The sequence below is a fragment of the Deinococcus sp. AB2017081 genome (assembly GCF_034440735.1).
GTDB classification, from domain to species: Bacteria; Deinococcota; Deinococci; order Deinococcales; family Deinococcaceae; genus Deinococcus; species Deinococcus rufus.
In genome coordinates this window covers 3,068,684-3,180,026 of record NZ_CP140098.1, presented here as the reverse complement: position 1 = coordinate 3,180,026, position 111,343 = coordinate 3,068,684, and the positions used below count along the sequence as shown (strand labels likewise).

Below are 111,343 nucleotides of genomic sequence, written 5' to 3'. Positions count from 1 at the left end.
TGCCGGAACTCGCCAGCGCGCTGGGCAGCGCCGTGCAGACCGTGGCCGCGCCCGCCCAGACGACCGTGCCCGTGACTGTCACCCTGACGAGTGGCGGGCAGCCCGTCACCAGCGGCCCCACGGTGACCTTTACCGGCAGCGCGGGCGGTGTGGGCACGCCGCTGAACAACACGGGCGGCACCTACGGGGCCAGCGTCCTGCCGGGGGCCTACACCGCTACCGTAAAGACCGCCACCGACACGCAGAGTTTCGGCGGCCTGAGCGTCAGCATCGGCGCGGCCAATACCTTCACCTTCGACGTCACGCCGGTCAGTGGCGTCCAGCTGAGCGTCACGCCGACCCCGCCCGTCGCGGGGGGCAGTGTCCGGGTCGCGTACCGCGGCGCTCCCGCCGGCGCGAAGAACTGGGTGACCATCGCCCGCAAGAGCGATCCCGACCGCGCCTACCTCGACTACGTCTATGTCCAGACGCCCAGCGGCGACGTGACCCTGGCCGTCCCCGACGACGAAAGCGAGTACGAGGCCCGCTACCACCTCGCCAACCCGGACGGCAGCACCCGCGTCATCGGCCGCAGCGCCCCGTTCACACCGAAACGCGCTGCGGTCAGCGTCACCGCGCCGAAGACCGCCGCCGCAGGCAGCCGGATTCAGGTCGGCTGGCAGGGGCCGAACAACGTCGGGGACTACGTGACCATCGTGCCCAAGGGTGCGGCCGATGGCGTGTATACCGACTATTTCTACACCAGGGACGCCAACCCCGGTACCCTGACCGCGCCCGTCCAGGCCGGTGACTACGAGGTGCGCTACAACAACGAGCGCTCGGGCCGGGTGCTCGCCACCGCGCCGCTGGCCCTGAGCGCCAACACCTACGCCGTCCAGGGGCCGGACACGGCCGTCGCCGGCAGCGAGATCACCGTGTCGTGGACTGGCCCCGGCAACCCGCGCGACTACGTCACCATCGTGAAACAGGGCGCGCCTGTCGGGTCGTACCTGACCTACTTCTACACCCGCGACGGCAATCCGGGCCGCCTGAAGACGCCCGTGGCACCCGGCCAGTACGAACTGCGCTACTCCACCGAGGCCACCAGCCCCAACCCCACGCTGGCAAGTCGGCCCATCACCCTGACCGGGGCCACCTACAGCCTCCAGGCCCCGCGCGAGGGCAGGGCGGGCGAGAGCATCCAGATCCGCTGGACGGGCCCCGGACATCCCGACGAGTACGTGACCATCGTGCCGAAGGGCGCTCCGGTCGGCACCTACACCGTGTACTTCTACACCAGAGGCGGCAACCCCGGCACCCTGAAACTTCCTGCCACGCCCGGCGAGTACGAGATCCGCTACTCCACCGAGGCCGCCAGCCCCAACCCGACGCTGTTCAGCGTGCCGATCACGGTGAAGTAGGCGTTGGGCTCACTCCAGGCGGCCGCGCGACAGGGCCGCCCGGTATGTTTCGACCGACCCGCCCGCGCACGCCAGCGGATACACCTGCACCAGCCTTCGCCATGTGCCCACTGGCTGATCGTCGAGCATGACCTGTGGTTTGGGGAGGAACGCCGTGAACAGTTCCTCCAGCCCGACCTCACGCGCACTGTCCCGCGCATACGCGGCCCCGCCGGAACTCCAGCAGTACAGTTCCGCACCCTGCGCCGCCAGCTCGCGCACATGCTGGATTGCCCCCGGAATGGGAATCCGCGCCCGGCCCGCGTTGCGTACCAGCGTCTCGTCCACATCCACGTACACGACGAGTGGAAGAGGGGACATTCGAGCCGAGCCGGTTTTGAGTCGTCAATGTTCCCAGCGGATGTGTATGATCGTTCTGTGGACGAAAATCTTACATTTTCATACATCGAAGAGTCCTTTTTAAACGCTGCACGTCCTAAAATTAGATCACTTCAATGGCAGGTTTGGGTGGACTGGAAGTACCGAGTCGACTTCTATATCCCGGAGAGGCGATTAATTGTTGAACTGGATGGGCACGATTACCATTCAAGTAAAGAGCAGAGGGAATATGACGCGAAGAGGGACAGATACTTATCGAAAAAGGGGTTCAGAGTTATAAGATTTACCGGTAGAGAAGTAAATAGGGATGTCAATAAGTGTGTTCAGGATACAATCGAAATCGCAGATAGTCTGCCTCGCGTTGAATCACAAATATCCGCCGATCGTGATATGAACAATCCCAATCCTGATACTTATCAAAATTTCTCAGGTTACTGTTCGTATATGCAGATGATTATCAACGTAATTTTTAAAAAATATGGGATTGGAAACCACCCAGATGCTTTTATCAGATTAAAAATAGATGGATACGATCCACTTTCAATCGGAGTGATAGATAAGAATCTGATATATATAGCGTATTCTTTTAATCTTAATGGCGATAGGGCAGTCGATCCAGAAATCATTCTATATAGATATTTTGATACTAATACGAACCGTTTTGAGCTAATCCCGTTCTCGTTTGAGAGTTTTACAGGATTTTTTATGGAACTTGCTCGACTAGATGATATCGGGCGAGTGGAAATAATTGATCAAATGGAATATATGTCAACAGCAAACTATATTGAGGGGATGGCTAGAAGAATAGAAAATGCTGGTTTCTTAAATGCGCGAGTTGAAGACTTTTCAATGGGTATTACCGAATAAATTCTTTTATAGCGAACTCAGATCACCTCCCGGAACGCCACGCTCTGGCTCCGGTTCTGCAGTTCGCTCCGCAGGTACTGCAACCTGGGGTGCTCCAGCTTCGGGTCGTGCGCCAGGATGTGCTTCGCCAGTTCCCGCGCCTGTTCGATGATCACGGTGTCGTTGGCGAGGTCGGCCAGCCGCAGGTCGGGGATGCCGCTCTGGCGGGTGCCGCGGATCTCGCCGGGGCCGCGCAGCTTCAGGTCGGCCTCGGCGATGACGAAGCCGTCGGTGCTTCCCTCGATGATCTTCAATCTCTTGCGGGTCTTCTGGGAGTGCTCGCCCGCGATCAGGACGCAGTAGCTCTTGGCACTGCCACGCCCGACGCGGCCCCGGAGCTGGTGCAGCTGCGCCAGGCCGAAGCGCTCGGCGTTCTCGATGACCATGACCGACGCATTGGGGACGTCCACCCCGACCTCGATGACGGTGGTGGACACGAGGATGTCGAAATCCCGCGCCCGGAAGCGTTCCATCACGTAGTCCTTCTCGGCAGCCGACATCTTGCCGTGCAGCAGGTCGATGCGCGCCTCGGGGAGGATGGCCTTGAGGTCGTCGGCCAGCTGCGTGGCGGCGAGGAGTTCCAGCGTGTCGGACTCCTCGATCAGGGCGGTGACCACGAACGCCTGCCGGCCCTCGCGGATCTGGCCCATGACGAAGCCGTAGGCCTGCGCGCGGAAGTTGTCCTGAATCAGCTTGGTCTCGATCGGCGTGCGGCCCGGCGGCAGCTCGTCGATGATGGACAGTTCCAGGTCGCCATACGCGGTGAGCGCCAGCGAGCGGGGAATCGGCGTGGCGGACATGACCAGCACGTCCGGCCGCCCGCTCAGCAGTTTGCGCCGCTGCTGCACGCCGAAGCGGTGTTCCTCGTCCACGACGGCGAGGCCCAGGTTGTCGAAGCGCACGTTCTCCTGAATGAGGGCCTGTGTGCCGACCACGACGTCCACGCTGCCCTCGGCAATGCGCGTCTGCATCTCCAGCTTGGCCTTAGGGGTCATCGCGCCCATCAGCAGGCCCACGCGCACGTCGAGCTGCCCCAGGTACCCGACGAGGTTCGCGTAGTGCTGCCGCGCGAGGATCTCTGTGGGGGCCATGAGCGCGCCCTGGTACCCGTCGCGCACCGCGAGGTACAGGGCGCACGCGGCCACGGCGGTCTTGCCGCTCCCCACGTCGCCCTGCACGAGCCGCGCCATCTGCCGGTCGCTGCGCATGTCGTCGGTGATCTCCAGCAGCACGCGGCGCTGCGCGTTCGTGAAGCGGAACGGCAGCGCGCCCTCGAAGGTGTGGATGTCGTCGCTCTTCGCGTTGAAGCGCTTGCCCTCCAGCACGGCGTCCTCGCCCTGGAGGAGCATGCGCAGTTCCAGGAACAGGTACTCGTCGAAGCGCAGGCGAGCGCCGGCCCTCGACAGGTGCGCCTCGTCGTGCGGGAAGTGCATGCCCCACAGCGCGTCGCCCAGGTCGGTCAGGGCGTACTGCCGCCGCCAGTGCGCGGGCAGGTAGTCGTCCAGCGGCACGGTCTCCAGCGCGCGGTGCGCGGCACGGCGCAGGAACTCCTGCGAGATGCCGTCCTTGCTGTCGTACACGCCCACGATCCGCCCGGTGCTCAGGCTGTCCTGCGCGGCGTCCACGGTCTCCAGGTGCTCCACACCCAGCTGCACGCTGCGCCCGAACTTCTTCACGCGGCCGGTCAGCACCAGCCGGGCTCCCTCGCGCAGCTGCTTTTCGACCCACGGCTGGTTGAACCACGTGGCCTTCACGCGCCCGCCGGACGGCGTCTCCAGCGTCACGTCAATGACGAGCATGCCCGGGCGCGGGCTGCGGCGGGACTTGGCGACCACGCGGCCCTCCACCGTGACCTTCTGGCCCTCCTCGACTTCGGCCAGATCCGGCAGCGCGCGGCGATCCTCGTGGCGGTGGGGGTAGGCGTGGAGCACGTCGCGCAGCAGGTGCAGGCCCAGCGACTGGAGCTTGCGGGCACCGCCCGGGCCGGTGTTCAGGCGCTCCACCGGCGCGTCCGGCGGCAATCTCTCGCCGGGAGCCGCGACGGGCGTGGCCACCTTCGCCGCCGTCTTCGCGGGCACTTTCACCGCGGCCTGCTCGTCCACCAGCAGCGCCAGGGCCGCCCGGATCGCTGCCTCGCGCGCCCCGGCGTCCCATTCGCCGTAGCCGCGCAGCGTCTCGCGCACCTTCGGGAAGGGATTGCCCAGCGGGGAGGCCAGCAGCTTCTCCACGCCGCCCGCCACCACGCGGTTCTGGCAGCCGGACGCCAGCTCGGCGCTCAGTGGACGCCGCAGCTTCTCCCGGAGTTCTGCCACCGTCGCCATGCCGCCTTGCAGGCTACCAGAGGGGCACCACGGGTGTCCGTGACCCTCATCGTCCGGCGGGCAGCGCCGAACATGAACGCACGGCCCCTTCCGTGGCCATCCGCCCGCGCCTACGCTGCGTGTATGAGGTCACATTCATGAAGTGGCTTAACGCCCTGCTGATTTTCCTGCCCATCGCCGTGTTTCTGGAGATCACACACGGCAACCCCACGCTGATCTTCATCAGCGCGTGTCTGGCGATCCTGCCGCTGGCCGGGATCATGGGCAACGCCACCGAACAGCTTGCCGTGCGGGCGGGCAGTACCGTCGGCGGCCTCCTGAACGCCACCTTCGGCAACGCCACCGAGCTGATCATCGCCTTTTTCGCGCTTCAGGCGGGCAAGCTGGAGGTCGTCAAGGCCAGCATCATCGGCTCGATCCTCGGGAACCTGCTGCTGGTCATGGGTCTCGCCGTGTTCCTGGGCGGCCTGAAATACAAGGAGCAGAAGTTCAACCTCAAATCCGCCAGCACCATCGCCAGCCTGCTTACCATCAGCCTGATCGCGCTGAGCATCCCCACCATCTTCGATCTCTCGGCGCGGGCCGTCGCTCCGGAACTGGTCGCCCAGCTGGACGTGAACCTCAGCGACGCCGCCGCCGTCGTGCTGATCATCATGTACGTCGCGTACATCCTGTTCACGCTGCGCACCCACAAGGACATCCTCTCGACGTCCGACGACGAGGGCACCCACGACGAGCACGACGGCCCGCTGTGGAGCGTTCCGGTGGCCGTGGGGGTGCTGGCCGCCGCGACGATCGGCGTGGCCTTCATGTCGGAATTCCTAGTCGGTACCCTGGAAGCCGCCACCGCCAGCCTGGGCCTGACCGAGTTCTTCGTCGGCCTGATCCTGATCCCGATCATCGGCAACGCTGCCGAACACGCCGCCGCCGTCATGTTCGCCCTGCGCAACAAGATGGATCTCTCGATGACCATCAGCCTGGGTTCCACCGTGCAGGTCGCGCTGCTGGTCGCGCCGCTGCTGGTGCTGGCGGGGCTGATCGTCGGCAAGCCCATGAACCTGGTCGTCACCCCGCTGGAACTCATCGCCATCGGCGCGGCCGTGCTGATCGGGAACTCGGTCGTCCGTGACGGCGAGACGAACTGGTTGGAGGGGGTCCTGCTGCTGGGGGTGTACGCCATCCTGGCCTTCGCGGTGTTCTTCTACCCGGTGGCGTGAGGAGGTGGGGTGGAAGGTGGGCGCCTGCGGCGGGCTACCCCACCCCCAGCCCCTACCCCAGAGGGGCAGGGGAGCTCAGCGCTGCGCTCGGCAAAGTGCGTGTTGGACGGCGCTGGTGGCCGTGTTCTCCAGGCTGTGGAGGCGGCATACCTGCTTCTTGCGTTCACGCCGTCACCGCCCGTGCGCTTTGCGCCCGATGGCATTCGGTCAGGGGCAGGGGCTTCGGTTTTCAGCTCCTCCCCGCCTGAACAAAGTTCCATCAACGTAGACGCCATGTTTTAACCCCTCCCCCCTTGCGGGGGAGGTTGGGAGGGGGTGGCGGGCGCAGCTCGCCCTCGTACTGGACGCCGAATTTCTATTTTGTCCCGAAACGGCCTCTTCTCATCTCACATCAAGCGTGGCAGAGGGAGGAGCGGAGCGACGGAAGGGTGAGGGGTTCTTCTCTCCCTACTCCACGCTCACTGGCCGCTCGCTGGCCCTTCCGCTCTGACTGGCAGGGATCACGCGCAGGAGCAGGCTCAGGACGAAGGCGACGATCACCAGGCCCAGAGACAGCTCGTAGGCGCGGCGCAGGCCCTCGGCGAGTTGGTAGCCACCCGTCTCGATGGCCGCCGGGCCGATCAGCAGGGCCATGAGGGCCACGCCCAGGGCGCCGCCCATCTGACGGGCGAACAGGACGCCGCTGGTCACAGCGCCCAGTTCGGCACGGGGGCTGCCCTCCTGCGCGGCCAGCAGCAGACTGAGCATGGCGAAGCCCATGCCGGTGCCCACCGCGAAGCCCAGGACGCTCGTGACCCACAGCGGCGCATGCACGGCGAAGATCAGCGCGGCGAACATCACGACCAGCACGAGGAAGCCGGCCTGCGCGATGCGGGCCAGCGGGACGGTCTTGACCAGCCGCGCGGTCACGATGGCGGTCAGCGTCCACCCGACCAGCATGGGCGTGAGAATGGCGCCGGCCGCGGTGGCGCTCCCGCCCGTCACACCCTGCGCGTACAGCGGCAGATACGCGATCACGCCGAAGTACGCCGCACCCCCCAGCAGGTTCCCGGCGAAGGCGACGCGCGGCAGGCGGTCGCGCAGGGCCCGCATGGGCAGCAGAGGATCGCGGTGCCGCCGCTCGACCGCGATGGCCGCGAGCAGGATCAGGGCACCCACGCCGACCAGCACCCACTGGCGCTGTTCCAGCCCCCACACGATCAGGCCGCTACCCGCCGTGAACAGCACGGCTCCGGGCCAGTCGAGGTTGGCCGCGCGGGGCTGCCCGGTCTCGGGCAACGAGCGCAGGGCGATGATCAGGGCGGCAATCCCGAACGGCAGGCTGGCGTAGAACGTCCAGCGCCACGACAGCGCCTCGGTCAGCCAGCCGCCCAGCAGCGGCCCCAGCAGGCCCGACACGCCCCACACACCGGAGATGAAGCTCTGCACGCGGCTGCGCTCGGCCAGGGTGTACAGCTCCCCGATCATGGTCAGGGTCAGCGGCAGCAGCGCCCCGGCCCCGATGCCCTGCACGGCCCGCGCCGCGATCAGGGTGGGCATGTTCTGGCTGATCCCGCACAGCGCCGAGCCGATCAGGAAGATCACCACCCCCCACAGGTACAGGCGGCGGCGCCCCACGATGTCGCTGGCGCGGCCCCACAGCGGGCTGGACACCGTACTGGTCAGCAGGTAGACCGCGAACGGCAGGGCGTACAGATGCTCGCCGCCCAGCTCGCGGATCACGCTGGGCATGGCGGTCGCCACCACGCTGGCCTCCAGCGCGGCCAGAAACACCCCGACGACCAGTCCCACGGTTGCCAGCCGGCGCACCTGCGGGGAGATGACGGGCAGGGGAGCGGGGGCCGGGGCAGTCATCCGCGCAGCGTACTCCGGGGGGTCGCGTGAAGATTGCGTGGCTGGATTCATCCACCCTGAATCGTTACAGTCCCCGTATGACCACTTCGAACACCCGCCTGCACCAGCGCCCCCTGGGCCGCACCGGCCTGAACGTCACCGAGATCGGCTACGGCGCGTGGGGCATCGGCGCGGACATGTGGATCGGCGCCCAGGACGACGAGAGCCTGGGAGCCCTGCGCCGCTACCTCGACCTGGGTGGCAACTTCATCGACACGGCCATGGGCTACGGCAGCGGCCACAGCGAGCGGCTGGTCGGTCAGGTCGCCCGCGAGTACCCCGGAACCCTGGTCGCCACCAAGATCAGCCCGAAGAACCAGCAGTGGCCCGCCGCCGACAGCACCACCGCCGATCAGGCCTTCCCCGCTGACCACGTGGTCGCCATGACCGACGCCAGCCTGGAGCGCCTGGGCCTGCCCACCATCGACGTGCAGCAGTTCCACGTCTGGAACGACGCGTGGCTGGGACAGGGCGACTGGCAGGACGCCGTGGCGCAGCTCAAGAAGGACGGCAAGATCCGCTCGTTCGGGATCTCCATCAATGACCACCAGCCGGACAACGCCGTGAAGGCGGTCGAGGCCGGCGTGGTCGAGACCGTGCAGGTCATCTACAACGTGTTCGACCAGTCGCCGCAGGATCGGCTGCTGGACGCCTGTCGCGCCAACGGCGTCGGCGTGATCGTGCGCGTGGCCCTCGACGAGGGCAGCCTGACCGGGAACATCACGCCTGAGACCACCTTCCCGGACGGCGACTGGCGCAACTCGTACTTCGGCGGCGCCCGCAAGTCCGAGCTGCAGTCGCACCTGCGGGCCATTGAGTCCGACCTGGGGATCAGCACCGCTCAGCTGCCCGAGACCAGCCTGCGCTTCGTGCTGTCGCATCCGGCTGTGAGCACCGTGATCGTGGGTATGCGTTCGGTTCGCAACGTCGAGCGCAACGTCGCCCTGGCCGACGGCAAGGGGCTGCCAGCCGAGCAGGTGCAGCAGCTGTACGGGCACCGCTGGGACCGCAACTGGTATAAGGCTGCCGAGAGCTGAGGGCAGACAGCAGACGGCACAGAGTTGGGGCGCGGAGCTTCAAGCCCTCTGCCCTCTGCTGCCATCCCTCTGCGCCCTTCTCTCTGCCAGACTGTCCGCATGGTCACCCGCGCTGAACTGGAGGCCCGCGAGGCCGCCACGCTGGCTCCGTACGCCACCCTGAGCCAGGAGTCACGTGGCCGCGAGCACCCGGAGCCGGAGGGTGCCACCCGCACCGCCTTCCAGAAAGACCGCGACCGGGTGCTGCACACCACGGCCTTCCGGCGGCTGGAGGCCAAGACCCAGGTCTTCCTGAACGCCAGCGGCGACCACTACCGCACGCGCCTGACCCACACGCTGGAGGTGCAGCAGGTCGCCCGGAGCGTCGCCCTGACCCTGGGCCTGAACGAGACCCTGGCCGAGACCATCGCCCTGGCCCACGACCTGGGGCACCCGCCCTTCGGTCATGCGGGCGAACGCGTCCTGAACGCCCTGATGGAAGGGCACGGGGGCTTCGACCACAACGCCCAGGCGCGGCGGATCGTCACGCTGCTGGAATACCGGCGCCCGGACGCGCCCGGCCTGAACCTGACGCTGGATACCCTGGACGGCCTGAACAAGCACGACCGCGCCGACCTGGGCCGTCCCAGCCTGGAGGCGCAGGTCGTGGACGCCGCCGACGCCCTGGCCTACACCGCCCACGACCTCGACGACGGCCTGCGCAGCGGCCTCCTGACCCCCGCCCAGCTGGCCGACGTGCCGCTGTGGCGGGAGCTGCTTGGCCGCGCCGGGGTGGACGGCACGCGGATCTCCGACCGCGAGCGGCGGCACCTGCACCGCGAACTGCTGGGGTGGCTGATCACCGACCTGAGCGAGAGCAGCGACGCCGCCCTGCATGCCGCGCCTCTGGACAGTGCCCACGCCGCCCGCACGTCCCCGCACGCGCTGATCACGTACAGCCCGCATGTCCGCGACCTGCTGCGCGGCTCGGCCACCTTCCTGCGCGAGAACCTGTACCGCCACTGGCGCGTCGAGATGCAGGTCGAGCAGGCCAGCCGGGTGCTGACCACGCTGTTCCACGCGCTGCTGGCCCGGCCCAGCATGCTCCCGCCGCCGTACCGTGATCTGGCCGCCACGTGGGGAACAGAGCGTGCGGTGTGCGACTATGTCGCCGGGATGACCGACCGCTACGCGCTGGATATCCACGCCAGCCTGACGCCGCCGCCCGGCACCACCCCCTGGCCCCGCTGACGCCCGGCGCCCCAGCGTTGACACCCCGCCGCCCCCCTGCTACATTGACTGCCGCCTGTCCGCAAGGGCAGTGGCCCACGGTGCGCGGGTGTAGCTCAGCTGGTTAGAGCGCACGCCTGATAAGCGTGAGGTCCCCAGTTCAAGTCTGGGCATCCGCACCACAAAAACCCCCGCGCATGGCGGGGGCTTTTGCTTGTGGGCCTCAGTTCGCGGGTACGGCACTCAGCACCGCATCGGCCACCTTCACGGCCACGTCCGCTGTGTCGCGCAGCAGCGCCGGGTCATAGACCGTGTCGCCGGGCTGGTGGTAGTTGGCGTCCTCGCCCCGGTAGAACATCAGCGCGGGCACGCCGGCCTGCTGGAAAGGCACGTGATCGCTCCGGCCCATGTCCGAGTCGCGGGCGGACAGACCAGCCCGGCGGACGGTCTCGGCCAGACTGGCTGTCCCCGAGACGGTCAGGGGCGCGGCGTTCACACCGACCATGTCGAAGTTCAGCATGGCCTTCAGGCCGCCGACCAGGGCGGTGTTGTCCTTGACGAAGGCGCGGGAACCGAGCAGGCCGTCCTCCTCGCCGTCGAAGAGCATGAAGTAGCTGCGGGTGCCCAGGGGCGTGGTCGCGGCACGGCGGGCGATCTCCAGCACGGTCAGGCTGCCGCTCAGGTTGTCGTTCGCGCCGGGCGCACCGGCCACAGAGTCCATGTGTGCCCCGAACAGGATCTGCGGGGCGGTCACGCCGCTCTTATACGCGATCAGGTTCACGGCCTGCACGTCGCCCTCGCGCACGCGGACGTTCAGGGTGATGCTCGCGCCGTCCTTCAGCGCCTCGCCCGTGGCAGGCGTGACCCCCAGGACGGGCAGGGCGGTTCGGCTGCCCAGTGTGCCGCGCAGTTCGCCCTGGGTGTTGTTCACGATGATCACGCCGGTCGCCCCGGCCGCGATCGCGTTCTGGGCCTTCTGGACGAAGGGAATCTGGCCGCGCTGAACCACCGCGACCTTGCCCTTCACATCCACCTTCGCAAAGTCCTCGGGGCTGCCGATGCCGGGCACACGCACCACCGCGCCGCTGACGCTGCCGCCCACCGAGTCCTGCATGGCGCGGCCGGTCAGGGTCTGCGTGCCCACCTGCACGTCGGAACCCAGGTCGTCGAAGCGGGGGTAGCTGAAGGGCTGGCGGCGCGTCTCGTAGCCCAGGGCGCGGAACTGCGCCTCCAGGTAGGTGCGGGCCTGCTCGTTGGCGGGAGAACCGGCCACGCGTGGGCCGTAGGTCAGGATGGTGCGGGCATCGTCTTCCAGGGTGGCGCGGGCGGTGGTGGTGAGCGCCGCGCCCATGGCGGCCAGCGCCAGCAGCGCGGCCCGGTGCGTTGTGAACATGCGTGGAGTACACCATGTCCGTGCGGGCGTGACCGTGCTTCAGGTGATGTTGTGAGCTGCCGGGATCATGAGGGGTGCGGCTCGCGGCGCAGCATGGCCCGCAGCACATCGCTGATGGTCACGACCCCCAGCAGGGTGCCGTCCAGGTCGATCACGGGCAGACCGTGGACGTCGAGTTCCAGCATGCGGGTCAGCGCGTCGTGCAGGGGCGTGCTCTCGCGCAGGACGCCGCTGGGCGCACGCATCAGGTCGCGCACGGTGCGGCCGTCGAGCAGGAACTGGGCACCCATCAGGGTCTTGCCGTGGATGGCCTGTGCCCGCCCGACCGCCTGGGTCACGTCCCGCTCGTGCAGCAGGCCGACCAGGGTCTGGCCGTCCAGCACCGGCAGGACATGCAGGCGGCTGACCGTCAGCCGGGCGGCGCCATCGGCGGCGGGGGCAGTGACCGGGACACTCACGACAGCCGTGGTCATGTGCTGTTCCACCGTACCCCACTCCAGCCGGGCGGCGTGCGTGGAGGCCCGCAGCACGTCCGTCAGGGTCAGCATGCCGCACAGCTGGCCGTCGTCGTCCAGCACGGGCAGCCCACCCACGCGCCGGTCGAGCATGACCGTCATGGCCCGGTCCAGGGGCTCGGTGGCCAGCACCGTGAACACCGGTATCCGCATCGCCTCCCGCACATGGACTCGTCCGGCCCGGCCCGCGAAGGCCCACGGGGTCAGGCCCTCGTCCAGGGTGGGCAGATGCTGGCGCACCTCGCCGTCGGTCAGGATGCCCACCAGCCGCCCCCCGTGCATCACGGGCAGACGTTTGACATGCAGCTCCTGCATCTTCACCACGGCCTCTGGCAGCGTCTCGTTCGGGTCGGCGGTCACGACCCGGGGGTGCATGGCGTCCCTGACAAGCATGGTTGACCTCCTGCCTGGTACCTTCGGCCCCGCGAGTTACGGCGGCATTACGGCACGGCCCGCGCCCTCGCCGCTCCGCCATCTGGCCGAGGTCTCCTGGCCGCGCTGGCCGCAGACTGTGCAGATGACCGGTGCCCTGATCCTCATCAACGGCGCGTCCAGCGCCGGAAAGTCCACGCTCGCGCACGCGCTGCGGGACGCCCTGCCAGTACCGTTCCTGCACTTCAGCCTGGACTTCTTCATGTTCGGCGATACCGTGCTGCCGCGCACGACACAGGGGACGGTGCGCGAGTGGCAGGCCATCCGCCCGCAGGTCTTCAGCGGCTTCACTGCCTGTCTGCCCGCGCTGCTCGCGGCCGGCAACAGCCTCGTCGTGGACTACATCATCGAGACGCCCGCCATGTGGCAGGAGTTCCGCACGTGTCTGACCGGCTTCGACGTGTTTCTGGTCGGTCTGCACTGCCCCGTGGAGGAACTGGAACGCCGCGAACTCGCGCGGGGCGACCGCCGTCTGGGCGACGCCCGCCGGGACGCGCTGACGGTGCACACCTTCACCCGCTACGACCTCGCACTGTCCTGCGCCGATCCGCTGGACGACACCGTGCAGCGGGTGATCCAGGCGTGGGAGAACAGGAGAGAGGGGACGAGCCGGGCGTTCCCGGACTCGTCCCCTCCGATGTCCATCCTTTAGATGAGGCTCAGTTCGCTGCCGGCGTCCAGATGGGCCAGGTGCTCCGGCAGGTTGCCCGGTTTGTCCATGACGATCTGCTCGGCCTTGTAGGAGCTGCGCACCAGGGGGCCAGACACGACCTCCATGAAGCCCAGGGCCATGCCTTCCTCGCGGATCTCGTCGAATTCGGCGGGGGTCACGTAGCGCTCGACGGGCAGGTGGTGCATGGTGGGTCGCAGGTACTGGCCGAAGGTCAGGACGTCCACCCCGGCGGCGCGGCAGTCGCGCATGGCCTCCGTGATCTCCTCACGCGTCTCGCCCAGGCCCAGCATGATGCTGGTCTTGGTGATCACGTCGGGCCGCACCTGCTTGGCGTGGGCCAGCACGGCCAGCGTCTGGTCGTAGTCGGCGCGGATGTCGCGCACCGGGTGCGTCAGGCGGCGCACGGTCTCCAGGTTCTGCGCGTAGGTGTCCACGCCGCTGTCCAGCACCAGATCCACACAGTGCGTGTTGCCGCCGAAGTCGGGCGTCAGGGCCTCCACGCGGGTGCCCGGATTGGCCTTCTTGATGGCCTGCACGGTCTTCGCGAAGTGGTACGCGCCGCCGTCCGGCAGGTCGTCGCGGTCGACCGAGGTCAGCACGACGTACTTCAGGCCCATCAGGGCCACGCTCTGGGCGACGTTGGCCGGCTCGTCGAGGTCGAGTCTGCCCATGGGGTTGCCGGTGTCCACGGCGCAGAACTTGCACGCGCGGGTGCAGATGTGGCCCATCAGCATGAAGGTGGCCGTGCCGCGCGACCAGCACTCGCCGATGTTCGGGCACATGGCTTCCTCGCACACGGTGTGCAGGCGGTGCTCCTTGACAATCTTCCGCACCTCGCCGTACACACCGCCGGTCGGGATCGTGACCTTCAGCCACTCGGGCTTCTGCTCGCGCACGCGCACGGAGTCCTTGCGGTAGATGCCGTTCTTGACGAATTTCGCTTCTTTCTCGGTGCCAGGGTTCTCGGTATGGGTCATGCGGCTCAGCTCCCCGCCACCGCGAGCTGCGGCAGCGTCCAGTCGTAGGTCTCGAAGGTGGTGGTGAAGGCGTCCGCGAGGGCCGTCTTCGCGTCGGCCATGCTCGCTGTGCGCTGTAGTCCGCGCCGGTCGTATTCGCGCTGCACGCTGGTCATCTGCGTGTCCGTCAGTCCGCAGGGGACGATCAGATCGAAGTGCTGGAGATTCGTGGTCACGTTCAGCGCCAGTCCGTGCAGGGCCACGTGGCGTTTCACGGCCACGCCGAAGGACGCGATCTTCTGGTCGTAGAGATGTCCGTTCACGTGGCGCGGGTCGACATACACGCCCGCGTAGCCGGGATTCGGGCGGGCATCGTGCAGACCCAGGGTGTGCAGGGCCGTGATCGTCGCGTCCTCCAGCAGCCGCAGGAAGTCCACGACCCGGCGGCCCACCGGGAAGATCGCGTACGCCACCAGTTGTCCGGGGCCGTGGTACGTGACGTCCCCGCCACGCTCGATCTCCAGCACCTCGATGCCCTGCGCGGTCAGATACTCGCGGGTCACCACGATGTTCGTGCCCTCGCGCGCCTTGCGCCCCAGCGTGAGCACCGGGGGGTGCTCGACGAGCAGCAGGGTGGGCTTCCCCCCCTCCAGCACCTGCGCGTGCAGCTCGCGTTGCAGCGCCCAGGCGTCCCGGTACGGCATGACGCCCAGGTCGCGGATCGTGAAGTCGGGGGCCGTCATGCTCTGGATTGTAAACCGGGGGTGCGGGCGTCTACCGTGTCGGCAGCCGAATTCCGGGCCAGATTGACCACTGCCGCTGGTGAGTGCCGACGCGCCGCGTGATCGGTGGCCGCTCCCGGGGCGGGGCGTCCTTCCGGGCGGGACAACACCCCTGTATAGGACGGCGAACCGCCGGTGTGCCGGGGTGACGTGCAATGACCATGAGCCAGACCCGGATCCACGGAGGAGCCATGAACGATCACCGCATCACGACGGAAGCTGAACTCGAGGCCGTCATGGGCACGCCCGCCGAGGCTGTCCGGGCGAAGATCCTGCCGCGCCTGGACGATGTGATGACCGAGTTCGTCCGGCGCGCGCCGCTGGTCTTCCTGTCCACCATCGACGCGGATGGGCATGTCGACGTCTCGCCGAAGGGGGACGCGCCGGGCTTCGTTCACATCGACGGCGCCGGCCGCCTGCTCATTCCGGATCGGCCGGGCAACCGCCTCACCATGGGCTTCCGGAACATCCTGCGCAGCGGCGAGATCGGGCTGATCTTCGTCATCCCGAACCAGCGCGAGACGCTGCGGGTCAAGGGAACGGCGACCCTGCACCGCGACCCGGCGCTGCTGGCGGAGCTGCAGGCCAACGGCAAACCCGCCCTGCTGTGTACGCGGGTCGAGATCAGCGGGTGCTTCATGCACTGCGGCAAGGCCTTCATCCGCTCGCGCCTGTGGCAGCCCGAGTCCTGGGAGGCCCCGGGGCGTTCCCTGGGAGCAAGGCAGTTCGCCTCCGTCTTCGGCGGCGACGATCCGGCAACGGCCGTGCAGCGCACCGAGGATCTGCTGGAGAAGGCCTACACCGACGAACTGTACTGAGCCGGATGCCGTATGACACGGGCGGGCCGGGCTGCCACACTGGCCCATGCCGATCCTCGTTCCCCCGGCTGAGCAGTACGCAGACAGCTTTCTGGCCGCCGTCCGCGAGGCGCAGCTGACTGGCAGCGGTCTGGGCGACACCCTGAGCGCCGACCCGGCCGAACTCGAACGCGACTTCCCGGCCTTCCTGGCGCACCTGCGCCGGTTCGAGCCGCCCGCCGTCCCGCCCGTCGGCTTCGTGAACTCCGAATACTTGTGGCTTGTGGACGGCGAAACGTACCTGGGCCGCGTGAGCATCCGGCACACCCTGAACGCCCGCCTGCGCGAGTTCGGCGGGCATATCGGCTACGAGATCCGGCCGTCCATGCGCCGCCGGGGGTACGCCACGCTGGCCCTGCGGCTGGCGCTGGAGCGGGCACGGGCCCTGGGCCTCACGCGCGTGCTCGTGACCTGTGACGTGGACAACGTGGGATCACGCCGCGTGATCGAGGTGAACGGCGGCGAGCTGGAAGGCGAATTTCGCGTGCCGAACTACGAGAAGGAGATCCGGCGGTACTGGATCACGCTGGCCTGAGTCCGGCCCGGTGTCGTGCTGTCACTCCGGGGCGGAGCCAGAGCCGGAGCCGCGTAGCTCGTCCGCCCGATCCTGCATGTCGCCGGCAAGCTGTTCCAGCGTCCTGGCCTTGTCCTCCGCGTCGGCGCCGGTCGCCCCGACCTGCTCGCTCACGGCCTCCCCGATGCGCGTCAGGGCCGACAGCTGCGTCGGGGCCGCGTCGTCGAGTTCTCCCAGCCGCTGCACAATGCCCTCGCCGGCGTGGGCCAGCGCCTCGGCCTCGGTGGCGGCGCTCTCCATCCGCAGGTCGCGGATCTTCTGCTGGTGCTGCGCGATTACCTGGTCGAGCCTCTGCACTTCCTCGAGCGTGGCGGTCTGGGCATGGGCCGACGAGATGATGGTGTGCAGGGTCTCGACCTGATCCATCACCCGCTGCTGCACGTCCTTGAGCTGCCGCACGCTGATGTCGGTCAGGGGCGTGGTGGTCACGGCCGTGAGCGCCTGACTCACGAGGTCGTTGATATGCTGCGCGACCTCGATCTGGCCCTGTCCGTTGCTCATCACGCTGCTCAGCAGGGCCACGTGTTCCGCGCGCTGCGTGTCGTCGATCGACAGGGGCAGGGCGCGCAGCTGCTCGCCTGTCAGGTCGACCACCTGCCGCAGCGCCTCGGTCGCCACCAGGCCCTCCTGGCCGGCGCGGATGATCGCTTCGAGCGTGCTGGACTGTGCCCAGCCGGCGGCGCCGACGTGTTCACGGGCCTGCGCCTCGGCAAGCCGGCGGCGCTGGAGGGCCGCCGCATGTTCCGCTCCGGCCAGGAGATCGTCTGGAAGCTGGGGGGAGGTCACATGGCCGATGCTGCCGTGGCCCGGGCCGTTCAAGTGTGATGTGGTGCAGATTTCATATCGGTGCGCGGGCGACGGCCCACCCACCGGCCCTTGCTGGCGACGCCGGATCCGCGTATACTGCTCCGGTTTGACCTGACGCCAGCGTGCGTGGGTCAGGAGTACCGGAGTACGAACGCCTCTGCCCGCGCGTGTGGGATCGTGGGGCGGTCCGCTGCCCAGAGGAGCACATATGCAGAACGCCGTGAAAGTCAACCGTGGGGCCATCCTGCGCGCCGTCGAGCAGCCCCATATCAAGACGGATCACCCTGAATTCCGCGCCGGCGACACCGTCCGTGTGGAGACCAAGGTCGTGGAAGGCAACCGCACCCGCAACCAGGCCTTCGAGGGCGTGGTCATCGCCCTGAACGGCACGGGCAGCCGCAAGAGCTTCACCGTGCGCAAGATCAGCTTCGGCGAGGGCGTGGAGCGCGTGTTCCCCTTCAGCAGCCCGCTGCTTGCCCGGATCACGGTGCTGGAGCGCGGCAAGGTGCGCCGCGCCAAGCTGTACTACCTGCGCGACCTGCGTGGTAAGGCCGCCCGCATCAAGAGCGACCGCAGCCGCGTGATGAAGGACGCCGCCGCGAGCAAGGCCAGCAAGGCTGAGGCCGCCAGCGCCCAGGCCGCTCCGGCTGAGACCAACGAGAGCGCCCAGGGCGAGTAAGCCCCACGCGTCCAGCGCCGCGCCGCCTCCCACCGTGGGGCGGCGCGGTTCTGTTGGCAGTCCGTGACGATGCGGTAGCTTTGGGCGGTGAGCGCCCCCCCTCCCACCACCCTGCCCCTGCTGATGGCCTTCGATCTGGACGGCACCCTGATCCCGGATCGGGGAGACGCCGTGGCGGCCGATGTCGTGAGTGCCCTGGGCCGGCTGCGGCAGCTGGGCGTGAAACTGGCGATCATCACCGGGCGGGACGCCGCGCCCGTGCGCGTTCACGAGGTCATGCAGCCCGACGCAGTCGCCACGAACAACGGGGGCCGCATCGAGGTGAACGGCACGCTGCACACCGAGGCCGTGTTCACGCCGGACGATCTGGAGGGTGTGCTGGCCCATGAACTGGACGGCGCGCGGGTCGTCCTGTTCACGGCCACGCATCTGTACCTGGACGTGCCGCCCGGCACCGAGCCCGAACCGTGGATGGTCGCACGCGGGTACCGGCCGCTGGCCGACGCGCCGCGCGGCGAGATCCTGAAGGTCGGGTACTTTCACCCGCACGTGGCGGGCTTCGCGCAACAGCTGCGCGGGTCGCATCCGCATCTGGTGCTCACCGGGGCACAGGAGCCGTACCCGCATTTCCTGACCGTCACGCCGGTCGGGGCCCACAAGGGCGCGGCCCTGTCGCTGATCGCGGACGCGCTGGGTGTGCCGTCCCACCAGACCGTCGCCTTCGGGGACAGCGACAACGACGAGGCCATGCTGGAGATCGCGGGCTACGGCGTGCAGGTGGGCACCCTGCCGCTGCTGGCCCGCCACGCCCACGCGCAGGTGCCCGAGCAGCCTGGGCTGGGGGCCTTCCTGCACGCCTGGGCCGATCAGTTCGTATCGTCCTGAGCCAGAGGCGACGGACCGGCTCTTGACAGTGATTCCGAGATGTAAGTAGACTGGTTACATGTTGGTCACGGGGAACGTCGCATGAACAGTCAGTACGCTGTGGCTGTCCATGTGCTGTCCCTGATCAGCTCGTACCCGGAGCACGCGAGCTCTGCCGAGATTGCCGCCAGCGTGGGCACCAACCCGGTCGTGATCCGCAACGTGACCGGGCTGCTGCGCCGCGCGGGGCTGCTCAGCACGCAGCGCGGGGTCGCCGGCGCGGCCCTGACCCGGCCGGCCGCGCAGATCACGCTGCTGGACGTGTACCGGGCCGTCAACGGCCAGGACTCCGTGTTCCGGCTGCACGAGCATCCGCATCCCCGCTGCCCGGTCGGGGCCAACATCCAGGCGACCCTGGAACAGCGCTTCGGAGAGGCCCAGGCCGCCATGGAACGGGAACTCGCCCGCACCACGCTGGCCGACGTGCTCTCGGATCTGGCCGCACGGGCGGGCTGTTTTTTTTTGACCAGCATGTAAGTAATTCGTTTACACCATCCAGCCACCGTCTCTCGCTCAAAGGAGTTCACCATGACCACCTCCAGCACACAGGCCCCCACCATCGCCGTCACCGGAGCCACCGGCCACCTGGGTCGCCTCGTGATCCACGCGCTGCTTGACCGGGGTGTGCCGGCGGGCAGCGTCGCCGCCCTGGTGCGTGATCCAGCGAAGGCGGAGGATCTGGCCGCGCAGGGCGTCGTGGTGCGCCACGCCGACTACCACCGCCCGGAGACCCTGGCCGCCGCCCTGGACGGCATCCAGAAGCTGCTGCTGATCTCCAGCAACGACTTTGACGACCGACCCGGCCAGCACCGCAACGTCATCGCGGCGGCGCGGGACGCCGGCGTGCAGCTCCTGGCGTACACCAGCATCCTGAACGCTGACACGTCCACCATGCAGCTCGCCGCCGACCACCAGGCCACCGAGACGATCCTGCGTGATTCCGGCGTGCCCTTCGCGCTGCTGCGTAACGGCTGGTACACCGAGAACTACACGGGCAACCTCGCCCAGAGTCTTCCGCACGGCGTCCTCCTGGGCGCGGCCGGCGACGGCCAGGTGACCCCCGCCCCCCGCGAGGACTACGCCGAGGCTGCCGCCGCCGTCCTGAGCACCGACGGCCACGCGAACGCGACCTACGAACTCGGCGGCGACACGCCCGTCACGCTGGCTGATATTGCCGGCGAGATCAGCCGTCAGACCGGCCAGCCCTACGCGTACGTGAACCAGAGTGTCCCGGAGTACACGGCCGCCCTGACCGGCCTCGGCCTGCCTGGTTCCCTTGCGGCCGTATTCGCTGACAGCGACGCCGGCATCGCGCGGGGCGAACTGAGCACCCACAGCGGCGACCTCTCCCGCCTGATCGGCCGCCCCACCACGCCCCTGCCCGACGCGATCGGGGCCGCACTGAAGGGCTGATCCGGCCGGCTGGAGACACGACATGGCGCAGCGGGCGAGGAACACTGTGTTCCTCGCCCGCTGCGCCGGATGACGGTGGTGACCTCGGTTACTTCGTGGTCAGCGTGAACGAATCCAGGATCGCACGGCCGGAGTCGAGGACGGCGGCGGGCGTGCCGGTCGGGGTCATCAGGGTGGTCGTGTACAGGCGGTTGCTCTTCAGCACGATCAGCTGCGTCCAGCGCACCGGGCCGCCGTCCCCGTCGCCGGAGTATGACCACAGGATGGCGGGCTGGCCGCCCACGCGGACGGTCTTCTCGCCCAGCATCTTGAACTTCGGCACGTCCTTGACCATCTGGCGTGAGTACAGGTCACGGAAGTCCGCCAGGGTCGCCTTGATGGCCGGTTCCACGTCCTGCACGATCACAGTGACGGTGGGCCGCAGGCCGTTCACGGTCTGGTTCAGGAAGGCAACATCGGTGTTCGGCACGTTCTTCAGCGGCGTCCAGCCCTGCCCGCCGGGCATGCGGATGCTGAAGCCCTTCGGGCTGGTCGCGGTCACGGAATCGACGGATTTCTCGGCGGGGGCCGTGGCAGGTGTTGCCGGTGCGGCGGGCGTGGTCGCCTGCGCGTGGGCAGGAACGGCAGGCAGCGAGAGCAGGGCCAGGGTCAGGGCGACACGTTTCACCCGCCCAGCGTAGTGCGCGAAAGTGAGCCGAACCTGACGCGGACGCGCGCGATCGGCCGGGCTCAGGCCGAGGGCAAGGCACCAGCCAGCCGTTCCACCCACTCGATCCGGCCCCCGTACAGCCGCAGGTGGTGCGTCAGCCCGGCGGGCGCGTCGGCCTCCCGGTGCGCGATCACCATGAGGTGCGTGCCGGTGCGGGCCAGACCGGGCAGCAGCGCCGTGAAGCGTTCGCGGCTGGCCGCGTCCAGAAAGTCCAGGCCCTCGTCCAGGATCAGCAGCGTGGGCCGGTGGACGACAGCGCGGGCCAGCAGCAGCCGCCGGAGCTGCCCCTGCGAGAGCGTGGCGGCGTTGCGGGACAGGAGATCCGTGACCTCCAGCGCGGCGGCGATCTCCTGCACGGCCTGCACCTGGGCGGGGGAGAGGTCGGCCGCGAAGCCCTCGGTGCCGGCCCACGCGCTGACGATCACGTCCTGTCCCGTCCACTCGCGCCGCTGCCGGATGCCCAGCTCGGCGCTGACCACGCCCACGTGCCGCCGCCGCTCGGTCAGCAGGTCACGCCGCAGGAAGGGACGCTCGACCGTGCCGCCCAGCGCCGGCCACAGCTCCCCGGCGACCAGCCGCGCCAGCGTGCTCTTGCCGCTGCCGTTGTCGCCCGTGACCAGCCAGTGCTCCCCGGCCGACCACGTCCAGTCCAGCGGCCCTAGGGCGAGGTGCCCGTTGCGGAACACGGACACGCCGCGCACCCGGATCAGGTCACCGTGCCCGGGCGGTGGGGGAAGAGAGAGGGGTGAGGGCTGAGGGCTGAGCGCCGAGGGAGGGGAGGTCAGGGTGCCGTGCTCCACCTGCACCGTGCGCCAGGGCAGCGCCGGGGCCTCGTCGGGGCGGTGGGTGGCAAGCACCACGGCCACGCCCGAGGCGTGGATGCCCCGCAGCACCGTGCCCAGGTCGGCGCGGGCGCGGACGCTCAGGCCGTCGGTGAATTCGTCCAGCAGCAGCAGTTCCGGGCGGGGCATCAGGGCACGCGCCAGCATCACGCGCCGCCGCTGGCCGTGACTGAGGGTACGGACATCCCGCTCCAGCAGGGGCTCCAGTCCGGTCAGGGCGGCGACCTCGTCCACGCGGGCCTCGGCGTCGGGAGTGGCGCCCCACAGGTTCAGGGTCTCGCCCACGAAACCGGCCAGCAGCACGTCGCGCACCGTCTGTTCCCACTCACGGGTCAGGTAGAAGGCCTCGGCGTCGGGGCCGACCACCGACAGGGAGCGCCGGGCCTGCACGGCACTGTGGCGTTCCTGACCACCCAGGCCGTACACGCGGCGGCCCGCCACCGGCGCGACTTCGCCGGCCAGGAGACGCAGCAGCGTGGTCTTGCCGCCGCCGTTCGGGCCGGACAGGCGCAGGGCCTCGCCTGGCCGCACCTCCAGCGTCACGCCGCCCAGCAGCGTGCGGCCCCCGGCGATCACAGTCACGTCCTTCAGGCTCACCAGCGGCAGCACCGGCCGAGTATAGGGGGTGGGGTCGGGGCCGCCACTGTACTTCCCTGGAGCCATGCGCTTCCCTGGAGCCATGCCGCGCACCCTGCACCTGATCAAGCACGGAGCCCCCAGGATCGTTCCCGGCGTCCCCGCCCACGAGTGGAACCTCGCGGACGATGCCCTGGACGGCCTGGACACCCTGATCGCCCGCCTCGATCCCCGCCCCGAGATCGTCGTGTCCAGCGAGGAACCCAAGGCGAAGGCGACCGCCGCCGCGCTGGCCGCGGCACTGGGTGTCCCGCACCGCCCCATGGTCGGCCTGCACGAGCAGCTCCGCTACACCGCGCCTTTCCATACCGATCCGGCCGGGTTCGAGGCGGACATGCGTTCCTTCTTCGACCACCCGCAGGCCATCGTGTCCGGCGAGGAGAGTGCCGACGATGCCCGCACCCGCTTCGGGAACGCCGTGCAGGCCGTCATGCGCGCCAATCCGCAGGACACTGTCGCGGTCGTCGCGCACGGTACGGTCATCAGCCTGCTCGTGGCGCACGCGGGCGGACTTGACCCCTGGCCGCTGTGGAAGTCGCTGAAGCTGCTGGATGCCGTCACGGTGGACATTCCCGGCCTGAGGGTGCGGGAACCATCGGCCTGAACGCCGCGTACTGGAGTCAGGAGGCAACAACATGGGCTTTACCATCCTCGTCGCCGTCCTGGTGCTGCTCGTGATCGTCACGCTGCTCGCCGGGGTCAAGAGCGTGCCACAGGGCTTCCAGTGGACGCAGGAACGCTTTGGAAAATTCCAGCGCACCCTCAAACCCGGCCTGAACCTGATCATTCCGTACGTCGACCGCATCGGGCGCCGCGTGAACATGATGGAACAGGTCATGGACGTCCCCAGCCAGGAGATCATCACCAAGGACAACGCGCTGGTCACTGTGGACGGCGTGGTGTTCTATCAGGTGCTCGACGCCGCCAAGGCCAGCTACGAGGTCGGGAACCTGCAGCAGGCCACCCTGAACCTCACCATGACCAACATCCGCACCGTGATGGGCAGCATGGATCTGGACGAACTGCTCAGCAACCGCGACCAGATCAACGCCCGCCTGCTCGCCGTGGTCGATGAGGCCACCGAGCCGTGGGGCGTGAAGGTCACGCGCATCGAGGTCAAGGACATCAAGCCGCCGGCCGATCTGGTCGCCAGCATGGCCCGCCAGATGAAGGCCGAGCGCGAGAAGCGCGCCAACATCCTCGACGCCGAGGGCTTCCGTCAGGCCGCCATCCTGAAGGCCGAGGGCGAGAAGCAGGCCGAGATCCTGAACGCCGAGGGCCGCCGCCAGGCTGCCTTTCTTGAGGCCGAGGCCCGCGAGCGTCAGGCCCAGGCAGAGGCCGCCGCGACCCGCATGGTCAGCGAGGCCATCGCGGCCGGGAACGTCCAGGCCATCAACTACTTCATCGCGCAGCGCTACGTGGACGCGCTGGGGCAGTTCGCCACGTCGCCCAACCAGAAGACCCTGATCCTGCCCATGGAGGCGACCGCCATCCTGGGCAGTCTGCAGGGCATCGCTGCCGTGGCGAACGAGGCCTTCGGCGGGCGGAAGGACTGAGGCCGTGGACTGGCTGCCCACCCTGGAGCGCGTGCAGCCCTGGCACTGGTGGGTGCTGGGGGCCACCCTGCTGATTCTGGAGGTGGTCGCTCCGGGCGTGTTCTTCGTGTGGCTGGCCCTGGCCTCCTTCGCTCTTGGCCTGGTGGTGTTCGTGCTGCCCATCCCGGTGACCGTGCAGCTCCTGCTGTTCGCGGTCTTCAGCGTCGCCAGCGTCCTGATCGGCCGGCGGTACGTGGGGCGCCTCGCCCTGGGCGGTGTGGAGGGCGAAGAGATGAACCTCGGTGCGAGCCGACTGGTGGGCCGCACCGTCAAGGTCACGACGGCGATCACGAACGGCACCGGCCGTGTCCGCGTAGGGGACAGCGACTGGCGGGCGACCGGCCCGGATACGCCGGTGGGCGCCGACGTGCTGATTGTCGCCGCCGACGGGCCCACCCTGATCGTGCGCGAGATCAGCGGGTCGTGGGTCGAGCCTCCCAGCCGGAGCGGCGGCTGACCGACCGCCCGGTGCACATGAAAAGCCCCCTCCGGGATGGAGGGGGCCTCGTGTTGTGCTGGAGATCAGCGCTTGCTGAACTGCGGTGCGCGGCGGGCCTTCTTCAGGCCGTACTTCTTGCGCTCGACCTCGCGGGGGTCGCGGGTCAGGAGGCCCTTGGGCTTCATCTGGGCGCGGAAGTCGGGGTTGACCTTCAGCAGGGCGCGGGCGATGCCCAGCTTGATCGCATCGGCCTGGCCGGTCGGGCCGCCGCCGGCGACGGTGATCACGGCGTCGTAGCGGCCGGCGGTGCCGGTCTCACGGAAGGCCTGGAGGGCGTGCACGGCGCGCAGCAGACCACGGAAGTAGGTCTGGAATTCCTTGCCGTTCACGACGATCTTGCCCTCGCCAGGGCGGAGGAACACGCGAGCGACGGCGGTCTTGCGGCGGCCGGTGCCGTAGAACTGTTCGGGTTGCTGGATCGCCATGATTATTTGACCTCGAGCGTCTGGGGCTTCTGGGCGGTGTGCGGGTGCTGTGCACCGGGGTAGACCTTCAGGCGGCTGTGCATCGCACGGCCCTGGCGGCCCTTGGGCAGCATGCCGAACACGGCATGCTCGATCACACGCTCGGGATGCTTGGCCAGCGCCTGGCGGGCGGTTTCGGTCTTCAGACCACCCTGGTAGCCGGTGTAGCGGGTGTAGACCTTGCCGTCCAGCTTGTTGCCGGTCAGCGCAACCTGCTGGGCATTCACGACCACCACGAAGTCACCCTGGATGATGTTCGGGGTGAAGTCGGGGCGGTGCTTGCCACGGATCCGGCTCGCGATCAGGGTGGCCAGGCGGCCCAGGGGCACGTCTTTCGCGTCCACCACGACCCAGTTCTGCTCGTCATTGTTGGGGATGTAGGTTTTCACCGCTGTACTCCAGAAGATAGGGGATTTGGCTGCGACACGCCCCGCGCTGTCAGGGGGAAAGCTCCGTGCGTGTCCGGGGGCCTCCCGGGAATCTCGGCCCTACCAAGCGCGAGACACTAAAGGTCAAGGTATCAGATCCGGGGGTGGGGGGGCAAGGTCGGCGGGCCGACCCGGGCAAACGCCACGTCGGTGAAGGGTGGCGTCCGGTGGTGCGGCGGACGAGACTTCCGGCGCTGAACGCCACTTCTCCTCAAGCCGCCCGATGTGAAGTGGGCAGGGCCCATGCCACAGACGCGGGTTGTGTGTCTGCCCTCGCTCGGGCAACGGAGAGCGCCGTCCACGGGGCGGAGCTGGGCACGGCGGCACAGGCCAGGCTCGGTGGTGAAGGGCAGGAAGGCTGGTCTTGGCCAGGCCCTGTCGTTATTGCGCTCAGGCACATCTGGGATGGGAACCGGGGGACGGCATCGCAGCGCCACGAACCAGGGCGTCGCCCACCGTCGGGCGTTCACATGGCCCTGCGATCAGTCCGCGGCCTCTGGCCGTGCGCTGACCGTCCTGACCTCCTGTTTCCGGTGCATCCCGCGCAGGAACGGCTCCTCGATGTGGCGATAGGACAGGCTCGCCGCCCAGTACGCCAGAGCCAGGGCCGCCGCGCTGGTCAGTGCCCACGTGCCCAGGTCATCGATGCCGAAGTAGGCGAACCGGGGGTTGTGCAGCACCCGGATCAGTTCGAGGATCAGGTAGTGCCAGATGTACAGCCCGAAGCTCAGGCGGGCGGTGGTGCGCAGGGGCCGGTCGAGCCATTCGCCCAGGAAGCGCGTGAACGGCAGCGTGGCGAGCAGCGCGGCGACGAGCAGGGGGAAGGTGGGGAAGAAGTACGGCTGGCGGCCCACGCTGAAGCTGAATTCCGGGGCGTGGCGCGTGGCGTACAGCAGTCCCGCGATGCCCGCGATCAGGAGCACGGCCAGCGCGTCGTTCCAGCGGGCCGTGACCCGCCCGCTGCGCGTGCGCCACGCGATCACGCCGGCGGCGAGCACGCCCAGCAGGTAGTGTCCGTACAGCCCGACGGGGTTGTAGTTCGGCACCCAGTACTTGCTGCCGCCGGTGACGCCGTACTGCCACCCGCGCCCCTCGGCGTCGGGCACCAGATGGGTCAGGATCCACTGGTGGACCAGCAGGGTCACGGCGAAGATGCCCAGCCACCACGCGAAGGCCAGCGCCGGGTGCCGCCGCCGGATGGCGAACAGGCCGATCATCCCGATGGGCAGCAGGGCATAGCACACGACCTCGAAGCCGATGCTCCACAGCGGGCCGTTCAGGTCGGCGGGAAACAGGGTCAGCCAGTGCAGCGACGACGTGAAGGTGGCGGCGCTCAGCGCCCGCAGGTAGGGGCTCACGGCGTCCGGCACCAGGGCGACGGTCAGCAGCAGGCTGACCCCCAGGCTGGCCCAGAAGCCGGGGGCGATGCGCAGGAAGCGGCGGCGGGCGTATTCGGGCAGCGAGGGGCGGTTCCGTCCGGCCAGATACCGCCGCCAGAACGGCAGCGACAGCAGCAGCCCCGACAGCACGAAGAACGCGCTCACGCCGACCGCGCCGGACATCACGAAGGACTGGATCTCCCGGATGACCCCGCTCTGGTCGTTGCCGTTCAGGCGCTGCGACAGGTGGTGGAAGATGACCATCAGGCACGCGGCGGCCCGGACGGCGTCGGCTCCGGCCAGGGTGCCCCCGGCGGGAACGGTGTCCACGGGTGCGGCGGCCGGGCCGCCCCCCGTGGTGATGTTCAGGCCCCGTGCGAGCTGCGTGGCCGCCAGCGCGAACAGCAGCAGCGTGGGCAGTGTGGCGATCGCCGCGCCCAGCGACAGCGCTCCTCCGGTCACGAGGCTCAGTGCCTGCGACACCAGCCGGTGGTCGGGATCGTGCAGGATCGCCAGCGCGTTCAGGCTGGTCTGCCACTGCGTGATGAAGGTCAGCAGGAACACCGTGACCATGACCGGCCACGCGACCGGCACGACGATCCGCGTCAGGATGGCCGGGGTGCGCGCACCGTCGATGCGGGCGGCCTCCAGCACGCTGCGCGGCACGGCGGCCTGGAGGTACTGTCTTGTCAGGAAGATGCCGATGGCGCTCGCCAGTGCCGGCACCCATAGCGCACGGGGCTGCTCAACCCAGCCCAGCAGGCCCATGGTGAGCACGGTGGGGATCAGGTTCGCCAGTGCCGGGAAGAGCATGACGCCCAGCACGACGGCATACAGCGTGCGCTTGTGCGGAAAGTCCAGGTGGGCGAAGGCGTAGCCCGCCAGCAGCGAGGTCAGCACCGCCCCAGTCGCGGCCAGCGTGGACACGTACACCGAGTTCCAGACGTTGCGCCAGAACGAGGGCAGCTCCGCCAGCAGGGCGGCGTAGTTGTCCTTCAGGCCGTCACCGATGTTCAGCAGGAACTCCGGGTACGGGTGCGTGGCGTTCAGCAGCAGGCCGGCGGCCGGCAGCACCGCCGACAGCAGCGCCAGCCCGATCAGCAGTTTCAGCGCGGCGGCCGGTGCGGGGGCGATGTGGGTGGCCGACTCGGTGCCGCTGGCGTCCCCCGCCGTGTCCAGTTCCGTGAAGTGCCGCCCGATCAGGGCGTACAGGATGCCCACGACCACCGCGATCCCCGCGAAGTACACCCAGGTCTGCCCAGCGGCCAGCCCGCCGTCGAAGTCCCAGAAGCTGGTGCGGATCACGTACTCGGGGATGGTCATGGTGGCGTAGCTGATGGGCGCGCTGGGGTTCCACGTGCTCGCCTGCGTGGCCGCCAGGAAGCTCAGGGTGAAGGCCACGAACATCATCGGGCGGATCAGCGGCAGCGTGATCCGGCGGAACTGCCGGAACAGCCCCGCACCGTCCACCTGCGCGGCCTCGTACAGCTGTCTGGGAATGGCGTTCAGGGCCATCAGGTACAGCAGGATGTTCCAGCCGACCCCGTTCCACGCGAGGTTGAAGGCCCGTTCGGCGCCGGCGGCGTCCAGCGAGTAGGGCAGGGCGCTGGCCAGGGCACCCAGCGCCGGCACGGCCTGGATGCCCGAATACAGCGCGGAATACAGGTCGCCCAGGGGCCGCCACAGGATCGTGAACAGCAGGGCCAGCACCGGCCCGGTGGCCAGCGGCGAGGTGACGTACGGCAGGAACAGCACTGTGCCCAGCACGCCCTGCAGGCGGCGGAAGGTCAGATGCAGAGCGAAGGCCAGCGGCAGGGCCGCCGCGTGCTGCATGAGCGCGCTCTTCAGGGCAGTGCCCAGCGTGCGCATCAGCGCGGGCCAGTACGCGGGATCGGTGAAGATGTTCTGGTACGTCCACAGCCCGTCGAACCGCGCCCGGCTGACGGTCGCCAGCGGGTTCCAGTCGAAGAACGAGATCGCGAAGGAGAACAGCAGCGGAAACAGCCCGAAGGCCAGCAGGACGACGAAGAAGGGCGCGAGCAGCAGCGCCGGCGTGCGGCTCACGCGCTGACGCCGCCGGGACGGATGGGGTGGGGACATCATGGACGCGGCGGACGGGCGGATCATGGCAGCTCCTGCGGATTCTGAAAGCGCTTTCAAAACGGGTATGGCTTTCAGTTTACACGGTTGACATCATCCGGAGTGCGGTCGGTCATCCCATCGCCGACACCAGGGCGGCCACCGCCGGGCCGGTCGCTGCCGGCCCCGGTGGTGCGCGGGGAGCACCCCGGGCACACCCTCTGGCCAGAGGTGCCCAGAGCGTCCCAGGGTCGAACTGGATGGATCCGGCGGACATGCCTGGACCCCCTCCCGGTTCGACGTCAATATCCGGACGGGGGACTGCTCACGTGGTGCCAGCGTGGCCGGCGCCCGGCCCGAGAGGGGCAGACAGCTGCGCCCGGCCCTGGATCACGCGCTCTCGATCAGGTACTCCATCGCCAGTCGGTAGCCGAGGAACCCCAGGCCACTGATCTTGCCCTTGCACACTGCCGCCGTGACGCTGGTGTGCCGGAAGGACTCACGGGCATCCACATTGCTGATGTGCACCTCGACAACCGGCACCTGCTGGCTGGCAATCGCGTCGCGCAGCGCGTAGCTGTAGTGCGTCAGGGCACCCGGATTGATCACGATGCCAGTGAAGCCGTGCTCCTGGGCCTCGTGGATCCACTCCAGCAGCTGGCCCTCGTAGTTGCTCTGGCGGCAGGTCACGGACTCGCCCAGTTCCGCCCCCCAGGCCTCGCACTGGCGTTCCAGATCCTCCAGGGTCTGCGACCCGTACACGCCCGGTTCGCGCAGGCCGAGGCGGTTCAGGTTCGGGCCGTTCAGGACGAGCAGCATGCCCGTAGCGTAGCGGGATCTGACGTCGACCGGTTCACAGGTCTAACGGTCACCCGGGAACTGGGGTTCTCGTGGGTGACCGCGCGGCAGTCAGCCCGTCGGCCCTCCCGCCTGACCCCGGGACAGCGCCGCCACGTCCTGTGCCCAGCTGGCAAATTCTTCGCGCAGCACGTCCCCCGGCACCCGCGTCAGGTACGGGTGCGCGAGTTCGTGCAGCAGCACGAAGCGCACGCCGTCCGAGTCGGCCTTCTTGTCGCGGGCCATAAACGGCGCGACGTCTTCATAGCGCAGGGCCGGCAGGGGAGCCGGGCGCTGCCAGCGCAGGAAGGCCAGGGTGTCCGGCGTCAGGTCGGCGCCGCCCAGCGCCCGGCTCACACGCGCGGCGTAGTGCATCCCGTACCCGACGGCCTCGCCGTGCGGGACGGCGTGGTGCGTCACGCCCTCCAGGGCGTGTGCCAGCGTGTGCCCGAAGTTCAGGAAGGCCCGCTCGCCGCGCTCGGTCAGGTCGCGGGTCACCACCCCCGCCTTGACGGCGATGGCATCGGCGATGGTGTCTGCGAGCAGGGCGCCACCGGGGCGGAACTCGGGCGCCAGCACGCGCGGCAGCAGACTGGGATCCTGGATCAGGCCGTGCTTGAAGGCCTCGGCGGCGCCCTCCCGGAAGACCTCCGTGGGCAGGGTCTCCAGGGTGTCGGTGTCACACCACACCGCTGTGGGCGGCCAGAACGCGCCGACCAGGTTCTTGCCCTCCGGAAGATTCACGCCGGTCTTGCCGCCCACGGCCGCGTCCACCATGCCCAGCAGGGTGGTCGGCAGCGTGTAGAAGGCCACGCCGCGCAGGTAGCTGGCGGCGACGAAGCCGGCAAGGTCCGTGGCCGCGCCGCCGCCCAGGCCGACCACGGCACCGTCCCGCGGCAGGGCCACCTGGGCCAGCTGCGAGAGCACGCCTGCCATGACCTCCAGGGTCTTGCACGCGTCCCGCGCCGGCACGCTGATGGTCACGACCGGCGACACGGCGGCCTGCACGCGCTCCACGAACGTCCGGGGCAGGTCGTCCGGGTGGATCAGGGCGACCTGACGTTCCCGGATCTGCAGGGTGTCGAGCAGGCCCGCGCCGACCGTGACCGCGTAGGGGGACGCCCCACCGATCTCAATCCGTCGCACGGTCGACCGGAAGCGGCAGCTCGGGTTCGGCCCAGGCGTGCTGGGCATCGGCCCAGTTCCACAGCCGCTCAATGATCTCTTCCACGATCTCCTCGCTGGGTCGCCCGTCACTGTGGACGTGGATGGTGCCCTGGCGGTACACCGGCTCGCGCTCGTCCATCAGGTGACGGATCCGGCCCATGGGATCCTCGGTGCGCAGCAGCGGCCGGTCGCTGTGCTTCGTGCGGGCGTACACGGTCTCGGGCGTGGCCCACAGCACCACGACCGGACCCCGGGACAGCAGGATCCGCCGGTTCTCCTCGTGGATGAAGGTGCCGCCCCCCAGACTGATCACGGCGTGATCCAGGCGGCTCACCCGGCCCACGACCTCCTGCTCGCATGCCCGGAAGTAGCCCTCGCCCTCATCGGCGAACACCTCGGGGATGCTCTTGCCCACCACCCGGGTGATCAGCTTGTCGGTATCGACGAAATGCAGGGCGAGCGCCCGCGACAGCTCCCAGCCGACCCGGCTCTTCCCGGTGCCCATGAAGCCCGCCAGCGCCACCCAGCTCACAGGACGATCGATCAGGCCGGAGGCCACCATGGGAGACAGTCTAAGGGAAGTCCCCGCCGGGAGCGTGATCGGTGTTCCCGACGTCTCCTCCAGATGCTCGCGCAGCCCCGCTTCGACCTGTGCCGGCGGCAGTCCGGGTCGTCCGTCCCCGCTCACTGGCCGCTCAGTACGCCTGGGCGTAGGCGCGGGCGGCCGCCACGCGTTCCTGCAGCTCCGGCACGGTGTCGCCGCCGAACTTCTCCAGCATGGCCTCGGCCAGCACCCACGCGACGGCACACTGCAGCACCACGCCCGCGGCCGGCACCGCCGTCGTGTCGCTGCGCTCACGGGCGGCGTCCGAGGCCTCGTGCGTCACGACGTTCACGGTCGGCAGCGGCGTCATCAGCGTGGCGATGGGCTTCATGGCCACCCGCACGATCAGCTCCTCGCCGTTGGTCATGCCGGCTTCCAGGCCTCCCGCGCCGTTGGTGCTGCGGGCATACGTCCCGTCCCGGTAGTACACCGCGTCATGCACGCCGCTGCCCGGCTTCAGCGCGTTGTCGAAGGCGCGTCCGATCTCCACGCCCTTCATGGCCTGGACGCTCAGGCACGCCTGCGCAATCCGGCCGTCGAGCTTGCGGTCATGGTGCACGAACGACCCCAGGCCCACCGGCAGGCCCCGGAACCGCACCTCCAGGACGCCGCCCAGCGTGTCGCCGTCCTTCTTGGCCCGGTCGATCCGCTCGCGCATCTGGGCCGCGGCGTCGGCGTCGGGCGTGCGCAGGTCGCTGTCCTCGATGGCGTCGAGCTGATCCCAGGAGAAGTCCTGTCGCGTCTCGATCCCGGCCAGACTGGCGACATAATTCGCGCCCTGCACGCCCAGTTCCGAGAGCAGCTTCAGGGCGATGCTCCCGACTGCCACCCGCGCCGCCGTCTCGCGGGCGCTGGCCCGTTCCAGCACGTCGCGCAGATCCTTGTGGCGGTACTTGATGCCGCCCGTCAGGTCGGCGTGGCCGGGCCGGGCGTCCGTCAGGGCCTTCTTGCGCGGCTCCCCACCGGGCTCGGGCGACATGATCTCGACCCAGTTGCGGTGATCCTTGTTCTGGATCGCCAGCGTGACGGGTGCCCCCGTGGTGCGGCCCGCCCGCACCCCGCTCAGGATCTCGGCCTCGTCGGTTTCGATGACCATGCGCCGCCCCCGTCCATACCCGCCCTGCCGCTTTCTCAGCCAGGGGTCGATGTCGCCCTTGCCCAGCGGCAGTTGCGACGGCAACCCCTCGATGATGGCCGTCAGCTGCGGCCCGTGCGACTCCCCGGCGGTCAGATACCTCATGGGGGCGATCGTAGCGCCGCCGCGCTGGGGCGCGGTCTAGAGGTCTATCGGTGTGGCAGTCGGCGTGCCACACCCCCACCCTGCCACGAACGGAACAGCGCCCCCGGGACGGAGGGCGCTGAAGGCCGGGCCGGTGCTACTGGACGACGGTACCGGTGATGACGACCAGCAGCTGGGTCTGCGTGCGGTTGGTGCTCTGCTTGCCGAAGGCTGCGCCGATCAGCGGGATGCTGCTCAGGATGGGTACCCCCACCGTGCTGCTGGTCTCGTTGGTGCTCATCAGGCCGCTCATGAGAACCGTCTGCCCGCTCTTGAAGGTGATGGTGCTCTGCGCCTCGGAGTTGGTGAACGACAGGATGTTCGGCACACCCGTGGTGGGCAGCGGCGTGGCCGGCTCGTTGATCTGACCGCGCACCCGCAGCGTGATCGTGCCGTCGGGCGAGACCTGTGGGCTGAAGAAATCCAGATTCACGCCGTAGTCGATCTGCCGGATGATGTTCCCGCTGGTCGACGGGATGGTGAGCTCGACCCGGCCACCACTCTTGATACTGGCCGCCGCATTGCTGGAGGCGTTGTCCGCGCCGCTGGCGGAGGTCAGCGACCGCTGGCCGCTCTGCATGCTCACGGCGCCGTCATAGACGCGTTTGGTCATGCCCTGGTTCTCCAGCGCGGTCAGCGTCGGCCCCAGGTTGAAGCCCACCAGACTGCGGGTCGGGTCGAAGGACGCGCTCAGGCCCGACTGGCCCAGGCCGATGTTGAAGCCGCCGAAGCCCAGCTTCCAGTCCACGCCCAGCGAGCGCAGCGCCGTGTCCGTGATCTCCTGGATGCGCACCTGCACGTTGATCTGAGGCACGACCTTGTCCAGGTTGGGAATCAGGTCGGCGATCTGCGTGACCTGCTCGGCGGTGCCGCGCACGATCAGGGTATTGGTGCGCACGTCCGCGATGATCGTGGCGCTCGAGGCAGGCAGGGTGGTCAACGCCGCCCCGGCGGCCTGCTGGGCCTGGGCCTGAGCCTGGGACGCCGCCAGACCGGCGGCCGTCTGCGCTGCTGGCACCACCACAGTCGTGGGGTTGCCGTTGGCATCCGTGCCGGTCAGCGGCACATTCGCTGGAGTCGCCGGCGTGGTGTCGGTCAGGTCGCGGGCCAGGGTTCCTTCCAGGGTCGCCTTGACCTCCTCGGCGCTGGCATTGATCAGCGAGAAGACCCGCTGCACCGTGCCCGGTGCGGCGGCAGCCGGACGATCCACCTGGCCGAGCAGCGCCAGGGCGGACGTCAGCTGATCCTGCGGGCCGTTGATGACCAGTTGACCGGTCTGTCCGACGGGGGTGACCTTCAGGGCCGGGAACTGGGCCCCCAGCAGGGCAATGGCGTCGGCCTGCTTGCCCCGGACGGTGTACACCTGCTGGACGGTGTTCGGAACGGCCGTGGGCGGGGTCGGTGCCTTGTCCACCTGACCCAGCAGCGTCACGGCGGACTCCAGCTGATCCTGCGGGCCGGTGATGACCAGCTGCCCGCTCGTGCCGACCGGCGTGACCTTCAGGGTGGGGAACTGGGCAGTCAGCAGCGCCGTGATGTCGGGTGCGCTCGACAGGACGCTGTAGATCCGCTGCACCGTCGCGACCGGTGTGACCGCCTTCGCGCCGGCCGGCTGCGTTGCAATGATCTGCGACAGCAGCGCCTGCACCTGCGCGACCTCCTGGTTCGTGCCCCGGATGATCACCGAGTTCGACGCCGGCTCGGCCACGATCCGCATGGTTGCGGAGTCCAGCACGATCTCCTCGTCCTTGACCGTCACGGGCGTCTGGGTGCCCTCCTGTGCGGTGCCGGTGGCCGTCATGGGCCTCAGGGTGCCGAAGGACAGTTTCAGCTGCCGCTCGACGGCGCTGGCCTGGAGGCTGGCCGGGAGCTTCACGATCTTCTGGATGGGCTTGATCCCGACGCGCAGGACGGTGCGCCCGCCGACCGCCAGCGAGTCATAGCTCAGGCCATAGATGTCCAGCACCAGCGGCCACACCTGGTTGAACGGCTTGTTGGCAAAGGCGTACGACACCATGCTGGCCGCGCCTGTGGCCGCTGGGGCCCCAGTTGCCGGGGCCGCGCCGGCCGACACGGCTGCGCCGCGCAGCACGTCGTCTGCTCCAGGCTCGATGATGATGTCGTAGCCCGCACTCTTGGCAAGTGCGACGAGCATGGACGTCAGGTCACTGCCGGCGCGGCGGATCTCGAAGGTCACGGCGGCGTTCGACAGGGCCGGATCCGCGATGCTGGTGGCCGCAGCGGTGGCCGGCGTGGTCGTGGTCTGCGCGGCGGCCATGCCGAGCGCGGCGGTCAGCAGAAGGGATGCGTAGCGTCTAGTCATGGCTCACCTTTTGTCCAGTTCAAGAGTCGTCGATTCGGTGCCGAGGTTCAGGGTGGCGCTGGTCGCGGTGACAGTGCCCACCGTGACGTTCGAGTCCGGCAGGGGCTGGCCGCTCGCGACCACCACGTACCCGGCCTTGCTGCGGAAGATGGCCGTGTTGATCGGACCCAGCACCACGGCGTTGAACACGAGGTTCTGGTCGCTCACGTACCGGTCGAGGGCGCTGGTCGCCGTGACCGGGCCGGTGCCGGTGGAGCCCGCCCCGAGTTCCCGGATGAGCTGTGGCGTGCTCGGCGTGGGCACCGCGGTCGCCGTGAGCCCTGAACCGCTGGTGGTGGCGCCGGCCGCGCCCTGAGTGGCGCCGGACGGGGTGGCGGCGGGAGCAGCATCCGGCAGTCGGGTCACGGTGCCCGGCACGGTCATGCCGACGACCGGCGGTTTGACCGGGGCCGGCGGCGTCAGGACGACCGTTCCGGTCGGGTTCTGCCCGGCCACCACAGCGCTGCCGGATTCCTGTCCGTTCGGGGTGACCGGCACGACCACCGGCGTGGCGGCGGTACCGGCACTGCCGTCGGCGCCGGGAATGACCGGAACCGGGAGCGCGCCGCCGCTGACGCTGCCGGACTCCACGTCCACACTGCCAGCCGCGCCGGGGATCGGACTCAGGCCCAGGGCGCCGCCGCCCTGACCGAGCGAGTCCACCTGGGGGGCGACCGGACGGGCCGGAACGCTCGCCGTCACTGCGCCGTCTGTCGTCGACACCGGCGCGGGCGTGCTGGGCCGTGTGTTCGTGGCGGCGGTGGCGCTCTGATCCAGGCTGAGCGGTTTGAAGGGATTGATGCCGGGGGTGGCGGCGATCACGCCGTCCGGGTTGATCCCGTCGGGCACCACGGGTTCGGGGGCCGGGGTCTCGGTGACCACGTCGTCGGTGGGGAAGGGAGGAATGGTCTCTACCTGCACCTGGCTGTCCGGCTGGACGTCCAGGGCCGGGCCGGACGCGTCCGGCGATGCGGTGTCCGGCGTGGCGACCGGCACGGCATCCGGATTGCCGACATCGGTGCCGCCGGTGGCCGGCGTGGTGCCGCCGCCGGTGCCGGCGGTGCCGGTCGCCGGGGGCTGCTGGGACAGCTCCGTGGTCGCCGGCTTGTTGGTGAGGACATACCACAGGCCGATCAGGCCGACCATCAGCAGCAGCAGCAGCAGCAGCTTCATCTCGCGGGACAGGTTGACGGGCGCACGCGTCACTGGGTGCCTCCTGAAGCGGGCGGGGCGCTCGGCGCGGCGGGCGCGTCCGGCGTGGCTCCAGCCTGGGCCGCCGCCTGTGCCGGATCGAAGGTGTAGACGGTCATGCCCAGTGAGCCCTCGAGATCAGGATCGAAGGAGGTGGCGGTCGGCAGCTGGAGCGACACGTTGCTGACCGTCGTGAACCGGCCCATGGTCTCAATGGCCCGCAGTGTCTGGAACACCTGCGAGAACTTCCCGGTGATGCCGACCGTGAGGTTCAGCGGCCGCACGCCGCCGGGCAGGTTCGCCACAGTCCCGGTCTGGACCGAGAAGTTGTTCATGCGTGCGCCGGTCGCGGCCGTGGTCACGCGCAGCTCATCGAGCACCGGCCCGAAGTTCGCGGCGCTCGGGAGGGCGGCCAGGAACTTCTCACGATCCACGCGCATGGTCTCGACCTCGGTGCGCAGGGCAGGAAGCCGCGCGGCCGACGTACGCAGCGTGGCCACCTGCGTATTGAGCGTGTCCAGCTGGCCGCCCAGGTCCGTGATCTGGGCCTGGCGGGGCTGGAAGCGCAGCATGTACCACAGCCCGATCAGCAGGATGCACCCGGCCAGCACCACCAGGAACAGGTTGCGGGGCGAGAGCTTAGTTGACATCGCGTCCTCCCTGGCCACTGGGCACGCTGCTGGTCGGGCCGGAGGTGTCGGGCACGCTGCCGGCGGGCGCGGCCGGTGGGGCCTGGGGCGTACCGGCCGGAGCCGACGGATCGGCGGGCGTGGCGCTGGCCGTCGGCGCGACCACGCCGACCGTCGCGGTGAAGCTGTACTCGTTGGACGTCTGGTCGCTCTGCAGGGTCTTGAAGTTCACGCCGAAGCCGGGATCGCTCTCGAAGGTGCGCAGGAAGTTCACGACCGCCTGCTGGCTGCTCGCCACGCCGGTCACGTCGATCTCGCGCACGACGTTCTTGCCCAGGTAGATGCCGCTCTGCTGCAGCGTGGTCAGGGCGCTGGGCTCCATGGGACGCATGGTCATGCTCTTGACCGCCACGCCGGCCGCGCTGGGCAGCTGCGAGCTGAAGGCCGCGAGGTCGTTGATCCAGTACGTCTTGGTGGCCTTGAGCTGCGTGGCGATCGACGTGACCTGATCCAGGTCGCGCTTCTCGGCCATCAGCCGGTCATATTCCGCCTTGGCCGGCGTCAGGGCCGCCACGTCGCCGTTCAGGGCGTCGATCTGCTTGTTCAGGTCGCCCACGCGGGTCGCGGTGACCACCTCGGGAATCAGGATCGCGGCCACCGTCAGGGGGGCCAGGGCGTACATGGCAAAGCGCCACGCGCTGGGTTCGGACTGGGTGCGGTACTGCTGGGGCAGCAGGTTGATCTCAACCACGGCTGTTCACCCCCCGCAGCGCCAGCCCCAGCGGCACCGTGAACTCCGGCGCGTTGGTCTGGAGGTAGCCGGTGTCCACGTTCGCCTGATCGGTCTGCACGGTCAGCCACGGGCTGGCGACCTCCACCCGGAAGCCCAGCGCGTCGCTGATCGCGGCGGCCAGGCCGCGCAGCTTCGCGCCGCCGCCTGCCAGGAACGTCCGGTCGATGACCACGTCGCCGCTCTGCACGCGGTAGAACTCCAGGCTGCGGCGGATCTCGGTGATCAGGTCGCCCAGCACCGGGCGCACCACCTCGAACACGCGCGCCGGGGAGTACTGCTCGCGGGCCAGGTCGAAGTTCAGGAGGTCCTCCTCGTCCTCGGTGGGGGTGGTCGCGGTGGCGTACCCGAGCTTGACGTCCTCGGCAGCGCTGAAGTCCAGGTCGAAGGACTTCTGCAGCGCCGTCGTGAAGTCGTCGGCGGCCACGTTGATGTTGCGGGTCAGCAGCACGCGGTCGCCGCGCACGAGGTTGATCACGCTGCTGCTCGCGCCGATCTCCATGACCAGCGCGACCTCGCCGGCCTCGGTGTAGTTGCTGCCCGTCAGGGTGCTCTTGGTGAGGTGCTCGCCCAGCAGGTTCCCGCGCAGCGCGCGCAGCGCCGCGAAGGACTTGAGGTCCACGATGGTGGGCTCCAGCCCCGCGAGCCGCAGCACCTCGACCTGTCTGGCGATCGCCTCGGTGGGGGCGGCGGCGATCACGACCTCCATCTGCGAGTCGTCGGGAATCGTGGCCGGGTCGTCCAGCAGGTCGAAATCCAGGCTGACATCGTCGATCGGGTAGGGGATGTAGCGCTCGGCCTCCCACTTGATGGCGTCCTGGAGCTCCTTGCGGTCCATCTTGGGCACCATGATGTTGCGCGTGACCGCCGACTGGTTGGGCACGGCGGTCACGGCGTACTTGGTGGTGATGCGGTGCTCCGCGAGGAGATTCTTGAGTTCCGTCGCGACGGCCTGAGGTTCAACCACCAGCCCGTCGCGCATCGAGCCGATGGGCGTGGGCACCATCACAGCGTGCAGCAGGGAGGGTGGCGAGCCGGGCCGCAGGGCCACCACCTTGATGGCGCTGGTGCCGATCTCGACTCCGAGCGCCGGGGGCCGTGGGTTCATTAGACGGTTCAGGAAACTTGACATTCTCCCTCCAGAGGTGGGCGGATTTTAACATTCACTCATCTGGCGGGGCATGGCCCAGAGGGGGAATGGCTGCAAGTCGGGAGGGCAGTGGGCAGGGAGGTCATGGGCAGGTTCATCCAACCACTCCGGCGCTTACCGAACTCTGACACGTGATAGACGTCGTTTCCAGCGCACTTGCTGCTCTCCGTGCCGCCATGGGTGCGGGGACGACGCTGCCCGGCGGTGGGACTGGGAACGGGCAGCGCGGCCCCGTTCCATGGACTTCGGAGCCACCATCCTTGCATGATCACTCATCTGGATCGCGTGATCGAACCGTCATCTGCCGCGCCCTCCGGCGGGGGGGGCCGTTCCCCCGGATGGAACCCGCGCAGGTCGGTGGGTGCCGTGGCCGTGGTGACGCGGTCACGCGATCCGGTGAAGGTGGCGCGGCCGCCCGATCACGAACGGCCACACTGGATCGGCTCGGCCGCTGTCAGGGCGTCCGGGGGGCCAGGGTCTCGGTGTAGACCCGGATCTCGCCGGCCGGGGTGACGGTCACGAGATCCGCGCCGACCACCCCGACCACGCCTCCCGGATGGCTGGTGGCCGAGACCACGCGCCCGGTCGGATCCAGCCGTTCCAGGCGACCGCCGGACAGCCGGTAGGTGCCGGTTGCCGTGTCCACGGCCGGCACGGTGGATGTCCGGGCGCCCTGGGGCGTGACGACCAGAAACTCGCCTGCCGTCTGCGACCGGTCTGGGCCGCCCGGCACCCGGACAAGCGAGCCGCCGAGCAGCACGTAGTCGGCACCGTTGCCGCCGGTCACCGCCAGCGACGGCCTGCCGGTCACGCCGCCGAGCGCTTCGCCGGCGTAGCCCACCGCACTGCCGTCCTCACGGTAGGCGCGGGTGGCACTGAGGGCCACGACCCGGCCCACGGGGACGCTCCGGGCGGCCCGATCCAGCGTGACCACCACGCCCAGGCCCGGCACCGCGGCCCACGCGTCGCCACCGTTCCACGCGACATCGACCGCTGCCGGCACGCGGGGACACACCGGCCGGTAGGACGGCGCACGTGCCACGCAGGCCCGGCCGGCCGTCACGAAGGCCACGCCCTGATCACTGAACGCGGCCCGCAGTCCACCGCTCCGGCCAGACGTCGTCGTCGGCGCACACGCGGCCAGCAGGGCGGAACACAGCAGCAGGACGGTGGAGCGCATGCCGTTCAGTGTCGCCGCACTCCGCCTGAGGGGCATGAGTCTGGCGGCCAGGGGTCAGGGGGACGGTGGTACGGCGACCGGAGCCGCGCCGTCCCGAGCCCGGCGCAGCGCCTCCACGACCACGTCCAGGCCCACGCCCTCCTGTGCCCGCTTCTCGGGCGTCCACGAGATACCCCGGCTGGCCTTGACCAGCACCACGTCGCCGTCCTGCACGTCGGTCAGCAGGGCATCCAGCAACGCGGGCACGGTCGGATACGCCCGGTCGCCCAGCTCGGCCGCGAAGGCCCCGACACCGTAGGTCACGTCGGCCCGTGCTCGCGCCAGCGCCCCCACCTGCGCGTGCAGCTCGCGTTCGGTGTCGCCCAGTTCCAGCATGCGGCCCAGCACGCTGATGCGCCGCCCGGCGAAGCCCTGCAGGGCGTCCAGCGCGGCCTCCACTGCCACGGGCGAGGCGTTGTAGGCGTCGTCGATGACCGTGTAGCGGCCCGGCAGCACGCGGTACCGGCCGCCGGGCACCCGCACCGTGGTCAGGCGCACCGCCGCGTCGGCCAGCGCCAGACCGTGTTCCTGGGCGAGCCGCAGCCCCAGCACCGCCGCCTCGGCCTGAACGCGGGACGCCAGCGGCAGCAGCACCCGGATGCCCCGGAACGAGAATCGGGCTGCCTCCGGCGTGATGGTCAGGTTCTCGCCCCGGTACGTCTGGGCCTCGCCGAAGCCGTAGGTCGCCACGCCCGGATAGAACGCCGCCGCCTGCGACCCCACCATCCCCCGCCGCCCCTGCAGGATCACGCCCTTCTCGCGGGCGATGGTCTCGACGCTGCCCAGCTGCTCCAGATGGGCGGGCGCGACGGTCGTGACCACGCCCACGTCCGGCTGCACGAGATCCACCAGCTCGGCCATCTCGCCGATGCGGTCGATGCCCATCTCGACGACCAGGGGCCGGTTGCTGCGACCGAACTGCACCAGGAAGCACGCGATGGCCGGCATGGTGTTGTAGACCGGCATCGAGTGGGCGTCCAGCGCCGCCGCCACGTAGGCCTTCGCGGTGGTCTTGCCGGCGCTCCCGGTGATCCCCACGACCAGCGGGCTGTGGGCGCGTTCGGCGCGTGCCCATGCGAAGAGTGCTGCATGCGCATCCGGCACCCGCAGCGCCCGGGGCACGTCCAGATCGGTCAGGACGAACGGGGCCCCGGCATCCAGGGCCTGCTGCACGAAGGTGTTGCCGTGCATGCGCTCGCCCGGCAGGGCCACGAAGGCCGTCTCCGCGTTGGCCTCACGGGAATCCCAGGTCAGCCTCAGCGCCGGACGCGCCTGTGGATGGACGGTGGCCGCGAAGGGAACGGAGCGTGGATCCAGCATCCGGCAAGGCTAGCAGAGGGGCCGTGGCCGCACGTGTCCAGCGTCGGCGGGCGGCGGCGTGGGGCAACATCAAAGCATGACAGCCGGTACGGTAGGATGGAACGGTCATGAAAAGAACTGTGCCCCTGCTGCTGCTCACGGCCTCGCTCTCGTCCTGTGCGGTGCTGTTCCCGTCTCCGGTGGTCGATGTGACCGTGCTGGGGCTCAATGACTTCCACGGCAACCTCGCCCCGACGAGCTTCACCACGGCCGAGGGCGCGAAGATCAACGCAGGCGGCATCGAGGCGATCAAGGCGGAACTGAACGATGCCCGCAAGGCCAACCGCAACACCGTCTTCGTGGGCGGCGGTGACCTGATCGGTGCGTCGCCCATCACGTCCGGTCTGCTGCGCGACGAGCCCAGCGTGGCGGCCCTGAACGCCATGGGCATGTCGGTCAGCGCGCTGGGCAACCACGAGTTCGACCAGGGCCTGACCGAACTGCTGCGGATGCAGAACGGCGGCTGCGCCAGCAACGACCCGGCCAAGGCCTGCAAGTTCGATCCGAACTACAAGGGCGCGACCTTCAAGTGGATCGGTGCGAACGTCAAGTACAGCGCGGCCAGCGGCAAGACCGGCAGCCCCTTCCAGCCCTACGTCGTCCAGACGGTGGCTGGCGCGAAGATCGCCTTCGTCGGGGCCGTGACCAAGACCACGCCGACCATCGTCTCGCCCGACGGCGTCAAGGATCTGGACTTCACCGACGAGGCGGACGCCGTGAACGCGGTCATCCCGGAACTCAAGGCGCAGAACGTCGATGCGATCGTCATGCTGATCCACGAAGGCGGCGAACTCGCCAGCGGCAGCAAGGACACCTACGCCACGGTCGGGTGCAAGACCCTGAACCCGGACAGCCCCATCGTGAACATCGCCCGGCGGGTCGATCCGGCTGTGACGGCCATCATCAGCGGGCACAGCCACCAGGGCTACAACTGCCTGGTGCCCGACCCCACCGGCAGAGACCGCATCGTCATCCAGGGCAATTTCTACGGCCACCTGCTGCAGCGCCTCGACCTGAAGGTCGACAAGACGCGCCATCAGGTCGTCACGGCCCGCTCCGCGAACCTCGTGGTGAACTACGACGCCCGCAAGGCCGCCGGCACCCTGGACGCCGGGATGGGTACCCTGCTCGCCAGCGCGAACGAGAAGGTCGGTGCGATCAAGAACCAGCCGGTCACGAACCTCAGCACGCCCCAGATCCGCCGGGGGATCAACAACGCCCGCAACACCGAGACCGCGCTGGGCGGCGTGATCGCCGACGCGCAGCTCGCCGCCACCCAGGATCAGGGGGCCAAGATCGCCTTCATGAACCCCGGCGGGATCCGCGCCGACCTGCCCGACGCCAGTGCCCTGAAGGACGGCAACGCCGTGAATTTCGGTGACGTGTTCGCCGTGCAGCCCTTCGGGAACACCATGACGGTCATGGATCTGACCGGCCAGCAGATCAAGGAGCTGCTCGAGCAGCAGTTCAGCGGCGGGAATGCCGGCACGGCCACCAAACTCCTGCAGGTCTCCGAGGGCTTCACGTACACCTACACCGCCGCGAACCCTGACGGCCAGCGCGTGAACATCGCCGACATCAAGCTCGGCGGCACGCCCATCGACCCGAACGCCAAGTACCGCGTGGCACTGAACAACTTCCTGGCAGCCGGCGGCGACAACTTCACCGTGCTCAAGTCCGGCACGAACGTCGTGCAGCTCGCGAACCTGTCGGATCTGGACGTGCTCGTGAACTACCTGAAGGCCAACGGCAGCAAGCTCACCGACACCGTCAAGGGCCGCATCACCGCGAAGTAAGCTCTCCCGCCCTTCACGCCCCGGACATCAGCCGTCCGGGGCGTGTCCGTTAGCGTGTGGGTCATGGCCGACCACCACCTGAGCGCCGAGCACATCCACACCGTCTGGGACAACTCGCTGCCCCCCGCGCTGACGATCCGGCCCGGCGACACGGTCACGCTGGACACCCTGGACGCCTCCGACGGCGGCGTGGCGAGACGGGTGGCGACCGGTGACCTCACGCCGCCCGCCGCGCTGGCGGGCGTGATCGCCGCCAGCCTGCGCTCCCCGCGCCCTGGCCCGCGCGGGCACCCCCTGACCGGCCCGGTCTGCGTGGAGGGTGCGCAGCCCGGCGACGCGCTGGTCGTGGAACTCCTGAGCGTCGAGCCGGCCGCGTGGGGCTGGACGGGCTGCCGCCCCGACGGGATCGGCCTGCTGGACGCCGCGCTGGGGGCCGAGGGCCTGACGGCGTACACGCACTTCTGGGATCTGCGCGCCGGCACGCACACGGACTTCCTGCCGGGCATCCGCGTGCCCCTCGCCCCGTTTCCCGGCGTGATCGGCGTGGCCCCCGGTGCGCCCGGCCCGCACCCCACCCCGCCGCCCCGGCACGTGGGCGGGAACATGGACATCCGGCAGCTCGTGGCCGGCGCGACCCTGTCCCTGCCCGTGGAGGTGCCGGGCGCGCTGCTGTCCGTCGGCGACCTGCACGCCGCGCAGGGCGACGGTGAGCTGTCCGGCACCGGCATCGAGATGGACGGCCGGATCACCGTGCGCGTGACCGTCGAGAAACGCGCCGGACTCACCACCCCGGAGTTCACCACGCCCACCCACGGCGGCAGCAGCCGGCAGTGGCACGTCACCACCGGCCACGACCCCGACCTGATGACCGCCGCCCGCACCGCCCTGCGCGCCCTGCTGCGCCGCCTGGAGGCCCGCGGCCTGAGCCTGGAGCAGGCGTACGTGCTCGCCAGCGCGTGCGTCGATCTGAAGATCTCCCAGATCGTTGACGCGCCCAACTACACCGTGAGCGCGTTCCTGCCGCTGGACATCTTCGAGGAGAGTTGACAGCAGAGGGCAGAGAGCTCGGGAGTGTGGCCCTCCGCTCCCTGCCCTCTACTGTCCTACACGTCACCCCGCGCGAAGTCCGTCATCACCGCCGGGGCCGCCGTGTCGAAGCCCACCACGTCCAGCATGTCGGCCCGGTTCGGGTCGGCGATGGTGAACTTCGTGGCGGTCAGGCCGACCACGATCAGGCGTGCGGCGATGCCCGTCTTCTGGCGGTACCGATCCAGCGCGACCGTCGGGTGCACGTTGCCCGCCCAGGTCTCGTTGTCGGTGTACACCACGAAGGTGTCGACCTTCACGCCCTGCTCGGCCGCCCACAGCATCGGGCGGGCGGTGTCGGTCGCGCCGAAGCTGGCGTCCTGCGCCTTGCGCATCGCGCCGTCCAGCGTGTCCTTCGGCGTGATGCCCAGCCGGCGGAACTCGCGGGCGAAGCCCATCGTCAGGGCGTCCAGCTCGGTGCGCAGCGCCACCATGCTCATGGCCGCGGCCGCCATGTTCGGCGTCAGGCCCGGCACGCCGCCCACCGCGCCCATCGTCATGGAGCCCGACACGTCCAGACCCAGCAGGTGACGGGTACCGGCCGGGCGCACGGTGCCGAAAGCCGCGTAGAATGCCTCCTCCAGCGCGTCCACCACGCGCGGCACGGGCAGCCACTCGCCCTTGCCCTTCACGCCGCGGCCCTGCGCGTACACCAGCCGGGCCTTCAGCGCGTCCAGCGGGTGGATGCGCCCGCGCTTCAGCGCCTGCGGGTCGGTCACACGCTCCACGACAGCCTTCACGACCTCGCGGTCGTTCACGCTCAGCACGCCCACGCGCCCCAGGTTGCCCAGGTTGCGCAGCAGCCACGTCAGGCCGTTCGTCTCCATCGCGGCGCGGTACACCTCTGCGCCGCGCAGGTGGGTCGGGATCGCCTCGATGGGCAGGCCGAAGCCGCGCATCAGGGTCGCCGCGTCCCGGTCGGTGCTCACGCTCTGGGCCAGCAGGTGGCCCTCGATCACGCGCAGGGCCGGCTCGCTGATGTCGCCCACGTCCGGCAGCACGCCGTCCACCATGAAGCGCAGCACCGCGTTGCGGCCCGCGTCCGCGGTCTTCGGGTGCGCCTTGCGCAGCGCGTCCGCCTGGCTCCAGCCGTCACGGGCCTTGTACTTCACGGCCCACAGCGCCAGCCGCTCCACGGGCACGTCCTCGTACACGCGCGCCACGCCCCGGCGGGTCAGGCGACCCCAGCCGCCCAGCGTGTCCGCGAACGCCAGGAAGTGCAGCAGCATGGTGCCCGTGCGCGCCACCTCCGGCAGCGCGTCCCACGCGGCCTTGCGCACCGCCGCGTCCGGCGCGGTCTTCGCGACCAGCGCCAGCACCAGCAGCGCCGGATCGGCCTTGGGCGCGCGGTTCGTCCGGATCACGTCCAGCGTCACGGCCAGCGCCCGCGCGGCGTCCACCTGCACGAAGGTCTTCACGAACTCCGTCGCCTGGAGGGTGTGCCCACGCTCGGTCGCGTAGAACGTGCCGCCGTCCGTCCCCAGGATCAGGAAGCGGGTCAGGCGCGCCTCGTCGGACAGCGCGTACACGAAGCCGCCCGCGCTGTTGGCGACCTGACGGGGGTCGAGCCGCTCGGTCTGCGTGCGGTTCAGGGGGTTCAGTGCGTTCAGTAGGTTCTTCATGGGATCGGCCCTCCTTTCGACAGGGCGGGAATTCCGGTGAATGCCGGGCCGCAGCCCGGTGTTCACCCGAGCGGAGCGAGACGGAACCACAGGAGGCTTCTGCGGCGCGGACGGCTCTGCGGTGTCATGTCCGCAGGGACGGGAGCAGAGCGGAAGCCGGACTTCGCTGGAATCGCCAGCGGCGACCGTGGCGCACGTGCGCCGAAGTGGTGAACCGGGTGGGACTCGAACCCACGACTCCTCGCTTAAGAGGCGAGTGCTCTGCGCGACTGAGCTACCGGATCGGGTGGTGTACCGGGCAGGATTCGAACCTACGGCCTTCTGGGCTTCAACCAGACGCTCGACGGACTGAGCTACCGGGACACGTGGCGGGCTTCCAGGGATTCGAACCCCGATCTGCACGGGTTGGAACCGTGTGCTTTGCCGTTAAGCGAGAAACCCGTTGGGGAGAGCGGCGAGAATCGAACTCATGACCTCCGCCTTCACAGGGCGGCGTGCGACCTTTACACCACACTCTCCGTACCAGACGCCTAAACGTGTCAAGAAAGCTGAGGGGCCGTCCTCGAAGCTGTGGCCAGCCCCCTCCGTACTCCGGACGTTCTTCCCCGCGCCGGTTGCCCGGCCTCCGTATGCGGTCTGGGTGGTGGACATGGGGAGATTCGAACTCCCACTTCCCCTGTGCAAGAGGGACGCGCTGCCATTACGCGACAAGCCCATGTGGTCTGAACGGCACGGTTCGAACGTGCGACCTCCTGATCCCAAATCAGGCGTGCTTCCGCTGCACTACGTCCAGAGGAGTCGTCCTGAAAGGCCGTGCAGTGGTGCCTGTCAGGATCGAGTGAAACGAGTGGACTCAGAGCGAAGGCTGGAGAATGGAGGTTCGGGGCATCTTCACCGCCCCGAACCGGAATTCGGAAGCCTGAGTCCGGACATGGCTCCGGGAGCAGGGTTCGAACCTGCGACGTCCTGCTTAACAGGCAGGCGCTCTGCCACTGAGCTATCCCGGAAGGCGGGGGCGGGGGGTGGAGAACCGGGCAGGACTTGAACCTGCGACCTCCCCGTTCGTAGCGGGATGCTCCTCCAGCTGAGCTACCGGTTCATGTGGTGGAACGGGTGGGATTCGAACCCACGACCTCTCGAGTAACAGTCGATAAGCCTTCACCAGCGGCCCAGCGCCGCGGGTGCGGGCGGGCAAGGGATCGGGAAGGCAAAGTGCTCTATCCACTGAGCTACCGTTCCATGTCGTGTGGGGCTGGGCGGGAGTTGCACCCGCTCCTTCCGCTCGCGCGGACGCTCTGACGAGAAGCCTCTGCCGTCGGCCCGCGAGAAGGTCAGGCAAGGGAACGCGGAGGCGGTGGGGTTGAGCTACCAGCCCGAGAAGGGAAGTGGGGGACGGGCGGGATTCGAACCCGCGAGACCAGACGGTCGAATGTTCCGAATAACCTTCACGCATCGGCCCGGGCGGGCAAGGGTCGGTGAGGGAGAGCCCACAAGGAGCGACATTTGCGTTTGACCAGCTCCGCCACCGTCCCCACGGTGGACTTGGAAAAGCTGCGGCGGGGCGGGACTCGAACCCGCAACCCGGCCATGAAGAGTGGTAACTTTCGCACTTCGGCCCAGGGCATTGACGGGGCAAGGGGCGTGGAAAGCAGTTTCCTGCTCTACCGATTGAGCTACCCGCCGCGTGTGGTGGATGGGGTGGGAATTGAACCCACTGTGCCCGAAGGCTGAAGATTTACAGTCTCCCGCGACTCGCCGTCTTCGCCGCCCATCCAGGATTTCGCGTCTGGGTGGGGTGGGGATATCGGGCACGGTCGGGTCGATGCTGGGGGTCTCGCTGGAGGTGCGGCGCACGGCCGGCCCAGCTGAGGGCTCCGAGACGTCTGGAATGTTTCATGGTCGTACCTCCTGCGTTGGATTTGGGGTGGGTGTGTGGATTCGAACCAGTTTCGCCAATAACCCTCGTGCGTCGGCCCGAACCGGTGTGGCCGGGCAAGGGGTGCCGAGGGGCCGAGACACCCACCATGAGCTGCCCGCGCTGGGGCTGGTACTCCGAGTCGGATTTGAACCGACACTGACACGTTTCTGAGACGTGTTCCTCTGCCGAGTTGGGATACCGGAGTGTGGAGCAGGCTGGACGGAATTGCACCGCCGTTACCCGACGGTTGCCGGGCATCTTGCTGACTAGAAGAAACCTGCGTGGAGCAGATGAGTGGACTTGCACCACCGTCCTCTCGTTGGCAACGAGAAATCCTGGCTGCTGGACGACATCTGCGTGGAGTGGTCGGGCAAGGGGGTGAAGGTCGGGTAATCCAGAAGGGGATCGAACCCTCCACTGCATTCCTGCGGTGTCTGAACCCTTCAGACTGGAGCCGATCACCGAGACTTCTTCGGCCCGACGGGTGGAGCGGGGGAGACTTCCGGACAAGGGGGTGGTCACGGATCGGGCCAGTCCATGCCGGGAATCGAACCCGGAACACCCGGAGGTGTTTCCGCCCGGACGCCCCGCTGGGGGACGCGTGTGGAGAGAACCGTGACCGTTCGGCCCTGAAGTCGGCCCGCGTGTGGCGATTCCAGTGGGAATTGAACCCACATCTTCCCGCAGACAACGGGGCGTCTTGAGCCATTGGACGATGGAATCATCCTCCGGTGCCGGAGGGGTGGGACTCCCAGCCGGAATTGAACCGGCGTTCTCAGATTGAAAGCCTGATGTCCTGTCCACTGGACGATGGGAGCGGGCGGTGCTGACGGTGGTGCAGGCCGGGCAAGTGATCCGCTCAGGGGGCTTGACCGTTGAAGGGTAACCCTGGGCGTTCGGCCCGGCCGGTGCGGGCGTGGGCCCTCACCTGCCATGGAGTATGCGGGGCGGGCCGTGCGGGCCACATTCGCCGGGTGGCGTAGGGCGCGCGTAGGCCAAAGGGCGGGGGCCGGAGCGTGGATGCCCCGGCCCTCTGCCACCAGCTGCGCGCCCCCGGCCTATTCCAGCGTGACGAGGTAGTCGTACAGGTCGGGGCCGCCGGCGTGCGCCTCGACCTCGACCATGGGGAACGCGGCGCTGATCTTCGCGGCGAGGGCGTCGAGGTCGTCCTGGGTCTTCTGGGGGCCGCCGAACACGGTGACGATCTCCTGCCCGGCGTACGACCTGTTGAGCATCTCCAGCACGCTGTCCTCGGGTTGCCCGCCGGCCTGGACGAGTTCGTCGTCGCGCAGGCCGATCACATCGCCCTCCTGGATGTCCAGGGTCGTGCCGTCTTTCGTGGTGATGTTGGTGGTGCGGCTGGCGCGCGTGACCTCGAAGGTCGTGACGTTCCCGGCCCCCTCGGTCATGGTGTCCCTGAGCTCGTCGGCGGGCGTGTCCGGCTGGAAGGCGAGCGCCGCGCCGATGCCCTGCCCGAGGGTGCGGGTGGGAATGACGACCGCGCGGCCCTCCATGAGTTCCATGGCCTTCTCGGCGGCCATCAGGACGTTCTTGTTGTTCGGCAGGATGACGACCTTCTCGGCGCTGACGCTGCGCACGGCGTCCACGATGTCCTGAACGCTGGGGTTCGCGGTCTGCCCGCCGGACACGATGCGCGCGCCCAGGGAGCGGAACAGCTTGACCAGCCCGTACCCGTTCGCCACGGCGACCAGACCCGAGGGCGGCACTTCCTCCTCGGCCCGTGCGGCGGCCCCGGCCATGCCCAGGATCTCCGTGTGCTGCTCGGCCATGTCCTCGACCTTGGTCTTGAGCATCTTCCCGTAGCGGCCGACCGTGGCGAGCAGCTGGTCAGGCTCGTTGGTGTGGATGTGGCCCTTGACGTACCCTTCCGCGCCCACGACGAGCAGCGAGTCCCCGAAGGGCGTGACGAGCTCGCGGATCGTCTCGATGGACTCGGTCGCCTCGGACATCAGGAACTCGGTGCAGAAGCCGAACTCCTCGTTCTCGAACTGCTGCTGCGCGTACTCCGTCACGTCCGGCTCGGGCGGCAGCGCCTCGCCGCGCAGCTCGGCCAGCATGCCCGCCACGAGGTACAGGTAGCCCTGCCCGCCCGAGTCGATCACGCCCGCCTGCTTGAGGGCCGGGAGCATGTCCGGCGTCTGGTCGAGGAGTTCCTGCCCCCTGAACAGCGCCTGTTCCAGCAGCCCCTCGATGTCCTGTCCCTGCGCCTGTTGACTCTGCGCTCCTTCGGCCACGCCGCGCGCCACGGTCAGGATGGTGCCCTCGACGGGTTTCATGACCGCGCCGTAGCCGGCCTTCTGCGCCGCCTGGAAGGCCCGGCCCAGCAGCGCGGCGTCCACGGTCTTCGCGTCGCGGATCGCCTCGGCGAAGCCCTTGAGGAGCTGCGAGAGGATCACGCCGCTGTTCCCGCGCGCGCCCAGCAGCGCCCCGTAACTGATCGCGCGGGCCACGCTGGGCATGGAGTCCTGCTCGCAGGTGTCGAGCTCGCGGCGCACGGACTGCATGGTCAGGTGCATGTTCGTGCCGGTGTCGCCGTCCGGCACCGGGTACACGTTCAGGGCGTTCACCTGCTCGCGGTACACGCCCAGCCAGTCGGTCGCGTAGCGCAGCATGCGGGCCAGGTCGGCGGGCTTGAGTTCGGTATGTCGCGCGGCGTCAGACACGCTGCACCCCCACGGCGTGCACGCGGGTGGCGGCGAGCTCGATGCCCGCCTGGGTCTTCACGGTGTGCACCACGCGGTCCACGATGTTCTGCGCGACGGTTGGGATGCTCACGCCATAGGCGGCGACGATGAACAGGTCGGCCGTGTACTTTCCCGCGTCCTTGCCGATGACCACGCCCTCGCTGGCGTTCGCCCGGCCCAGCACGCGGCTCAGCCCCTCGCGGAGGTTCGCGGGGGCCATGCCCACCACGCCGGGGATCTCGTGGGCCGTCAGCCCGATGAGCGAGGCGAGGGCCGCCTCGGTGATGTGTATGGAGCCGCTCACAGTAAGGGCGAGTATAGGGGAGGAGACGAAAGCCGCCCGCCTGTCACCCGGCGATGCCGGCCGAGGTGACGTGGCCCGAGGCGTCTACCCCGGCAAGGATGATGTGACCGGCAAACAGTTCGCCGTCGGCGTAGTACAGCGTGGCTCCACCATCTGGCGTCAGTTCCACGGACGTCGGGACGATCCGCGCCATGACACTTGCAATGGTCAGCGGTTCGGGATCGTCCTCGTCGTCGCGCCAGTCCTCGGCCAGGTCGAGCAGTCGGGTGGCCACCGCGGCCCTGACCCGGCCTTCGGTCTCGCGGAGCCGGGTCAGGGCTGCGCCCAGGGTGCGCCGCGCGGCGGGGTCACTCGGGCAGTCGCGTTCTGCCTGAACCCGCAGCTCGGCCGGATGACCACCCAGGTCGGTCTGCCCGTCCCACCACTCGAACTCGTGGTCGTACGTCAGCTCGCCCAGCACCGGATCATCGAACGTCAGCGCCATGGGGTCAGCATCCCACAACGGAACCGAACCGCGCGGGGAGGTTCCGGTCGCGGTTCGGTCGTGGTACTTCGGGCGGCGGTCAGGTCGCCGGGTCGAGTTTCCCGGTGAGCAGCAGCTGCGCGCGCTGGAGGGCACGCTTGTACAGCGGCGGCGCGAAGTGCTCGCCGAAGTCCTTCGTCGCCTGTTCGGAGCCGACATCGTGGCCGTATTTCTGGGTCAGGAAGTAGCGGTGATCCATGATCCACAGGTACAGGTCGGCCTCGGTGCGGCCGGGGAAGCGGAACATGACGTGGTGCAGGTCGAGGTTCTCCACGATGCGCAGGTACAGGCGGCAGTACCAGCTCTCGACGGCCTCTTCCCAGGTCACCGGCTCTTTGCCCTCGGCGGCCCGCTTCTGGTTCAGATAGTACTCGCGGGTGCGGATGTGCTCCAGCAGCTTCTCGTAGCGGCCGGGCGTAGTGAACAGGATCTGGCGGTGGCCGGGCATGATCCGGTCGAGGTTCGTGGCCTTCAGGAACTGGGCATACTCACCCTTGATGATCAGGTCTTTCAGGGTGTCGTCCTCGTCGGGCGGCACAGCGACGTTCAGTTCGATGACATACGCGTCGATGTACTTCTGGCCCTGACGGCGGGCGACCGACACGCGGTGGTTGCCGTCCTTGACGAAGTACAGGGTGCCGACCTTGTAGACCTGGATGGGCGGCAGTTCCTTGCCGTCCATCTGGGCACTGCGCACTCCGATCCAGCGCTCGTCGAGGTGCGGTTCCTTGGGCAGGTAGTGGCGGTCGAACTCCCGGTAGCGATCCACGCTCCCGATGATGTGATCGACCTCGATGGTCATCAGACCGAGCTGGTGCTCGCCGTCGGGGGCGAGGTGCCGAACCCAGTCGAAGGGCAGCAGTTCATTGGGTTGCCGACGCAGCACCGCGACCATGTCGCGGATATCGCTCATGAGTCGGGCACGTTCGACTTCGTGGCGGGCAGCGGTGCGGTTGAACAGTGAAGACATGCGGCGTACTCCTTGCGCCGGGTACGGCCGGGGCCGTGGGCGCGGGTGGTGCCGGGGCATGTGCGGACTCGGGAAAGGTAATCACCCCGGTCTTGGTGTTCAGGTTACACCAACACCCTGTCACAATTCTGACGGCGTGCGTCAGGATGGTGTCACATACAGACAGGTGCGTGAGTCTAAATGAAACCGGTAGTTCCGCAACAGCTTCCGGGGCATGCGTCATCGTCCAATTGAGTCATGCTCGGGAACTTCTTCAAGAAACCGGCCGACGACATGGGCGGACGCATTCCGCCCGGTCAGACGCTCACGACCCGCTTTCCGGTGCTGACCTACGGCCCCACCCAGCACTACCGACCGGAGGACGTCGTGATCCGGATCACGGGACTGGCCGAGGAGAAGACCCTCACGTGGGCCGACCTGATGGCCCTGCCGCAGACCACGCTCACCTACGACATCCACTGCGTGACGCACTGGAGCAAGCTGGACACCACCTGGACCGGGGTGCGCGTGACCGACCTGATGGAGCACCTGAAACTCGACCCGGCGGCCACGCACGTCATGCAGCACTCGGTCGGCGGCTACACGACCAACCTGAGCCTCGAGGATTTCACGCGGCCCGAGAACCTGCTGGCCCACACCTTCGGCGGTGAGCCGCTGGACGCCGAGCACGGTGGGCCGCTGCGCCTGGTCGTGCCGCACCTGTATTTCTGGAAGAGCGCCAAGTGGCTGACCGGCCTGGAGTTCATGGCAGGCGACAAGCCCGGCTTCTGGGAGGTCAACGGCTACCACATGCGCGGCGATCCGTTCCGGGAGCAGCGCTACGACGACGACAAGTAGCGGTGCAGAGGGCGGTGCCCTGGACGGGAACGGGGAATACCTCGTCCCGGACGTTCTTGAGCCAGGGCTGACCCTGGTGCTGGTCGGCACGGCTCCCAGCCGGATCAGTGCGGCGGCGCGGGCGTACTATGCCAACCCCACCAACAAATTCTGGCGCGTGCTGCACGAGGTCGGCCTGACATCCCGGCAGCTCGCGCCACACGAATATCCGCTGCTGCCCACCTTCGGCATCGGTGTGACGGACGTCGCCAAGCGGCACAGCGGTGTGGACTCGGCGCTGCCGCCCGGCGCGTGGCGACCGTCGGAACTGCGCGAGAAGATCGCGCGTCACCGCCCGCAGCTCGTGGCCTTCACCAGCAAACGCGGCGCGGCCGAGGTGCTGGGTGTGGCGACCGGCCGCGTGCCGTACGGCCCCCAGCCGGAGCCGCTGGAGGGCGCAGAGGTCTGGGTGCTGCCCAGCACCAGCCCGCTGGGACACACGCATTTCCGGCTGCAGCCGTGGCAGGCGCTGGCTGCACGGGTGGCGGCGCTGCGCGGGCCGTAGGCCACCCGGCGCACCCCCCGATCCGCCACCCCACCGGTGGGGGAGGGCCTCACATCTGAAAGAATGTGGGCCATGACGCACGCCTTTGCCGTGGATCTGCGCGGCCTGATCGACCTGCTCAGCGAGCATCTGTACGCCGGCCCCGAGGTCTACGTGCGTGAGCTGATGCAGAACGGCGTGGATGCCATCCGCGCCCGCCAGGACTCGGGAGGAGCGCCCTTCACCCCGGCGCTGGAATTTTCCATTCAGGACGACACGCTGACCTTCACGGACTGCGGCACCGGCCTCACACCGGATGACATCCACGCCTTCCTGGCGACCATCGGGCGCAGTTCCAAGCGCGGCAGCGTGGAGTTCATCGGGCAGTTCGGGATCGGACTGCTGGCGTGCTTCCTGGTCAGCGAGCGGATCGAGGTCGTGTCGCGCTCGGTGAGCGGCACGCCGCCCGTGCGGTGGGTGGGTCTGGCCGATGGCTCGTACACCCTGGAGGACGGCCCGGAGGACACGCCGGTGGGCACCCGCGTGGTGCTGCGGGCGCGGCAAGACCGGGCCCAGTACCTGCTGCCGGACCGGGTGGCCGCGTGGGCAGGGCAGTACGGAGCGCTGCTGCCCTATCCGGTCATGGTGAGCGAGCCCGGCCGGCGCACCACGGTGAATGCGGGCGGTGCTCCGTGGCTGGATCACACAGCCGGTGAGGAGGCCCGCCGCGCCGCCGTGCTGGCCTACGGCGAGACGTTGCTGGGCGTGCGCCCTCTTGAGTTCGTGGACGTGGCCACCGAGGCCGGCGGCGTCCAGGGCGTGGCCTTCGTGCTGCCGTGGACACCCACCCTGGATGCCCGGGGGCAGCACCGCGTGTACGTGCGCCACATGCTGCTCTCCGAGGAGGAGACGCAGCTCGTGCCCCGCTGGGCCTTCTTCGTGAAGGCCGTGCTGGACGCCGGAGCCCTGCGGCCGAACGCGGCCCGGGATGCCCTGCGCGACGACGCCACGCTGCACGCCGCCCGCGCCGAGATCGCGCAGGCCCTGCGGCGCTGGCTGATCGGGCTGGCCGAGCGGGCCCCCGCCACCCTGCGCGAACTGATCGCCCTGCACTACCTGAGCATCAAGGCCCTGGCGGCCGAGGACGACGACTTCCTGGAGCTGTTCCTGCGCTGGCTGCCCTTCGAGTCCAGCGCCGGCCGCCTGACCCTGCCCGAGGTGCTCGCCCACGCCGGCAGCGCCGAGGTGCGCTACGTGGCCGACCTGAACCTGTACCGGCAGGCGGCGCAGCTGGCCGCGCCGGGTGGCCCACCGGTCATCCATGCCGTGTACACCTACGACGCCACGCTGCTCGAGCGCTACGGAGCGCTGCACCCCGAGGTGCGCGTGTCGCGTCTGGACGCCGGCGACCTCGTGCAGGACCTCACGCCGCTGGGGGCGGCCGAGCGGCAGGCGACGGCCACCCTGCTCGCGGCGGCGCGCGACACCCTGGTCTCCCTGGACGCCGACGCCCGCCTGAGCCGTTTCGAGCCGGCGGCGCTGTGTGCGCTGGCGTTCCCCCGGGCCGGCCGCGACCTGCACCGCACCCGCGAGAGCGTCGGCGGCGGTCTGTGGGGCGACCTGCTGGGCGACCTTCAGGGCAGCGCGGACTACGCCACCGAGGTGCACTTCAATCTGAACCACCCGCTGCTGGAGCGGGCGGCGCGCCTGCCGGACGGGCCGCTGCTGCGCCGGGTGATCGGCATGCTGTACGTGCAGGCGTTGCTGCTGGGGCACCACCCGCTGACGGCCCGCGAGCTGGGACTGCTCAACGGGGGGCTGCTCGACCTGATCGGCACGGCCCTGGACGGCCCGGACACCGCGGCGGCCCCGGCGCCGCACCTGAACTGACACGGGGCCCACCGGAGTGCGGTCTCCGTCCTGACCGGCGGTTCGCAGCTCGCTTCCGGCGGGACGAGGAGTAGACGCAGCGGCGTGCAATGAATATGAGTAACGTGCGGATCACGACGACGGCAAGCACTGCCGGTCAGGCCACGGCAGCGAGTGCCGTCGCTCCGGGTCGGCATCAACAGGAGGTCTGACGATGGGTACTGCTCAGGATCTGCTCGAACGCGCTGAGGCGCTGTCACACGGCCCGGAGCGGCTGGCGCTGGTCGAGGACGCGGTGCGGGCCGCCGACCTTGCCCGGGACGGTGAGGCCGGCTACGAGGCCCGCAAGGAGCTGATCTACAGCGCCACCTATGCCGGACAGAGCGAGAAGATGCTCGTCGCCTTCGCGTGGTGCCGCACGTATCTGGATGCCCACCCGGACGAGTTCGGCCCGTGGGAACAGCGCTCGCTGACATGGTTCCACAAGTGGGTGCTGATCGCCACGCACCACTTCCCGCAGATTCCCCTGGAGCGGATCCGCGACCTGCATGCCGACTACGCCCGGCGGGTGCAGGACCTGGGCCTGGGCGCCGGCACCGTGCCGTACTTCCGCATGTCGCTCGCCATGCACCGGGGCGACCTCGACGACGCCCGCGTGGCGTTCAACCTGTGGCAGTTCGCCCGCCGCGACGCACTCAGCGACTGTCCCGCGTGCGAGGCCCAGGCCATCGCCGACTACCACGAGTTCCTGGGCGACGACGAGGGCTGTGTGACCCAGGTGCAGCGCATGCTCGACCGCCACATGACGTGCTCGCACATCCCGCATTCCACGCATGGCATGGTGCTGCCCGCCCTGCTGCGCCTGGGCCGCTGGGACGAGGCCCGCCGCCACCACGAGCAGGGTCGGGACATGGTCGCCGGCGATCCGGATCACCTGACGCCACAGGCCCGCCATCTGGAATACCTGAGCCTGACTGATCCGGCCGCCGCCGTGGAATGGTACGCGCGGCACGTGGGCTGGGCCGAACGGACCAGTGAACTCGACGACCGCCTGGACTTCCACCTGGCCGGGGCGCTGCTGTTCCAGGAGCTGGAGCGCGCCGGCCACACGCAGACCACGCTGGCCGTGCCACAGGACGTGCCCGGTCACCGGCCGGACGGCCGTTACGACGTGCGCGGGCGTCACGCCTACCACGCGGCCCAGGCTGCGGACCTTGCCCGTCGTTTCGACGAGCGAAACGGCCTTGAGCACCACACGCTGCGCCTGGAACGCACCCTGGCTCTGGGCACGCTGCCCCGCCCCGCCCTGCCGTAGCGCAGGTGCCGAGGTGCAGATGGTGGTCTGGATCGGAACGCCCGGCCGCCCCGCCGCGTACCCTGGAGTATGGCTCCGTCCGTCACCACCCTGCTCACCGTGGCCCGCACCGGCACCCGTGTGGCGCGGTTCCTGATCCGTCCTGCGGGGCGTGGGCCGCTGCACCCGGACGGCTGGGGGATCGGCGCCGTGCCCCCGGCACTGGCCCTGCGCCGCGCCGGGAGCCGCGTGCGGCGGGCGGCGGGGCTGGGCGTGCTCACCGTGATCGGGCTGCTGGGGCTGTCCATCCTGACCCTCTGCACGGTCTTCCTGGGGATCGGGCTGGCGTCGGGCAGCGACTCGGCCGGGTGGGTGCTGGGCCTCGTGCTGCTGCTGGGCGTGGCAGGTACAACGTGGCTCGCCCGCCGGGCACGGACGCTGCTGCGGCCGGACGACTCCCTGGGCGCCGTCTCCGGGCCGACGGAACTGCCGGTACTGACCACGCTGCACCGCCATGCCCGCGCCCTGCCGGCCCCGGATCGCGCCGTGTACCGCCGGACGCTGGCCGCCACAGCCCAGGCGCTGCGGGTCTGCGACGGTGACCAGACCCTGGGCCGCGATACCTTCGACGCCCGGCAGGCGGCGCGCGAAGATCTGCCGGCCCTGCTCGGTGCCTACCGGGCCGCGCCCGCGACGCCGGACAGCCAGCGGGAATTCGCGCGCCAGCTCGCGCTGATCGAGACGCGCATGACGGCCATCGTGCGGGGCCGGACCGCCCAGCAGGCCCGAGACCTGCAGGCGCACGGCCGTTATCTGGATGACAAGTACGGACGCCGCGACGACGACTCCGGGCACTGACAGCAGAGTTCGGAGGGAATGAGGGTACCCTCATTCCTTCTGAAACGAGCGGAGCGAGTCCCTGAGACGACAGCGGTTGACAGTGGAGCCCTGGGGCATCAGTTCCGCCCCTGGGCGGATCTGAACACCGCTGTGAGCGCGGGGACGCCCGATCTTCCAAGAAATGCTCTTGACCGGCCCATCACGGCGGTTCCGGGGCGCGTCAGCATGAGGTATGGCTGCCGTGTGTCCCTCGTCTGTCCTCCGCCGGCTGGCGTGCGGCGGGGCCGCGCTCATGCTGGCGCTGGGCGCGGCGCAGGCCGCCGCTGACCCGCCGCTGACCCGCATTCCCGCCGTCCGTGTGCAGCGGGCGGGCGTGACCGTGCCCGGCACGCCCGCCCAGTACAACGCCAGCATCACGGTGCGGTACGGCCCGAGCCGGCCACGGGCGATCCTGCTGCTCATGCCCGGCTACCTGGGTGGCGCGGGCAGCTTCGACCGGCTGGCGCGGCAGATCGTGGCGCGGGATCCGGGCGTGGCGGTGTGGGCGGTCGACCGGCGCAGCAATACCCTCGAGCCGCAGGCGCAGCTGGCGGGCGCGGACACGGCCACCCTGACCCGGATCGTGCAGGACGGTCTGCCCGTGGTGCCGCCGGGCCGCGTGGCCTTCATGCGCGACTGGGGGCTGGACGTCACGCTGCGCGACTGGCGGGCGGCCGTGCAGGAGGCCCGCCGCGTGACTCCCGACGTCTTCCTGGGCGGGCACTCGCTGGGGGCCGGCCTGACCGGACTGTACGCCGCCTATGACTTCGGCGGCCGGGCCGGGGCCGACGACGTGCGCGGGCTGGTCATGCTCGACGGCCTGCCCGGCACGCTGGCCGACCGCGAGATCAACACCGACCAGTACGACCAGGGCGGCCTGAATGCGCTGGGTGTGCTGCCGGGTCTCCGACAGCTCGACCGGCAGCCCTATGTGAACACGCTGGTCTTCGGCCCCAGGCTCGCCAGTCAGGCGGCGGCGCAGGCCCGGCTGGCCGCCGCCGCCCCGGACGCCCTGGCCCCGGAGCGTGGCCTGAGCGCGGTGCCTGCCACCAACCTCGCCGCGTGTCTCCTGCAGCTGGAGAGCCGTTATGCCCTGCTGCCGTTCATGACGGTGCAGACCGGACAGCCCACCAACGCCATCGAGGCCCCCAGCTTCCTGGCCCTGGCTCTGGGCGGGCGCGACAGCCACTGGCTGGTCGGGCCACAGGACACCTCGCGCCCGGTCGGGTGGCAGGATGACCCGGCCGCCCCCACCGACGGCCAGGACTTCGTGAACCGCTACTGGACGCCGCTCGCGGACTACACCGAGTGGTACTTCCCGAACCGCCTGACCCTGGACGTGGCCGCCGCCCGCACCGGTACCGTGGGCACGCCGTTCGAACAGACCCTGCACGTGTGGCATACCTCCGCCCTGACGCTGCCGGTACTGGGGATCGCGGCCCAGAGGGGGGTCACGCAGGCAGCGGACTTCGTGGCATATGGGAAGAAGACGCGCGGAGCGGTGACCGTCCGCACCCTGCCCGGAGCGTCACACCTCGATATCGTCGCCGCCCGCAGCGACCAGGTGGCCCGCTGGATCGTCGAGTGGATGCGGCCCCTGCGGACGCCCACACCGGGCCCCATGGCCGGGCCGACCGACCTTGATCTCGCTGCCGCCCACGTCAGTCCGTGACCGGCCAGCCCATCATTCCGGGAGCGCGTCCTGCAGCGCGCGGGTGAACCACCCGGTGATCACATCCGGCCGGGTGATCGCGCTGCCCACGACCACGAACGCCGCGCCCGCCGACATGGCACGGGCTGCGTCGTCCGGTGCGTTCAGTCGGCCCTCGGCGGCGAAGGGCAGGCCGGCGTGGCGCAGCTCGTCCAGCAGCATCCAGTCCGCCTCGGGGCCGGGGCGGCTGTGCGGGGTGTATCCACTCAGGGTGGTGCCCACGATGTCTGCGCCGGCCGCCAGGGCCAGCCGCGCCTCGTCCACGGTGCTGATGTCGGCCATGACCAGGGCACCCGCGCCGTGAACCGCAGCGAACATCGCCGCCAGCGGCTCCGGCCGGGGGCGGTCGGTGCCGTCCAGGGCGACGATCTGCGCCCCGAGTTCGGCCAGCCGCACCGCCTCGGCAGCGGTCGGGGTGATGTACACGTCCGTGTCGTCGCGGTCAGTCTTCGTCAGACCGATGATCGGGACGTCCGTCACCGCCCGCACGGCGCCGACGTTGTCGAAGCCCTGGATCCGGACGCCGCGGGCGCCGCCCATGACGGCCGCCAGCGCCAGCCGCCCGATGATGAACGGATCGCGCAGCGGACTGCCCGGATCCGCCTGACACGACACCACCAGTCCGCCACGCAACCGCTCCAGCACATCTGCCGACATGCGGCTGAGCATACTGCGGTCAGACCGGCGGCCGGCAATCACGCGCCCCGGTTCATGTGAGAAGCCCCAAGACCCGCTCTGGCTCCCGTGTGATTTCCACGCGGTGTCCGGCGGTCATGACGCGTATGCTGACGCCTCACCGCGCCGCCCTCCCGTCGTTCCGAGGTTCTATGTTGATCGTCTTCGTGTTGCTGGTGTCTCTGGGCGTGACCGTGCTGCTGCTCGCCCTGCTGGCGGCGTCGCCTCCCAGTGCCGAGGAGCGACGGACGGACGACCAGGCACAGCGCGACGCCCTGGACTCGGCTGCGGCCGCCCACCCGGCGCGGCGCTCCGGATCACGGGAGCTCCGGGATCGCCCCGGATCCTGACTCCGGCAGGTTCTGGCCGCAGCGCCGGCAGTAGCGGGCATCGGGCTCATGGCGCTCCAGGCCGCAGCGCGGGCACAGGCGGTCGCTGCGCCGGCTGGCCTGAGCCTGCGCCAGCCCGACGGTGACGATGCCCGTCGGCACGGCGATGATGCCGTACCCCAGGATCATCGCGACCGAGGCCAGGGTCTTGCCCACCGGGGTCTTGGGCGCGATATCCCCGTAGCCGACCGTGGTCAGGGTGACCACCGCCCAGTAGATGCTGGTCGGGATGCTGGTAAAGCCGTACTGCGGTCCCTCGACCACGTACATCAGGGTGCCGATCACCACGACCAGGGTGAGCACCACTGCCAGGAACACCGTGATCTTCGCCAGACTCGCCCGCAGCGCAGTCGTGAGCACGCTCGCCTCCGACAGGTAGCGGGCCAGTTTGAAGATCCGGAAGATCCGCAGCAGCCTCAGCACTCGGATGATCAGCAGGAACTGCGCTCCGGGCACCAGCAGCGCCACATAGGCCGGCAGGATGGACAGGATGTCCACCACTCCGAAGAAGCTGAGCGCATACTGCCGGGCCGAGCGCGCCGCCACCAGCCGCAGCACGTACTCCACGGTAAACAGCACGGTCAGGATCCATTCCAGGCCGCGCAGGGTGGCGCCGTACCGGGCCTGGTACACGCCGACACTGTCGAGCATGACGGCCACCACGCTCAGCACGATGGCCGCGATCAGCAGCACGTCGAAGAGCCGTCCGGCCCGCGTGTCGGTGTTGTCGATGATGTTCGCGAGCGCGTTTCGCCACGCTGCCCGTTCCCGCCCAGCGCTGTGCATCCCGGCAGTGTAGGCGCTGCGAGCGCTCAGCTGGGCAGGCTGGCGGTCTGCATCCAGAAGCTGCGGACAGCCTGCACCACGTCCTCGTACTCGCTGAACAGCCGGGGCTTGCAGATGTACGAGTTGGCGTACTTGTCGTACGCGCGGCGGATGTCGTCACGGGAATTGCTGGTGCTGAACACCAGCACCGGCAGGCGCCGCAGCGCCGTGTCCTGCTTGAGGTGCTCGAGCAGCCCGAAACCGTCCATGCGGGGCATGTTCAGATCCATCAGGACGATATCCGGCAGGGACTCGCCGTGGTCGAGCCGACGGTGCAGGTACTCCATGGCCTCCACGCCGTCGGAGCACACCGTGAATTCTGGAGTGGGATCCAGGGACAGGAACGCCTCCTGGGTCAGGTAGGCGTCGTCCTGGTTGTCCTCGACCAGCAGGACGCGCATCGACTCGTGAGGAAAGGACGAAGAAGGCATACGGCTGCCTGATGATAGAGGACTTCGGACCGTCAAACGTGCTCCAGGTGGGGTTGAGGTGTCGTGGCCGCGTCCGTGTCGGGGGGGGCGAACCCCACCGCCGCCGCTGGCTGTGGCGTCAGCGGGCCAGCGGAGCGCTGCCCGACGGGATGGCCGCCCCGGACAGGGCCCGCGCGGCCCGTTCCAGGGCAGCGGGCGGCTGCACCAGGGCGAGGCGCACGAAGCCCTCCCCCTGCACGCCGAAGGCCCGGCCCGGACTGACGGCCACACCGGTCTGCGCGGCCAGCTGCACGGCAAAGGCCACCGAGTCCGTCAGGCCCGGCACCCGTGCCCACACGAACATGCTCGCCTGCGGCAGCGTCACGTCCCAGTCCAGGCGTTGCAGGGCCGGCACCAGGGCGTCCCGCCGCGCCTCGAAGGTCGCCGCGCCCTCCCGGCCCACGTCCTCCGGCAGTCCGAGCGCGAGCGCCGCCGCCCGCTGGATGCCCAGGTACGGATGGAAGTCCACGGCACCCTTCACGCGGGCCAGGGCGGCCAGTGCCCCCGCGTCACCCGCCGCGAAGCCCACGCGGAAGCCGCCCATGTGGTGGGTCTTGCTCAGCGAGTGCAGTTCCACCACACCGTCCACCCCGGCCTGCAGGGCACTGGGAGCACGGTAGGTGCCGAAGGTCAGCTCGGCATAGGGGTTGTCGTGTACCAGCAGGGTGCCCCGGGCCCGGCACCACCCGGCAGCGCGCTCGAAGAAGGCCAGATCCGCCACGGCCGACGTCGGGTTGTTCGGATAGTTCAGCAGCAGCACGCGGGGCCGCACGCCCGCCGGCACGGCGTCCAGATCCGGCAGGAACCCGCGTTCCACGTGCAGCGGCAACGTGACCACGTTCAGCCCCGCCACGGCCGCCGCCCCCAGATAGGGCGGGTAACACGGATCCGGCAGCAGCAGCGTGTCGCCGGGATCGGTCACGGCCAGCAGCAGGTGCGCCAGCCCTTCCTGTGCTCCGATCAGCGGCACGACCTCGCCGTCGGCGTTCACCTGCACCCCGAAACGGCGGTGCAGATAGTCGGCCGCTGCCATCCGCAGGGGCCGGGTGTCGCTCACCATGGGGTAGCGGTACGTGGCCGGATCCCGCGTCGCGTCCCGCAGGACATCCAGCACGGCCGCAGGCGGGTGCAGGTCGCTGCTGCCGATGCTCAGGTCGATGACGGGGAGGCCGGCGGCGCGGGCGCGGCCCATGGCCTGATCCATCAGCGAGAACACGCTGCCCGGCACGGCACTGGCACGGTCTGAAGCCCACATGGGGCGCAGCCTACCAGAGCGGCCCGGAGCGCTCCGGGCCGGTGATCGGCACCACCGGACGCCGCGTGACCGTGCGCGCTGCACTACGCTGGGCGGTGACTGTCCGGCCGCCGCCCCCTGACGAGGTTCCGCATGTCTGCACCCACGCCCACCACCCTGACCGGCCAGCTCGTGATCGGAGAGCAGCTGATTCCCGGCCGGATCGACTTCACGGACACCATCACCAGCATCACGCCGCAGCCGGACGCCCCGGACACGCTGATCGTGCCGGGATTCGTCGACGCGCACGTCCACGGCGGTCACGGCGCGGACACCATGGACGGCCCGGATGGCGTGCGGCAGCTCGCCCGCTTCCACGCCCGGCACGGCACGACCACGCTGCTGCCCACGACCATCACCAACCCCTGGGAGCGTGTCCTGCATGCCCTGGATGCTGTGCGGGACGTCATGCGCAGTGGCATGGATGACGGCCCGGATATTCCCGGCGCGCACCTCGAAGGGCCGTTCATCAGCCCCGGCCGCCTGGGGGCACAGCCGCCGAACACGGTGCTGCCCACGTCGGAACGGGTGGCCCAGGTGCTGGAGGGCGGGGTCGTCCGTGCCGTGACCATCGCCCCGGAGCTGCCGGGGGCCCTGGAGGCCGCGCTGGCGATGGGGGCCGCTGGCATCCGCATCGGCGTGGGACACACCCGCGCCGACGCCGCAACCGTCACCGCCTTCCTGAACGCCCTGCACGCGCAGGGCATCCGCACGTGCTCCACACACCTGTACAACGCCATGGGCGGCATCGAGGGCCGCGATCCCGGCGTGCCCGGTGCCCTGCTGGCCGACCCGCACGCCTTCCATGAGGTCATCCTTGACCTGCTGCACGTGCATCCCACGTCGTTCCTGCTGGCCCGCGCCGCCGCGCCGGGGCGCGTCACGCTGGTCACGGACGCCATGCGGGCGGCTGGCCTGGGCGACGGCGACAGTGAACTCGGCGGCCAGCGGGTGGTCGTGCGCGGCGGCGAGGCCCGCCTGGAGGGTGGATCGCTGGCAGGCAGCCTGCTCACCATGGACGCGGCGCTGCGGCATGCGGTGCAGTCCGGCGTACCGCTCCCCGAGGCGAGCCGGATGGCCAGCGCCGTGCCCGCCGCGTCCCTGAACCTGAACGACCGGGGCACGTTGAGCGCCGGGCAGCGGGCCGATGTGGTGGTGCTGTCGCCGGCGCTGGAGGTGCAGGCCGTCTACGTGGCCGGGGTGCCCGTACCGGGAGTGGGCGCATGACGGCCGCCGATTCCGTGATGCTCCGGGAAGCCCGCGAGGCCCCGCAGGTCATCGCGCGGCAACGGCGCGAGAACCGGGAGGTCGTGGCCGCGCTGGCGCACGCCATCCGAGAGCGCCGCCCCGCGTACGCGGTCACGGTGGCCCGTGGCAGCAGCGATCACGCCTGCACCGTGCTCAAGTACGCGCTGGAGACCGAACTGCGCCTGCCCGTCGCCTGCCTCGGCCCCAGCGTCCTGACGCTGTACGGTACCCGGCTCGACCTGCGCGGCGCCCTGGTGATCGCCGTATCACAGAGCGGGGCCAGCCCGGACGTCGTCGAGAACGTCCGCGCCGCCCGTGAGAGCGGCGCCCTGACCGCCGCGCTGGTGAACGTCGAGGACAGCGATCTCGCGCAGGCCGCGGAGTTCGTGCTGCCGCTGCGCTGCGGCGAGGAACGCGCTGTGGCCGCCACCAAGAGCTACCTTGCCAGCCTGTACGCTCTTCTGCCGGTGGTCGCCACCCTGACCGGCGACAGTGCGCTGCACACGGCGTTGGAGGGCCTGCCGACCGTACTGGAGCGCACGCTGGCCCTGGAGGAACACGCCAGCACCCTGGCCGAGCGCTACCGGTTCGCGGAGAACCTGCTGGTGCTCGCCCGTGGCCTGCACTACGGCGTGGCGCAGGAGGCCGCGCTGAAACTCAAGGAGACCAGCGGCATCCACGCCGAGGCGTATTCCGCTGCCGAATTCGCCCACGGCCCGCGCCGCCTGCTCGCCGAGGGCCTGCCGCTGCTGGGCTTCGCGCCCGCCGACGCGGCCGCAACGGCCACGGAGGCTGCCTACGCCGACCTGATCGCCGGCCATGCCGACCTGCGGTCGATCGGCCCCGCTCCAGACAGCACGCTGGTGACCCCCGGCACCGGCCACGCCGTGACCGACACCATACCCAGCGCCCTGGCCTTCTACCTGTTTGCCGCCCATCTGGCCCGCCACCGCGGCCTGAATCCCGACGCGCCGCCGGGGCTGAGCAAGGTCACCCGCACGCGCTGACGCTCACGGCGCGGAGGCGAGGCCGGTCACGGGGATCGAGACCTTGGTCAGCACCTCGCCCCCCGAGCGCAGCGACAGCACCGCGAGGCTGTTCACGCCGGTGCTCAGATCCGAGCGGCTCACGGTCACGTGCAGCAGGACGTTCTCCCCGCTGATCGTCACGTCGTCCAGCGTGATCGTGGTGGTGGCGGGCAGGCCACTCACGCTGATGCTCAGATCGTCCGGCACCACGCCCCCCAGGGCGGTCAGGGGCACGACCAGGGCCAGCCAGCCGCTCTCGGTGGGCAGCGCCACATACCCAGTTCCGCGGCCATCCACCGCCGTCACCTGCGGCGCGGCGGCCACGGCCGGGAAGAGGGTCAGGGTCAGGGCGAGTACGGCGGTTCGGAACAGTCGGTTCATGGTCAGTGTCCTTGTGGGCGCGGTTCCCGGTGCGCCGTCGCCGGTGTATGCGACACCGGTGTGGCTCCCAGGATGCCGGCCGTCGACCTGCGGCAGGTGCAGGAATGACGAAGATTGTTCGAAGGGCCCGTCGCGTCCTTCACGGCTCAGACACCGGATTCACATCCGGCGGCCAGGATGTGCCGCACCGCCCTCATACAATCGGGGGCATGGTCGACAGCAGCCTTCAGGTGCTCACCAGCATGATCACTCCCGCCGTCCTGATCAGCGGGGCCGGCACCCTGCTCATGAGCACCAGCACCCGCGTCGGCCGCGCGACCGACCGCGTGCGCCAGCTCACGGCGCGGTTCAAGGTGCTCGTCAGCGAGCAGGGCCGCACCGAGCCGCTGGCCCGCGAGGAAAAGCAGATGATCATGCGCCAGCTGCCGCGCCTGGCCCGCCGCAGCCAGCTCCTGACCCGTGCCATGACCGCCATGTACGTCGCCGTGGCCCTGCTCGTCCTGACCAGCATCATGATCGGCGCGGCCAGCCTGGCGAAACTCGACTTCGGCCTGGCCCCGATCCTGCTCGCCATCCTCGGCTCCGGCTCGCTGGCCTTTGCCGCCCTGACCCTCAGTTACGAAATGCGCCTGAGCGCCCGCACCACCAAGGAGGAGATGCAGTTTCTGGTGGGCCTGGGGCAGCACTACGCAGGGATGTATGCAGAGGAGAAGGTGCCGTAGGACATACCCACTGAAGACACGAAAACCCCCACCCGTTCCCAGGTGGGGGCCTTCGTGTGTGCTGCTGGCCTTCAGCCTTCGGCCATCAGCTGTCCGCTCAATTCGTGTACGTCACGTTCTCGTTGACCACACCGGGGCGGGTGTCGTCGTAGGAACGGTCGCCCGTGACCGAGTCCGTCGAGGTGTTGCCCTCGCCGTACTTCTCCAGCGTGCGGTCATCGGCGACCTGCATGTCGCGGACGGTCTGCAGGCCGGTGCCGGCAGGAATCAGCTTCCCGAGGATGACGTTCTCCTTCAGGCCGATCAGGTCGTCGACCTGGCCCTTCATGGAGGCTTCCGTCAGCACGTGCGTGGTGTGCTGGAAGCTCGCCGCCGACAGCCACGACTTGGTGGTCAGGCTGCTCTTGGTGATGCCCAGCAGCACCGGCTTCCAGCTGCTCGGGGTGCTGCCCTCGGCCAGGGCGCTGTTGGCCGCGTCGACTTCCCAGCGCTCGACGGTCTGGCCCTCGAGCAGGTCGGTGTCGCCGCCGTCCACGATCTCCACGTAGCGCAGCATCTGGCGGATGATGACCTCGATGTGCTTGTCGTGCACCTTCACGCCCTGGCTGCGGTACACGCGCTGCACTTCATCGACCAGGTACTTCTGGGCCGACTCGTTGTCCTTGTGCTCCAGCAGGTCGTGGGGGTTCACGGCGCCGCGTGTGAGCTGCTGCCCGGCTTCCACACGGACGCCGTCGCGGATGTCCGGGGCGAGGCGCGTGGCACGCGAGACCTTGTGCAGCTTGCCGCTGTACTGGGTGTCGTCGGCCTCCACCTTGATCAGGTAGCGTTCCTCTTCCTCGGTGATGTGCAGCGTGCCGGTGGTGTCGGCAATCAGGGCCGGCACCTTGGGCTTGCGGGCCTCGAACAGCTCGATCACGCGGGGCAGACCCATGGTGATGTCGCCGCTGCCGGCCACACCGCCGGTGTGGAACGTACGCATGGTCAGCTGCGTGCCGGGCTCGCCGATGGACTCGGCGGCGACGACGCCGACCGCTTCACCCATGCTGACGGGCTTGGCCTGCGACAGGTCGTAGCCGTAGCACTTCTGGCACACGCCGCTCTTGACACGGCAGTTCAGCGGGGTGCGGACGAAGATCTCCTGGAGCGCCTTGGCGTCCTTGGTGATCGCCTTGACGTCTTCCAGGGACAGCATCTCGCCCTCGCGGATGGTGTGGCCGCTGGAGAGCTGCACGTCGGCCGTCAGCGTGCGGCCGTAGATCGAGGTCTCGATCTCGCTGGCCTTGCGGCTGCGCCACTCGCCGGTGCGGTCGTCGTTGGCCCCCAGGCTGATCGTGCTGTAGTCGGTGGTGCCGCAGTCCACGTCGCGTACGACGACTTCGTGGGCCACGTCCACCAGCTTGCGGGTCAGGTAGCCCGAGTCGGCGGTACGCAGCGCCGTGTCCGCGCCACCCTTACGCGCACCGTGCGTGCTGATGAAGTACTCCAGCACCGTCAGGCCCTCGCGGAAGGACGCCAGGATCGGCACCTCGATCGTAGAACCGTCGGGGCGGGCCATCAGGCCGCGCATCCCGGCGAGCTGCGTGATCTGCTGGGCGTTCCCGCGCGCCCCCGACTGGCTCATGATCCACAGCGGGTTGAACGGGTAGTTCACCTCGAAGTTCTTGAACATGGCGTTCTTGACTTCGTCCTTGGTGTCGTTCCACAGCTGCACGACCTGCTTGTAGCGCTCTTCTTCGGTCATGAAGCCGAACTCGTAGTTCTGCTCGATCTCCGCGACCTGCGCGTTGGCGCTGGCCAGGATCTCGGGCTTGCTGGGCGGAATCACGATGTCGTCGATGCCGATCGTGATGCCCGAGGACGTGCTGAGCTTGAAGCCCGAGTCCTTCAGCGCGTCGAGCAGCCCGGCGGTCGCCTCAATCCCGAGGTGCTTGAAGCACGCCATGACCATGTCCTTGAGGGCGTCCTTCTCGTACGCGGTCTCCAGGTTGACCAGGGTGTCGACCAGGTGCGCCTGGGTGCCCAGCGCCTCCATGACCAGACGGCGGAACATGACGCGCCCGGCGCTGGTGTCGTAGGTGGTGCCGTTCAGGCGGATACGGACGTGATCCTGGTAGTCGATCTCGCCGCGCTCGACGGCCATGATCGCCTCGTCGGGGTTCGAGAAGATGTACTTCAGCAGGCCCGGGGTGATCTCCTTGCCGTTCAGCGTGACCGCGCTGTTCAGCGCGATGTCGCCGGCGTCCAGCGCGCTCAGGACGTCCTGCTCGCTGGTGAAGGCGCTTCCTGCACCCAGGTTGTCCTTGCGCAGCAGCGTCAGCGTGAAGATCCCCAGGATGATGTCGCGGCTGGGCTTGACGTTCGGCTCGCCGTTGGCCGGCGACAGCAGGTTGTGCGAGGCCAGCATCTGGATGCGGGCTTCCGCCTGTGCCTGCGCGCTCAGCGGGACGTGGATCGCCATCTGGTCGCCGTCGAAGTCGGCGTTGAAGGCCTCACACACCAGCGGGTGCAGCTGGATGGACTGGCCTTCCACGAGCACCGGCTCGAAGGCCTGGATGCCCAGGCGGTGCAGGGTGGGCGCGCGGTTGAGCAGCACGACCTTGTCCTCGATGACCTCTTCCAGCGCGTCCCACACGGTATCGCGGGTGTCGCGGTAGCGTTCGAGCATCTTGCGGGCCTGCTTGATGTTCGTGACCTCGCCCTTCTCTTCGAGCACCTTGAACAGGAACGGCTTGAAGAGTTCCAGCGCCATGCGCTTGGGCACCCCGCACTGGTGGAGCTTGAGCTGCGGGCCGACCACGATCACCGAGCGGCCGGAGTAGTCCACGCGCTTACCGAGCAGGTTCTGCCGGAAGCGGCCCTGCTTGCCGCCCAGCAGGTCGGTCAGCGAGCGCAGGCTGCGGTCGGAGCCGGGGTTGGTGACCGGGCTGCCGCGGCGGCCGTTGTCGATCAGGGCGTCCACCGCTTCCTGAAGCATGCGCTTCTCGTTGCGGATGATCATGTCGGGCGCGCCCTGGTTGATCAGCTTCTTCAGGCGGTTGTTGCGGTTGATCAGGCGGCGGTACAGGTCGTTCAGGTCGCTCGTCGCGAAGCGCCCGCCGTCCACCTGCACCATGGGGCGCAGATCTGGCGGCATGACCGGCACGGTGTTCAGGATCATCCACGTGGGGTTGTTGCCGCTGCGCTTGAACGCGCGCGTCACCTCCAGCCGCTTGCGGGCCTTGGCGCGCTTGTGGCGGCTGGAATCCTTCATCTGCTCGTTCAGTTCGGCTTCCAGCGTGTCCAGATCGAGGTCGTCCAGCAGTTCCTTGACGGCCTCGGCGCCCATCTTGGCCTCGAAGTCGTAGGACTCGATGACGCGCACCTGCTTGCGCACCAGATCGATCTCGATGCGCCCGCTGATCTCGCTGCGCAGGTTGCCGGAGTCGGCCAGCTCGTCGCCGGGCTCCACGCGGTCGCCGTTCACGACCAGCGGCTCATCCTGGTAGGGGTAGACCTTGGCCTTGGACACGATGATCGAGGCAGGGGCATGCAGCGTGATGACGCCGTCGGCCTCGGCCGTGACCTGTTCCTCGACGTCGATCGCCCCGATGACACGCTGGCCCTTGCGAACCTCGCTGCCGTCGCCGACCAGCACGTGCATGGTCGGGTTGATCGGGTACTCGGCGCGCCGCACCCAGTGCGCGGTGACCTGCACGTCGCCCTTCTTCTTGGGGAAGGTCACGCCCGACAGGCTGGAGTCGCGGCTCACGCGCAGCCTCGCCCCGGACTTCGCGGTCGCGAGCACCGCGCCGGCGTCCACGATCTCGCCGTACGCGACCTGCACGTCCATGCCGTGCGGGATGTACACGCGGGCGATGATCTCGCCGGCGGGGACGGGCGCCGCCGGAGCGGTGTCCTCGTCGTCGTCGGTCGCGGGCGTGCTGGGGGCGGCGGCGCTCTCGCGCAGCTCGACCATCACGCTGTCCTCGCCCATGTCGTGCAGGAACGCGGTGCCTGCCACCGGCGCGGTGATGGTCACGTCACTTTCCAGTTCGGCCAGGATCTCGCCGGCACGGAAGCTGTCCTGCTCGACCAGTGCCTCTGCGGGCAGCGGCAGGCTGGCCTCGACCTTCTCGCTGTACGCGATCTCAGCGCGGCGCGGGAAGCGGAACTGCGCCAGGCCGTCCATCTTGGCGGCCACGGTGCCGCCCAGGATCTGGCCACGCGTCACGTACTCGCCGTCCCGGATGACCGCTTCCTGCTGGTTGGGAATGGTGTACGTCTCCTGCCGGCCGAAACGCAGTTCGCGGTACTCGTCGTCGGTCAGCAGTTCGCCGCGCTTGAGCGGGCGGCCTTCCTTCTGCGCGTTGCGGGGATCGGTCACCAGGAAGGAGCTGAAGTACAGCACCTTCTCCAGCTGGCCCGCGCTCAGGTCGAGCAGCGTGCCGATCTTGCTGGGCGTGTCCTTGACGTACCAGATGTGCGCGGCGGGCGTCGCCAGGTCGATGTGACCCATGCGGTAGCGCCGCACCTTGCTGCTGGTCACCTCGACGCCGCAGCGCTCGCAGACCTTGCCCTCGTAGCGCTGGCGCTTGTACTTGCCGCACGCGCACTCGTAGTCCTTCTGCGGCCCGAAGATGCGCTCGTCGAACAGGCCCTCGCGCTCGGGCTTCAGGGTGCGGTAATTGATGGTCTCGGGCTTTTCAACCTCGCCAAAGCTCCATTCCCGGATCTTCTCGGGGCTGGCGATGGCGATGCGGACTTTGCTGAAATCTTTCATTGCTCTCCTTCGGAGAAGGCAGAAGGCGGAAGGCTCATGGCGGATGGCGAGAAGCAGGGCCTGGGCTCGTGCGGGGGTGCAGTTGGCGGTCTGCCCTCTGCTCTCAGCCATCTGCGGCGCACGTCAGTGCGCGTCAGCGCTTCGGCATCATCCCTTCGAAGATGTCCACGTTCTTGTCGCCGGCGTCGAGCACCTCGACATCCAGGCCCAGCGAGTGGAGCTCCTTGACGAGCACCTTGAAGGACTCGGGGATGGTGCTGCCCGACACTTCCTCGCCCTTGACGATGCTCTGGTACGCCGCGTCGCGGCCGTCGATGTCGTCGGACTTGATGGTCAGCATTTCCTGCAGGGTGTGCGCCGCGCCGTAGGCCTCGAGCGCCCACACTTCCATCTCGCCGAAGCGCTGGCCACCGAACTGCGCCTTGCCGCCCAGCGGCTGCTGGGTGATCAGGCTGTAGGGGCCGGTCGAGCGGGCGTGCAGCTTGTCCTCCACCATGTGGTACAGCTTCATGACGTACATGGTGCCCACGACCACGGGGCCGGAGATCGGCTCACCGCTGCGGCCGTCGTACAGGATGCTCTTGCCGGTGCGGGCGAGCTGCATCTGGGCGCGCTCGTAGTCGCCGTTGGGGGCGTCCACGACGCCGACCTTGCCGGCGCGGTCGAGCACTTCCTGCTCGCGCTTGTCGAGTTCGAAGCCCTCGTCCTTGAGGCGCTGCAGCCGCTCGGCAGCGGCGACTTCCAGCATCTCCTTGATGGTCGCTTCCGTGACCGAGTCGAAGACCGGGGTCTCGAACTTCTGGCCGGTCAGGCGGGCCACCTCACCCAGGTGGGTTTCGAGGATCTGGCCCAGGTTCATGCGCGACGGCACGCCCAGCGGGTTGAACACCAGATCGACGGGGGTGCCGTCTTCCAGGTAGGGCATGTCCTCGGGGGCCATGATCTTGGAGACCACGCCCTTGTTCCCGTGGCGGTTGGCCACCTTGTCGCCCACCTGCAGCTGGCGCTTCTGCGCCACGTACACGCGCACCATCTCGCGGACGCCGGGCTTGAGATCCACGCCCTCGTCGCCGCGGCGGAAGCGCACGGTCTTGACGACGATGCCGCCCTGACCCGACTGCACGCGGAGGCTGGTGTCCTTCACTTCACGGGCCTTCTCACCGAAGATCGAGCGCAGCAGGCGTTCTTCGGGGGTGGGCTCGCTTTCCCCCTTGAAGGAGGTCTTGCCGACCAGGATGTCGCCGGGTTTGACCTCGGCGCCCACGCGCACGATGCCGTCCTCGTCGAGATCGCGCAGCGCGGCTTCCGAGAGGCCGGGGATGTCGCGGGTGATCTTCTCCGGCCCCAGTTTGGTGTCGCGGGCCTCGATCTCGTCCTTCTCGATGTGCACCGAGGTGTAGAAGTCCTTGCGGACAAGGCCCTCGCTGATACAGATCGCGTCTTCGAAGTTGAAGCCGTCGAAGGGCATGATCGCGATGGTGATGTTCTGGCCCAGCGCCAGGCGGCCCAGGTCGCTGGCAGGGCCGTCGGCGATGACCTGACCGGCCACCACGTCGTCGCCGGTGCTCACGATCGGGTGCTGGTCGAGGTTGGTGCCCTGGTTGCTGCGCGTGAAGCGCACGAGTTCGAAGGTGCGGACATTGCCCTTCACCATGCCGGCGGCCGAGGAGTCCTCGGTCAGCGTGACCTGAATGTTGCGGGCGTCCACGTAGGTGACCCTGCCCGTCACGTCACTGACCACACTGGTGCCCGAGTCGGTGACCACGCGGCGTTCCACACCCGTGCCCACGGCGGGGCTGTCGGCACGCACCAGCGGCACGGCCTGCGACTGCATGTTGGAACCCATCAGGGCGCGGTTGGCGTCGTCGTGTTCCAGGAACGGAATCAGCGACGTGTTGATGGACACGATCTGCTTGGGCGACACGTCCATGTAGTCGACTTCTTCGGGCGTGTACCACAGCGGGTCGCCCTTGCGGCGGGCCAGCACGCGCTCGTCGCTGAAGGTGCCGTCCGGCTGCAGCGGGCTGTTCGCCTGCGCGATGGTGTAGCGGTCCTCGATGTCGGCCGTCATGTACTCGACCGTCTCGCTGACCTTGCCATCCTTCACGCGGCGGTACGGGGCCTCGATGAAGCCCAGCGCGTTGACCTTGGAATAGCTCGCCAGACTGGAGATCAGGCCGATATTGGCACCTTCCGGTGTCTCGATCGGGCAGATGCGCCCGTAGTGCGTGCGGTGCACGTCGCGCACGTCGAAGCCGGCGCGTTCGCGCGTCAGACCGCCTGGCCCCAGCGCGGAGATGCGGCGCTTGTGACGCAGGTCGGACAGCGGGTTGGTCTGATCCTTGAACTGCGACAGCTGGCTGCGCCCGAAGAACTCGCGCATGGCCGCCACGATGGGGCGGTTGTTCACCAGCTTGGTCGGGGTCGCGGCGTCGGGGTTGCCCAGCAGCATGCGCTCACGCACGCCACGCGCCATGCGGCCCATGCCCACGCGCAGCTGGTCGGCCAGCAGCTCGCCCACGGTCCGCACGCGGCGGTTCCCGAGGTGGTCGATGTCGTCCTCGCTGACCGTGACGTCCTGCACCACGCCGTCCGCGTCGGCCATGCCCACGGTGTCCTTGCCGTACTGCAGGGCCATCAGGTAGCGGATCGTGTCGACCAGGCCGGCGTCGCTGAACTTGCCGTCCTGGAAGGTCAGCAGGGTGTGCTCGGTGCGGTTCACGCCCAGCTTGCGGTTCATCTTGAAGCGGCCGGGCTCGCCCAGGTCGTAGCGGCGGGGGTCGGCCAGCAGGCCGTACAGGTACTGGATGGCCTTGTCGCGCTTGGGCGGGTCACCGGGGCGCAGCACCGTGAACAGGCGCAGCAGGGCCTCGTCGGCGCCCATGCCCGCGCTCTTGTCTTCCGGCAGTTCCAGATCCGGCTCGAACTCCGTGAACAGCGAGCGCAGCTGGGCATCGTCGTAGCCCAGCACGCGCAGCAGCATGGCCACGGGGAACTTGCGCTTGTTGACCTTCATCTCCAGGATGCCGCTGGCGAACTCCAGCTCGATCCACGGGCCACGCTTGGGCATGGGGATGATCGCGCCGGTGTACATCTTCTTGATGCCCTTGTAGGAGCTCGTGAAGTACACGCCGGGCGAGCGGTGGATCTGGCTGATCACCACGCGGTCGGCGCCGTTGATCACGAAGCTGCCGTCCTCGGTCATCAGGGGCAGGTCGCCCAGGAACACCTGGTCTTCCTTGATCAGGCCGCTGTCCTTGTGGATCAGCTGGAGCTTGGCGTACATCGGGGCCTGGTACGTCAGATCCTTCTCGCGGCATTCTTCGGGCGAGTACGGCGGATCGCCCAGACGGTACTCCAGGAAGTCCAGTACCAGACCCGTGCTGCGGCCCTTCTCGGTCTCGTCGATGGGGAAGACCTCGCGGAACGCGCTCTGGAGACCCACGTTGTCGCGCTTGTCCATCGCCCGGTCGCTCTGGAGGAAGGCGCGGAAGGAATTCACCTGCACTTCCGTCAGGTTCGGGAGCGGAATCACTTCCGAGATCTCACCGAAACGTTCGATGCGGGGTTCTTGTCTGTTGAGCGTCATGCACACCTCGCGGCGCACCCTGCGTGATACCTGCGTCCCCTCGGGGCCAAAACGGCGCAGGAGGAACCGCAACCCTTCCCGGTCGCGTTCCTGAAAATCAGAAATTAGTTGTGGTGTCCGCTGGATACCAATGAACTCCCGCCAGACCCATCATGGTCGGCCAAAGGCGAGTATACCCCTCCCCAGTGTAAAGGGTCAACCATTACGGGCTCACAATTATGCCGGTGGCGTGGCGCAAGCCTGAGCCGTCAGCTGTCGCCCTCCAGATCCCGTTTCAGTTTCTGGGCCGTGCGTTTCTCGCTGCGGCGGCGATGGGGCGCGGCCTTACGGGAGCGCAGCACCTCGTGCAGGGTCGAGCGGCCGGGCGGCGTGGTGGGCTGGGTGGGGGCGGGCATCGCCTTCTTCTTTCTGGCCATGAGTGTTCCTTATCCTGCACCAGATCACTCCAGCCCTGCCCTTACGATGGTGACGTGGAGTCCCTGCAACCCTACCTGCCCGTGATCTTCAACATCCTGCGGCTGCTCGCCGTGATCGGCCTGATCCACGCGATCGCCACGCGCCAGCAGGTGTACTGGATGTTCCTGCTCGGATTCGGGGCGCTGCTGGGCAGCATCTTCGGTCTGATCGGCGCGGCGGCCTACACCTTCATGGTACTGATTCCCAGCCTGCGCGGCGGCACCCGTGCGGCTGGACGCGCCGTGGCCCGTGGTGTGGACGCCCTCAAGCCGCTGGATGTCCGCATCCGCGAGGCCCAGAACGACCTCACCGAGAGTGACACCCTCCAGAACCGCGCCGATCTGGCCGCCCTGCAGGCCCGCGCCGGTCGCCCCGACGAGGCGCAGGCCACCCTGGAACCCCTGCTGCGCGGCATCTATGCCGATGATCCGGTCGTGCTGCTCACCAGCGCCGAACTCGATCTGGCCCGTGCGAATCCGGCGGCGGCCGAGGACAAGCTGAACCGGGTCGATCTGCGCACCAGCGCCGCCACCCGCACGCGCACCCTGACCCTGCTGGCCCAGGCGCAGGACGCCCAGGGCAAGGCCGACGCCGACGCCACCTTCCAGCAGGCGATGGTCGCTGCCACCACCGAGGAGCCCCGTGCCCGCTACGCCGCGTTCCTGATCAAACAGGGCAGGGGAGAGCAAGCCCGCACGATTCTGGAACAGATGGCCAAGACCGAGTCCCGCGCCACGCCGCTGTATCGCCGCCAGGAGCGCGAATGGTTCCAGATGGCAGCGGGGCTGAGGCGGGAGTTGAAGTAGCGTCTCCTTCCCCAGCGCTCATGGCTCGGCGTGACGTGTCCACCGCTCCTGAATGTCCTGAACTGCGCTGTCTGCGCCAGCAGACGTGAAGGCCCGTTCTGCGGCGGCCCAGTGCCTCAGCGCCTCTGAACGCTCGCCATACTTCGCGTGCCAGTCGCCCAGACCACGATGGGCACAGCCCAGGGTGATGGAATCGGTGGTGCGCCAGGCGGATTCGAGCGACTCCTCGAAGTGTGTTTTCGATTCTTCCGTGTGTCCCAGGTGCAGGGCGACGAACCCCAACTCGTAGGCGTTGATCGCCACGGCCAGCGGATCGTTTCCGAGGCCTTCGATCATGGTGCGCTCCTCCTGAAAACACCGCGCGGCAGCTTCCCAGTCGCCTGCCAGGCGCTCGACCATGCCGATCTGGTGCAGGACGACGTGTTCGGGCAGAGCAGACGCGCCCGCCCTGGCCTCGTGCCGGAGCTGCGTGTAGATATCTCTGGCGTCGTCGACGTTTCCGGTATGTGCCAGGCAATAGCCCAGGCCGAAACGCGCCTCGTACCGCTGAGTATTGATGGTTTCCGGGTCGGCCAGGACAGCACGGAACGATTGTTCGGCGGCGGCATAGTCGTCCTGGGCAATGAGGTTCCAGCCGCGTTGCATCCCGTCCATGCCGACAGTATCCAGTGCCCGGATCGTCAGGCAGGCCATTCATATTACCCGGCTAATATTGCGCTTCGAGTTCTACCCGGCTACTATTCCGATATGGACACCGAGCCCACCTACACGATCTTCCTCGGACAGCAGCGGCTGCGGACGGCTCCGCTGCGTGAAGTTCTGGCTGCCCTCAAGGAGCTTCACCGCACGACCCGCGACCCGCTGCTGGTCTTCAATGACCATACCGGCCGCACCATCGACTTTGACCTGTCCGGCACGCTGGACGAGGTGCTGGCCCGCGAGGCTCCGGCCCCGGCGAGACCCGGCCCTGGCCGCCCGAAACTCGGGGTGGTGTCGCGTGAGGTGTCGCTGCTGCCCCGCCACTGGGACTGGCTGGAAAGTCATCCCAACGGGGCCTCGGCCGCGCTGCGCCGGCTGATTGACGAGGCCCGCAAGGCCGACCCGGCCGCCGAGCGCCGCCGCATGGCGATCCTGCCGACCGACCGCTTCCTGACCGTCATGGGCGGCGACCTGCCCGGTGCCGAGGAGGCCAGCCGCGCCCTGTACGCCGGAGACGGCGCGGCGTTCCGCTCGCTGGTACAGGACTGGCCAGAGGACATCCGCCTGCACGTGCTGCACCTGTCCGCACCTGCCTTCGAGCTGGAGGCAGCGACGTGAGCGCGGTCGTTCCCACAGCCCGCCCGGGCATCTACCGGATCACGCATCGGCCCAGTGGCTGCAGCCTGCTGCGGGTCAGCGTGAACGTGGACGCCGTCCTGAACCGTATTCGCTTTGAACTCCAGACCGGCACCCACCGCCACGCCGTCCTGCAACACGACTGGACAGCCGACGGCGCTGACGCGTTCGAGTTCACGGTGCTGGACACCCTGGCGCCCGGTGACGTGACTCCCGCGACCCTGCGCGATGACCTTGCTGGGCTGCTGCTGCTGTGGCAGGAGCACCTGGAGCCGTCTCTGCCGTGCCGGTACTGACGCCAGACATGACGGCGGCCGAGCTGGAACGGCTGGCTGGCCATGACGATCACGCCGTGCGGTGCGCGGTCGCTGCCCACCCGAACACCCCACCCGATGTCCTGCGTACACTGGCACCGACCTGTCCCGGTGAGGTGCTCGGCAATCCCGGCCTGCCCCTGCTGCGGCTCGCGCACCCGCGCCTGATCCTCGACTGGCCTCGTGATACGCAGCTCACCCTGATCCGCCACGCCCTCGCGCCCCGCTGGCTGCGCCGCTTCGCCATGACGCACGCACAGAGCGACTTCCAGGTGGCGCTGGCGACCAACCTGGCCCTGAACGCGGAGGATGTGGCGGCCCTCGCCCATCACGGCGCGTGGCAGGTGCGGGCCCGGATCGCGGCCCGGCCGGAACTGCCGCCCGCCCTGATCGAGGCGCTGTCTGCTGACCCGGACTACGGCGTCCGCATGTACATCGCGGCGCGTGCCGATCTGCCCGGGGCCAGCGTGGATCGGTTGCGCCGCGACGCTTCGGTGTTCGTGCGGCAGGTGCTGGAACAGGGGCAGCGGACATAGGGCGCCGGCCGCCTGAAACGTGTCATACCAATGAAAAACCCCCACCTTGTGGCGGGGGCTGCATTCCGGTGAGATCCGGGATTACTTGAGTTCGACCTTGGCGCCGGCGGCTTCCAGCTGGGCCTTGATCTTCTCGGCCTCGTCCTTGGAGATGCCTTCCTTCAGGGCGCCGCCCTTCTCGCTCATGTCCTTCGCTTCCTTCAGGCCCAGGCCCGTGATCGCGCGGATTTCCTTAATGACGTTGATCTTGCTCGCGCCGGCGTCCACCAGCACGACGTCGAACTCGGTCTTCTCTTCTTCGGCAGCGGCGGCAGGGCCAGCGGCGGGGCCGGCAGCCACGGCGGCAGTAACGCCCCAGGTCTCTTTCAGACCGTCGATGAGGTCCGCGAGTTCCATGATGGTGAGGGTGCCGAGCTGGTCAATCAGAGCCTGTTTGTCGTAAGCCATTGTTGTGTCCTCCGGAAGTGGATTGGGTAATGCTGGAGCGGGATGCGCGGTTTACGCGCCCTGCTCTTCGAGTTTGGTCTTGTAGGCTTCGAGGATACCCACGAAGTTCGACAGGTGGGCGCTGAGCACGCCGACCAGTTCGGCCTGGAGCTGCTGCTTGCTGCCCAGGCTGGCCAGACGCTCGACGACCTTCACGTCGACCTTGTTGCCCTCGACAAAGCCGCCCTTGATGGCGGGAATGCCCTTGTCGTTGCTCTTGGCGGCGTCGCTCAGGGCCTTCGCCACACCGGCGGGGTCGGTCTGGGCCAGCACCAGGGCGCTGGGGCCTTTCAGGGCGTCCGTGAAGTCACGGCCACCGTCCTGAAGGGCACGGTTGATCAGGGTGTTCTTGGCAACGATGAGCTGCCCGCCCTTCTCGCGGATGTCCTTGCGCAGTTTGCCCAGCTGGCCGGCGGTCAGGCCCTGGTAGTCGACGACGTAGAACGTCTCGATGTCCGTCAGGCTCTTGTGCAGGCTCACCAGGGTCTGCTGGTTCTTTTCGTTCGCCACGCAGTACCTCCTAGGTGGGAACAAGTCCAGGTGCAGCTCGAGCAGTCTCGCAACATGCGGTCGCAGCCTGGCAACTCGGCGGGATCTTTAAACGTTGGCGCGTCCCCGCTGTCTTTGGTGCCGGAATGAGGGCGTATTGGAAGGGTGCATCACGCTGCACCGGAATGCCGGAAGTGGGTGGGGAAGGGGAGAACTCCCGCTTCCCCGGGTGGATCACGCGCTGGTGCCGCTCGACAGGGTCAGCGGAATGCTCGGCCCCATGGTGGTCGTCAGGTACGCGCTGCGGAGGAACACGCCCTTGGCGGCGCCGGGCTTGGCCCCTTCCAGGGCGGACAGCAGGGCGCTGAAGTTCGCGCTCAGGTTGGCCGGATCGAAGCTGGCCTTGCCGATGGGCGCGTGCACCACGCCGGTCTTGTCGTTGCGGAACTCGATGCGGCCGGCCTTGAGGCCGCGCACCATGCCCGTCACATCCGGGCCGACCGTGCCGCTCTTGGGGTTGGGCAGCAGACCGCGCGGCCCGAGCAGACGCGCGAGCTTCTGGCCGATCGCAGCCATCATGTCAGGCGTCGCCACGACGGCGTCGAAGTCCATGAAGCCGCCGGCGATGCGCTCGATCAGCTCGTCGCTGCCGACGGTGTCCGCGCCCGCAGCCTCGGCGGCGGCGAGGTTGTCACCCTTGGTGATCACGGCGACGCGCACGGTGCGGCCGGTGCCGTGGGGCAGCGCGACGGTGCCGCGCACGTTCTGGTCGCTCTTGCGGGGGTCGATGCCCAGACGGAAGTGCACTTCGACGGTCTCGTCGAACTTCGCGGTGGCAATGTCCTTGACCAGTGCGGCGGCCTCATCGATGGTGTACTGCTTGTCGCGGTCAACCTTGCTGACCAGCGCGGCGTAGCGCTTTCCGTGCTTAGGCATTGGGAGCCCCCTCGATGGTCACGCCCATGGAGCGGGCGGTGCCGGCGACCGTGTTGGCGGCGGCTTCGACGCTGCCCGCGTTCAGGTCGGGCATCTTGGTCTTTGCGATTTCCAGCACCTGATCCCAGTTCAGCTTGCCGACCTTGGCCTTGTTGGGGGTCGGGCTGCCCTTCTGCAGGCCGGCGGCCTTGCGGATCAGGTAGCTCATCGGGGGGGTCTTGGTGATGAAGGTGAAGCTGCGGTCGGCGAAGATCGTGATCTCGACCGGGATGATCGCGTCACCCTTGTCGGCAGTCTGGGCGTTGAACGCCTTGGTGAACTCCATGATGTTCGCGCCGTACTGACCGAGCGCCGGGCCGACCGGGGGGGCCGGCGTGGCCTTCCCTGCCGGGAGTTGCAGCTTGACAATCCCCATGACTTTCTTCATTTGGTTCCTCCTTAGCTCCCCCAGCGCACGCCTGCGCGGCTCCGGGGTGCTGACGCTAAGTCCTGCGTCCGCGCTCTGGCCGTGTGGCCGGGGCGGATTGACAGCAACTTTTCGATTTTACTGCACGGTGCCCCGTCCTGCCAAGCAGGGGTCGGGCCAGCCGCTTACTTGGCGACCTGCGCGAAGTCCAGCTCGACCGGGGTCTCGCGGCCGAAGATGCTCACGAGCACCTTGACCTTGGACTGCGGGATGTTGACCTCGCTGATCACGCCGCTGAAGTCCGCGAAGGGGCCGCCGGTCACGCGCACCATGTCGCCCGCCTTGAGATCCACCTTCACGCGCGGGGCTTCCTCGACCTTGGGCTGGGCCGCCACGCCGACCGAGGCCAGCAGGCGCTGCACCTCGTCGAAGGACAGCGGCACCGGGCGGGTGGCCGTGCCGACGAAGCCGGTCACGCCGGCCGTGCCGCGCACGACTTCCCACGACTCGCCCAGCTCGCCGGGCGCGTCGTCGTCCTCGACGTCCATCTGGACGAAGACGTAGCCGGGGAAGAGCTTGCGCTCGACCTCGACCTTCTTGCCCCCGTCCTGGAGTTCGACGGCCTTCTCGGCGGGCTGGAGCACCTGGAAGATCTTGGTGCCACGCATGCCGAGTTTTCCGGCGCGGTCCATCAGCTGCGACTCGACGCGGTCTTCCTGACCCACGTAGGTGTGCACGGCATACCACTCGATACTCATCCGATACTTCCTTGCAGGATCAGCCGGATGACGTTGCCGAAGACCACGTCCATCAGCCAGGTGACCAGCGTGAGTGCCACGACGAAGATCAACACGGCCTGGGTTCCCTCGAGCACCTGGGCGCGCGTGGGCCACGAGACGCGTGAGAGTTCCGCGCGCGAGTCGCGGAAATACTGGATCAAGTTCATGCATTCACCTGCGTCAGTACGTGAGGAGAGGGGCCGGGGCGGTGCCGGGCAGGGGTGCCCGGACACGGCATCAGACCTTCTTCTCCTTGAAGACCACGTGCTTCTTGGCGACGGGGTCGTACTTGCGCAGTTCCATCTTGGCCTGCGTGTTGCGGCGGTTCTTGGTGGTCGTGTAGTAGAAGCCAGTTCCAGCGCTGCTTTCCATCTTCACGATAATGCGGGGGCCGTCCTTCGCCATGTGACTCTCCTTTCGCAGCCGTCACGGGTGTTCGGGCTGCTCCCAGCGCCCGCTCGCGCGGGTTCCCCGCTTCCGGGGAGTTCGCTGGTAAAAGCCCGCCTTGTGGCGGGCAACATTCCAAGTATAGGCACTGACGGCTCAGGTGTCCACTGTGGGGCCGGTCACGTGCCGGAGCGTCTGCTGCACGTAGCGCGAAGGATCGTGTCGCAGGGCGGCCCGTTCGCCGGCGTCCAGGTCGGCCCGGCACGCGACGGCCAGGCGGACACTGTCGTCGGGATCGCCTGCGAGCCGCTGCAGCACGTGCCTGGGCACCTGCGGCCGGGCGGCGATCCGGGCTCGGATCAGCCATGCCGGATGGCGTGACAGGGCCTCCACCGCGTCCGTGCCGAGGCGGGTATGGCTCGCCAGGGCCACCTGCACCTCGATTCCTGGATGCCGTTGCATGAGGTTGAGCAACCACAGCGGCGCGTCCTGCAACCGCAGCAGGGCGAGCAGCGCCGGCACCGGCCAGCGCAGCAGCAGGCCCGGCTGGGCCAGGCGCAGCAGCGGCAGGGCCGGGTTGCCCAGCACCTCGGCGGGGAAGTCCCCGGCCAGCGTGCCCAGGATGTCCGGCGAGGTGTTCGGATGGGCGGCGACCGCCCGCCGCACCGCGATGTCCCGGCTCAGCGAGAGGTTGGCCAGTTCGGTGGCGGGCAGTCGGGCATTGAGGGGGTGGGGCTGTTCCGGTGGCATCCAGACGACCTCCCAGTCCGGGCAGACGAGCGATCTCCAGCATGACGCGCCACACGCTGCTCAGCCCGGTACACGGTGGGGAACACCCGTCAGGACACTGTGGCGTGTGTGTCCGGAAGACCGGTGGCGAAGCCGTCGATGCTCCGGGTGTTCTTGCGCTGCCGGTAGTCGTCCAGCTGCTCCGGGGTCTGTTGGGCGGCCCAGACATTTAGGTCATCCCGATCGCCGCGGAAGTCCATCAGCGGCACGGCCATGCCACACGAGGTCTGCACCAGATCCACGTCCAGCACGAAGACCTGCCGCGCCCCGGGCAGCGGGGGGAACAGGGCGGCCAGATCGTTCCACTCCCGGTCGCCCGGCTGTACCGTCCTGGCTGTGCCGTACAGTCGCAGGATCAGTGGCGGCCCCTCCAGGGCACAGAACATGACGGTCATGCGCGGCAGCTGGCGCAGGTGCGCGGCGGTCTCGTTGCCGCTGCCGGTCACGTTCAGCCACGCCACCCGGTTCGGCCCCAGCACGCGCAGGCTGTCCATGCCCTTGGGCGACACGTTCACGTGCCCATCCGGTGCGGCCGTCCCCACGAAGTAGACGTGCTGTGCCTCAATGAAGGCCTTCAGATGGTCGCTGATCGCCGGAAGCTGCTTCGCCATGCTCCAGGGTAGGGGATCCACTCCCCCCCAGTGACCGCCTCATGTGTGCAGCCACGCGGTGGAGGGATAAGTACAGTGAAGAAATGATGAACACTCCCGGCTCCCTCCGTCGCCGGATGGTCATTGCGGTGCTGCTAATGATCGGCTTCTACGTGCTGGTCTTCGTGCTGGCCGGCGCCCTGATTGCGCTTCCCATCGCGGAGGTCTGGTACCTGCACCGCATCCACCCGCAACTGGCGCTCGGCTGCGTGATCGGCGCGGTCGTCATCCTGCTGGCCGCATTTCCTCGTTCGCCCCGGTTCGAGGTGCCTGGCCCCCGCCTGGAACCCCGTGACCACCCACGCCTGTTCGCGGAACTGGAGGGGCTGGCCCGTGCCAGTGGCCAGGCCATGCCGTCCGAGGTCTACCTGCTGGGCGACCTGAACGCCTGGGTGACCGAACAGGGCGGTCGGTTCCGGCCGGGCCGCCGCATCATCGGCGTCGGACTGCCCCTGATGCAGCTCCTGAACGTGGATGAATTCCGCGCCGTTCTGGCACATGAATTCGGACACTATGCCGGCGGCGACACCCGTCTGGGTCAGGTGGTGTTCCGTACCCGCGCCTCGCTGGAACGCACGGTCGGCGCGCTGCGCGAGGGAGATTCGAAACTCTCGTTACCGTTTCAGTGGTACGCGACTGCGTTCCTGCGGATCACCCAGGCGATCTCGCGCCGACAGGAGTTCGCCGCCGACCACTTCGCGGCACAGCACGTCGGATCGGACGCCATGGCCGGTGGGCTGGTGAAGGTGCATGGTCATGCCATGCCATACGCGATGTACTGGCAGAGCGAGGCCGTTCCTGTCCTTCGGTCTGGCTTCCGGCCCCCGCTGGCCAGTGGCTACCAGCGCTTTCAGGACGCGCCGGATGTCCGCACATCCCTGGCGCAGGTTCATGCCCAGGACGCCGAGGAACAGAGCGACCCGTATGCTTCGCACCCGTCGCTGCACGATCGCCTGGGTGCGCTGGGCGGACAGCCGCCCTTCACGACGAACGATCCTCGCCTGACCCTCACCGGCCCGAGCGCCGAGACGCTGCTGTCCGATCCAGACAGGGCCGAACGCGCCCTGCTGACCTTCATGACCGGCACGGATGCCCCAGCCCTTCAGGACGTGGCGTGGGAACACGTCGGCACGCGGGTCATCGTCCCCGCCTGGCGTGAGATGACGGCTCCTCATCACGACGCTCTTGGGCGCTGGACACTGCGCGAGCTGCCGGATCTGATCTCGCTGGGCGCACCATTCGGGAAGCTCCTGAACGCCCTGAACGTGCCCTACGACCAGCGCGGGCAGGCCCTGGCCATCGTGAGTGCGGCCCTGGGCCTGCGGCTGCACGACGCCGGGTGGGACATCCACTCCCTGCCGGGCGAACCGATCACCCTGACCAGTGCGGGCCGCCGCGTCCGCGTGCACGACCTTATTCAGGGTCTGGTGGGCGGGGGTGCCGCCGCAGAGGACAGCCGGTATCAGCTGGAACAGACCGGGCTGATCGATCAGCCCCTGGCCGGCCCGGTCACCGCATTCACCGCCGGTTGATCGGAACCCACGGAGCGCAGCACAACAAGAGGAGCGGGCCGCTCGTGCGGCCCGCTCCTCTCCTGGCTTCAGGACTGGATTACTGGATGACCTTGGCCACGACGCCGGCGCCGACGGTACGGCCGCCCTCGCGGATGGCGAAGCGCAGGCCTTCTTCCATGGCGATCGGCTTGATCAGTTCCACCACGAACGTGATGTTGTCCCCGGGCATCACCATCTCCACGCCCTCGGGCAGTTCCACCACACCCGTCACGTCCGTCGTCCGGAAGTAGAACTGCGGCCGGTACCCGCCGAAGAACGCGCTGTGACGCCCGCCTTCATCCTTGCTCAGCACGTACACGCTCGCCTCGAACTTCGTGTGCGGCTTGATGCTGCCGGGCTTGGCCAGCACCTGACCGCGCTCGACGTCATCGCGCGCCACGCCACGCAGCAGCACGCCGACATTGTCGCCCGCCATGCCGCTGTCCAGCAGCTTGCGGTGCATTTCAATCCCAGTCACCGTGGTCTTGCGCGTGTCGCGCAGCCCCACGATCTCGACTTCGTCCTGCACCTTGACCACGCCACGCTCCACGCGGCCGGTCGCCACGGTGCCACGCCCGGTGATGGTGAACACGTCTTCGACCGGCATCAGGAACTGCTTGTCGGTGTCGCGCTCAGGGGTCGGGATGTACGCGTCCACCGCGTCCAGCAGTTCCCAGATGTGGTCGACCCACTTGTCGGTGCCGCGCTGGGTCTTGGGGTTCTTCTGCAGCGCTTCGAGGGCCTGCAGCGCGCTGCCCTTGACCACCGGCAGGTCGTCACCGGGGAACTCGTACTTGCTGAGCAGTTCGCGGACTTCCATCTCGACGAGCTCGAGCAGTTCTTCGTCGTCGACCATGTCGACCTTGTTCATGAACACGACGATGTACGGCACGCCGACCTGACGGGCCAGCAGGATGTGCTCGCGGGTCTGGGGCATCGGGCCGTCGGCGGAGCTGACGACCAGGATGGCGCCGTCCATCTGCGCGGCACCGGTGATCATGTTCTTGACGTAGTCGGCGTGGCCGGGGCAGTCGACGTGGGAGTAGTGGCGGCCCGGGGTCTGGTATTCGACGTGGGCGGTGTTGATGGTGATGCCGCGGGCCTTTTCTTCCGGGGCCTTGTCGATCTGGTCGTACGCCAGGGTTTCGATGGTCGGGTCGGCGGCGGCGGCCGTGAAGGTGATGGCGGCCGTCAGCGTGGTCTTGCCGTGATCCACGTGGCCAATCGTGCCCACGTTCACGTGGGGCTTCGTGCGCTCGAACGTTCCTTTCGCCATGGTGCTGTTCCTCCTGAGATGGATCTGTCCGGATTCCGGACAAGCCTTGCCAGTTTACTCGCCCGCGTGGCAAACGCAAAGGGCCGGGGCTCCAATACGTGTGACCACAGGACTCAAGGGGGCGCGGCCTGCAGGATCTGCAGGCCGCGCCGGTGTGGAGCTTCTGGTCGGGATTGAACCGACGACCTCTCCCTTACCAAGGGAGTGCTCTACCACTGAGCTACAGAAGCGGGAAAAAGCGGGAAACGAGACTTGAACTCGCGACATTCAGCTTGGGAAGCTGACGCTCTACCAACTGAGCTATTCCCGCAGACGATGCCAGAGAGAAGCGGAAAGTGTGGTGGGCAGGGGCGGATTCGAACCGCCGTACACGTACGTGAACAGATTTACAGTCTGTCGCCTTTAACCACTCGGCCACCTACCCACACTGTCGGCACGATAGAGCGCTGTGGAGCCACCCAGGAGAATCGAACTCCCAACCTTCCGATTACAAGTCGGGTGCTCTACCAGTTGAGCTAGGGTGGCACCGTCCCTTGCGGAGCGTTGGGTGCCCCTGAGCGCGGAAGTGCCTGCGTGGCGCAATCACTTCCGGCTGGGAATAGTAGCACCGGCCCCCAGGGGTGTCAATCGTTCCTTAAGTTGGCCCGCAGATGCGCCATTACGCGCATTTCCCAGTGGGCCAGGAAGCGTATGCTGGCCGCCGCACGGGCGCACAAAACGCCCGAATTGTCGCCCTGAACGAGGTTTCTCTTGGAAAGTCTACGTACCCTGTGGCCGTACCTGATGCTGCACAAACGGCAGTACGTGATCGGCCTGAGTGCCATTGCGATTGCCAACGCGGTGAACCTCCTGCCGGCCTATTTCATCCGCTGGACGATTGACGGCCTGACCGGACAGGTGGATGGTGACCCGGCCACCCCCGGCCTGACCCTGACGGTGGCCGGGCTGTACGCCCTGGGCATCATCGTGGCCGCCCTGATCGCGGGCGGCTTCACGCTGCTGATGCGCCGCATGATCGTCGTCGCGTCCCGGCAGAGCGAGTACGAGGTCAGGCGCGACATCTTCGCCCACCTCCAGACCATGGACAAGGCGTACTACGACCGCGCCCGCACCGGAGACCTGATGAACCGCCTGACCGGCGACCTGGGCGCGGTGCGGGAAATGCTGGGCTTCGGCGCATGGCAGATCGTGAACATCGTGTCGGGCTTCGTCACGGCCTTCGCGGTGATGTTCAGCCTGAGCTGGCAGCTCACATTGATCGTGATCGCGCTGATCCCGGTGATCGTGGGCATCCTGTCGTACCTGGCCCAGCAGATCAACGTGCGCCACAAGGCCGCGCAGGAGCAGAACAGCACGATTGCGGCCATGGCCCAGGAGAACTTCAGCGGGGCGCGGGTCGTGAAGGGCTACGCCATCGAAGACCGGGAGATCGCGAACTACCGCGAGATGAATCTGGAGCTGCTGCGCCGCAACATCGCCCTGACCAAGGTAGACGGGCCGCTGAGGTCGTTCACGACTCTGCTGATCGGCATCGCCTTCGGGCTGATCCTGCTCGTCGGCGGCCGCCTGATCCTGTACGGCGGTGCGGGCGGGGCTTTCACGATCGGCATGCTGGTGCAGTTCCTGATCACGGTGGGCCGCCTGACCTTCCCCATGATGATGATCGGCTGGATCACCGGGGTCACGCAGCGCGGGCTGGCGTCGTGGCTGCGGCTGCGCGAGCTGCTGGATGCCGGGGCCCAGATCCACGACACGCCCGGCCGCACCGATCCGACCATCCGCAGCCTGCGGGGCGAGGTGACGTTCGAACATGTGACCGTGAAATATGGCAGCGCCACGGTGCTCGACGACGTGAACCTGCACATCCCCGCCGGTACCTTTGTGGGCGTGACCGGCCCCACCGGCAGCGGCAAGACCATCCTGATGCAGCTCCTGACCCGCAGCATGGATCCCAGCAGTGGCGTGGTGCGGATCGACGGGAACGACGTGCGCTTCATTCCGCTGGAGCGGCTGCGCGACCATATCAGCGTGGTGCCCCAGGAACCGTTCCTGTTCAGCGACACGATCGCCAACAATATCGGCTTCGGGATCGAGGCGCGTGACCTGCCGGTCGTGCCCACCGGGGTGACCGTGGTCGGACTGCCCCCCACGCCAGAGATCCCACAGACCCCGGATCCGGCGCGGATTCGCAACGCCGCCCGCCTGGCCGGACTGGACGGCGACATCGAGGGTTTTCCCGAGGGGTACGAGACCATGCTGGGCGAGCGCGGCGTGACGCTGTCGGGCGGTCAGCGGCAGCGCACCGCCATTGCCCGCGCCATCGTGCGTGAGCCCAGCATCCTGATCCTCGACGACAGCCTGTCGGCCGTGGACACCGAGACCGAGCGCCGGATCCTGGACGGCCTGCGCGAGGTCAGCCAGGGCCGCACCGTGATCCTGATCGCCCACCGCATCAGCACGCTGCGCCACGCGGATCACATCGTCGTGCTCGATCAGGGCCGCGTGACCGAGCAGGGCAGCCACGATGAGCTGCTTGCCCAGGGCGGCCACTATGCCGAACTCGAACGCCTCCAGCGTCTGGCGAGCGACCTCGACACCGACGACGAGCCCGTGGCCGATCCGGAAGACGCCGCCGACAAGCTGGAAGACCGCCTCCCCCTGGGAGCACAGGAAGTGAAGTCATGACCCAGGCCGAAGACGCCTTCTCCAAGAGTTTCGACGCGCAGCTGACCAAACGCATCCTGGGGTATCTGAAGCCCTACCGGGGGCTGGCCGTGCTGGGCGTGCTCCTTGCGCTGGTCACGGCGGCCATCCAGCCCCTGCCCACGCTGCTCCAGCGTTACGCCATCGACCACGCCCTCCAGCCCTTTGCCAGCAATCCCAGTCAGGATCCCGCGCCGCTGTATCAGGTGCTGCTCGTCGCGTCGCTGGGCTACATCGCGCTCCAGGCGGTGGCGTTTGCCGTCACATACTTCTCGACGCTGGCGATCGGGTACCTGGGCCAGAACGTGCTGCGCGACATCCGGGCCGACGTGTTCACCAAACTCCAGCGGCTGCAGCTGAGCTACTTCGACCAGAACCCGGTCGGCCGCCTGATCACCCGCGTGACCAGCGACGTGGACGCGATCAACCAATTCATCACCGGCGGGCTGATCTCGCTGATCACCAGTTCGTTCCTGATCATCGTGTACATGGTCGTCATGCTGACCATCGACTGGCGCCTGTCGCTGATCGCCTTCACGGTGCTGCCGATCCTGTACTTCGCGACGAACTACTTCCGGGGCAAGATGCGGCTCGCGTACCGTGACACCCGCATCCAGCAGGCGATCGTGAACACCAAGCTCAACGAGAACATCACCGGCATGCTGACCGTCCAGCTGTTCGGCCGCCAGCGCCGCAGCGCCCTGGACTTCGATCACAGCAACCGCGCCCTGCTCAGCGCCAACGAGACCAGCGTGAAGTGGTTCTCGCTGTTCATGCCGGTCGTCGCCATCCTGGGTCAGGTGGCGGTTGCCCTGGTGCTGTTCTTCACGGCGCGTCAGCTCCTCGGCCCGGACGCCGTCGGCACCGGACTGGCGGCCGCCGTGACGGTCGGGACGCTGTTCGCCTTCGTGCAGTGGACCCAGCAGCTGTTCCAGCCCATCCAGGATCTCAGCGACGTGTTCAACACGCTGCAGGCGGCGATGGCCAGCGCCGAACGCATCTTCGGCGTGCTCGACACCGACGAGCAGATCACCGACAAGCCGGATGCTCAGCGCCTGGAGCACTTCTCGGGCCGTGTGGACTTTGACGGTGTGTGGTTCGCCTATGACGGCAGCGTGACGCCCCAGACCCCGGACACCGACGACCGCTGGATCCTGCGCGGCCTCGACCTGCACATCCAGCCCGGCGAGAGCGTGGCGCTGGTCGGTGCGACGGGCGCCGGCAAGACCAGCGTGACCGCCCTGGTCAGCCGTTTCTACGACGTGCAGCGCGGCAGCGTGAGGGTGGATGGCCACGACGTGCGCGAGCTGGCCCAGCACGACCTGCGCCGCCACGTGGGCGTGGTCTTGCAGGACGTGTTCCTGTTCGCCGGTACCATCGAGGGCAACCTGACCCTGAACAACCCCGAGATCAGCCACGAACGGGTGGTCGAGGCGTGCAAGTACGTCGGCGTGCACGACTACATCCTGTCGCTGGAGGCCGGCTACCAGACCGAGGTGCGCGAGCGCGGCGCGACCCTGAGCACCGGCCAGAAACAGCTGCTGGCGTTCGCCCGCGCCCTGATCCAGAACCCGGACATCCTGCTGGTGCTCGACGAGGCCACGGCCAACGTGGACACCGAGACCGAGATCCGCATCCAGAACGCACTGGAGAAGGTCATGCTGGGCCGGACCAGCATCATCATCGCGCACCGCCTGAGCACCATCGAGCGCTGCGACCGGATCGTGGTCATGCGCCGGGGCCGGATCGTGGAACAGGGCACCCACACCCAGTTGCTGGCCCTGGGCGGCTACTACGCCCGCCTGCACCGCCTGCAATACGCCAGGAGCGAAGCGGCGGACTGAGGGCAGCCTGTGAGACGGGCGCCCGGCCAGACGGTCAGGCGTCCGTTTCCTGTCGTCTGGACGACGCGACAAGCGGCGTTGCCCACGGTTGCGGCGCTGTCGCGCGCCTACACTCGGGAGCATGACCACCACCGATCCGAAGGCCCCGTTCGTGAAGCCCACGGACACCGAACTGCGCCAGACCCTGACGCCCATCCAGTATCAGGTCACCCAGCACGAGGGCACGGAGCGGGCCTTCACCGGCGAGTACTGGGATCACACCGGCGACGGCATCTATGTGGACGTCGTGTCCGGCGAGCCGCTGTTCAGCAGCCGCGACAAGTACGACGCCGGCTGCGGCTGGCCCAGCTTCACCCGGCCGATCCAGCGGGTGAGCCTGACCGAGAAAACCGACTACAAGATCGGCTACGCCCGCACCGAGGTGCGCTCGCCACTCGCCGATTCCCACCTGGGGCACGTCTTCCCGGACGGCCCGCGCGACCAGGGCGGGCTGCGCTACTGCATCAACTCGGCGTCGCTGCGCTTCGTGCCGGCCGATCAGCTGGAGGCCCAGGGGTACGGGGAGTACGCCGGCCAGTTCCGCTAGGCTGCCCGCTACCTGCGCGTGCCGAAGTCCTGCACCCAGTACGTGCCGTACGTGCCGCCGCTGGCCTGGACATACCCGATGCCGATCTCTTGCAGGTCGTCGGCCATGATCTCGGCGCAGTGGCCCGGGCTGTCGAGCCACGCCTGGACGACCTCCTGGGGTGTGGTCTGGCCGGCGGCGATGTTCTCGGCTGCCACCGCCCACGGGTAGCCGGCGGCGGTGATGCGCTGCGAGAAGGTGCGGCCGTCCTGGCTGTCGTGCGAGAAGTAGTTCTTCGCCGCCATGTCCTGAGCGTGGGCCTGCGCGGACGCCTCCAGCCGGGAGTCGTAGGCCAGCGGCGGTGCGGCGGCATACGGCGTCGCTCCACACACGCGGGCCTGGGCGCGGGCGGCGTTCGTCAGGTCGAACACCTCCCGCGTGAACTGCGCTGCGGGCACGGCGGTCTGGCCGGCACGGACGACGGACTCGGTGGGAGCGGTGCCACACGCACTCAGGAGCAGCACAAGCAGGGCGGGGAATGGGTGTCGCATCCTGCTGGCCATTCCAGCGGAAGGGCAGGAGCGTCGCCGTGCGCTATTGCGCGTCCGGCCGCCCAGATGGGGGAGCGGTGGGGGGAGATGCCCCCGGCAGATGAACCGCCGGTCAGCGCGGTGATCAGGGCGAATGTCGTCAGGTCTGTGGAGCCTGCACGAGACCCAGGCCCACATCCAGCTTGTCGACGTCCGGCACCAGGGGAGCGCGGGTCGCGTGGCCGCGCACAGCCGTCTCCAGGGTCAGGCGCGTCAGGTCGCCCGCCGCTGCCAGCGCCTCGACCCACAGGGCCGTGACGCCGGCCACGTGCGGAGTCGCCATGCTGGTGCCGCTGAAGGCGACCAGGCCGCCGCCCATCCGGGCCGACACGACGCCCACCCCCGGCCCGGCGACCGTTGCGCCCGTGTTGGAGAAGGGCGCGACGACCAGTCCCTGATCCGGTCGCCCGGCACTGCCCAGCCCCACCGCTGCCACCGACGTGAAGCCGTCGGCCGTGGCCGGCGGTGCGACGCTGACTTCCCAGTCCGGATCCTGCTGTCGTCGGCTCTCGTTGCCGGCCGCTGCAATCAGCTGGGTGGGTACCACGTCGCCGCCGAACGCGCGGGTGTAGTCGGCCAGCGCCCCGAACAGATCCAGATTGGCGCGGTAGTCCACCAGAGCCCGCGACGTGGCCAGCTCCGGGGGCAGCCCCTGGGTGATCAGCTGCGCGACCAGACCGGGAAAGTCCATGCCCAGCGACATACTGATCACGTGGGCTCCCTGCTGCGTGGCCCACGTGATCGCCCGCGCGATCCCCTCGCTGGTGCCGCCGCCATTGCTGCCCAGCACCTTACCGATCAGGGCCCGCTCCACCCCACGCGCCACGCCGATCCGCTGGCCCTCGACATCCCGCCCGAAGATGGTGCCGGCGCAGTGCGTGCCGTGACCTTGGTCGTCCACGCCGCCCTCGGCGTCATCCGGGCCGGTGAAGTCGCGACGGATCAGGGTCACGCCGCTGAAGGCCGGGTGCGACACGTCGATCCCGGTGTCGAGCACGGCAACCACCACGCCCGCGCCGCTGCGGGGGCTGGTATCGGCCCGCACGGCCTGCACGCCCCACGTCGGGCCGGTGGCGGTGGGAGCGGCCGAGCGCTGCACGGGGGTGATCAGGCGCACCGGCATGCTGGGGGCCACGGCCCGCACACCGGGGTCGCTCCGCAGCTCCTGCACGTCCCGGCGATCCAGGGTATGAACCTGCACGTCCGGCAGCGTCCGTGCGGCGGCAGCCTCGGCTCCGGCAGGGGGGGTGGACGGCGTGACGACGCGGCGCAGGACGAGAAAGCGCTCTTTCATGAAAACCCCCAGGATGCACGTCCACCACGGCACGGGCACACAGCAGGCCGGCCACGCGGCACCCTGAGGGCAGTGTAGGCGCTGGGGCCTGAGCCGCGTGAAGGGCGTGTCCGCCGGGCAGAGGCAGCGCGTGAGGCCCGGCGAACCGTGGGGATCGTCCGATGGAGGTCTGGGACGGCACCGGCCGAGTGCACGGCAGGCGGGCCCCGTCAGGGCGTCCGGTCGTCAGCGCCCGATCTGTCCCGCTGCGGCAGGCGACGCCGTTCCCGATCCCGCTGCGGCATCCCGGGGCACGAACACGATGGCGTTGGGAACCGGGCGGCTCCACACCGTGTTCAGGTAGCCGCCCAGGTCGCCGTAGCCCCCCGCCAGGTATGCCGTGGCGCTGCTGCCGCTGTCGAGGCGCACGGCGACCTGCACGCCGGCCGCCGCCAGGGCCGAGGCGAAGTCCTCCGGGGAGCCGTGCTCCAGGAAGGCGATCACCGGGCGTGAGCCGTGCATCCCGAAGCCCACCTGCCGCGTGGGCCGCCAGATGCTGGCCGCCGTGTTGAAGCCCTCCCGGACCGGGTCGAGCACCACCCGGCCCCCCGCCACCAGCAGCGGCCCCGCGCCCAGCGCGTCCACGGCCGTGTTCCACGGGGCGTCGCTGGCCTGCCAGTTCAGGGTGACGTTCAGTGGCTCGCCGGCGGCGCGGGGCAGCTGTGGAAAGCGCAGCGGATCGAAGGTGAAGGCCAGCACCCCCGCCGCCGGGATCACGGCTCCCACCCCGGCCCGCGTGACGCTCCCGGTTCCCGGTGCCACCTGAAGCGTCGTGAAGGTCGGCCCACCGACCGCCGTGCGCCCGTCACCCACGAAGGCGGTCAGGAGGGCCGCGTCCGGTCTGGCCCGCACGGCATTCACCGTGACGCTCCCGAACACACCGTCCAGCACGTAGCGCGGACGCGGGTAGCCGAACATCGCCTGGCCCTGCGCGGTGAAGCCCACCGTGCCGCGTTTCTCCAGGCTGCCCGAGGTCATCATGCCGCCCAGGGCGACCAGATCCACCGGCAGGTTGCTGGCCGGGTCGAAGTACCCGCCGTTCACGCCCGCCACCCCGCCCACGGCCCTCACCAGATCGGCCACGCCGGACGCCCGGCCCTGCGGCGCACTGACCACGCGGGGGGTCAGCCGGGTGGGGTCGAACTCCAGCAGGTGCAGACCGGCGCGGCGGGTGTAGGTCACACCCTCTGGCAGCGCGGCCGGATTCACGGGTGGCGGCACGCTGGCATCGGTGTACGTGACGGTGTCCACCACGATGCGGTAGGGCTCGTCCAGCGTGAACACGCTGCTGCGCCCACCCGCCGTGTCCAGCTGCACCGCGCTCCCGGACGGATTCGCCCGGATCGCCAGGGTGTCGCCGGAGGGCAGCGCCTGCGTCTGCGCCTGTGCGGTCACGCCCGGCAGGGTCAGGGTCAGGCCGCTGCCGCCCCGGCCCACGCTGTACGGCGCCACATCGCTGAATTCCAGCACCACCCGCTGCACCTCGACCGTGCGGTACATGCTGCGGCTGACCCGCACGGTGTCGAGGTTCGCCAGGGCACGGGTGGACACGGGCGGCGGCGCGACCGGCACACCCGGCACGAGCGGCGCGGCGGGCTGGGCCGGGGTGGGCACCGGCTGGAGTTCGGTGCCCGCCGGGGCCGGCAGCGGTGCCGGTGCAACTGCGGACGACGGGGTGGCCGGCGGCGACACGATGGTCGTGGTGGCCGGCGGTGTCGTGGCGGGCGGCGGCGTGACCGGGGGAGCCACGGGCGGCGTGGCCTGTGGGGCGGCGGGCGGCGTCACGGCCGAGGACGGCGGCAGCGTCGCCGTCGGCACGCGGGCCGGCGCGGCGAAGTCCAGGAGGTTCGGCGTGTCGGCCAGCACCGTGACGCCCAGGGCCCGAACCGCGTCCAGCGGCACCAGCAGGCTGCCCTCCAGCACCTGGGGGAGGGGCAGCGGACGGGCCAGCGTGACGCCCAGGGCCCGCCACCCGGTGACCGGGGTGAAGCGCAACTCGCGGCCGTTCAACACCAGGCGCAGGTCGCTCAGCTCGTTGCGGACGCTGATCCCCAGTCGGGGCAGCGCCCACACGGGCAGCAGTTCCACGCCGCTGAGAGACCGGGAATCCAGGCTGGACGGCTGCATGAACCCGCCGATCGCGACCGGTCTGGCTCCGGCCACCCCCAGCGCGGCCAGGCCGGCCGACATCATCCACGTCCTTAAGCTGCGCTTCACGCGGGCGAGTGTACAGGGCGGCCCTGACGTGATCATGAACGCTGGATGCCGTGTCCCGGCGGGCGGAGCGCCCGGACACCGGCACGCGTGATCCGGGCCCCGGATCCGTCAGGCTCTTGTGCGAATCCGTACCCTATGCTGCACACCATATGATTGAACCCTCGCTTGAGCTGTACGGCGCCGCGTATGAACGCGTGGATCAGCAGCTTCAGGATCTTCTCGACACCACCGGTGTGCGCTACGGTCTGCTCGTCGACCGCAAGGGCTTCGTGCTGTCGCACAAGGAGGCCCTGTGGGCCCCGCGCCCGCCGGCCCTGGATTCGGTCGCCACCCTGGTGGCCAGCAACGCCGCCGCGACCGCCGCGCTGGCGAACCTGCTGGGCGAGCGCACGTTCAGCGAGCAGATCCACCAGGGCGAGAACGGCACCCTGTACGTGGAATCCGTCGGCGACCAGACGCTGCTGACCCTGATCTTCGATTCCAGCGTGCCGCTGGGCAAGGTCAAGGTGTACGCCAAGAAGACGGTGGCGCAGCTGGCCGCGATCCTGGACGAACTCAAGGACGCACCGACCGTGCAGCTGGGCGAGGACTTCAACAAGGGCGTGAACGCCCTGCTCGACGACCTGCTGGGATGACTGTCATGTCGCGCCCCCACCCGTCACAGGATCAGCCACAGGAGACCGCGTCATGAGCACCATCAACTTCGCTGCCCGGGAGATCAACTGCAAGATCGTGTACTACGGTCCGGGCATGAGCGGCAAGACCACCAACCTCAAACACGTCTTCTCACGCGTGCCCGGCCACCTGCGCGGCGACATGGTGTCGCTGGCGACCGAGGACGAGCGCACGCTGTTCTTCGACTTCCTGCCGCTGGATCTGGGCACCGTGCAGGGCTTCAAGACCCGCTTCCACCTGTACACCGTGCCGGGGCAGGTGTTCTACAACGCCAGCCGCAAGCTGATCCTGCGCGGTGTGGACGGCATCGTGTTCGTCGCGGACAGCGCCCCGGACAGACTGCGCGCCAATGCCGAGAGCATGCGCAACCTGCGCGAGAACCTGGCCGAACACGGCATCGACGTCAAGGAGGTGCCGATCGTGCTGCAGATCAACAAGCGCGATCTGCCGAACGCCCTTCCCGCCGACATGATCCGCTCGGTGATCGATCCGGGGAAGGAACTCCTGCTGTTCGAGGCCATGTCTGACAAGGGCGTGGGCGTGTTCGAGACCCTGAAGACCGTGAGCCGGCTGGTGCTGGAGCGGCTGTCGAAGAACAAGTAGAGGGATAGGTGATGAGGGTTGAGCGATGAGGCAGGAGCGCGTCTCCACTCATCACTCAACCCTCTTTCCTCACCCCACCCTACTTCCCCACGCAGAAGTTCATGAACACCGCGTCCACCACGTCCTCGTGCACGTCGCGGCCGGTCAGTTCCGAGAGGCAGCGCAGGGCTTCCTCCAGCTCATAGCCCGCGAGGTCGTCCGGGAGGGTGGCGGCGGCCTCCACGTGCGCCAGGGCCCGCCGCGCCGCGTCGGCCTGCCGCTCGGTGGTCAGCCACGCCTCGGTGCGGGAGGTGTCGCCCAGCAGCGCCGTGTGCAGCGCGTCGCGCAGCGTGGGCAGCCCCTCGCCGGTCACGGCGCTCACGTCGAGCACGGTGTTGTCTGTCCACGCGGGCGATAGATCGGCCTTCGTCCGCACGCGGAGCACGCGGGCGTCGGGCGGCAGGTCGAGCGGCAGGGGTTCGCGGGGCTGCGAACCGTCCTCCAGGGCCAGCACGAGGTCGGCGCCGCCCGCCAGACTCAGCGCCTGCCGTACCCCGGCGGCCTCGATCTCGTCGCCGGTCTCGCGGATGCCCGCCGTGTCGACCAGCGTGACCGGCACGCCTGCGAGCTCCACGCCGGCCTCCAGATAGTCGCGGGTCGTGCCGGGAATCGGCGTGACGATCGAGCGTTCATAGCCGACCAGGGCATTGAGCAGGCTGCTCTTCCCGGCGTTCGGGCGGCCCAGCAGTGCCAGCCGTGCTCCGCGCGTGGCGACCTGCCCGGCGCGTGCCGTGCTCACCAGGGTGCGCAGGTCTGCCGTCGCGGCGGCCAGCGGCCCTTCCCGGTCTTCCTCGGGCACGCCTTCCTCGGGGTAGTCGAGCATGGCCTGGATGGCCGCCAGGGTGCGGGTCAGGTGGGCGCCGATCCGCGCCACCCGCGCTCCCAGCGCCCCGGACAGCCCCAGGGTCGCCTGCCGCCGCGCCGTGTCGGTGTGGGCCTCGATCAGGCCCAGCACGGCCTCGGCCTGGCTCAGATCGAGCCGCCCGGCCAGATACGCCCGCAGCGTGAACTCGCCGGGCCTTGCCAGCCGTGCGCCCAGTTCCAGCGTCCGGGCCAGCACCCGCGCCAGTACCGCCGGACTGCCGTGGGTCTGGAGTTCGGCCACGTCCTCGCCCGTATAGCTGCGGCCCTCCCGGAAGACCAGGCACAGGCCCTCGTCCAGCACCTCACCGCTCTGCGCGACCAGCGTGCCGAACAGGAACCGGCCCCCCGGCGTGCGCGACGGCCGCCGCCGGCCCCGGAGCACGCCATCCGCGACCTCCAGCGCCCGGGGGCCGCTCACGCGCACGATTCCCACGCCCGCGCTCCCCGGCGCGGTGGCAATGGCAGCGATGGTGTCCGAGAGGCCGGTGCGCGTCACGTGTCAGAGGCTAGCAGGGCCAGACGCGATCTTCTGTTAATCGGTGTCCGTCACGCACAGCAGCCATAGCCGCCTCTGTGACCGCTGGAGCCCCAGCCACGTCATGTCCCAGGCGACATCCCAGAACCACGGTGTCCAGGGCTGCCAGAATCCAGCGAACCAGGCGTCCTGTGCGTCTGATACGAGCGATGTGGTGAATTCAGCGACGATGGCCTGAGCGTCGTGCCGCGAGCCCGCAAAGCGTGTGTAAGCACCACCCGTCACGAGTTTTCGCGTGAGATCAGCCTCCAGATCAAAGATGTCCAGCGGATTGGCTGCCAGCGGTATGGGCAGTTCTGCTGGAATGTCGAGTGCCTGAAGGGTGTGCCGGACAGTGGGAAGAGTCAGAAACCCCCAGGCAGATCGAAGTGTTGAGGCAGCCACTGGCCTCTCGTGAGAAACCAGTCCAGCACTGGATGCGGTTCGTATCTGAACGCCGCGAATTGCGCCCCACCATTGTCATTCACTTTCCGAAACTCGTCTATCAGCGCATTAACACCCGGACGTGGCGTTTCATCAGGCGTGACCACGAGTTCCCGCCACATCTGCCGGATGTCCAATGCCGAGGGTTGGGGCTGACTCAAGCCCTCACTTCTTCCAGCGGCCCCGCCCGCGCTGCCCGGCCCTGGGCGTGGGTCTTGCAGTCCGGGCCTGGATCTGCCCCTCGTCGTAGCGCAGCATGACCGCCAGCCGGGCGCGGCTGATGACGTGGTGCGGGTGCTTGGGCACGAAGGCGGTCACGATGTCGATATGCCCGTCCCGGTGGTGCTGCACGACCACGTGCAGGGGCACACTGACACCGCAGGCCTCGTAGCGGCCACAGACCAGCCAGCGGTGATCCTCGGGGTACACGGCCCGCACGCGGCCGGAGAGCAGCACGTTCATGATGTCGTGCTCCAGAAAGCCCTCGGCGCGGGCGTGGCCGATGGCGTGGGGACAGACGGTGTAGCGGCCGTCGTACACGGCGTCGCGCAGGCGGGCGTGGGCGCGGTGCAGCGAGAAGTCGTCGGTCAGGATGCCGGTCAGCTCGGCCTCGCGCTGCGGCGTGACCGGGGCGGGGCGGGCGGCGCGGGCGGGTACGGGCGTGGGGGCGCGGCGGGCGGCCTTCTCGGCGCGGGCCAGCTGGGCACGCAGGGCAAGTAGATCAGTGCCGGTCTGCCCGGCATTCGCAGGGCCAGTCGGCGGATCGCTCCGGTGCGGGCGGGTGGGCGGATTCGCTTTCCCAGGTCGGCTGGACTGTTTCGTCACGGCGGCACCTCCGGTCACTTGGCCCCTGCCTTCCTGTCCGGGCGCGATCCTGCCGCCCAAAAAGAAAAATCCCCTCAAACACGGCTTCGTGTTCGGTGGGAGGCAGGCGGCGTACCCTGTTCAGGGCATACGTGCAGCATAGCACGCGCCGTCCCTGAGGGAGGTGAAGCGCCCGGCAGACACGGCCGGTGGCTTCACCTACCCTGAAGGCCGAAGCCCGGTTGCCGCGCCACATCCCTTCCCGGAGGTTGCCAGCCATGATCCGCCCCATGCAGTCCACCGATGCCGCCGACCTGCTCGCCCTGCTGCACTGGATGGACGATGCTCCGGAACGTGAGGTCTTCGCGCCAGAGGCCCGCGATCCGAACGAACTCCTGCTGGAGTGCGAGGACAGCCGCTGCCTGGTCATGGAGGACGACGCCGGGGACGGCGTGTGTGCGTACTGTGCCCTGTCACCGTTCCGGGATGGCCTGATCCTCGAGGGGCCGGTCGGTTCCGGCGTGAACCTGCGGGCACTGGTCGACCGCGCGGTGCAGGGGGCCCAGGGGCTGCCGGTCTACGCCTTCTGTGCCCGCGACAACCACGGCGTGCGGGACGCACTGGACACGGCAGGGTTCGCGCCCATGCACACCACCGATTTCTACAGCTCGCCGCTGGCCCCCCTGGCCCGGCGGGCGTCGGTGCCGTCCGGGCATCACGTGCGGCACCGGCTGCCCATGGCCGAGTACCTCGCCCTGTACCGCGCCTCCGAGGACACCTGGGCCAACCGCCTGGACTGGACACTGGGCGAGTACGACGCCCACTTTGCGCGGGACAACGTGCGCCTGATCGCCCTGACGCGCGGCACGCATGTGGTCGGCTTTGCCGAGCTGGAATTCGACCACGAGAGTGGCCGGGCCGACCTGACGTATCTGGCGGTCCATCCCGCCGAACGCGGCCAGCGCTACGGTCACCTGCTGCTGGCCCTGGCCGCCGCCGACGCGCAGACCCACCCGGAACTGCGCACCCTGCGGGCCCGTGCCCACGACCACATGGCCCCCGCCCGGGCCCTGTACACGCACGCGGGTCTCGCGCACTGCCGTTCAGTGGTGACCTACCTGCGTGACGGCGACGAGGAGGCGTGATCCTGGAGGGCGCCTGACCGGCCAGGACACGACAACACCGGCCACAAACGCCCGACGCCCCGCGCAGTAGCCTCGGGCCCTATGGGCAAGAAAGACCGGAACCTGCCGCGCACCGCGTTCGTCTCCCTGCGCGACATGCCCGGTACCCGCGTCATGTTCTGGGTGGTGGACGAGTGCCCGTACTGCGGCGAGCGCCACCTGCACCTCGCCGGCAACCTGCGCGACGCCGACCCCGCCGACACCCTGGGCGAGGTGCCCGCCCCCTGTCAGCCGGGCCGCGTGTATGAACTGACCCTCCCGCCCCGCCCGAAGCGCAAGGCCGGCAAGGAAGAACGCCGCCGTGCCCGTCGCGCCGCACGCCTGGACGATCTGGACGACGAGGGCTGACGCCTGATCCTGCCCGTCAGTGGTGCGTGTCACCGTCCGGGTGGGTCATGTCCATGCCATCCATGCTCCCCGTGCCGCCCGGCGTGGGCAGGGGAGACGCGCTGCGCTGGGCGAGCAGGCTGTCCATCAGGCGGATCTCGGCCGCCTGGGTGGCCTGGATCTGGCGGGCGAGCGCCTGCACCTCGGGGCGGCTGGGCTGGTCGAGCACCGGCGTGACCATCGCCAGCGCCCCCTGGTGGTGGCGGCGCATGAGTTGCAGGAACGTCACCTCGGCGGCGGCCACGGGCTGCGTGTCGAGCGTGTTCACCTCGGCGGGGGTGGCCATGCCCATGGCGCGGGCGTGAGCGGCGTCCATGCCCTGTCCGCCCCATGGGCGGCCCCACAGGGTCAGCCAGCCGCGCATCTGCCCGATCTGTTCCTGCTGCGACAGCACGATGTCCAGGGCCAGCGAGCGCAGCGTGCGGTCGCGGCTGCGGTCCCGGATGCGGGTCGCCATGTCCACGGCCTGCGCGTGGTGCTGGATCATGCCGCGCACGAACACGACCTCGCGGCTCGATTCGGTGGGTGCAGTCCGGGCCGGGGCGAGCAGCAACGCGGCGGCCAGTCCGGCCACCATGACCAGCAGCACGGCCAGGGGCCACAGGGGTCGGCGGTTCACGCGCCGGAGTATAGGGGCCGCCATGCCCCGTACACTGGGCGCGGCATGAGGATGTCGCAGACGTTTCTGAACTCACCCGCCCCCGTGCGGCGCCGTTCCGGCGTCCAGGGCGGCGCGGCCGTGGGCGCCGCCCTGGCCGTGCTGGCCGCCTTCCTGGGCGAGGTGCGGGCCAGCGTGCCGGTGCTGCTGGCCATCGTGGTGGCGTGCGCGGTGGCCGGGTTCTTTCCTGGAGCGTGGCGGGCGCTGCGGTGGGGGTCGGGCGTGCTGGCGGCGCTGCTGCTGGCGTGCCTGCTCACTCCCGCCCTGCGTGTGCCCCTGGCAGCCCTGACCCTGGCGCAGCCCCCCGCCCGGGCCGACGTGATCGTGGTGCTGGGGGGCGGCGTGCAGTGCGGCGCAGCCACGCTGGAGGCATCGAGCATGACCCGGCTGGATCGCGGTCTGGAGCTGTGGCGGGCTGGGTACGCGCCGGTCATGACCGTCTCGGAACAGTCGGGGCTGATCGGCCCGGCCGACTGCCCCAAGATGAGCGCCCTGGAACGTGCCCAGATCACGGCCCTGTACCCGCAGAATGGTCCGCAGGTGCTGACCCTGGCGAACGTCACGACCACCACCGACGAGGCCGCCCGTGTGCGCGACTTTGCCCGGCAACGCGGCTGGACACGGGTGCTGCTCGTGACCACCCCCAGCCACTCGCGCCGCGCCGCCGGACTGTTCGCGCGCCACGGCCTGACGGTGATCTCGGTTCCCGCCCGCGAGGTGCGCTACGACACCACCCTGCCCACGCCGCTCGACCGGCTGTGGGCCGTGCGCGTGCTGGCCTACGAGGGCCTGTCGCGGGTGAAACAGGCGCTGGGCGGCACGCCGGAGCGGCCATAGGGTGGGCAAGGGGGTGGTTTCGCTGATGCTGCGGGTGAATCCCTCAGTCCGCTACGCTGCCAGGTTCCCTGGGGGGGAGCCAATGATCTGCTTGTTGGCTCCCCCAGGGGGGCTGGCACCGAAGGTGACTGAGGGGTCTGCCTTCTGCGCCACCCCCTACCCGCCACCATCCTGACCGCACACTTCCGTCTCCCGGCTTCCCCTACACTGACGGACTGATGAGCGCCGCCCCTGACTCCAGTATTCCCACCATCACCGTGATCGGGGCCGGGCTCGCCGGTTCCGAGGCCGCGCTGGCCGCCGCGAGGGCCGGGGTGAGGGTGCGCCTGTACGAGATGCGCCCCGTGAAGATGACCCCCGCGCACCGCAGCGGCAACTTTGCCGAACTGGTGTGCAGCAACTCGCTGGGCGGCGAGGGCGAGCAGCAGAGCAAGGGCCTGCTCCAGGCCGAACTGCGGAGCGTGGGCGGGCTGATCGTCGGCGCGGCCGACGCGTCGAAACTGCCCGCTGGGAACGCCCTGGCGGTCGAGCGCGACGAGTTCAGCGAGCGGGTCACGCGGGCCGTGCGCGACCACCCGCTGATCGAGGTTCGGGGCGAGGAGGTCACGGCCGTCCCGGAGGGCATCGCCGTGATCGCGTCCGGGCCGCTGACCTCGGACGCGCTGGCCGCCGATGTCGCCCGCCTCACCGGCAGCGAGCGCCTGAGCTTCTACGACGCTGCTGCGCCTGTGATCGCTGCCGACAGCATCGACTTTGACGTGGCGTGGCGGGCGGGGCGCTACGAGCAGAGCGCCGACTACGTGAACTGCCCGTTCACCAAGGACGAGTACCTGGCGTTCTTCGCGGCGCTGGAACAGGCCCGCGCCCACACCCCGCACGACTGGGAGCACCTGGAATTCTTCGAGGGCTGTATGCCCATCGAGGAGATCGCCCGGCGCGGCGTGGACACCCCCCGCTTTGGCCCCATGTCGCCCAAGGGGCTGGACGATCCCCGCACCGGCCGCTGGCCCTACGCGGTCGCGCAGCTCCGGCAGGAAGACCGGGCCGGGCAGCTGTGGTCGCTGGTCGGCTTCCAGACCGGCCTGAAGTGGGGCGACCAGAAGGCGGTCGTGCAGCTCATTCCTGGCCTCCAGAACGCCGAGATCGTCCGCTACGGCGTCATGCACCGCAACACCTACCTGAACGCACCCGAGGTGCTGGACGCCACGCTGCAGCTCCGCGCCGATCCGACGAAACTTGTGGCGGGCGTCCTGGCGGGCACCGAGGGGTATCTGGAATCGGCCGCGACCGGCTGGCTGGCGGGCACGAACGCCGCCCGCCTCGCGCTGGGCCAGCCGGCGCTGGTGCCCCCGGCCGAGAGCATGCTGGGCGGGCTGGTGCGCTACCTTGCCACGGCGAACCCGAAGGGCTTCCAGCCCATGAACGTGAACTGGGCGCTGGTGCCGGAACTACCCGCCGAGGTCAATCCCAGAACCGGCAAGGTGCGCAAGCTGGGCAAGCGCGAGAAACGCCCGATCATGTACCGCCGCGCCCTGGACGCCTTCACCGCGTGGGCCCACGATGACGCCGGGCTGGATGTGGCCCGCCCGGTGTGGCCTGCCGCCGTGGCATCAGAACCCATCCCTGCGACCTGACGCAACCGGCACGGGTCACGGCGCGTACCGCTGGCATGACCACTGCACTGATCGTCATCTTCGGGGCGCTGCTCGTGGCAGGTGGCCTCCTCGTGCTGTTGTCCCAGGCTGGTCGCCGGAGCACGCGGCGGACGGTGGATTCCGGGTCTGGCGGCGACGCTCTGATGATGGGTGCGCTGGACGGAGACCGCGCCCACGACAGGAGTCACCACCACGACAGCCATGATTCTGGGAGTGGCAGCGGCGATTCCGGTGGGGGAGACTCCGGCGGCTCGGGCGGTGGCGACGGCTGAGCCCACGGACGCCGTGCCCAGCGTGCTCCGCTCACCATTCGCGCCCACTTTCGCTTATGGTGTGGGCGTGAATCCAGCCGAACCGGTGCTCATCTACGGCCTGGGCCGCAGCGGCCGGGGGGTCGCACGGTTTCTCGCCGCCCACGGCCTGCGCCCAGACTGGCTCGACGCCCGACCTGGCCCGGACGACGACGCCCTGATCCGCGACCTGCACCTGCCACGCGGCGACGTCTCGCGCCGCTATGCCACCGTGGTCGCCGCGCCCGGCGTGCCCATCGACCACCCGGATCTGGAGACCCTGCGCCGGGGCGGGGCAGAGGTCATTGGAGAGGTCGTCCTGGCTGCCCGGATGCGTCCGCAGCTCCCGATGGTCGGCGTGACCGGCACGGCGGGCAAGGGCAGCACCACCGTGCTGATCGCCCACCTGCTGCGCGTCTGTGGCCTGAACGCCCTGGAGGGCGGCAACATCGACCCGCCGCTGCTCGATGTCGTCGATCACGCCGAGGTGGCGGTCGTGGAACTGTCGAGTTTCCAGCTGGAGCGCGTGCCCGGCCTGCGTCTGCCGGTGGCGGTCATCACGAACCTGGGCGTGGATCACCTCGACCGGCACCGCACCGTCGAGGCCTACCACGCGGCCAAGCTCGCCATCACGGCGGGGCAGGAGGCGGGGGACGTGCTCGTCGTGCCGGCGGGGTTGAACCTGGCCACCCGGGCGGTTGTGCAGCCCTTCGACGAGGCCCACCTGCGCCTCGCGGACGGCACGGAGGTCATGCCTGTCCCGGAACTGCCGGACGGTATCCATCCGGCCAATGCGGCTGCTGCGCTGCTCGCTGCCGGGGCACTGCTCCAGCATGTGGGCCGCGCTGTGGATGCCGGCGTCCTGGCGGCCGGCCTGCGCTCGGCCCGACCGGTCGCCGGCCGCTTCGAGACGGTCGCCCGTGTCGGCGGCGTGCAGTTCATTGAGGATTCCATCGCCACGCGCACCATTGCCGTGCAGGCTGCGCTGGAACGGGCCACGCCGCCGGTCGTGTGGCTGGTCGGCGGGCGCGACAAGGGAGCGGAACTGGAACCCCTGCGCCGCGCCGCCCAGGGCCGCGTGATCCGCGTGATCGCCTTCGGGGAGGACGGCCCGGCGCTGGCGGCCCAGCTCGGGCTGCCCTTCGACCCGGTGGGCGGCACCGACGGCGACGACACCATGCGCCGCGCCGCCCGGGCTGGCCTGGACGCGCTGCCGGGCCACGGCACGGTGCTGCTCGCGCCCATCGGCACCAGTTTCGACCAGTTCCGCGACTACAAGGCCAGGGGTGACGCCTTCCGCCGCGCCGCGCAGGCGCTGGTGCCCACGGAGGCCCCCGCATGAGCCTGCAACTGCTGATCGCCCAGTGCCTGCTGCTGGGGCTGGGACTGCTGGGGGTCGCCGCCGCCCGCCCGGATCTGATCGTCGATCATGGCAGCAAGGCGCTGCTGGCCCTGGGGCTCACCTTCCTGCTGTCGCGGGTGCGGCCGCGCACCTTCCTGAAACTCGGCCCGATCTTCTGGGCGGGAACCCTGCTGCTGCTGCTGCTCGTGCTGTTCGTCGGTGTGGGCACCGTGACCAGCCCCGGCACCAAGCGCTGGCTGGATCTGGGTGCCCTGCGCTTCCAGCCGTCTGAGATCGCCAAGCTGGGGCTGGTGCTCATGCTGGCCTCGTTCTTCTCGCGGCGTGGCGTGCAGAACAAGCTGATCAGCGCCACCCTGATGATCGTCGTCACGACCGGCCTGGTGTTCCTGGAACCCGACGTGGGCACCAGCGTCCTGACCTTCGGCCTGGGCATCATCCTGATGTACGGCGCGGGCGTGCGGATCAGCAACATCGCCGGTTTCATGCTCGCCCTGGGGCTGATGGCGATTCCGGTGGCGGGCGTGTATCTGGAAAAACACCCGTACATTGCCGAGCGGTTCTTCGGGCACGTCAACCGGGATCCGGGCACGGCAGCGGGCCTCGACCAGATCGGGCTCGCGCACCGCGACCTGAACTTCGGGGGGCTGTGGGGGCAGGGGCCGGACGGCCTGCGTTTCTCGTACTTCGCGGCGCACACCGACATGGTCATCGCGTCGGTCGGCTTCACCGCCGGGCTGCTGGGCGTCGCCATGATCCTGTTCGCGTACTGGCTGATCATGCAGACGGCCCTGGAGACCTCGCAGCTCGCCGCCCGGATCCGCCCCATGACTCCCGAGATCCACGGCGCGAGCATCCTGGCGACCGGCGCAATGTTCATGATCGTCGGTCAGGCCGTCGTGAACCTGCTCGTCGCCGCCGGCGTCTTTCCCGTCACTGGCGTGCCGCTGCCGCTGGTCAGCTACGGCTTTTCCAGCATGCTCACGATGAGCCTCGCGCTGGGCGTGATCCACTCCGCCCTGCGTGAGGTGCGCCGCAACCTGCCGGACGAAGTGAACGAGACCGACGTGGTGGCTCTGCCCGCCGACTGATCTGGAGCCACAGAGCACCGACCCTCCGAGGCTTCGTCGGAGGGCCGGTGTCTTGAGTTCGGCTCTGCTGTAGCTCTTACTTCGCCAGGCTGCGGATCACGCTCAGATCGACGAAGCGGTTGAGATCCGGCACGTCCCGCGCGAAGCCGGCTTCCTTGTTCAGCTGGGCGTACTCGCCCAGGGTGGTCAGGTTGATGTCCCACGTGACCTTCGTGCGGGCCAGCGCCTTGAACAGCTCGTTGGTGTTCGGGCGCTTGCCGGTGAAGGTGTAGATCTGCTCGGCCACGGCCTTCTGTGCGCCTGCGTTGCTGCCCTGGATGAACGAGATCGAGGCCAGGTGTCCCCGCAGCAGCCCCTTCACGGTGTCGGCATTCGCGGCGGCGTATTTCGTGTTCACGGTCAGCACCGTGGTGGTGTAGTTGCCGCCGGCCCAGATGGCCTTCTCGTTGGCGACCAGCTTCGCACCCTGGGTCTCCATCACGGCACCCCACGGCTCCTGCACCAGCGCGGCGTCGACCTGCTTCGCGGCAAAGGCGGCGGGCATGTTCGCCGGGTCGATGGGCACGATGGTGACATTCCCGCCCTCGTCGCTGGCCTTCAGGCCGTTCTCATGCAGCAGGTGACGCAGGCTGATGTCCTGCGTGCTGCCGCGCGTGGGCACCGCTACCTTCTTGTTCGCCAGGGCCTTGACTGTCCGCACGCCCGCGTCACCCCGGGCGACCAGCACCGCACCAGCGTTCGCCGCGCCCGCGATCACCTGGATGGGCACGCCCCGCATGAAGGCGTTCATGGCCGGGCCAGGGCCGACGTATGCGGCGTCGATGGCTCCGGCGGCGAAGGCCTCGTTGATCTGCGAGCCGTTGGCGAATTCCTTGACGACCAGCTTCACGCCGGCCGGGAGGTTCTTCTGGATCAGGCCACGTTGCACCCCCACGAGTCCGGCGGCATGGGTGACGTTCGGGAACACGCCCAGGCGCAGTTCCTTGGCCTGCTGTGCGCTGGCACTGGCAATCAGGGAGAGGGTCAGCAGGGGCAGGAGGGCACGTAACATGACACGACGATAGCAGATTAGTTGACTACATTTGTAAACTTGTGCAGCCCGGTTCACGGTCATGCCGAGGTCACCGGGCGGTCACAGCCCCCCCGTCAGAGTGCTTCCAGAAGCGGCCAAGCTCTCCCTGAATCCCACCGCTTCCCCGGAGGCCACACCATGTTCAAGCGCGCCCTGTCCACTGCCCTGCTCCTCGCGACCATCACGGCCAGTGCGCCGCCGTCGGCCCTGGCCGCCCGCACCAACGGCGCCACCTACGATCTCGTATGCATCTGGAACGACACCGACAGTACCGTGAACTTCTCGTACCGGGGCAACGCCGACAGCGAGTGGCAGGATGTGGCCCTGGAACCCGGCGACTGGAAGGGCATCTACTGGAACGACACCCGATCGTTCCACGCCGTCACCGTCGAGTACGACTCCGATACCTCCGACGATGTCGACTGGGATCAGGACGACATCTATCCGATCGATGCCCGCACCACCAACTGCGAGAAGTCCGGCTCGGACTACAGGTTCAGCCCCCTGTTCGGCGACTACATTTCCCTCTCCGAAGACTGACGAACCTCGACTCCGTGCGCCTTTCCAATCACGGATCGGCGCGCGGGTGTTGGTCAATCCTTCGACAGCAGCCGACGCAGCAGCCGGAGCTGTCCCACGTGGTAGGCAGTGTGATCAGCAACCAGCAGGAATTCACGCAGCCACGTCTGTCCGCCCTCCTTCCCGTTCGGCACCACGGCCAGCAGGTCGGTCGCCGGGTCGTCCAGAAGCTTCAGCAGCGCATCCAGGTCGGCGTGGAAGGCGGTGACCTGCGCGCCCCACTCGCGGGCCGACCCCTCCGGGTCGTGCGGCCAGTAGCCGTCCGGCCACGTCGTCTCCTCGTAGGTCTCGTCCTGCACGAAGTTCAGGATGTCCCGCTGCGTGAAGCGCAGGTGCCACAGGATCTCGGAGGCCGAATAGGGGAGATCGTGGATGCGTTCGCCGGCGCGTGCCGTGGGGAAGTCCTCCAGCACGTCGTCCAGCATCTCGTGTGCCTGGGCCTGGGTCAGCAGGGCACGGACATGGGCACGCAGGGCGGTGTCGGCCTCGGGAGACAGTGCAGTCGTCATGTCCGGACGCTAATCCCGATGCATGAGTGCTGGGGAGAGGTGGTTTTCCGGCCGTGTGGTGAGGATGGAACCAGGGGCGGAAGCCGTCGCCTCCGCCCCTGGTTCCATCACCTTGTCGCCCGGCGGGTGGATCGGGTCGCGTCTGCGCCGTCCACCCACGCCGGTCGCGGGGACGCTCCTCAGTACTGCCGGCCGAAGATGACGCGCTTGCCGTACGCGCTGGGCTTCCCGCACTTCACGCAGGTGCCCTCGCCGGCCTCGGCGAAGAATTCGGCGTCGTCCAGGGGCACATTGCGGGTGGTGGCCTTGGTGTCGTCCTTGATGGCCTTCTCGCACCCGGCGTCGCCGCAGTGGTATGCGCGGGCCCAGTTGCCGTCCTCGATGGCCTGCTTGAAGGCGTCGTAGTCGTCGACCTCCAGGGTGTGGGACAGCATGAAGTCCGTGGCGCGCCCCAGCAGCCACGTGTGGATACCGTCCAGGCGGGCCGCCATGCCACTCACCGCCTCGGCGCGGGGCAGGGTCTCCTTCTCGTCGGCGTTCCGGTTCTTCACGACGACCACGCCGCTCTCCAGATCGCGCGGCCCGAGTTCAATGCGCACGGGCACGCCCTTGAGTTCCCAGTCGTTGTACTTGAAGCCGTTGGTCACGCCGTCGCGCTTATCGACCTTCACGCGCAGGCCCTGGGCCCGCAGCTCGGCGGCCAGTTTCTCGCCCTCGGCGACCATCTCGTCGAAGTTGTCCTTGCGGCCGACCGGAATGACCACAACCTGGATGGGCGCGATGCGGGGCGGCATGATCAGGCCGGCGTCGTCACCGTGCGTCATGATGATCGCCCCGATGATGCGGCTGGAGATCGCCCAGGACGTCGTGTGGGCGAACTCCTCCTTCTGCTCGCGGGTCTGGTACTTGACCTCGAAGGCCCGGCTGAAGTTCTGCCCCAGGTAGTGGCTCGTGCCGCTCTGGAGGGCCTTGCCGTCGCGCATCATGCCCTCGATGGAGTACGTGGCGACCGCGCCGGCAAACCGCTCGCTGGCGGTCTTCTCGCCGCGCACGACGGGCAGCGCCAGGACGTCCCGGCAGAACTCGTGGTACAGGTCGAGGATCATCCTCACCTCGGCCCGGGCCTCGGGCTCGTCGGCGTGGGCGGTGTGGCCCTCGTGCCAGTAGAACTCGCTGGTGCGCAGGAACGCCTTGGTGCGCAGCTCGGCGCGGAACACGCTGCCCCACTGGTAGTGCAGGAACGGCAGGTCGCGGTAACTGTTCAGCCACCCGGCCCACATGTGCCCGATGATCGTCTCGGACGTGGGGCGCATCACGTACGGCTCGGCCAGCACCTCGGTGCCGATCTTGTTCACGGTGAACAGTTCCGGCGCAAAACCCTCGACGTGGTCGGCTTCCTTCATGATGAAGCCCATGGGGATCAGGGTGGGGAAGACCAGCGACTCGTGCCCGGACGCCTTGAAGCGGTCGTCGAGCCACCGCACGATGTTCTCCCACAGGGCGCTGCCGTACGGCCGCACCACCATCGCGCCGGCCACCGGGGAGTTGTCGGCCAGATCGGCCTTCTTCACGACCTCGTTGTACCAGTCGTTGAAATCCGTGCTCTGGGGAGTGACGCCGTACTGCTGCGCCTTCTTGTCGCCCTTGCCCTTGGTGCCGCCGTCTTGAGTCATCGGGCCATGATACCGGCGCCGGCTGCATAAGGGGTCTCTGAAGGTCGCGTAACGCCCGCCTGAACCTGACGGTCACCTGATCTCCATGCCCAGCGCGGACACTGCGGTCATGACGCAGAACACCCAGCCCGGAGAGATCAGCGACCGCATCGCCCAGGATCTGAAGGCCCGCCTCGAGCAGAGCGGCGAGCACATGCAGGTCAAGGATGTCAACGGTGAGCACGTCGGCACCGTGGATCACCTCGACGGCGACCAGCTGAAGCTCACGAAATCCGATTCGTCCGACGGTCAGCACCACTATGTGCCCCTGACGCAGGTCGAGAGCGTGGATGATGTGGCCGTGTACCTGAACGTGGAACGCGGCGCCCTCGCCTGAGTCCGTGTCCCTGAAGCGCTCCAGTCTGTGATGGGCTGGAGCGTTCTCCGTGGTCGGGGTCAGCCAGGCTTCAGCTGTGCCCAGCACTTCCTCAGGGCGTCTGAAGTCTCGTCTCAGGCACAGACAGACCGCACGGCCTAGCGTGGAGCACATCGTTCGATGTCGCACGATCGATTTCCAGGAGGTTCCCTTATGCCCACCATCCAGACGAAGCACAGCCACGCCCCCAGCACCGAGCTCTATTACGAGACCTATGGCCAGGGTCGTCCGGTCGT

General features: G+C 68.9%; 105 protein-coding genes and 21 tRNA genes (2 of these 126 cut by a window edge). 48 read left to right on the top strand and 78 right to left on the bottom strand.

From position 1 onward, the window contains the following. A protein-coding gene (locus tag U2P90_RS15560; protein WP_322472837.1) for a vWA domain-containing protein crosses the window boundary here: on the top strand, positions 1-1,400 show its 3' portion. The gene continues 619 nt to the left of window position 1, outside the view; 1,400 of the gene's 2,019 nt are visible here — the last part of the coding sequence; the start codon falls outside the window, past its left edge; its stop codon occupies positions 1,398-1,400. A 9-nt stretch (positions 1,401-1,409) separates the two neighbouring features. Here U2P90_RS15560 and U2P90_RS15555 read toward each other — a convergent pair whose 3' ends face one another. Further along, positions 1,410-1,760 (bottom strand): DUF705 domain-containing protein, encoded by a 351-nt coding sequence (locus tag U2P90_RS15555; protein WP_322472836.1) that lies wholly within the window; start codon positions 1,758-1,760, stop codon positions 1,410-1,412. Between the two features lie 57 nt (positions 1,761-1,817). Between U2P90_RS15555 and U2P90_RS15550 the strand changes: the two genes are divergently transcribed. After that, positions 1,818-2,645, top strand: a complete 828-nt coding sequence (locus tag U2P90_RS15550; protein ID WP_322472835.1) for an endonuclease domain-containing protein — start codon at positions 1,818-1,820, stop codon at positions 2,643-2,645. A gap of 17 nt (positions 2,646-2,662) precedes the next feature. Here U2P90_RS15550 and recG read toward each other — a convergent pair whose 3' ends face one another. Further along, positions 2,663-5,005 (bottom strand): ATP-dependent DNA helicase RecG, encoded by a 2,343-nt coding sequence (gene recG / locus U2P90_RS15545; RefSeq protein WP_322472834.1) that lies wholly within the window; start codon positions 5,003-5,005, stop codon positions 2,663-2,665. A 137-nt stretch (positions 5,006-5,142) separates the two neighbouring features. Here recG and cax point away from each other — a divergent pair, with 137 nt between their 5' ends. Next, positions 5,143-6,222, top strand: coding sequence for a calcium/proton exchanger (cax, locus tag U2P90_RS15540; RefSeq protein ID WP_295815858.1), 1,080 nt, complete (start codon positions 5,143-5,145; stop codon positions 6,220-6,222). Between the two features lie 447 nt (positions 6,223-6,669). On the opposite strand, the gene U2P90_RS15535 is transcribed toward cax, so the two are convergent. Further along, complete coding sequence (locus U2P90_RS15535) at positions 6,670-8,076, bottom strand: MDR family MFS transporter (RefSeq protein ID WP_322472833.1); 1,407 nt, start codon at positions 8,074-8,076, stop codon at positions 6,670-6,672. A gap of 77 nt (positions 8,077-8,153) precedes the next feature. Between U2P90_RS15535 and U2P90_RS15530 the strand changes: the two genes are divergently transcribed. From U2P90_RS15530 to U2P90_RS15520, 3 genes are all read left to right on the top strand, one after another. Continuing rightward, positions 8,154-9,152: an aldo/keto reductase gene (locus U2P90_RS15530; protein WP_322472832.1), complete on the top strand. Its 999-nt coding sequence runs from the start codon at positions 8,154-8,156 to the stop codon at positions 9,150-9,152. A gap of 99 nt (positions 9,153-9,251) precedes the next feature. Then, positions 9,252-10,382 carry a deoxyguanosinetriphosphate triphosphohydrolase gene (locus tag U2P90_RS15525; RefSeq protein WP_322472831.1) on the top strand — a complete coding sequence of 377 codons (1,131 nt, stop codon included), beginning with the start codon at positions 9,252-9,254 and terminating at the stop codon, positions 10,380-10,382. An 84-nt stretch (positions 10,383-10,466) separates the two neighbouring features. Further along, positions 10,467-10,543 (top strand) — tRNA-Ile (locus U2P90_RS15520). A 41-nt stretch (positions 10,544-10,584) separates the two neighbouring features. On the opposite strand, the gene U2P90_RS15515 is transcribed toward U2P90_RS15520, so the two are convergent. Both U2P90_RS15515 and U2P90_RS15510 read right to left on the bottom strand, forming a co-directional pair. Beyond that, entirely contained in the window at positions 10,585-11,754 is a 1,170-nt protein-coding gene (locus tag U2P90_RS15515) for a M28 family peptidase (protein WP_322472830.1), read from the bottom strand. 65 nt (positions 11,755-11,819) lie between these two features. Further along, positions 11,820-12,662: a CBS domain-containing protein gene (locus U2P90_RS15510; protein WP_322472829.1), complete on the bottom strand. Its 843-nt coding sequence runs from the start codon at positions 12,660-12,662 to the stop codon at positions 11,820-11,822. A 124-nt stretch (positions 12,663-12,786) separates the two neighbouring features. Here U2P90_RS15510 and U2P90_RS15505 point away from each other — a divergent pair, with 124 nt between their 5' ends. Continuing rightward, complete coding sequence (locus U2P90_RS15505) at positions 12,787-13,353, top strand: chloramphenicol phosphotransferase CPT family protein (protein WP_322472828.1); 567 nt, start codon at positions 12,787-12,789, stop codon at positions 13,351-13,353. On the opposite strand, the gene lipA is transcribed toward U2P90_RS15505, so the two are convergent. Then, complete coding sequence (gene lipA, locus U2P90_RS15500) at positions 13,350-14,351, bottom strand: lipoyl synthase (protein ID WP_295815874.1); 1,002 nt, start codon at positions 14,349-14,351, stop codon at positions 13,350-13,352. The genes U2P90_RS15505 and lipA overlap by 4 nt on opposite strands. Positions 14,352-14,356: 5 nt before the next feature. After that, complete coding sequence (gene lipB / locus U2P90_RS15495) at positions 14,357-15,073, bottom strand: lipoyl(octanoyl) transferase LipB (protein ID WP_322472827.1); 717 nt, start codon at positions 15,071-15,073, stop codon at positions 14,357-14,359. Between the two features lie 230 nt (positions 15,074-15,303). Here lipB and U2P90_RS15490 point away from each other — a divergent pair, with 230 nt between their 5' ends. Both U2P90_RS15490 and U2P90_RS15485 read left to right on the top strand, forming a co-directional pair. Further along, positions 15,304-15,930 carry an MSMEG_1061 family FMN-dependent PPOX-type flavoprotein gene (locus tag U2P90_RS15490; protein ID WP_322472826.1) on the top strand — a complete coding sequence of 209 codons (627 nt, stop codon included), beginning with the start codon at positions 15,304-15,306 and terminating at the stop codon, positions 15,928-15,930. Between the two features lie 46 nt (positions 15,931-15,976). After that, positions 15,977-16,504: a GNAT family N-acetyltransferase gene (locus U2P90_RS15485; RefSeq protein ID WP_322472825.1), complete on the top strand. Its 528-nt coding sequence runs from the start codon at positions 15,977-15,979 to the stop codon at positions 16,502-16,504. A 21-nt stretch (positions 16,505-16,525) separates the two neighbouring features. Here U2P90_RS15485 and U2P90_RS15480 read toward each other — a convergent pair whose 3' ends face one another. Continuing rightward, positions 16,526-17,329, bottom strand: a complete 804-nt coding sequence (locus U2P90_RS15480; protein WP_295815882.1) for a hypothetical protein — start codon at positions 17,327-17,329, stop codon at positions 16,526-16,528. A gap of 229 nt (positions 17,330-17,558) precedes the next feature. Here U2P90_RS15480 and rplS point away from each other — a divergent pair, with 229 nt between their 5' ends. The 4 genes from rplS to U2P90_RS15460 all read left to right on the top strand — a co-directional run bounded on the left by rplS (position 17,559) and on the right by U2P90_RS15460 (position 20,366). Next, on the top strand, positions 17,559-18,029 hold the full coding sequence (rplS, locus tag U2P90_RS15475; protein ID WP_295815884.1) for a 50S ribosomal protein L19: 471 nt from the start codon (positions 17,559-17,561) through the stop codon (positions 18,027-18,029). Between the two features lie 87 nt (positions 18,030-18,116). After that, positions 18,117-18,914, top strand: a complete 798-nt coding sequence (locus U2P90_RS15470) for an HAD family hydrolase (protein WP_322472824.1) — start codon at positions 18,117-18,119, stop codon at positions 18,912-18,914. A gap of 81 nt (positions 18,915-18,995) precedes the next feature. Then, a complete protein-coding gene (locus tag U2P90_RS15465) occupies positions 18,996-19,430 on the top strand; it encodes an Rrf2 family transcriptional regulator (RefSeq protein ID WP_322472823.1) in 435 nt (144 codons plus the stop codon). A gap of 51 nt (positions 19,431-19,481) precedes the next feature. Beyond that, a complete protein-coding gene (locus tag U2P90_RS15460; protein WP_322472822.1) occupies positions 19,482-20,366 on the top strand; it encodes an SDR family oxidoreductase in 885 nt (294 codons plus the stop codon). A gap of 88 nt (positions 20,367-20,454) precedes the next feature. Here the strand turns inward: U2P90_RS15460 and U2P90_RS15455 are convergent, their stop codons facing one another. Further along, entirely contained in the window at positions 20,455-21,033 is a 579-nt protein-coding gene (locus U2P90_RS15455) for a hypothetical protein (RefSeq protein ID WP_322472821.1), read from the bottom strand. Between the two features lie 62 nt (positions 21,034-21,095). Beyond that, positions 21,096-22,526, bottom strand: a complete 1,431-nt coding sequence (locus U2P90_RS15450) for an ATP-binding cassette domain-containing protein (RefSeq protein WP_322472820.1) — start codon at positions 22,524-22,526, stop codon at positions 21,096-21,098. A 52-nt stretch (positions 22,527-22,578) separates the two neighbouring features. On the opposite strand from U2P90_RS15450, the gene U2P90_RS15445 reads away from it, so the two are divergent. The 3 genes from U2P90_RS15445 to U2P90_RS15435 are packed head-to-tail and all read left to right on the top strand — an operon-like array spanning position 22,579 to position 24,605. Further along, positions 22,579-23,157, top strand: coding sequence for a histidine phosphatase family protein (locus U2P90_RS15445; RefSeq protein WP_322472819.1), 579 nt, complete (start codon positions 22,579-22,581; stop codon positions 23,155-23,157). A 31-nt stretch (positions 23,158-23,188) separates the two neighbouring features. Next, positions 23,189-24,109, top strand: a complete 921-nt coding sequence (locus U2P90_RS15440; RefSeq protein WP_322472818.1) for an SPFH domain-containing protein — start codon at positions 23,189-23,191, stop codon at positions 24,107-24,109. Positions 24,110-24,113: 4 nt separating this feature from the next. Further along, complete coding sequence (locus U2P90_RS15435; RefSeq protein WP_295815901.1) at positions 24,114-24,605, top strand: NfeD family protein; 492 nt, start codon at positions 24,114-24,116, stop codon at positions 24,603-24,605. 65 nt (positions 24,606-24,670) lie between these two features. Here the strand turns inward: U2P90_RS15435 and rpsI are convergent, their stop codons facing one another. The 14 genes from rpsI to murF form a co-directional block, all read right to left on the bottom strand. Next, positions 24,671-25,072, bottom strand: coding sequence for a 30S ribosomal protein S9 (rpsI, locus tag U2P90_RS15430; protein WP_295815903.1), 402 nt, complete (start codon positions 25,070-25,072; stop codon positions 24,671-24,673). 2 nt (positions 25,073-25,074) lie between these two features. Then, positions 25,075-25,500, bottom strand: coding sequence for a 50S ribosomal protein L13 (rplM, locus tag U2P90_RS15425; RefSeq protein WP_295815904.1), 426 nt, complete (start codon positions 25,498-25,500; stop codon positions 25,075-25,077). Positions 25,501-26,021: 521 nt separating this feature from the next. Then, the gene (locus U2P90_RS15420; protein ID WP_322472817.1) at positions 26,022-29,045 is read right to left on the bottom strand and encodes an acyltransferase family protein; all 3,024 of its coding nucleotides are present in this window, start codon (positions 29,043-29,045) and stop codon (positions 26,022-26,024) included. A gap of 342 nt (positions 29,046-29,387) precedes the next feature. Continuing rightward, on the bottom strand, positions 29,388-29,816 hold the full coding sequence (aroQ, locus tag U2P90_RS15415; protein WP_322472816.1) for a type II 3-dehydroquinate dehydratase: 429 nt from the start codon (positions 29,814-29,816) through the stop codon (positions 29,388-29,390). A gap of 90 nt (positions 29,817-29,906) precedes the next feature. Further along, positions 29,907-30,980: a 3-dehydroquinate synthase gene (gene aroB, locus U2P90_RS15410; protein ID WP_322472815.1), complete on the bottom strand. Its 1,074-nt coding sequence runs from the start codon at positions 30,978-30,980 to the stop codon at positions 29,907-29,909. Beyond that, a complete protein-coding gene (locus U2P90_RS15405) occupies positions 30,967-31,563 on the bottom strand; it encodes a shikimate kinase (protein ID WP_295815909.1) in 597 nt (198 codons plus the stop codon). Before U2P90_RS15405 ends, aroB begins: the two co-directional genes overlap by 14 nt. Positions 31,564-31,696: 133 nt before the next feature. Further along, a complete protein-coding gene (gene aroC / locus U2P90_RS15400) occupies positions 31,697-32,845 on the bottom strand; it encodes a chorismate synthase (RefSeq protein ID WP_322472814.1) in 1,149 nt (382 codons plus the stop codon). A gap of 136 nt (positions 32,846-32,981) precedes the next feature. Further along, a complete protein-coding gene (locus tag U2P90_RS15395; protein WP_322472813.1) occupies positions 32,982-35,207 on the bottom strand; it encodes a type II secretion system protein GspD in 2,226 nt (741 codons plus the stop codon). Positions 35,208-35,210: 3 nt separating this feature from the next. Continuing rightward, entirely contained in the window at positions 35,211-36,452 is a 1,242-nt protein-coding gene (locus tag U2P90_RS15390; protein ID WP_322472812.1) for a hypothetical protein, read from the bottom strand. Continuing rightward, entirely contained in the window at positions 36,449-37,087 is a 639-nt protein-coding gene (locus tag U2P90_RS15385) for a type 4a pilus biogenesis protein PilO (RefSeq protein ID WP_295815917.1), read from the bottom strand. The genes U2P90_RS15390 and U2P90_RS15385 overlap by 4 nt, the downstream gene beginning before the upstream one ends. Continuing rightward, a complete protein-coding gene (locus tag U2P90_RS15380; RefSeq protein ID WP_295815919.1) occupies positions 37,077-37,817 on the bottom strand; it encodes a fimbrial assembly protein in 741 nt (246 codons plus the stop codon). Before U2P90_RS15380 ends, U2P90_RS15385 begins: the two co-directional genes overlap by 11 nt. Further along, positions 37,810-38,988, bottom strand: coding sequence for a type IV pilus assembly protein PilM (gene pilM, locus U2P90_RS15375; protein ID WP_295815920.1), 1,179 nt, complete (start codon positions 38,986-38,988; stop codon positions 37,810-37,812). The genes U2P90_RS15380 and pilM overlap by 8 nt, the downstream gene beginning before the upstream one ends. A 472-nt stretch (positions 38,989-39,460) precedes the next feature. Further along, a complete protein-coding gene (locus tag U2P90_RS15370; RefSeq protein WP_322472811.1) occupies positions 39,461-40,186 on the bottom strand; it encodes a hypothetical protein in 726 nt (241 codons plus the stop codon). 54 nt (positions 40,187-40,240) lie between these two features. Beyond that, a complete protein-coding gene (gene murF, locus U2P90_RS15365) occupies positions 40,241-41,545 on the bottom strand; it encodes a UDP-N-acetylmuramoyl-tripeptide--D-alanyl-D-alanine ligase (protein WP_322472810.1) in 1,305 nt (434 codons plus the stop codon). Between the two features lie 107 nt (positions 41,546-41,652). Between murF and U2P90_RS15360 the strand changes: the two genes are divergently transcribed. Both U2P90_RS15360 and U2P90_RS15355 read left to right on the top strand, forming a co-directional pair. Further along, entirely contained in the window at positions 41,653-43,380 is a 1,728-nt protein-coding gene (locus U2P90_RS15360) for a bifunctional metallophosphatase/5'-nucleotidase (RefSeq protein ID WP_295815925.1), read from the top strand. A 63-nt stretch (positions 43,381-43,443) separates the two neighbouring features. Continuing rightward, positions 43,444-44,427, top strand: coding sequence for an acetamidase/formamidase family protein (locus U2P90_RS15355; RefSeq protein ID WP_322472809.1), 984 nt, complete (start codon positions 43,444-43,446; stop codon positions 44,425-44,427). 56 nt (positions 44,428-44,483) lie between these two features. Here the strand turns inward: U2P90_RS15355 and rsr are convergent, their stop codons facing one another. The 21 genes from rsr to U2P90_RS15250 form a co-directional block, all read right to left on the bottom strand. Beyond that, a complete protein-coding gene (gene rsr / locus U2P90_RS15350; RefSeq protein WP_322472808.1) occupies positions 44,484-46,088 on the bottom strand; it encodes an RNA-binding protein Rsr in 1,605 nt (534 codons plus the stop codon). A gap of 207 nt (positions 46,089-46,295) precedes the next feature. Beyond that, positions 46,296-46,372 (bottom strand) — tRNA-Lys (locus U2P90_RS15345). 3 nt (positions 46,373-46,375) lie between these two features. After that, positions 46,376-46,451, bottom strand: a tRNA-Phe gene (locus U2P90_RS15340). 3 nt (positions 46,452-46,454) lie between these two features. Continuing rightward, positions 46,455-46,529: transfer RNA gene (locus tag U2P90_RS15335), tRNA-Trp, on the bottom strand. Positions 46,530-46,531: 2 nt separating this feature from the next. After that, positions 46,532-46,606, bottom strand: a tRNA-His gene (locus U2P90_RS15330). A gap of 123 nt (positions 46,607-46,729) precedes the next feature. Continuing rightward, positions 46,730-46,803 (bottom strand) — tRNA-Ala (locus U2P90_RS15325). 3 nt (positions 46,804-46,806) lie between these two features. Then, positions 46,807-46,881: transfer RNA gene (locus U2P90_RS15320), tRNA-Pro, on the bottom strand. A gap of 139 nt (positions 46,882-47,020) precedes the next feature. Continuing rightward, positions 47,021-47,095 (bottom strand) — tRNA-Asn (locus U2P90_RS15315). A 16-nt stretch (positions 47,096-47,111) separates the two neighbouring features. Continuing rightward, positions 47,112-47,187, bottom strand: a tRNA-Arg gene (locus tag U2P90_RS15310). Between the two features lie 3 nt (positions 47,188-47,190). After that, positions 47,191-47,327, bottom strand: a tRNA-Asn gene (locus U2P90_RS15305). A 149-nt stretch (positions 47,328-47,476) separates the two neighbouring features. Further along, positions 47,477-47,620: transfer RNA gene (locus tag U2P90_RS15300), tRNA-OTHER, on the bottom strand. 20 nt (positions 47,621-47,640) lie between these two features. Then, positions 47,641-47,772 (bottom strand) — tRNA-Gly (locus U2P90_RS15295). A 3-nt stretch (positions 47,773-47,775) separates the two neighbouring features. Continuing rightward, a tRNA-Tyr gene (locus U2P90_RS15290) sits at positions 47,776-47,862 on the bottom strand. A 271-nt stretch (positions 47,863-48,133) separates the two neighbouring features. After that, positions 48,134-48,211 (bottom strand) — tRNA-Leu (locus U2P90_RS15285). 77 nt (positions 48,212-48,288) lie between these two features. Further along, positions 48,289-48,363: transfer RNA gene (locus U2P90_RS15280), tRNA-Gly, on the bottom strand. 290 nt (positions 48,364-48,653) lie between these two features. Further along, positions 48,654-48,729 (bottom strand) — tRNA-Asp (locus U2P90_RS15275). A gap of 20 nt (positions 48,730-48,749) precedes the next feature. Then, positions 48,750-48,824: transfer RNA gene (locus tag U2P90_RS15270), tRNA-Glu, on the bottom strand. Positions 48,825-49,064: 240 nt separating this feature from the next. Next, complete coding sequence (locus U2P90_RS15265; protein ID WP_322474713.1) at positions 49,065-50,639, bottom strand: DAK2 domain-containing protein; 1,575 nt, start codon at positions 50,637-50,639, stop codon at positions 49,065-49,067. 43 nt (positions 50,640-50,682) lie between these two features. Then, complete coding sequence (locus tag U2P90_RS15260; protein WP_295821421.1) at positions 50,683-51,015, bottom strand: Asp23/Gls24 family envelope stress response protein; 333 nt, start codon at positions 51,013-51,015, stop codon at positions 50,683-50,685. A gap of 43 nt (positions 51,016-51,058) precedes the next feature. Beyond that, positions 51,059-51,499 carry a DUF2262 domain-containing protein gene (locus tag U2P90_RS15255; protein WP_322472807.1) on the bottom strand — a complete coding sequence of 147 codons (441 nt, stop codon included), beginning with the start codon at positions 51,497-51,499 and terminating at the stop codon, positions 51,059-51,061. A 79-nt stretch (positions 51,500-51,578) separates the two neighbouring features. Next, on the bottom strand, positions 51,579-52,508 hold the full coding sequence (locus U2P90_RS15250; protein ID WP_295821416.1) for a DUF4032 domain-containing protein: 930 nt from the start codon (positions 52,506-52,508) through the stop codon (positions 51,579-51,581). Positions 52,509-52,745: 237 nt separating this feature from the next. Here U2P90_RS15250 and U2P90_RS15245 point away from each other — a divergent pair, with 237 nt between their 5' ends. The 6 genes from U2P90_RS15245 to U2P90_RS15220 all read left to right on the top strand — a co-directional run bounded on the left by U2P90_RS15245 (position 52,746) and on the right by U2P90_RS15220 (position 59,582). After that, positions 52,746-53,345 carry a sulfite oxidase-like oxidoreductase gene (locus U2P90_RS15245; RefSeq protein ID WP_322472806.1) on the top strand — a complete coding sequence of 200 codons (600 nt, stop codon included), beginning with the start codon at positions 52,746-52,748 and terminating at the stop codon, positions 53,343-53,345. A gap of 19 nt (positions 53,346-53,364) precedes the next feature. Then, positions 53,365-53,889 carry a mismatch-specific DNA-glycosylase gene (locus tag U2P90_RS15240; RefSeq protein ID WP_322474712.1) on the top strand — a complete coding sequence of 175 codons (525 nt, stop codon included), beginning with the start codon at positions 53,365-53,367 and terminating at the stop codon, positions 53,887-53,889. A gap of 72 nt (positions 53,890-53,961) precedes the next feature. Further along, positions 53,962-55,758 (top strand): HSP90 family protein, encoded by a 1,797-nt coding sequence (locus U2P90_RS15235; protein ID WP_322472805.1) that lies wholly within the window; start codon positions 53,962-53,964, stop codon positions 55,756-55,758. A 193-nt stretch (positions 55,759-55,951) separates the two neighbouring features. Next, the gene (locus U2P90_RS15230; protein WP_322472804.1) at positions 55,952-57,052 is read left to right on the top strand and encodes a hypothetical protein; all 1,101 of its coding nucleotides are present in this window, start codon (positions 55,952-55,954) and stop codon (positions 57,050-57,052) included. A gap of 69 nt (positions 57,053-57,121) precedes the next feature. Then, the gene (locus U2P90_RS15225; protein ID WP_322472803.1) at positions 57,122-57,889 is read left to right on the top strand and encodes a hypothetical protein; all 768 of its coding nucleotides are present in this window, start codon (positions 57,122-57,124) and stop codon (positions 57,887-57,889) included. A gap of 214 nt (positions 57,890-58,103) precedes the next feature. Beyond that, entirely contained in the window at positions 58,104-59,582 is a 1,479-nt protein-coding gene (locus tag U2P90_RS15220; RefSeq protein ID WP_322472802.1) for an alpha/beta hydrolase, read from the top strand. 12 nt (positions 59,583-59,594) lie between these two features. On the opposite strand, the gene U2P90_RS15215 is transcribed toward U2P90_RS15220, so the two are convergent. Further along, entirely contained in the window at positions 59,595-60,278 is a 684-nt protein-coding gene (locus tag U2P90_RS15215) for an N-acetylmannosamine-6-phosphate 2-epimerase (RefSeq protein WP_322472801.1), read from the bottom strand. A 170-nt stretch (positions 60,279-60,448) separates the two neighbouring features. Here U2P90_RS15215 and U2P90_RS15210 point away from each other — a divergent pair, with 170 nt between their 5' ends. Further along, entirely contained in the window at positions 60,449-60,646 is a 198-nt protein-coding gene (locus U2P90_RS15210; protein ID WP_295821403.1) for a hypothetical protein, read from the top strand. On the opposite strand, the gene U2P90_RS15205 is transcribed toward U2P90_RS15210, so the two are convergent. The 3 genes from U2P90_RS15205 to U2P90_RS15195 form a co-directional block, all read right to left on the bottom strand. Next, positions 60,614-61,471 carry an ion transporter gene (locus U2P90_RS15205; RefSeq protein ID WP_295821401.1) on the bottom strand — a complete coding sequence of 286 codons (858 nt, stop codon included), beginning with the start codon at positions 61,469-61,471 and terminating at the stop codon, positions 60,614-60,616. The two genes, U2P90_RS15210 and U2P90_RS15205, sit on opposite strands and share 33 nt — an antisense overlap. Before the next feature lie 26 nt (positions 61,472-61,497). Continuing rightward, positions 61,498-61,911: a response regulator gene (locus tag U2P90_RS15200; RefSeq protein WP_322472800.1), complete on the bottom strand. Its 414-nt coding sequence runs from the start codon at positions 61,909-61,911 to the stop codon at positions 61,498-61,500. A gap of 148 nt (positions 61,912-62,059) precedes the next feature. Continuing rightward, the gene (locus tag U2P90_RS15195) at positions 62,060-63,235 is read right to left on the bottom strand and encodes an aminotransferase class I/II-fold pyridoxal phosphate-dependent enzyme (RefSeq protein ID WP_322472799.1); all 1,176 of its coding nucleotides are present in this window, start codon (positions 63,233-63,235) and stop codon (positions 62,060-62,062) included. Positions 63,236-63,367: 132 nt separating this feature from the next. On the opposite strand from U2P90_RS15195, the gene nagA reads away from it, so the two are divergent. Further along, positions 63,368-64,501, top strand: a complete 1,134-nt coding sequence (nagA, locus tag U2P90_RS15190) for an N-acetylglucosamine-6-phosphate deacetylase (RefSeq protein WP_322472798.1) — start codon at positions 63,368-63,370, stop codon at positions 64,499-64,501. Beyond that, a complete protein-coding gene (locus U2P90_RS15185) occupies positions 64,498-65,529 on the top strand; it encodes an SIS domain-containing protein (RefSeq protein WP_322472797.1) in 1,032 nt (343 codons plus the stop codon). Before nagA ends, U2P90_RS15185 begins: the two co-directional genes overlap by 4 nt. Positions 65,530-65,532: 3 nt before the next feature. On the opposite strand, the gene U2P90_RS15180 is transcribed toward U2P90_RS15185, so the two are convergent. Beyond that, the gene (locus U2P90_RS15180) at positions 65,533-65,931 is read right to left on the bottom strand and encodes a hypothetical protein (RefSeq protein ID WP_322472796.1); all 399 of its coding nucleotides are present in this window, start codon (positions 65,929-65,931) and stop codon (positions 65,533-65,535) included. Positions 65,932-66,140: 209 nt separating this feature from the next. Here U2P90_RS15180 and U2P90_RS15175 point away from each other — a divergent pair, with 209 nt between their 5' ends. After that, positions 66,141-66,653, top strand: coding sequence for a DUF2721 domain-containing protein (locus tag U2P90_RS15175; protein ID WP_322472795.1), 513 nt, complete (start codon positions 66,141-66,143; stop codon positions 66,651-66,653). Between the two features lie 97 nt (positions 66,654-66,750). On the opposite strand, the gene U2P90_RS15170 is transcribed toward U2P90_RS15175, so the two are convergent. The 3 genes from U2P90_RS15170 to U2P90_RS15160 all read right to left on the bottom strand — a co-directional run bounded on the left by U2P90_RS15170 (position 66,751) and on the right by U2P90_RS15160 (position 75,420). Further along, a complete protein-coding gene (locus U2P90_RS15170) occupies positions 66,751-71,415 on the bottom strand; it encodes a DNA-directed RNA polymerase subunit beta' (protein ID WP_322472794.1) in 4,665 nt (1,554 codons plus the stop codon). A gap of 133 nt (positions 71,416-71,548) precedes the next feature. After that, positions 71,549-75,004: a DNA-directed RNA polymerase subunit beta gene (locus tag U2P90_RS15165; RefSeq protein WP_322472793.1), complete on the bottom strand. Its 3,456-nt coding sequence runs from the start codon at positions 75,002-75,004 to the stop codon at positions 71,549-71,551. A 248-nt stretch (positions 75,005-75,252) separates the two neighbouring features. Continuing rightward, positions 75,253-75,420, bottom strand: coding sequence for a hypothetical protein (locus U2P90_RS15160; protein ID WP_322472792.1), 168 nt, complete (start codon positions 75,418-75,420; stop codon positions 75,253-75,255). A gap of 54 nt (positions 75,421-75,474) precedes the next feature. On the opposite strand from U2P90_RS15160, the gene U2P90_RS15155 reads away from it, so the two are divergent. Continuing rightward, positions 75,475-76,266, top strand: coding sequence for a hypothetical protein (locus tag U2P90_RS15155; RefSeq protein ID WP_322472791.1), 792 nt, complete (start codon positions 75,475-75,477; stop codon positions 76,264-76,266). Between the two features lie 18 nt (positions 76,267-76,284). Here the strand turns inward: U2P90_RS15155 and U2P90_RS15150 are convergent, their stop codons facing one another. Then, a complete protein-coding gene (locus tag U2P90_RS15150) occupies positions 76,285-76,920 on the bottom strand; it encodes a tetratricopeptide repeat protein (protein ID WP_322472790.1) in 636 nt (211 codons plus the stop codon). 93 nt (positions 76,921-77,013) lie between these two features. Between U2P90_RS15150 and U2P90_RS15145 the strand changes: the two genes are divergently transcribed. The 3 genes from U2P90_RS15145 to U2P90_RS15135 are packed head-to-tail and all read left to right on the top strand — an operon-like array spanning position 77,014 to position 78,451. Further along, positions 77,014-77,583: a DUF2239 family protein gene (locus U2P90_RS15145; RefSeq protein WP_322472789.1), complete on the top strand. Its 570-nt coding sequence runs from the start codon at positions 77,014-77,016 to the stop codon at positions 77,581-77,583. After that, positions 77,580-77,897, top strand: a complete 318-nt coding sequence (locus U2P90_RS15140) for a GIY-YIG nuclease family protein (protein ID WP_322472788.1) — start codon at positions 77,580-77,582, stop codon at positions 77,895-77,897. Before U2P90_RS15145 ends, U2P90_RS15140 begins: the two co-directional genes overlap by 4 nt. A gap of 8 nt (positions 77,898-77,905) precedes the next feature. After that, positions 77,906-78,451 (top strand): hypothetical protein, encoded by a 546-nt coding sequence (locus tag U2P90_RS15135; protein ID WP_322472787.1) that lies wholly within the window; start codon positions 77,906-77,908, stop codon positions 78,449-78,451. Positions 78,452-78,532: 81 nt separating this feature from the next. On the opposite strand, the gene rplL is transcribed toward U2P90_RS15135, so the two are convergent. From rplL to U2P90_RS15090, 9 genes are all read right to left on the bottom strand, one after another. After that, complete coding sequence (rplL, locus tag U2P90_RS15130) at positions 78,533-78,898, bottom strand: 50S ribosomal protein L7/L12 (RefSeq protein WP_136390114.1); 366 nt, start codon at positions 78,896-78,898, stop codon at positions 78,533-78,535. A 51-nt stretch (positions 78,899-78,949) separates the two neighbouring features. Further along, positions 78,950-79,447, bottom strand: coding sequence for a 50S ribosomal protein L10 (rplJ, locus tag U2P90_RS15125; protein WP_322472786.1), 498 nt, complete (start codon positions 79,445-79,447; stop codon positions 78,950-78,952). Positions 79,448-79,660: 213 nt separating this feature from the next. Further along, positions 79,661-80,362, bottom strand: a complete 702-nt coding sequence (rplA, locus tag U2P90_RS15120; RefSeq protein WP_295821919.1) for a 50S ribosomal protein L1 — start codon at positions 80,360-80,362, stop codon at positions 79,661-79,663. Next, positions 80,355-80,789, bottom strand: a complete 435-nt coding sequence (rplK, locus tag U2P90_RS15115; RefSeq protein WP_136390117.1) for a 50S ribosomal protein L11 — start codon at positions 80,787-80,789, stop codon at positions 80,355-80,357. Before rplK ends, rplA begins: the two co-directional genes overlap by 8 nt. 164 nt (positions 80,790-80,953) lie before the next feature. After that, a complete protein-coding gene (gene nusG, locus U2P90_RS15110) occupies positions 80,954-81,526 on the bottom strand; it encodes a transcription termination/antitermination protein NusG (protein WP_322472785.1) in 573 nt (190 codons plus the stop codon). Continuing rightward, on the bottom strand, positions 81,523-81,714 hold the full coding sequence (gene secE, locus U2P90_RS15105; RefSeq protein ID WP_295821924.1) for a preprotein translocase subunit SecE: 192 nt from the start codon (positions 81,712-81,714) through the stop codon (positions 81,523-81,525). The genes nusG and secE overlap by 4 nt, the downstream gene beginning before the upstream one ends. Positions 81,715-81,784: 70 nt before the next feature. Then, positions 81,785-81,952: a 50S ribosomal protein L33 gene (gene rpmG, locus U2P90_RS15100; protein ID WP_022800165.1), complete on the bottom strand. Its 168-nt coding sequence runs from the start codon at positions 81,950-81,952 to the stop codon at positions 81,785-81,787. Between the two features lie 138 nt (positions 81,953-82,090). Continuing rightward, positions 82,091-82,684, bottom strand: coding sequence for a hypothetical protein (locus U2P90_RS15095; RefSeq protein ID WP_322472784.1), 594 nt, complete (start codon positions 82,682-82,684; stop codon positions 82,091-82,093). Between the two features lie 89 nt (positions 82,685-82,773). Further along, the gene (locus U2P90_RS15090) at positions 82,774-83,334 is read right to left on the bottom strand and encodes a pyridoxamine 5'-phosphate oxidase family protein (RefSeq protein ID WP_322472783.1); all 561 of its coding nucleotides are present in this window, start codon (positions 83,332-83,334) and stop codon (positions 82,774-82,776) included. An 83-nt stretch (positions 83,335-83,417) separates the two neighbouring features. Here U2P90_RS15090 and U2P90_RS15085 point away from each other — a divergent pair, with 83 nt between their 5' ends. Next, the gene (locus U2P90_RS15085) at positions 83,418-84,905 is read left to right on the top strand and encodes a M48 family metallopeptidase (protein WP_322472782.1); all 1,488 of its coding nucleotides are present in this window, start codon (positions 83,418-83,420) and stop codon (positions 84,903-84,905) included. A gap of 79 nt (positions 84,906-84,984) precedes the next feature. On the opposite strand, the gene tuf is transcribed toward U2P90_RS15085, so the two are convergent. The 5 genes from tuf to U2P90_RS15060 all read right to left on the bottom strand — a co-directional run bounded on the left by tuf (position 84,985) and on the right by U2P90_RS15060 (position 86,727). Further along, positions 84,985-86,202 (bottom strand): elongation factor Tu, encoded by a 1,218-nt coding sequence (gene tuf / locus U2P90_RS15080; protein WP_322472781.1) that lies wholly within the window; start codon positions 86,200-86,202, stop codon positions 84,985-84,987. Between the two features lie 155 nt (positions 86,203-86,357). Continuing rightward, positions 86,358-86,432: transfer RNA gene (locus U2P90_RS15075), tRNA-Thr, on the bottom strand. 7 nt (positions 86,433-86,439) lie between these two features. Beyond that, positions 86,440-86,512 (bottom strand) — tRNA-Gly (locus tag U2P90_RS15070). A gap of 28 nt (positions 86,513-86,540) precedes the next feature. Then, positions 86,541-86,626, bottom strand: a tRNA-Tyr gene (locus tag U2P90_RS15065). Between the two features lie 25 nt (positions 86,627-86,651). Further along, positions 86,652-86,727, bottom strand: a tRNA-Thr gene (locus U2P90_RS15060). Positions 86,728-86,952: 225 nt separating this feature from the next. Here U2P90_RS15060 and U2P90_RS15055 point away from each other — a divergent pair. From U2P90_RS15055 to msrB, 3 genes are all read left to right on the top strand, one after another. Next, positions 86,953-88,887, top strand: coding sequence for an ABC transporter ATP-binding protein (locus tag U2P90_RS15055; RefSeq protein WP_322472780.1), 1,935 nt, complete (start codon positions 86,953-86,955; stop codon positions 88,885-88,887). Continuing rightward, positions 88,884-90,749, top strand: coding sequence for an ABC transporter ATP-binding protein (locus U2P90_RS15050; protein WP_322472779.1), 1,866 nt, complete (start codon positions 88,884-88,886; stop codon positions 90,747-90,749). Before U2P90_RS15055 ends, U2P90_RS15050 begins: the two co-directional genes overlap by 4 nt. A 121-nt stretch (positions 90,750-90,870) precedes the next feature. Continuing rightward, complete coding sequence (gene msrB / locus U2P90_RS15045; RefSeq protein WP_322472778.1) at positions 90,871-91,335, top strand: peptide-methionine (R)-S-oxide reductase MsrB; 465 nt, start codon at positions 90,871-90,873, stop codon at positions 91,333-91,335. A gap of 8 nt (positions 91,336-91,343) precedes the next feature. Here msrB and U2P90_RS15040 read toward each other — a convergent pair whose 3' ends face one another. The 3 genes from U2P90_RS15040 to U2P90_RS15030 form a co-directional block, all read right to left on the bottom strand. After that, positions 91,344-91,865 (bottom strand): CAP domain-containing protein, encoded by a 522-nt coding sequence (locus U2P90_RS15040; RefSeq protein ID WP_295814729.1) that lies wholly within the window; start codon positions 91,863-91,865, stop codon positions 91,344-91,346. 139 nt (positions 91,866-92,004) lie between these two features. Further along, on the bottom strand, positions 92,005-93,198 hold the full coding sequence (locus U2P90_RS15035) for a S8 family peptidase (RefSeq protein WP_322472777.1): 1,194 nt from the start codon (positions 93,196-93,198) through the stop codon (positions 92,005-92,007). Between the two features lie 225 nt (positions 93,199-93,423). Next, positions 93,424-95,454 carry a phosphodiester glycosidase family protein gene (locus U2P90_RS15030; RefSeq protein WP_322472776.1) on the bottom strand — a complete coding sequence of 677 codons (2,031 nt, stop codon included), beginning with the start codon at positions 95,452-95,454 and terminating at the stop codon, positions 93,424-93,426. Positions 95,455-95,603: 149 nt separating this feature from the next. Between U2P90_RS15030 and U2P90_RS15025 the strand changes: the two genes are divergently transcribed. Both U2P90_RS15025 and U2P90_RS15020 read left to right on the top strand, forming a co-directional pair. Further along, a complete protein-coding gene (locus U2P90_RS15025; protein ID WP_295814725.1) occupies positions 95,604-96,089 on the top strand; it encodes a roadblock/LC7 domain-containing protein in 486 nt (161 codons plus the stop codon). A gap of 52 nt (positions 96,090-96,141) precedes the next feature. Further along, positions 96,142-96,732: a GTP-binding protein gene (locus U2P90_RS15020; protein ID WP_295814722.1), complete on the top strand. Its 591-nt coding sequence runs from the start codon at positions 96,142-96,144 to the stop codon at positions 96,730-96,732. Positions 96,733-96,811: 79 nt separating this feature from the next. Here U2P90_RS15020 and mnmE read toward each other — a convergent pair whose 3' ends face one another. From mnmE to U2P90_RS15005, 3 genes are all read right to left on the bottom strand, one after another. Then, entirely contained in the window at positions 96,812-98,131 is a 1,320-nt protein-coding gene (gene mnmE / locus U2P90_RS15015; RefSeq protein ID WP_322472775.1) for a tRNA uridine-5-carboxymethylaminomethyl(34) synthesis GTPase MnmE, read from the bottom strand. A gap of 36 nt (positions 98,132-98,167) precedes the next feature. Further along, entirely contained in the window at positions 98,168-98,554 is a 387-nt protein-coding gene (locus tag U2P90_RS15010; RefSeq protein WP_322472774.1) for a hypothetical protein, read from the bottom strand. A 204-nt stretch (positions 98,555-98,758) separates the two neighbouring features. Next, positions 98,759-99,304 (bottom strand): DUF4258 domain-containing protein, encoded by a 546-nt coding sequence (locus tag U2P90_RS15005; protein WP_322474711.1) that lies wholly within the window; start codon positions 99,302-99,304, stop codon positions 98,759-98,761. A gap of 383 nt (positions 99,305-99,687) precedes the next feature. Here U2P90_RS15005 and U2P90_RS15000 point away from each other — a divergent pair, with 383 nt between their 5' ends. After that, positions 99,688-100,542 (top strand): GNAT family N-acetyltransferase, encoded by an 855-nt coding sequence (locus tag U2P90_RS15000; protein WP_322472773.1) that lies wholly within the window; start codon positions 99,688-99,690, stop codon positions 100,540-100,542. An 81-nt stretch (positions 100,543-100,623) separates the two neighbouring features. Continuing rightward, on the top strand, positions 100,624-100,929 hold the full coding sequence (locus tag U2P90_RS14995) for a hypothetical protein (RefSeq protein ID WP_295814715.1): 306 nt from the start codon (positions 100,624-100,626) through the stop codon (positions 100,927-100,929). 16 nt (positions 100,930-100,945) lie between these two features. Here the strand turns inward: U2P90_RS14995 and U2P90_RS14990 are convergent, their stop codons facing one another. Continuing rightward, the gene (locus tag U2P90_RS14990; protein WP_322472772.1) at positions 100,946-101,587 is read right to left on the bottom strand and encodes a DUF305 domain-containing protein; all 642 of its coding nucleotides are present in this window, start codon (positions 101,585-101,587) and stop codon (positions 100,946-100,948) included. Positions 101,588-101,638: 51 nt separating this feature from the next. On the opposite strand from U2P90_RS14990, the gene U2P90_RS14985 reads away from it, so the two are divergent. The 5 genes from U2P90_RS14985 (at position 101,639) to U2P90_RS14965 (ending at position 106,859) form a co-directional block, all read left to right on the top strand. Beyond that, positions 101,639-102,463, top strand: a complete 825-nt coding sequence (locus U2P90_RS14985; protein ID WP_380101895.1) for a YdcF family protein — start codon at positions 101,639-101,641, stop codon at positions 102,461-102,463. Positions 102,464-102,681: 218 nt separating this feature from the next. Continuing rightward, a complete protein-coding gene (gene trmFO, locus U2P90_RS14980) occupies positions 102,682-104,097 on the top strand; it encodes a methylenetetrahydrofolate--tRNA-(uracil(54)-C(5))-methyltransferase (FADH(2)-oxidizing) TrmFO (RefSeq protein WP_322472770.1) in 1,416 nt (471 codons plus the stop codon). Between the two features lie 35 nt (positions 104,098-104,132). Next, positions 104,133-104,390 carry a hypothetical protein gene (locus tag U2P90_RS14975; RefSeq protein WP_322472769.1) on the top strand — a complete coding sequence of 86 codons (258 nt, stop codon included), beginning with the start codon at positions 104,133-104,135 and terminating at the stop codon, positions 104,388-104,390. Between the two features lie 67 nt (positions 104,391-104,457). Continuing rightward, positions 104,458-105,750 carry a UDP-N-acetylmuramoyl-L-alanine--D-glutamate ligase gene (gene murD, locus U2P90_RS14970; protein ID WP_322472768.1) on the top strand — a complete coding sequence of 431 codons (1,293 nt, stop codon included), beginning with the start codon at positions 104,458-104,460 and terminating at the stop codon, positions 105,748-105,750. Then, positions 105,747-106,859, top strand: coding sequence for an FtsW/RodA/SpoVE family cell cycle protein (locus tag U2P90_RS14965; protein ID WP_295814702.1), 1,113 nt, complete (start codon positions 105,747-105,749; stop codon positions 106,857-106,859). The genes murD and U2P90_RS14965 overlap by 4 nt, the downstream gene beginning before the upstream one ends. Positions 106,860-106,935: 76 nt before the next feature. On the opposite strand, the gene U2P90_RS14960 is transcribed toward U2P90_RS14965, so the two are convergent. Then, entirely contained in the window at positions 106,936-107,910 is a 975-nt protein-coding gene (locus U2P90_RS14960; RefSeq protein WP_322472767.1) for an ABC transporter substrate-binding protein, read from the bottom strand. Between the two features lie 159 nt (positions 107,911-108,069). Between U2P90_RS14960 and U2P90_RS14955 the strand changes: the two genes are divergently transcribed. Then, positions 108,070-108,471 (top strand): hypothetical protein, encoded by a 402-nt coding sequence (locus U2P90_RS14955; RefSeq protein ID WP_322472766.1) that lies wholly within the window; start codon positions 108,070-108,072, stop codon positions 108,469-108,471. Between the two features lie 53 nt (positions 108,472-108,524). Here U2P90_RS14955 and U2P90_RS14950 read toward each other — a convergent pair whose 3' ends face one another. Further along, the gene (locus U2P90_RS14950) at positions 108,525-109,019 is read right to left on the bottom strand and encodes a DinB family protein (protein WP_322472765.1); all 495 of its coding nucleotides are present in this window, start codon (positions 109,017-109,019) and stop codon (positions 108,525-108,527) included. A gap of 179 nt (positions 109,020-109,198) precedes the next feature. Next, positions 109,199-110,692, bottom strand: coding sequence for a proline--tRNA ligase (proS, locus tag U2P90_RS14945; protein ID WP_322472764.1), 1,494 nt, complete (start codon positions 110,690-110,692; stop codon positions 109,199-109,201). A gap of 109 nt (positions 110,693-110,801) precedes the next feature. Here proS and U2P90_RS14940 point away from each other — a divergent pair, with 109 nt between their 5' ends. Further along, positions 110,802-111,068, top strand: a complete 267-nt coding sequence (locus tag U2P90_RS14940; RefSeq protein ID WP_322472763.1) for a DUF2171 domain-containing protein — start codon at positions 110,802-110,804, stop codon at positions 111,066-111,068. A 192-nt stretch (positions 111,069-111,260) separates the two neighbouring features. Further along, a protein-coding gene (locus U2P90_RS14935) for an alpha/beta fold hydrolase (RefSeq protein WP_322472762.1) crosses the window boundary here: on the top strand, positions 111,261-111,343 show its start. 754 nt of this gene lie beyond the right edge of the window; 83 of the gene's 837 nt are visible here — the first part of the coding sequence; it begins with the start codon at positions 111,261-111,263; the stop codon falls past the right edge of the window.

Excerpts from the sequence above, each read along its gene's own strand:
- recG (WP_322472834.1), bottom strand. The coding sequence starts at position 5,005 with ATGGCGACGGTGGCAGAACTCCGGGAGAAGCTGCGGCGTCCACTGAGC.
- U2P90_RS15235 (WP_322472805.1), top strand. The coding sequence starts at position 53,962 with ATGACGCACGCCTTTGCCGTGGATCTGCGCGGCCTGATCGACCTGCTC.
- U2P90_RS15230 (WP_322472804.1), top strand. The coding sequence starts at position 55,952 with ATGGGTACTGCTCAGGATCTGCTCGAACGCGCTGAGGCGCTGTCACAC.
- U2P90_RS14940 (WP_322472763.1), top strand. The coding sequence starts at position 110,802 with ATGACGCAGAACACCCAGCCCGGAGAGATCAGCGACCGCATCGCCCAG.
- U2P90_RS15025 (WP_295814725.1), top strand. The coding sequence starts at position 95,604 with ATGATTGAACCCTCGCTTGAGCTGTACGGCGCCGCGTATGAACGCGTG.
- msrB (WP_322472778.1), top strand. The coding sequence starts at position 90,871 with ATGACCACCACCGATCCGAAGGCCCCGTTCGTGAAGCCCACGGACACC.
- U2P90_RS15135 (WP_322472787.1), top strand. The coding sequence starts at position 77,906 with ATGACGGCGGCCGAGCTGGAACGGCTGGCTGGCCATGACGATCACGCC.
- U2P90_RS15095 (WP_322472784.1), bottom strand. The coding sequence starts at position 82,684 with ATGCCACCGGAACAGCCCCACCCCCTCAATGCCCGACTGCCCGCCACC.
- U2P90_RS15505 (WP_322472828.1), top strand. The coding sequence starts at position 12,787 with ATGACCGGTGCCCTGATCCTCATCAACGGCGCGTCCAGCGCCGGAAAG.
- U2P90_RS15145 (WP_322472789.1), top strand. The coding sequence starts at position 77,014 with ATGGACACCGAGCCCACCTACACGATCTTCCTCGGACAGCAGCGGCTG.
- U2P90_RS15370 (WP_322472811.1), bottom strand. The coding sequence starts at position 40,186 with ATGCGCTCCACCGTCCTGCTGCTGTGTTCCGCCCTGCTGGCCGCGTGT.
- U2P90_RS15020 (WP_295814722.1), top strand. The coding sequence starts at position 96,142 with ATGAGCACCATCAACTTCGCTGCCCGGGAGATCAACTGCAAGATCGTG.
- rplL (WP_136390114.1), bottom strand. The coding sequence starts at position 78,898 with ATGGCTTACGACAAACAGGCTCTGATTGACCAGCTCGGCACCCTCACC.
- tuf (WP_322472781.1), bottom strand. The coding sequence starts at position 86,202 with ATGGCGAAAGGAACGTTCGAGCGCACGAAGCCCCACGTGAACGTGGGC.
- U2P90_RS15090 (WP_322472783.1), bottom strand. The coding sequence starts at position 83,334 with ATGGCGAAGCAGCTTCCGGCGATCAGCGACCATCTGAAGGCCTTCATT.
- aroC (WP_322472814.1), bottom strand. The coding sequence starts at position 32,845 with ATGAGGTATCTGACCGCCGGGGAGTCGCACGGGCCGCAGCTGACGGCC.
- U2P90_RS15265 (WP_322474713.1), bottom strand. The coding sequence starts at position 50,639 with ATGCTGCGCTACGCGACCGACTGGCTGGGCGTGTACCGCGAGCAGGTG.
- secE (WP_295821924.1), bottom strand. The coding sequence starts at position 81,714 with ATGAACTTGATCCAGTATTTCCGCGACTCGCGCGCGGAACTCTCACGC.
- U2P90_RS15255 (WP_322472807.1), bottom strand. The coding sequence starts at position 51,499 with ATGGCGCTGACGTTCGATGATCCGGTGCTGGGCGAGCTGACGTACGAC.
- U2P90_RS15085 (WP_322472782.1), top strand. The coding sequence starts at position 83,418 with ATGATGAACACTCCCGGCTCCCTCCGTCGCCGGATGGTCATTGCGGTG.
- U2P90_RS15490 (WP_322472826.1), top strand. The coding sequence starts at position 15,304 with ATGAACGATCACCGCATCACGACGGAAGCTGAACTCGAGGCCGTCATG.
- U2P90_RS15385 (WP_295815917.1), bottom strand. The coding sequence starts at position 37,087 with ATGTCAACTAAGCTCTCGCCCCGCAACCTGTTCCTGGTGGTGCTGGCC.
- U2P90_RS15225 (WP_322472803.1), top strand. The coding sequence starts at position 57,122 with ATGGCTCCGTCCGTCACCACCCTGCTCACCGTGGCCCGCACCGGCACC.
- U2P90_RS15160 (WP_322472792.1), bottom strand. The coding sequence starts at position 75,420 with ATGGCCAGAAAGAAGAAGGCGATGCCCGCCCCCACCCAGCCCACCACG.
- U2P90_RS14985 (WP_380101895.1), top strand. The coding sequence starts at position 101,639 with ATGTCGCAGACGTTTCTGAACTCACCCGCCCCCGTGCGGCGCCGTTCC.
- U2P90_RS15440 (WP_322472818.1), top strand. The coding sequence starts at position 23,189 with ATGGGCTTTACCATCCTCGTCGCCGTCCTGGTGCTGCTCGTGATCGTC.
- U2P90_RS15525 (WP_322472831.1), top strand. The coding sequence starts at position 9,252 with ATGGTCACCCGCGCTGAACTGGAGGCCCGCGAGGCCGCCACGCTGGCT.
- U2P90_RS14955 (WP_322472766.1), top strand. The coding sequence starts at position 108,070 with ATGTTCAAGCGCGCCCTGTCCACTGCCCTGCTCCTCGCGACCATCACG.
- U2P90_RS14975 (WP_322472769.1), top strand. The coding sequence starts at position 104,133 with ATGACCACTGCACTGATCGTCATCTTCGGGGCGCTGCTCGTGGCAGGT.
- U2P90_RS15445 (WP_322472819.1), top strand. The coding sequence starts at position 22,579 with ATGCGCTTCCCTGGAGCCATGCCGCGCACCCTGCACCTGATCAAGCAC.
- U2P90_RS15185 (WP_322472797.1), top strand. The coding sequence starts at position 64,498 with ATGACGGCCGCCGATTCCGTGATGCTCCGGGAAGCCCGCGAGGCCCCG.
- U2P90_RS15170 (WP_322472794.1), bottom strand. The coding sequence starts at position 71,415 with ATGAAAGATTTCAGCAAAGTCCGCATCGCCATCGCCAGCCCCGAGAAG.
- U2P90_RS14965 (WP_295814702.1), top strand. The coding sequence starts at position 105,747 with ATGAGCCTGCAACTGCTGATCGCCCAGTGCCTGCTGCTGGGGCTGGGA.
- U2P90_RS15355 (WP_322472809.1), top strand. The coding sequence starts at position 43,444 with ATGGCCGACCACCACCTGAGCGCCGAGCACATCCACACCGTCTGGGAC.
- rsr (WP_322472808.1), bottom strand. The coding sequence starts at position 46,088 with ATGAAGAACCTACTGAACGCACTGAACCCCCTGAACCGCACGCAGACC.
- U2P90_RS15420 (WP_322472817.1), bottom strand. The coding sequence starts at position 29,045 with ATGATCCGCCCGTCCGCCGCGTCCATGATGTCCCCACCCCATCCGTCC.
- U2P90_RS15040 (WP_295814729.1), bottom strand. The coding sequence starts at position 91,865 with ATGCGACACCCATTCCCCGCCCTGCTTGTGCTGCTCCTGAGTGCGTGT.
- murF (WP_322472810.1), bottom strand. The coding sequence starts at position 41,545 with ATGCTGGATCCACGCTCCGTTCCCTTCGCGGCCACCGTCCATCCACAG.
- U2P90_RS14960 (WP_322472767.1), bottom strand. The coding sequence starts at position 107,910 with ATGTTACGTGCCCTCCTGCCCCTGCTGACCCTCTCCCTGATTGCCAGT.
- cax (WP_295815858.1), top strand. The coding sequence starts at position 5,143 with ATGAAGTGGCTTAACGCCCTGCTGATTTTCCTGCCCATCGCCGTGTTT.
- U2P90_RS15035 (WP_322472777.1), bottom strand. The coding sequence starts at position 93,198 with ATGAAAGAGCGCTTTCTCGTCCTGCGCCGCGTCGTCACGCCGTCCACC.
- U2P90_RS15210 (WP_295821403.1), top strand. The coding sequence starts at position 60,449 with ATGTTGATCGTCTTCGTGTTGCTGGTGTCTCTGGGCGTGACCGTGCTG.
- U2P90_RS15465 (WP_322472823.1), top strand. The coding sequence starts at position 18,996 with ATGAACAGTCAGTACGCTGTGGCTGTCCATGTGCTGTCCCTGATCAGC.
- U2P90_RS15555 (WP_322472836.1), bottom strand. The coding sequence starts at position 1,760 with ATGTCCCCTCTTCCACTCGTCGTGTACGTGGATGTGGACGAGACGCTG.
- nusG (WP_322472785.1), bottom strand. The coding sequence starts at position 81,526 with ATGAGTATCGAGTGGTATGCCGTGCACACCTACGTGGGTCAGGAAGAC.
- U2P90_RS15150 (WP_322472790.1), bottom strand. The coding sequence starts at position 76,920 with ATGGACGGGATGCAACGCGGCTGGAACCTCATTGCCCAGGACGACTAT.
- U2P90_RS15245 (WP_322472806.1), top strand. The coding sequence starts at position 52,746 with ATGCTCGGGAACTTCTTCAAGAAACCGGCCGACGACATGGGCGGACGC.
- U2P90_RS15215 (WP_322472801.1), bottom strand. The coding sequence starts at position 60,278 with ATGTCGGCAGATGTGCTGGAGCGGTTGCGTGGCGGACTGGTGGTGTCG.
- U2P90_RS15360 (WP_295815925.1), top strand. The coding sequence starts at position 41,653 with ATGAAAAGAACTGTGCCCCTGCTGCTGCTCACGGCCTCGCTCTCGTCC.
- rplK (WP_136390117.1), bottom strand. The coding sequence starts at position 80,789 with ATGAAGAAAGTCATGGGGATTGTCAAGCTGCAACTCCCGGCAGGGAAG.
- U2P90_RS14950 (WP_322472765.1), bottom strand. The coding sequence starts at position 109,019 with ATGACGACTGCACTGTCTCCCGAGGCCGACACCGCCCTGCGTGCCCAT.
- nagA (WP_322472798.1), top strand. The coding sequence starts at position 63,368 with ATGTCTGCACCCACGCCCACCACCCTGACCGGCCAGCTCGTGATCGGA.
- U2P90_RS15195 (WP_322472799.1), bottom strand. The coding sequence starts at position 63,235 with ATGTGGGCTTCAGACCGTGCCAGTGCCGTGCCGGGCAGCGTGTTCTCG.
- rplS (WP_295815884.1), top strand. The coding sequence starts at position 17,559 with ATGCAGAACGCCGTGAAAGTCAACCGTGGGGCCATCCTGCGCGCCGTC.
- U2P90_RS15510 (WP_322472829.1), bottom strand. The coding sequence starts at position 12,662 with ATGCTTGTCAGGGACGCCATGCACCCCCGGGTCGTGACCGCCGACCCG.
- U2P90_RS15405 (WP_295815909.1), bottom strand. The coding sequence starts at position 31,563 with ATGGTGGCCTCCGGCCTGATCGATCGTCCTGTGAGCTGGGTGGCGCTG.
- lipB (WP_322472827.1), bottom strand. The coding sequence starts at position 15,073 with ATGACGGCCCCCGACTTCACGATCCGCGACCTGGGCGTCATGCCGTAC.
- U2P90_RS15530 (WP_322472832.1), top strand. The coding sequence starts at position 8,154 with ATGACCACTTCGAACACCCGCCTGCACCAGCGCCCCCTGGGCCGCACC.
- rplA (WP_295821919.1), bottom strand. The coding sequence starts at position 80,362 with ATGCCTAAGCACGGAAAGCGCTACGCCGCGCTGGTCAGCAAGGTTGAC.
- trmFO (WP_322472770.1), top strand. The coding sequence starts at position 102,682 with ATGAGCGCCGCCCCTGACTCCAGTATTCCCACCATCACCGTGATCGGG.
- U2P90_RS15050 (WP_322472779.1), top strand. The coding sequence starts at position 88,884 with ATGACCCAGGCCGAAGACGCCTTCTCCAAGAGTTTCGACGCGCAGCTG.
- U2P90_RS15200 (WP_322472800.1), bottom strand. The coding sequence starts at position 61,911 with ATGCGCGTCCTGCTGGTCGAGGACAACCAGGACGACGCCTACCTGACC.
- U2P90_RS15460 (WP_322472822.1), top strand. The coding sequence starts at position 19,482 with ATGACCACCTCCAGCACACAGGCCCCCACCATCGCCGTCACCGGAGCC.
- U2P90_RS15515 (WP_322472830.1), bottom strand. The coding sequence starts at position 11,754 with ATGTTCACAACGCACCGGGCCGCGCTGCTGGCGCTGGCCGCCATGGGC.
- U2P90_RS15535 (WP_322472833.1), bottom strand. The coding sequence starts at position 8,076 with ATGACTGCCCCGGCCCCCGCTCCCCTGCCCGTCATCTCCCCGCAGGTG.
- proS (WP_322472764.1), bottom strand. The coding sequence starts at position 110,692 with ATGACTCAAGACGGCGGCACCAAGGGCAAGGGCGACAAGAAGGCGCAG.
- U2P90_RS15000 (WP_322472773.1), top strand. The coding sequence starts at position 99,688 with ATGCAGTCCACCGATGCCGCCGACCTGCTCGCCCTGCTGCACTGGATG.
- U2P90_RS15395 (WP_322472813.1), bottom strand. The coding sequence starts at position 35,207 with ATGACTAGACGCTACGCATCCCTTCTGCTGACCGCCGCGCTCGGCATG.
- rpmG (WP_022800165.1), bottom strand. The coding sequence starts at position 81,952 with ATGGCGAAGGACGGCCCCCGCATTATCGTGAAGATGGAAAGCAGCGCT.
- aroQ (WP_322472816.1), bottom strand. The coding sequence starts at position 29,816 with ATGCTGCTCGTCCTGAACGGCCCGAACCTGAACCGCCTCGGCCTGCGC.
- lipA (WP_295815874.1), bottom strand. The coding sequence starts at position 14,351 with ATGACCCATACCGAGAACCCTGGCACCGAGAAAGAAGCGAAATTCGTC.
- U2P90_RS15250 (WP_295821416.1), bottom strand. The coding sequence starts at position 52,508 with ATGTCTTCACTGTTCAACCGCACCGCTGCCCGCCACGAAGTCGAACGT.
- U2P90_RS15175 (WP_322472795.1), top strand. The coding sequence starts at position 66,141 with ATGGTCGACAGCAGCCTTCAGGTGCTCACCAGCATGATCACTCCCGCC.
- U2P90_RS15180 (WP_322472796.1), bottom strand. The coding sequence starts at position 65,931 with ATGAACCGACTGTTCCGAACCGCCGTACTCGCCCTGACCCTGACCCTC.
- U2P90_RS14995 (WP_295814715.1), top strand. The coding sequence starts at position 100,624 with ATGGGCAAGAAAGACCGGAACCTGCCGCGCACCGCGTTCGTCTCCCTG.
- rpsI (WP_295815903.1), bottom strand. The coding sequence starts at position 25,072 with ATGGCGATCCAGCAACCCGAACAGTTCTACGGCACCGGCCGCCGCAAG.
- U2P90_RS15205 (WP_295821401.1), bottom strand. The coding sequence starts at position 61,471 with ATGCACAGCGCTGGGCGGGAACGGGCAGCGTGGCGAAACGCGCTCGCG.
- pilM (WP_295815920.1), bottom strand. The coding sequence starts at position 38,988 with ATGTCAAGTTTCCTGAACCGTCTAATGAACCCACGGCCCCCGGCGCTC.
- U2P90_RS15485 (WP_322472825.1), top strand. The coding sequence starts at position 15,977 with ATGCCGATCCTCGTTCCCCCGGCTGAGCAGTACGCAGACAGCTTTCTG.
- U2P90_RS15220 (WP_322472802.1), top strand. The coding sequence starts at position 58,104 with ATGGCTGCCGTGTGTCCCTCGTCTGTCCTCCGCCGGCTGGCGTGCGGC.
- U2P90_RS15165 (WP_322472793.1), bottom strand. The coding sequence starts at position 75,004 with ATGACGCTCAACAGACAAGAACCCCGCATCGAACGTTTCGGTGAGATC.